General features: G+C 67.8%; 105 protein-coding genes (1 of these 105 cut by a window edge). 52 read left to right on the forward strand and 53 right to left on the reverse strand.

All coding sequences use genetic code 11. The features are described from left to right. Window positions 1-469: 469 nt before the first annotated feature. On the reverse strand, window positions 470-922 hold the full coding sequence (locus tag AAIL68_RS01785; RefSeq protein WP_347137783.1) for an Rrf2 family transcriptional regulator: 453 nt from the start codon (window positions 920-922) through the stop codon (window positions 470-472). A 186-nt stretch (window positions 923-1,108) separates the two neighbouring features. On the opposite strand from AAIL68_RS01785, the gene AAIL68_RS01790 reads away from it, so the two are divergent. The 4 genes from AAIL68_RS01790 (at window position 1,109) to AAIL68_RS01805 (ending at window position 3,924) form a co-directional block, all read left to right on the forward strand. Then, window positions 1,109-1,582: an Lrp/AsnC family transcriptional regulator gene (locus tag AAIL68_RS01790; protein WP_347137784.1), complete on the forward strand. Its 474-nt coding sequence runs from the start codon at window positions 1,109-1,111 to the stop codon at window positions 1,580-1,582. A 92-nt stretch (window positions 1,583-1,674) separates the two neighbouring features. Beyond that, window positions 1,675-2,286: an alpha/beta hydrolase gene (locus AAIL68_RS01795; RefSeq protein ID WP_347137785.1), complete on the forward strand. Its 612-nt coding sequence runs from the start codon at window positions 1,675-1,677 to the stop codon at window positions 2,284-2,286. After that, window positions 2,286-2,507, forward strand: a complete 222-nt coding sequence (locus tag AAIL68_RS01800; RefSeq protein WP_347137786.1) for a hypothetical protein — start codon at window positions 2,286-2,288, stop codon at window positions 2,505-2,507. Before AAIL68_RS01795 ends, AAIL68_RS01800 begins: the two co-directional genes overlap by 1 nt. Window positions 2,508-2,523: 16 nt before the next feature. Then, on the forward strand, window positions 2,524-3,924 hold the full coding sequence (locus AAIL68_RS01805) for an FAD/NAD(P)-binding protein (RefSeq protein ID WP_347137787.1): 1,401 nt from the start codon (window positions 2,524-2,526) through the stop codon (window positions 3,922-3,924). A 213-nt stretch (window positions 3,925-4,137) separates the two neighbouring features. Here the strand turns inward: AAIL68_RS01805 and AAIL68_RS01810 are convergent, their stop codons facing one another. Beyond that, complete coding sequence (locus AAIL68_RS01810) at window positions 4,138-4,686, reverse strand: helix-turn-helix domain-containing protein (protein WP_347137788.1); 549 nt, start codon at window positions 4,684-4,686, stop codon at window positions 4,138-4,140. Window positions 4,687-4,845: 159 nt separating this feature from the next. Here AAIL68_RS01810 and AAIL68_RS01815 point away from each other — a divergent pair, with 159 nt between their 5' ends. The 3 genes from AAIL68_RS01815 to AAIL68_RS01825 are packed head-to-tail and all read left to right on the forward strand — an operon-like array spanning window position 4,846 to window position 10,530. Continuing rightward, complete coding sequence (locus tag AAIL68_RS01815; protein WP_347137789.1) at window positions 4,846-6,066, forward strand: efflux RND transporter periplasmic adaptor subunit; 1,221 nt, start codon at window positions 4,846-4,848, stop codon at window positions 6,064-6,066. A gap of 4 nt (window positions 6,067-6,070) precedes the next feature. Further along, window positions 6,071-9,181 (forward strand): efflux RND transporter permease subunit, encoded by a 3,111-nt coding sequence (locus AAIL68_RS01820; protein ID WP_347137790.1) that lies wholly within the window; start codon window positions 6,071-6,073, stop codon window positions 9,179-9,181. Next, on the forward strand, window positions 9,178-10,530 hold the full coding sequence (locus AAIL68_RS01825) for an efflux transporter outer membrane subunit (RefSeq protein WP_347137791.1): 1,353 nt from the start codon (window positions 9,178-9,180) through the stop codon (window positions 10,528-10,530). Before AAIL68_RS01820 ends, AAIL68_RS01825 begins: the two co-directional genes overlap by 4 nt. Before the next feature lie 252 nt (window positions 10,531-10,782). On the opposite strand, the gene AAIL68_RS01830 is transcribed toward AAIL68_RS01825, so the two are convergent. Further along, window positions 10,783-11,472, reverse strand: coding sequence for a fumarylacetoacetate hydrolase family protein (locus AAIL68_RS01830; RefSeq protein ID WP_347137792.1), 690 nt, complete (start codon window positions 11,470-11,472; stop codon window positions 10,783-10,785). A gap of 184 nt (window positions 11,473-11,656) precedes the next feature. On the opposite strand from AAIL68_RS01830, the gene AAIL68_RS01835 reads away from it, so the two are divergent. Then, window positions 11,657-11,977: an antibiotic biosynthesis monooxygenase gene (locus tag AAIL68_RS01835; protein ID WP_347137793.1), complete on the forward strand. Its 321-nt coding sequence runs from the start codon at window positions 11,657-11,659 to the stop codon at window positions 11,975-11,977. 357 nt (window positions 11,978-12,334) lie between these two features. On the opposite strand, the gene AAIL68_RS01840 is transcribed toward AAIL68_RS01835, so the two are convergent. Beyond that, a complete protein-coding gene (locus AAIL68_RS01840; RefSeq protein WP_347137794.1) occupies window positions 12,335-12,880 on the reverse strand; it encodes a DUF924 family protein in 546 nt (181 codons plus the stop codon). A gap of 317 nt (window positions 12,881-13,197) precedes the next feature. Here AAIL68_RS01840 and AAIL68_RS01845 point away from each other — a divergent pair, with 317 nt between their 5' ends. Further along, window positions 13,198-14,721, forward strand: coding sequence for a VOC family protein (locus tag AAIL68_RS01845; RefSeq protein ID WP_347137795.1), 1,524 nt, complete (start codon window positions 13,198-13,200; stop codon window positions 14,719-14,721). Further along, window positions 14,714-15,037 (forward strand): GNAT family N-acetyltransferase, encoded by a 324-nt coding sequence (locus AAIL68_RS01850; protein ID WP_347137796.1) that lies wholly within the window; start codon window positions 14,714-14,716, stop codon window positions 15,035-15,037. The genes AAIL68_RS01845 and AAIL68_RS01850 overlap by 8 nt, the downstream gene beginning before the upstream one ends. 125 nt (window positions 15,038-15,162) lie before the next feature. On the opposite strand, the gene AAIL68_RS01855 is transcribed toward AAIL68_RS01850, so the two are convergent. From AAIL68_RS01855 to AAIL68_RS01865, 3 genes are read right to left on the reverse strand one after another with little or no spacing between them, the layout of a single operon-like run. Further along, a complete protein-coding gene (locus AAIL68_RS01855) occupies window positions 15,163-15,921 on the reverse strand; it encodes a VOC family protein (protein ID WP_347137797.1) in 759 nt (252 codons plus the stop codon). After that, entirely contained in the window at window positions 15,918-16,472 is a 555-nt protein-coding gene (locus AAIL68_RS01860; protein ID WP_347137798.1) for an NADPH-dependent FMN reductase, read from the reverse strand. Before AAIL68_RS01860 ends, AAIL68_RS01855 begins: the two co-directional genes overlap by 4 nt. Before the next feature lie 51 nt (window positions 16,473-16,523). Beyond that, entirely contained in the window at window positions 16,524-17,465 is a 942-nt protein-coding gene (locus AAIL68_RS01865; RefSeq protein WP_347137799.1) for a ring-cleaving dioxygenase, read from the reverse strand. Between the two features lie 123 nt (window positions 17,466-17,588). Here AAIL68_RS01865 and AAIL68_RS01870 point away from each other — a divergent pair, with 123 nt between their 5' ends. Beyond that, window positions 17,589-18,485, forward strand: a complete 897-nt coding sequence (locus AAIL68_RS01870) for a LysR family transcriptional regulator (RefSeq protein ID WP_347137800.1) — start codon at window positions 17,589-17,591, stop codon at window positions 18,483-18,485. Window positions 18,486-18,559: 74 nt separating this feature from the next. Continuing rightward, the gene (locus AAIL68_RS01875; protein ID WP_347137801.1) at window positions 18,560-18,742 is read left to right on the forward strand and encodes a hypothetical protein; all 183 of its coding nucleotides are present in this window, start codon (window positions 18,560-18,562) and stop codon (window positions 18,740-18,742) included. 2 nt (window positions 18,743-18,744) lie between these two features. Here the strand turns inward: AAIL68_RS01875 and AAIL68_RS01880 are convergent, their stop codons facing one another. After that, window positions 18,745-20,343 (reverse strand): alpha-glucosidase family protein, encoded by a 1,599-nt coding sequence (locus tag AAIL68_RS01880; protein WP_347137802.1) that lies wholly within the window; start codon window positions 20,341-20,343, stop codon window positions 18,745-18,747. Window positions 20,344-20,462: 119 nt separating this feature from the next. On the opposite strand from AAIL68_RS01880, the gene glgB reads away from it, so the two are divergent. The 5 genes from glgB (at window position 20,463) to AAIL68_RS01905 (ending at window position 29,988) form a co-directional block, all read left to right on the forward strand. Continuing rightward, window positions 20,463-22,655 carry a 1,4-alpha-glucan branching protein GlgB gene (gene glgB, locus AAIL68_RS01885; RefSeq protein WP_347137803.1) on the forward strand — a complete coding sequence of 731 codons (2,193 nt, stop codon included), beginning with the start codon at window positions 20,463-20,465 and terminating at the stop codon, window positions 22,653-22,655. Then, complete coding sequence (gene glgC, locus AAIL68_RS01890) at window positions 22,656-23,912, forward strand: glucose-1-phosphate adenylyltransferase (RefSeq protein WP_347137804.1); 1,257 nt, start codon at window positions 22,656-22,658, stop codon at window positions 23,910-23,912. After that, window positions 23,912-25,336 carry a glycogen synthase GlgA gene (glgA, locus tag AAIL68_RS01895; protein ID WP_347137805.1) on the forward strand — a complete coding sequence of 475 codons (1,425 nt, stop codon included), beginning with the start codon at window positions 23,912-23,914 and terminating at the stop codon, window positions 25,334-25,336. Before glgC ends, glgA begins: the two co-directional genes overlap by 1 nt. Continuing rightward, window positions 25,333-27,417 (forward strand): glycogen debranching protein GlgX, encoded by a 2,085-nt coding sequence (glgX, locus tag AAIL68_RS01900; protein WP_347137806.1) that lies wholly within the window; start codon window positions 25,333-25,335, stop codon window positions 27,415-27,417. The genes glgA and glgX overlap by 4 nt, the downstream gene beginning before the upstream one ends. Before the next feature lie 213 nt (window positions 27,418-27,630). Beyond that, window positions 27,631-29,988, forward strand: coding sequence for a glycogen/starch/alpha-glucan phosphorylase (locus tag AAIL68_RS01905; protein WP_347138032.1), 2,358 nt, complete (start codon window positions 27,631-27,633; stop codon window positions 29,986-29,988). 201 nt (window positions 29,989-30,189) lie between these two features. Here the strand turns inward: AAIL68_RS01905 and AAIL68_RS01910 are convergent, their stop codons facing one another. From AAIL68_RS01910 to AAIL68_RS01945, 8 genes are all read right to left on the reverse strand, one after another. After that, entirely contained in the window at window positions 30,190-30,924 is a 735-nt protein-coding gene (locus AAIL68_RS01910; RefSeq protein WP_347137807.1) for an ABC transporter permease, read from the reverse strand. Continuing rightward, window positions 30,921-31,841 carry an ABC transporter ATP-binding protein gene (locus AAIL68_RS01915; protein WP_347137808.1) on the reverse strand — a complete coding sequence of 307 codons (921 nt, stop codon included), beginning with the start codon at window positions 31,839-31,841 and terminating at the stop codon, window positions 30,921-30,923. Before AAIL68_RS01915 ends, AAIL68_RS01910 begins: the two co-directional genes overlap by 4 nt. Further along, complete coding sequence (locus tag AAIL68_RS01920) at window positions 31,838-32,977, reverse strand: ABC transporter permease (RefSeq protein ID WP_347137809.1); 1,140 nt, start codon at window positions 32,975-32,977, stop codon at window positions 31,838-31,840. Before AAIL68_RS01920 ends, AAIL68_RS01915 begins: the two co-directional genes overlap by 4 nt. A 6-nt stretch (window positions 32,978-32,983) precedes the next feature. Then, on the reverse strand, window positions 32,984-33,889 hold the full coding sequence (locus tag AAIL68_RS01925) for an ABC transporter substrate-binding protein (protein ID WP_347137810.1): 906 nt from the start codon (window positions 33,887-33,889) through the stop codon (window positions 32,984-32,986). A 73-nt stretch (window positions 33,890-33,962) separates the two neighbouring features. Further along, a complete protein-coding gene (locus AAIL68_RS01930) occupies window positions 33,963-34,538 on the reverse strand; it encodes a DUF1190 domain-containing protein (RefSeq protein WP_347137811.1) in 576 nt (191 codons plus the stop codon). 11 nt (window positions 34,539-34,549) lie between these two features. After that, a complete protein-coding gene (locus AAIL68_RS01935) occupies window positions 34,550-35,776 on the reverse strand; it encodes a glutathionylspermidine synthase family protein (protein ID WP_347137812.1) in 1,227 nt (408 codons plus the stop codon). Between the two features lie 49 nt (window positions 35,777-35,825). Beyond that, window positions 35,826-36,287, reverse strand: a complete 462-nt coding sequence (locus AAIL68_RS01940; RefSeq protein ID WP_347137813.1) for an Lrp/AsnC family transcriptional regulator — start codon at window positions 36,285-36,287, stop codon at window positions 35,826-35,828. Then, a complete protein-coding gene (locus tag AAIL68_RS01945; protein WP_347137814.1) occupies window positions 36,284-36,739 on the reverse strand; it encodes an Lrp/AsnC family transcriptional regulator in 456 nt (151 codons plus the stop codon). The genes AAIL68_RS01940 and AAIL68_RS01945 overlap by 4 nt, the downstream gene beginning before the upstream one ends. Window positions 36,740-36,869: 130 nt before the next feature. Between AAIL68_RS01945 and ilvC the strand changes: the two genes are divergently transcribed. Continuing rightward, window positions 36,870-37,892 carry a ketol-acid reductoisomerase gene (gene ilvC / locus AAIL68_RS01950; RefSeq protein ID WP_347137815.1) on the forward strand — a complete coding sequence of 341 codons (1,023 nt, stop codon included), beginning with the start codon at window positions 36,870-36,872 and terminating at the stop codon, window positions 37,890-37,892. 127 nt (window positions 37,893-38,019) lie between these two features. Here the strand turns inward: ilvC and yghU are convergent, their stop codons facing one another. Next, entirely contained in the window at window positions 38,020-38,886 is an 867-nt protein-coding gene (yghU, locus tag AAIL68_RS01955) for a glutathione-dependent disulfide-bond oxidoreductase (RefSeq protein WP_347137816.1), read from the reverse strand. A gap of 103 nt (window positions 38,887-38,989) precedes the next feature. Here yghU and AAIL68_RS01960 point away from each other — a divergent pair, with 103 nt between their 5' ends. Further along, window positions 38,990-40,069 (forward strand): PA0069 family radical SAM protein, encoded by a 1,080-nt coding sequence (locus AAIL68_RS01960; protein ID WP_347137817.1) that lies wholly within the window; start codon window positions 38,990-38,992, stop codon window positions 40,067-40,069. Window positions 40,070-40,291: 222 nt separating this feature from the next. On the opposite strand, the gene AAIL68_RS01965 is transcribed toward AAIL68_RS01960, so the two are convergent. The 6 genes from AAIL68_RS01965 to AAIL68_RS01990 form a co-directional block, all read right to left on the reverse strand. Next, the gene (locus AAIL68_RS01965) at window positions 40,292-40,657 is read right to left on the reverse strand and encodes a DUF983 domain-containing protein (protein WP_347137818.1); all 366 of its coding nucleotides are present in this window, start codon (window positions 40,655-40,657) and stop codon (window positions 40,292-40,294) included. Between the two features lie 90 nt (window positions 40,658-40,747). Further along, the gene (gene bmt, locus AAIL68_RS01970) at window positions 40,748-41,713 is read right to left on the reverse strand and encodes a betaine--homocysteine S-methyltransferase (RefSeq protein WP_347137819.1); all 966 of its coding nucleotides are present in this window, start codon (window positions 41,711-41,713) and stop codon (window positions 40,748-40,750) included. Window positions 41,714-41,875: 162 nt separating this feature from the next. Then, window positions 41,876-42,457 carry a 50S ribosomal protein L9 gene (gene rplI, locus AAIL68_RS01975; RefSeq protein ID WP_347137820.1) on the reverse strand — a complete coding sequence of 194 codons (582 nt, stop codon included), beginning with the start codon at window positions 42,455-42,457 and terminating at the stop codon, window positions 41,876-41,878. A gap of 12 nt (window positions 42,458-42,469) precedes the next feature. Further along, window positions 42,470-42,697 (reverse strand): 30S ribosomal protein S18, encoded by a 228-nt coding sequence (rpsR, locus tag AAIL68_RS01980; RefSeq protein ID WP_103173059.1) that lies wholly within the window; start codon window positions 42,695-42,697, stop codon window positions 42,470-42,472. A 2-nt stretch (window positions 42,698-42,699) separates the two neighbouring features. Beyond that, the gene (gene rpsF, locus AAIL68_RS01985; protein ID WP_347137821.1) at window positions 42,700-43,143 is read right to left on the reverse strand and encodes a 30S ribosomal protein S6; all 444 of its coding nucleotides are present in this window, start codon (window positions 43,141-43,143) and stop codon (window positions 42,700-42,702) included. Between the two features lie 177 nt (window positions 43,144-43,320). Beyond that, window positions 43,321-44,382, reverse strand: a complete 1,062-nt coding sequence (locus AAIL68_RS01990; protein WP_347137822.1) for a cytochrome-c peroxidase — start codon at window positions 44,380-44,382, stop codon at window positions 43,321-43,323. A 148-nt stretch (window positions 44,383-44,530) separates the two neighbouring features. Here AAIL68_RS01990 and speB point away from each other — a divergent pair, with 148 nt between their 5' ends. The 4 genes from speB (at window position 44,531) to AAIL68_RS02010 (ending at window position 48,629) form a co-directional block, all read left to right on the forward strand. Beyond that, window positions 44,531-45,490 carry an agmatinase gene (gene speB, locus AAIL68_RS01995; protein WP_347137823.1) on the forward strand — a complete coding sequence of 320 codons (960 nt, stop codon included), beginning with the start codon at window positions 44,531-44,533 and terminating at the stop codon, window positions 45,488-45,490. A gap of 110 nt (window positions 45,491-45,600) precedes the next feature. Further along, window positions 45,601-46,653 carry a peptide chain release factor 1 gene (prfA, locus tag AAIL68_RS02000; protein WP_347137824.1) on the forward strand — a complete coding sequence of 351 codons (1,053 nt, stop codon included), beginning with the start codon at window positions 45,601-45,603 and terminating at the stop codon, window positions 46,651-46,653. Beyond that, window positions 46,650-47,471 carry a peptide chain release factor N(5)-glutamine methyltransferase gene (prmC, locus tag AAIL68_RS02005; protein WP_347137825.1) on the forward strand — a complete coding sequence of 274 codons (822 nt, stop codon included), beginning with the start codon at window positions 46,650-46,652 and terminating at the stop codon, window positions 47,469-47,471. The genes prfA and prmC overlap by 4 nt, the downstream gene beginning before the upstream one ends. A gap of 264 nt (window positions 47,472-47,735) precedes the next feature. Then, complete coding sequence (locus AAIL68_RS02010) at window positions 47,736-48,629, forward strand: DUF4167 domain-containing protein (RefSeq protein WP_347137826.1); 894 nt, start codon at window positions 47,736-47,738, stop codon at window positions 48,627-48,629. A 39-nt stretch (window positions 48,630-48,668) separates the two neighbouring features. Here the strand turns inward: AAIL68_RS02010 and rsmA are convergent, their stop codons facing one another. The 6 genes from rsmA to lptF form a co-directional block, all read right to left on the reverse strand. Beyond that, window positions 48,669-49,520: a 16S rRNA (adenine(1518)-N(6)/adenine(1519)-N(6))-dimethyltransferase RsmA gene (rsmA, locus tag AAIL68_RS02015; protein ID WP_347137827.1), complete on the reverse strand. Its 852-nt coding sequence runs from the start codon at window positions 49,518-49,520 to the stop codon at window positions 48,669-48,671. 64 nt (window positions 49,521-49,584) lie between these two features. Next, on the reverse strand, window positions 49,585-50,553 hold the full coding sequence (gene pdxA, locus AAIL68_RS02020) for a 4-hydroxythreonine-4-phosphate dehydrogenase PdxA (protein ID WP_347137828.1): 969 nt from the start codon (window positions 50,551-50,553) through the stop codon (window positions 49,585-49,587). After that, window positions 50,550-51,818 (reverse strand): peptidylprolyl isomerase, encoded by a 1,269-nt coding sequence (locus tag AAIL68_RS02025; RefSeq protein ID WP_347137829.1) that lies wholly within the window; start codon window positions 51,816-51,818, stop codon window positions 50,550-50,552. The genes pdxA and AAIL68_RS02025 overlap by 4 nt, the downstream gene beginning before the upstream one ends. A gap of 35 nt (window positions 51,819-51,853) precedes the next feature. Continuing rightward, on the reverse strand, window positions 51,854-54,232 hold the full coding sequence (gene lptD / locus AAIL68_RS02030) for an LPS assembly protein LptD (protein WP_347137830.1): 2,379 nt from the start codon (window positions 54,230-54,232) through the stop codon (window positions 51,854-51,856). Next, window positions 54,229-55,338: an LPS export ABC transporter permease LptG gene (gene lptG / locus AAIL68_RS02035; protein ID WP_347137831.1), complete on the reverse strand. Its 1,110-nt coding sequence runs from the start codon at window positions 55,336-55,338 to the stop codon at window positions 54,229-54,231. Before lptG ends, lptD begins: the two co-directional genes overlap by 4 nt. Continuing rightward, window positions 55,335-56,474 carry an LPS export ABC transporter permease LptF gene (gene lptF, locus AAIL68_RS02040; RefSeq protein WP_347137832.1) on the reverse strand — a complete coding sequence of 380 codons (1,140 nt, stop codon included), beginning with the start codon at window positions 56,472-56,474 and terminating at the stop codon, window positions 55,335-55,337. Before lptF ends, lptG begins: the two co-directional genes overlap by 4 nt. A gap of 114 nt (window positions 56,475-56,588) precedes the next feature. Between lptF and AAIL68_RS02045 the strand changes: the two genes are divergently transcribed. The 5 genes from AAIL68_RS02045 to AAIL68_RS02065 all read left to right on the forward strand — a co-directional run bounded on the left by AAIL68_RS02045 (window position 56,589) and on the right by AAIL68_RS02065 (window position 62,144). Continuing rightward, window positions 56,589-58,169: a leucyl aminopeptidase gene (locus AAIL68_RS02045; RefSeq protein ID WP_347137833.1), complete on the forward strand. Its 1,581-nt coding sequence runs from the start codon at window positions 56,589-56,591 to the stop codon at window positions 58,167-58,169. 22 nt (window positions 58,170-58,191) lie between these two features. After that, complete coding sequence (locus AAIL68_RS02050) at window positions 58,192-59,568, forward strand: hypothetical protein (protein ID WP_347137834.1); 1,377 nt, start codon at window positions 58,192-58,194, stop codon at window positions 59,566-59,568. A gap of 208 nt (window positions 59,569-59,776) precedes the next feature. Next, on the forward strand, window positions 59,777-60,226 hold the full coding sequence (locus AAIL68_RS02055; RefSeq protein WP_347137835.1) for a DNA polymerase III subunit chi: 450 nt from the start codon (window positions 59,777-59,779) through the stop codon (window positions 60,224-60,226). Between the two features lie 150 nt (window positions 60,227-60,376). Then, window positions 60,377-60,736, forward strand: coding sequence for a hypothetical protein (locus AAIL68_RS02060; protein ID WP_347137836.1), 360 nt, complete (start codon window positions 60,377-60,379; stop codon window positions 60,734-60,736). A 58-nt stretch (window positions 60,737-60,794) separates the two neighbouring features. After that, the gene (locus tag AAIL68_RS02065) at window positions 60,795-62,144 is read left to right on the forward strand and encodes a PepSY-associated TM helix domain-containing protein (RefSeq protein WP_347137837.1); all 1,350 of its coding nucleotides are present in this window, start codon (window positions 60,795-60,797) and stop codon (window positions 62,142-62,144) included. Between the two features lie 62 nt (window positions 62,145-62,206). Here the strand turns inward: AAIL68_RS02065 and AAIL68_RS02070 are convergent, their stop codons facing one another. Next, on the reverse strand, window positions 62,207-62,962 hold the full coding sequence (locus AAIL68_RS02070) for a GNAT family N-acyltransferase (RefSeq protein WP_347137838.1): 756 nt from the start codon (window positions 62,960-62,962) through the stop codon (window positions 62,207-62,209). Window positions 62,963-63,024: 62 nt separating this feature from the next. Beyond that, window positions 63,025-64,086, reverse strand: coding sequence for an AI-2E family transporter (locus tag AAIL68_RS02075; RefSeq protein ID WP_347137839.1), 1,062 nt, complete (start codon window positions 64,084-64,086; stop codon window positions 63,025-63,027). A 128-nt stretch (window positions 64,087-64,214) separates the two neighbouring features. On the opposite strand from AAIL68_RS02075, the gene ndk reads away from it, so the two are divergent. Beyond that, window positions 64,215-64,637: a nucleoside-diphosphate kinase gene (gene ndk / locus AAIL68_RS02080; protein WP_347137840.1), complete on the forward strand. Its 423-nt coding sequence runs from the start codon at window positions 64,215-64,217 to the stop codon at window positions 64,635-64,637. A gap of 115 nt (window positions 64,638-64,752) precedes the next feature. On the opposite strand, the gene AAIL68_RS02085 is transcribed toward ndk, so the two are convergent. Further along, window positions 64,753-65,394, reverse strand: a complete 642-nt coding sequence (locus AAIL68_RS02085) for a VPLPA-CTERM sorting domain-containing protein (protein WP_347137841.1) — start codon at window positions 65,392-65,394, stop codon at window positions 64,753-64,755. 387 nt (window positions 65,395-65,781) lie between these two features. Here AAIL68_RS02085 and fabD point away from each other — a divergent pair, with 387 nt between their 5' ends. The 3 genes from fabD to AAIL68_RS02100 all read left to right on the forward strand — a co-directional run bounded on the left by fabD (window position 65,782) and on the right by AAIL68_RS02100 (window position 67,866). Then, window positions 65,782-66,708 carry an ACP S-malonyltransferase gene (gene fabD / locus AAIL68_RS02090; RefSeq protein WP_347137842.1) on the forward strand — a complete coding sequence of 309 codons (927 nt, stop codon included), beginning with the start codon at window positions 65,782-65,784 and terminating at the stop codon, window positions 66,706-66,708. 40 nt (window positions 66,709-66,748) lie between these two features. Next, window positions 66,749-67,486: a 3-oxoacyl-ACP reductase FabG gene (fabG, locus tag AAIL68_RS02095; protein WP_347137843.1), complete on the forward strand. Its 738-nt coding sequence runs from the start codon at window positions 66,749-66,751 to the stop codon at window positions 67,484-67,486. A gap of 146 nt (window positions 67,487-67,632) precedes the next feature. Continuing rightward, on the forward strand, window positions 67,633-67,866 hold the full coding sequence (locus AAIL68_RS02100) for an acyl carrier protein (protein WP_347137844.1): 234 nt from the start codon (window positions 67,633-67,635) through the stop codon (window positions 67,864-67,866). A 70-nt stretch (window positions 67,867-67,936) separates the two neighbouring features. Here the strand turns inward: AAIL68_RS02100 and AAIL68_RS02105 are convergent, their stop codons facing one another. Then, complete coding sequence (locus tag AAIL68_RS02105) at window positions 67,937-68,755, reverse strand: sulfotransferase family protein (RefSeq protein WP_347137845.1); 819 nt, start codon at window positions 68,753-68,755, stop codon at window positions 67,937-67,939. A 130-nt stretch (window positions 68,756-68,885) separates the two neighbouring features. Here AAIL68_RS02105 and AAIL68_RS02110 point away from each other — a divergent pair, with 130 nt between their 5' ends. Both AAIL68_RS02110 and AAIL68_RS02115 read left to right on the forward strand, forming a co-directional pair. Beyond that, window positions 68,886-70,460: a DUF5928 domain-containing protein gene (locus AAIL68_RS02110; RefSeq protein WP_347137846.1), complete on the forward strand. Its 1,575-nt coding sequence runs from the start codon at window positions 68,886-68,888 to the stop codon at window positions 70,458-70,460. A 10-nt stretch (window positions 70,461-70,470) separates the two neighbouring features. Further along, on the forward strand, window positions 70,471-70,854 hold the full coding sequence (locus tag AAIL68_RS02115; RefSeq protein WP_347137847.1) for a histidine triad nucleotide-binding protein: 384 nt from the start codon (window positions 70,471-70,473) through the stop codon (window positions 70,852-70,854). On the opposite strand, the gene AAIL68_RS02120 is transcribed toward AAIL68_RS02115, so the two are convergent. Both AAIL68_RS02120 and AAIL68_RS02125 read right to left on the reverse strand, forming a co-directional pair. Beyond that, entirely contained in the window at window positions 70,851-71,306 is a 456-nt protein-coding gene (locus AAIL68_RS02120; RefSeq protein ID WP_347137848.1) for a GFA family protein, read from the reverse strand. The two genes, AAIL68_RS02115 and AAIL68_RS02120, sit on opposite strands and share 4 nt — an antisense overlap. 20 nt (window positions 71,307-71,326) lie before the next feature. Beyond that, a complete protein-coding gene (locus AAIL68_RS02125; protein WP_347137849.1) occupies window positions 71,327-72,250 on the reverse strand; it encodes an ABC transporter ATP-binding protein in 924 nt (307 codons plus the stop codon). A gap of 164 nt (window positions 72,251-72,414) precedes the next feature. Here AAIL68_RS02125 and AAIL68_RS02130 point away from each other — a divergent pair, with 164 nt between their 5' ends. The 4 genes from AAIL68_RS02130 to AAIL68_RS02145 all read left to right on the forward strand — a co-directional run bounded on the left by AAIL68_RS02130 (window position 72,415) and on the right by AAIL68_RS02145 (window position 76,702). Then, on the forward strand, window positions 72,415-72,603 hold the full coding sequence (locus AAIL68_RS02130; protein WP_347138033.1) for a zinc-finger domain-containing protein: 189 nt from the start codon (window positions 72,415-72,417) through the stop codon (window positions 72,601-72,603). Window positions 72,604-72,739: 136 nt separating this feature from the next. Further along, a complete protein-coding gene (gene polA / locus AAIL68_RS02135) occupies window positions 72,740-75,535 on the forward strand; it encodes a DNA polymerase I (protein WP_347137850.1) in 2,796 nt (931 codons plus the stop codon). Beyond that, window positions 75,535-76,455, forward strand: coding sequence for a cation diffusion facilitator family transporter (locus AAIL68_RS02140; protein ID WP_347137851.1), 921 nt, complete (start codon window positions 75,535-75,537; stop codon window positions 76,453-76,455). The genes polA and AAIL68_RS02140 overlap by 1 nt, the downstream gene beginning before the upstream one ends. Window positions 76,456-76,465: 10 nt before the next feature. Beyond that, window positions 76,466-76,702: a hypothetical protein gene (locus AAIL68_RS02145; protein WP_347137852.1), complete on the forward strand. Its 237-nt coding sequence runs from the start codon at window positions 76,466-76,468 to the stop codon at window positions 76,700-76,702. Here AAIL68_RS02145 and hemN read toward each other — a convergent pair. After that, the gene (gene hemN, locus AAIL68_RS02150; RefSeq protein WP_347137853.1) at window positions 76,663-78,018 is read right to left on the reverse strand and encodes an oxygen-independent coproporphyrinogen III oxidase; all 1,356 of its coding nucleotides are present in this window, start codon (window positions 78,016-78,018) and stop codon (window positions 76,663-76,665) included. The two genes, AAIL68_RS02145 and hemN, sit on opposite strands and share 40 nt — an antisense overlap. A gap of 14 nt (window positions 78,019-78,032) precedes the next feature. Here hemN and AAIL68_RS02155 point away from each other — a divergent pair, with 14 nt between their 5' ends. Then, window positions 78,033-78,812 (forward strand): helix-turn-helix domain-containing protein, encoded by a 780-nt coding sequence (locus AAIL68_RS02155; protein WP_347137854.1) that lies wholly within the window; start codon window positions 78,033-78,035, stop codon window positions 78,810-78,812. Between the two features lie 157 nt (window positions 78,813-78,969). On the opposite strand, the gene AAIL68_RS02160 is transcribed toward AAIL68_RS02155, so the two are convergent. From AAIL68_RS02160 to AAIL68_RS02175, 4 genes are read right to left on the reverse strand one after another with little or no spacing between them, the layout of a single operon-like run. Further along, window positions 78,970-80,523 carry a dipeptide ABC transporter ATP-binding protein gene (locus AAIL68_RS02160; RefSeq protein ID WP_347137855.1) on the reverse strand — a complete coding sequence of 518 codons (1,554 nt, stop codon included), beginning with the start codon at window positions 80,521-80,523 and terminating at the stop codon, window positions 78,970-78,972. Beyond that, window positions 80,520-81,332: an ABC transporter permease gene (locus tag AAIL68_RS02165; RefSeq protein WP_347137856.1), complete on the reverse strand. Its 813-nt coding sequence runs from the start codon at window positions 81,330-81,332 to the stop codon at window positions 80,520-80,522. Before AAIL68_RS02165 ends, AAIL68_RS02160 begins: the two co-directional genes overlap by 4 nt. Beyond that, a complete protein-coding gene (locus tag AAIL68_RS02170; protein WP_347137857.1) occupies window positions 81,329-82,270 on the reverse strand; it encodes an ABC transporter permease in 942 nt (313 codons plus the stop codon). Before AAIL68_RS02170 ends, AAIL68_RS02165 begins: the two co-directional genes overlap by 4 nt. Before the next feature lie 42 nt (window positions 82,271-82,312). Continuing rightward, on the reverse strand, window positions 82,313-83,089 hold the full coding sequence (locus tag AAIL68_RS02175) for an MBL fold metallo-hydrolase (RefSeq protein WP_347137858.1): 777 nt from the start codon (window positions 83,087-83,089) through the stop codon (window positions 82,313-82,315). Between the two features lie 120 nt (window positions 83,090-83,209). On the opposite strand from AAIL68_RS02175, the gene AAIL68_RS02180 reads away from it, so the two are divergent. Together AAIL68_RS02180 and AAIL68_RS02185 are read left to right on the forward strand one after the other, a co-directional pair. Next, window positions 83,210-84,268: a saccharopine dehydrogenase gene (locus tag AAIL68_RS02180; RefSeq protein WP_347137859.1), complete on the forward strand. Its 1,059-nt coding sequence runs from the start codon at window positions 83,210-83,212 to the stop codon at window positions 84,266-84,268. 81 nt (window positions 84,269-84,349) lie between these two features. Then, entirely contained in the window at window positions 84,350-85,546 is a 1,197-nt protein-coding gene (locus tag AAIL68_RS02185; RefSeq protein ID WP_347137860.1) for a PQQ-dependent sugar dehydrogenase, read from the forward strand. On the opposite strand, the gene AAIL68_RS02190 is transcribed toward AAIL68_RS02185, so the two are convergent. The 9 genes from AAIL68_RS02190 to AAIL68_RS02230 all read right to left on the reverse strand — a co-directional run bounded on the left by AAIL68_RS02190 (window position 85,547) and on the right by AAIL68_RS02230 (window position 96,167). Further along, window positions 85,547-85,918, reverse strand: a complete 372-nt coding sequence (locus AAIL68_RS02190) for a DUF3775 domain-containing protein (RefSeq protein ID WP_347138034.1) — start codon at window positions 85,916-85,918, stop codon at window positions 85,547-85,549. 47 nt (window positions 85,919-85,965) lie between these two features. Continuing rightward, window positions 85,966-87,768: a DNA mismatch repair endonuclease MutL gene (mutL, locus tag AAIL68_RS02195; protein WP_347137861.1), complete on the reverse strand. Its 1,803-nt coding sequence runs from the start codon at window positions 87,766-87,768 to the stop codon at window positions 85,966-85,968. Between the two features lie 144 nt (window positions 87,769-87,912). Beyond that, window positions 87,913-89,247, reverse strand: a complete 1,335-nt coding sequence (locus tag AAIL68_RS02200) for a pitrilysin family protein (protein WP_347137862.1) — start codon at window positions 89,245-89,247, stop codon at window positions 87,913-87,915. After that, a complete protein-coding gene (locus tag AAIL68_RS02205; RefSeq protein WP_347137863.1) occupies window positions 89,244-90,659 on the reverse strand; it encodes a pitrilysin family protein in 1,416 nt (471 codons plus the stop codon). Before AAIL68_RS02205 ends, AAIL68_RS02200 begins: the two co-directional genes overlap by 4 nt. 68 nt (window positions 90,660-90,727) lie before the next feature. Next, complete coding sequence (locus AAIL68_RS02210; protein WP_347137864.1) at window positions 90,728-91,942, reverse strand: cytochrome P450; 1,215 nt, start codon at window positions 91,940-91,942, stop codon at window positions 90,728-90,730. After that, entirely contained in the window at window positions 91,939-92,457 is a 519-nt protein-coding gene (locus tag AAIL68_RS02215) for a DUF3035 domain-containing protein (protein ID WP_347137865.1), read from the reverse strand. Before AAIL68_RS02215 ends, AAIL68_RS02210 begins: the two co-directional genes overlap by 4 nt. A 29-nt stretch (window positions 92,458-92,486) precedes the next feature. Next, the gene (gene lspA, locus AAIL68_RS02220) at window positions 92,487-93,161 is read right to left on the reverse strand and encodes a signal peptidase II (RefSeq protein WP_347137866.1); all 675 of its coding nucleotides are present in this window, start codon (window positions 93,159-93,161) and stop codon (window positions 92,487-92,489) included. After that, the gene (purH, locus tag AAIL68_RS02225; protein ID WP_347137867.1) at window positions 93,161-94,750 is read right to left on the reverse strand and encodes a bifunctional phosphoribosylaminoimidazolecarboxamide formyltransferase/IMP cyclohydrolase; all 1,590 of its coding nucleotides are present in this window, start codon (window positions 94,748-94,750) and stop codon (window positions 93,161-93,163) included. Before purH ends, lspA begins: the two co-directional genes overlap by 1 nt. 184 nt (window positions 94,751-94,934) lie before the next feature. Further along, window positions 94,935-96,167 carry a transcription antitermination factor NusB gene (locus tag AAIL68_RS02230; RefSeq protein WP_347137868.1) on the reverse strand — a complete coding sequence of 411 codons (1,233 nt, stop codon included), beginning with the start codon at window positions 96,165-96,167 and terminating at the stop codon, window positions 94,935-94,937. 90 nt (window positions 96,168-96,257) lie between these two features. Between AAIL68_RS02230 and AAIL68_RS02235 the strand changes: the two genes are divergently transcribed. The 8 genes from AAIL68_RS02235 (at window position 96,258) to AAIL68_RS02270 (ending at window position 104,465) form a co-directional block, all read left to right on the forward strand. Next, the gene (locus tag AAIL68_RS02235; protein WP_347137869.1) at window positions 96,258-96,434 is read left to right on the forward strand and encodes a DUF1674 domain-containing protein; all 177 of its coding nucleotides are present in this window, start codon (window positions 96,258-96,260) and stop codon (window positions 96,432-96,434) included. Beyond that, window positions 96,435-97,769 carry an amidase family protein gene (locus tag AAIL68_RS02240; RefSeq protein WP_347137870.1) on the forward strand — a complete coding sequence of 445 codons (1,335 nt, stop codon included), beginning with the start codon at window positions 96,435-96,437 and terminating at the stop codon, window positions 97,767-97,769. A gap of 177 nt (window positions 97,770-97,946) precedes the next feature. Further along, window positions 97,947-99,155, forward strand: a complete 1,209-nt coding sequence (locus AAIL68_RS02245) for an aminotransferase class I/II-fold pyridoxal phosphate-dependent enzyme (protein ID WP_347137871.1) — start codon at window positions 97,947-97,949, stop codon at window positions 99,153-99,155. A 6-nt stretch (window positions 99,156-99,161) separates the two neighbouring features. Next, window positions 99,162-101,741, forward strand: coding sequence for a DNA translocase FtsK 4TM domain-containing protein (locus tag AAIL68_RS02250; protein WP_347137872.1), 2,580 nt, complete (start codon window positions 99,162-99,164; stop codon window positions 101,739-101,741). A gap of 259 nt (window positions 101,742-102,000) precedes the next feature. Further along, window positions 102,001-102,909 carry a thioredoxin gene (gene trxA / locus AAIL68_RS02255; protein ID WP_347138035.1) on the forward strand — a complete coding sequence of 303 codons (909 nt, stop codon included), beginning with the start codon at window positions 102,001-102,003 and terminating at the stop codon, window positions 102,907-102,909. A 4-nt stretch (window positions 102,910-102,913) separates the two neighbouring features. Beyond that, on the forward strand, window positions 102,914-103,540 hold the full coding sequence (locus AAIL68_RS02260; RefSeq protein WP_347137873.1) for an LON peptidase substrate-binding domain-containing protein: 627 nt from the start codon (window positions 102,914-102,916) through the stop codon (window positions 103,538-103,540). Next, entirely contained in the window at window positions 103,537-103,731 is a 195-nt protein-coding gene (locus AAIL68_RS02265) for a Trm112 family protein (protein WP_347137874.1), read from the forward strand. The genes AAIL68_RS02260 and AAIL68_RS02265 overlap by 4 nt, the downstream gene beginning before the upstream one ends. 2 nt (window positions 103,732-103,733) lie before the next feature. After that, window positions 103,734-104,465 (forward strand): rhomboid family intramembrane serine protease, encoded by a 732-nt coding sequence (locus tag AAIL68_RS02270; RefSeq protein ID WP_347137875.1) that lies wholly within the window; start codon window positions 103,734-103,736, stop codon window positions 104,463-104,465. On the opposite strand, the gene AAIL68_RS02275 is transcribed toward AAIL68_RS02270, so the two are convergent. Both AAIL68_RS02275 and AAIL68_RS02280 read right to left on the reverse strand, forming a co-directional pair. Then, window positions 104,454-105,125: a DUF2268 domain-containing putative Zn-dependent protease gene (locus AAIL68_RS02275; protein WP_347137876.1), complete on the reverse strand. Its 672-nt coding sequence runs from the start codon at window positions 105,123-105,125 to the stop codon at window positions 104,454-104,456. The two genes, AAIL68_RS02270 and AAIL68_RS02275, sit on opposite strands and share 12 nt — an antisense overlap. 125 nt (window positions 105,126-105,250) lie before the next feature. Then, a complete protein-coding gene (locus AAIL68_RS02280; RefSeq protein ID WP_347137877.1) occupies window positions 105,251-106,036 on the reverse strand; it encodes an exodeoxyribonuclease III in 786 nt (261 codons plus the stop codon). Between the two features lie 151 nt (window positions 106,037-106,187). On the opposite strand from AAIL68_RS02280, the gene AAIL68_RS02285 reads away from it, so the two are divergent. Next, complete coding sequence (locus tag AAIL68_RS02285; RefSeq protein WP_347137878.1) at window positions 106,188-107,504, forward strand: MFS transporter; 1,317 nt, start codon at window positions 106,188-106,190, stop codon at window positions 107,502-107,504. Window positions 107,505-107,556: 52 nt separating this feature from the next. Continuing rightward, window positions 107,557-108,531, forward strand: coding sequence for a glutathione S-transferase family protein (locus AAIL68_RS02290; protein ID WP_347137879.1), 975 nt, complete (start codon window positions 107,557-107,559; stop codon window positions 108,529-108,531). 344 nt (window positions 108,532-108,875) lie between these two features. Here AAIL68_RS02290 and AAIL68_RS02295 read toward each other — a convergent pair whose 3' ends face one another. Together AAIL68_RS02295 and AAIL68_RS02300 are read right to left on the reverse strand one after the other, a co-directional pair. Further along, window positions 108,876-109,787: a GNAT family N-acetyltransferase gene (locus AAIL68_RS02295; protein WP_347138036.1), complete on the reverse strand. Its 912-nt coding sequence runs from the start codon at window positions 109,785-109,787 to the stop codon at window positions 108,876-108,878. A 294-nt stretch (window positions 109,788-110,081) separates the two neighbouring features. After that, complete coding sequence (locus tag AAIL68_RS02300) at window positions 110,082-110,768, reverse strand: response regulator transcription factor (RefSeq protein ID WP_347137880.1); 687 nt, start codon at window positions 110,766-110,768, stop codon at window positions 110,082-110,084. Window positions 110,769-110,910: 142 nt separating this feature from the next. Between AAIL68_RS02300 and ribA the strand changes: the two genes are divergently transcribed. Beyond that, window positions 110,911-110,920, forward strand: partial view of a GTP cyclohydrolase II gene (gene ribA, locus AAIL68_RS02305; protein WP_347137881.1) — the start only. It continues 1,049 nt past the right edge of the window; the window shows 10 of its 1,059 coding nt (coding positions 1-10); the start codon lies at window positions 110,911-110,913; its stop codon lies off the right edge, out of view.

The following is a 110,920-nucleotide window of genomic DNA, read 5'->3' on the forward strand; positions in this document are numbered from 1 at the left end:
GCTGTTTGCCAAGATACGGAGTTCGCCGAGATCATTTCTCGGCAAGAGCGCAATACGGCACCGACAGGTCATCTCAACTGCCAAACTGAGTCAGAAACAACCACCACGACACTGCAACAATCAACAGGATGATAGGCCGCAACCAAGGGCGCCGTTCGGCTTTTCGTTCCAAGTAATCGAGAAAGATGCTCAGCATCGTCTGCATTCGCCTGACGTTCTTTTGCGGTCTTTGAAAATGCAACGGCACAGAAAGTAACACAAGCAGCGGCGAGGATAGGACGCGATTCACCAAGGACTGTTGTCTGGTGCAGACAAATCTAGAGAACTTGGTTTTTGTCAGTTGTGCTTTCACTTTGGCAGGCAAGCTCCACAACCGTCGACCGACGGCTTTGGGCTCTTCGCTTTGATTGCAAGACCTCGCAGAACAGCCATTCAACCCGCCAGACCATGACGGGTTCGCTTCCCAGCCCTACGCCCCGATCACCTGATCCGCCACCTGTTCGGACCGCAGCATGTCCTCCAGCGTCAGCGATTCGATCAGGATCAGGTAGGACCAGAAGATCTCGGCGAAGACCTTTCGGATGCGGCAACTGGCCTCGTCCCGGCAGTCCTCGCAGCGCTGATAGGCACGGCGCGACAGGCAGGGCAGGGGGGCGATGGGGCCGTCGATCAGGCGCAGAAGTTCGGAAATGGAAATGTCGCTGGGCCGCTTGATCAGCAGATAGCCGCCCGACCGGCCGCGGATCGAACTGACCATGCCCGCGTTGCGCAATTCCAGCAGGATCTGTTCCAGGAACCGCTTTGGGGTGTCGGACCGGCGGGCGATCCTTTCGATGGTCAGCGCCTCGGGGGCGGGTTGGGCGGCCTCGTCCCCCAGAACCAGCATCGCCTTCAGCGCGTATTTCATCTTTTGCGTGATCATGGCCCACCCTAAGGCGATGAAATACCCGACTCAAGGTCGAGATTTAGGCAAAGCCCCCATCCGGCGGTATTTTTCCCCACCTGGGCACCCCCGGCAGGCATTCCTTCCAAAATATACGACAAAATCGCTGGACATTTGTCTTCTTTGTGGCACCTTGATGGCCAGAACGCCGCCAAGGAAGCACGGATGAACAGCCTGGACCTGATCGACCGCAAGATCGTCGCCGCCCTGATGGAGGATGCGACCCAGCCCATCGCGCAGATCGCCGACCGCGTGGGCCTGTCGCAGACCCCCTGCTGGAAGCGCATCCAGAAGCTGGAATCGACGGGCGTGCTGACCGGCCGCGTGGCCCTGGCCGATCCGGCGCAGCTTGGCCTGGGCCTGACCGTCTTTGTGGGGATCGAGGCGGCCGATCACGGCGCAGCCTGGCGCGACGCCTTCCTGGCGGCGGTGGGGCGGTTCCCCGAGATCATGGAAGCCTATCGCATGGCGGGGGAGATGGACTATCTGCTGCGCGTGGCCGTGCCCGACATGGCGGCCTATGACGGCTTCTACCGCCGCCTGACCGATGCGGTGCCGATCAAGAACCTGACCTCGCATTTTGCGATGGAACGGCTGCGCTATACCACCGCCTATCCGGTCAATACCCGCGACCGCTGAGGATCCTTCTTCTCTTTGGGGCGGGATCTTTGGGAACCAAATCACGACCAACTATGTAGTCTTATAGGGAGTGAGCGGAAAGGAATCGCACGATGTCCAAGACCCTGATCGTTCCCGGCCTTGACGGATCGCCCGCGCCCCATTGGCAGGACTGGTGGGCCCGCACCGACCCCGATGCGCTGGTCGTCGATCTGCCCGATCCCCGCCGCCCCGTGCGCGAGGCTTGGGAGGCCGCCCTGGCCGCGATGATCCTGCGCCACCCGGACAGCATCCTGGTCGGCCATTCGCTGGGATCGGTGCTGATCGCGCAGATGCTGGCCCGCTGGTCGGGATTGCGGGTGCGCGGCGCCATGCTGGTCGCCCCGGTCGATCCGCTGGCGGATTCCGCAGGATGCGAACGCATCCGCCGGTTCGGTCCCCTGCCCGAAGTGGCCGTGGATGTCCCGACGGTGGTGGTGGCCAGCCGCAGCGATCCCTGGATCGGCTTTGGCCGCAGCCAGGCCCTGGCCGATGCGCTTGGTGCCGACCTGATCGACCTGGGCCATGCGGGCCATGTCAATGTCGCGTCCGGCTTCGGCCCCTGGCCGGGCGGCAGGGTGATCCGCGACCGGCTGCTGGATCGCACGCAGCCCCGTCCCGGCCTGCGCCGCCGCCCTGGCCGGACGGTGCGAGGTTTTTCGCCTTTGCCGGCGGGCGGTGCGTGATGCCCTGCCGCAGCTTCGGCCGCCATGCCGACCCGCTTCCCGCCAGTCCCACGCCTATCGTCGATTTCGGAGTGCCCTACATGTTCGACATCCAGACCGAACTGCACCTGCGCCGCGCCGGACGCGAGGCCGCAGGCCATGACACCAGCCGCGCCGCCCGTGCGATCCTGATCGCGGCGAACCTGTCGGCCTTGTCCCTGCTGGCCGCCGCGCTGTTCTGACCCGTCGGGAGGTGCCATGAACCTGCATCCCATGCCGACGGCTCCGCTTGCCCCGATGCCGGAAGGCGCCGGTCCCCACATCGTGGTGATCGGCGGCGGCGCCAGCGGCGTGCTGATGGCGGCGCATCTGCTGCGCGACGACCAGGGCCAGGCGCGCGTCACGATCATCGAGGGGCGGCACATGCTGGGCTGCGGCATCGCCTATTCCACCGACGATCCCGACCACCTGCTGAACACCCGCGCCAGCGGCATGAGCGCCTTTCCCGACCAGCCGGACCATTTCCGTGACTGGCTGGCCGGACAGGGCATCCCCGCCGACCCGCGCCTCGGCGACGGCTTTGTCAGCCGCTCCACCTATGGCGCCTACATGGCCAGCCTGGTCGAGCCCTGGTCGCGGGGCGAGGGCGCGCGCCGGTTGCGCTGCCTGCGCGAGACCTGCGTGGGTCTGACCCAGGACATGGGTGGCGTCACGGCGCATCTGTCGGGCGGGGGCAGCATCCGGGCGGACAGGGCGGTCCTGGCCACGGGCCATGCGCTGCCCGAACCCGACCCCGAGGGCTTGGTGCAGGGATCCTGGGAAGGGGGCGAGCCGCCCGGCCGCGACGACCGGGTGGTGATCGTGGGGTCCGGCCTGTCGATGGTGGACCAGGTTCTCAGCCTGCTGCGCCGGGGCCACCGGGGAGAGATCCTGGTCGTCTCGCGCCGGGCGCAACTGCCGCGCGTCCATGCCGCGACGCAGCCGCTGTCCGTGGCGGTCGGGGACATTCCGCTGGGCGCGCCGGTCAGCCGGCTGATGGCCTGGCTGCGCGCCCTGGCCCGGCAGGCCGAGGCCAGGGGCGGAAGCTGGCGCGACGCGATGGACGGGATCCGCCCGCATATCCGCGCGATCTGGCAGGCGCTGCCCCCGTCCGAGCGCGCCCGCTTCCTGCGCCACGCGGCCTCATGGTGGGAGGTTCACCGCCACCGCCTGCCGCCCGAAAGCGCAGCCCCGATCCATGCCGCGATCAGGACCGGGCGGATGCGCCTTCTGGCCGCCGCCTTCCAGGGGGCAGAACGGAATGCGGAAGGTCAGTTGCAGGCCGTGATCCGATGTCGCGGCAGCCGGGTGGAACAGCGCGTCGGATGCGCGCGCATCATCGACTGCCGGGGCATCCGCCGCGATCCCGCACGCAACGCGACGCCGGTGGTCGCAAGCCTTCTGAAGCAGGGCGCGGCCCGCATCGACCCCTTGCGCCTTGGTCTGGATGTCGGCGCCGATGCCGCCGTCATCGACGCGCAGGGCCAGCCCTCGGACCGGATCTTCGCCATCGGTCCCGCGTCCCGTGCGGCCTTCTGGGAAATCACCGCCATTCCCGATATCCGCGACCAGACGGCAGGGCTGGCCCGGCGCCTGATCGCGGCATCCGCCCGCGCCTAGCGCGCATCGGCATTCGGCAGATGCAAGGGTGAGGAGCGCCCGGAAAAAGGTCCAGTGGACCTTTTTCAGCGACGAATGGGCGAAGCCCCGGCAAGGCGGGCACTGGCCAGGCTTTTGAAGCCCGGCGGTTTTCGTGGCACCCCCATATCGCGTGGCGAAGGCGATGGCCTTCGCCAAACCCAAGGCGACGCGGGGATGAATGTCGGCCCGCGCCTAGACCTGCGCCAGCAGCCCGTGCAGCACCTGCAGCTTGGCGCGGGCCACGTCCACGATGCGGTCCGCGGGCATCGTGTCGTCATTGGCCCAGATGCGGAACGTGTCCCCCAAGGCATGGGCGATCGCCTCGGCCAGCAGTTCGGCGTCGCGGCGCGCGTCCTCTCCCAGCCGGGTGACGGCCAAGGCCGCGATCTGGTCGCGCAGACGCCTCAAGGAGCCGTAGAAGATCGGCAGCAGGTCCGGCGCCGTGTCCAGCAGCCGGTCGATCAGCTGCGACGTGCCGCGATCAAGCTCGCTTCCCGCCAGCAGTTGCCGCAGGGCCTGCAGCAGGTCGGCCAGCAGCGGCCCGGACGAGGCGCGGAACCACGCCACCGTTTCCTCGTCGAAGCAGGGCGCCTCGCCCACGATGGCGGCGTCCTTGTTCAGGTAATAGTTGAAGAAGGTCCGCTGGCTGATGCCCGCCTGCGCCGCGATCATCTCGGTCGTGACGGCGTCATAGCCGTGCCGCAGCGCCAGCGACAGGGCGGCGCGCTGGATCTCGCGCAAGGTTTGCAACCGCCTGCGATCACGAAGCGTTGATTTCAAGGCCATGAGGCAGTCTCCCCCGCATATTCACCGCAGGCAAATATTGCACACTATGCATTGATGTGCAACAAGGCACCCAACCGCCGCCGTGCTGGTGCCCTCCGTCAAAGGAATCATCCGATGCCCGCTATTCGACCCCTTGCCTGCGCCATGCTGGTGGCGACATGGTTCCTGTACCTACCTGTCCATTCTGGGCCTGCCCATGCGCAGGACGGCCAGATGCCGCCTCCCGCCGTGGGCGTGGTGACGGTCCAGCCCCGGCAGGTGCCGCGGATCGTGACCCTGCCGGGCCGGGCCGTGGCGCAGGCCGAGGCGGCGATCCGCCCCCGCGTCGGCGGGCTGGTGACGGAAATCCTGTACCAGCCCGGCACCGCGCTGGAACAGGGCGCGCCCATGTTCCGCATCGACCCGACCACCTACCAGGCGAACCTGTCCAGCGCCGAGGCCAATGTCGCCTCGGCCCGCGCGGCGCTGACGCAGGCCGAGACCTCGTTCAGCCGGACCAAGCGGCTGCTGGGATCGGGCACCACGCAGGCGCAGGTGGACGAATCGCGGGCGACCCTGGAACAGGCGCGGGCGGCCCTGCAGGGGGCCGAGGCGGCGCTGACCCTGGCGCAGGCGGAACTGGACTGGACCACCGTGACCAGCCCCATCGACGGCATGGCCAGCGTGGCGGCGGTGTCCGTGGGCGATCTGGTCACCGCGAACCAGGCCGACGCCCTGGCGACCGTCACCCGGCTGGATCCGATCGAGGTGGACATGTACGAACCCTCGGCCCGGATGCTGTCGCTGCGCGAGGACATCAGCAAGGGCCGGCTGCAACTGACCAAAAAGATCCAGGCGACCCTGACGCTGGAAACCGGCGAAACCTATGCCGCGACGGGGGAGCTGGTGGCGCCGGGCTTCACCGTCTCGACCTCGACCGGGGCGGTGGACACGCGGTTCCGCTTCGACAATCCGCGCCGGTTGCTGTTGCCCGGCATGTTCCTGCGCGGCCAGATCAACCTGGGCACGACCGAGGCCTTCCTGGTCACGCAGAACGCCGCTACCCGCGACAAGACGGGCCAGTTGTCCGCCTGGGTCGTGCGCGGCGGCAAGGCCGTGCGGGTGGCCCTGACCGACAACGGCACCTGGCAGCACCACTGGATCGTGACCGAGGGGCTGGAGCCGGGCGACCTGCTGGCGGTGGACAACCTGTCCGCCCTGACCGAAGGCGCGGCCGTGACGGCCGTGCCCGTCACGATGGACGAGAACGGCGTGGTCCAGGAACAACCCGCAGCCGAGACCCCCGAAGCCCCGGCCCCGACTGTACCGGCCCAGGCCGCACCGGCGGCGGAGTGATCCCATGGCGCGCTTCTTCATCCACCGCCCCGTCTTCGCCTGGGTTCTGGCCTTCGTGACCATGCTGGTCGGCGCCCTTGGCCTGCAAAGCCTGGCGATCGAGCAATATCCCCAGATCGCCCCCACCACCGTGCGCATCAGCGCGACCTATACCGGCGCATCCGCCGAGATCGTGGAAAACTCGGTCACAACCGTGATCGAGGACGCGATGACCGGGATCGACGGGCTGATCTACATGACCTCGAACTCGACGCCGGGGTCTGCATCCGTGTCGCTGACCTTCGACGACACGGTCGATGCCGACATCGCGCAGGTGCAGGTGCAGAACAAGCTGCAGCTTGTCACCAGCCAGCTGCCCGACATCGTGCAGCAGCAGGGGGTGAACGTCTCGCGCTCGACCTCCTCGATCCTGCTGGTGGGGGCGCTGACCAGCACCGATGGCAGCCATTCCACGGTGGAACTGGGCGATCTGGTGTCCCAGATGATCGAGGATCCGGTCAAGCGGACGCCGGGCGTGGGGTCCATCAACACCTTCGGGTCGGGCTATGCCATGCGCATCTGGCTGGATCCCATGAAGATGGCGCAATACCAGGTCACGCCCGCCGACGTGACCGGCGCCGTGTCCGAGCAGAATACCAACGTCACCGTGGGCGACCTGGGCGCCGAACCCTATGCCGAGGGCCAGCGCCTGACCCTGACCCTGTCGGCGCAATCGCAGTTTTCCTCGGTCGAGGAGTTCGAGCGGATCCTGCTTCGCGTGGACCCGGACGGATCGACCGTGTTCCTGGGCGACGTGGCGCGGATCGAGATCGGCCAGGAAAGCTATGGCGGGGCCGCGCGCTACAACGGCAACCCGGCGGCGGGCTTCGGCGTAAACCTGGCGACCGGCGCCAATGCCGTGGACACAGCCCATGCCGTGCGCGAAGTCATCGACGGCATCGCCCCCTCGCTGCCCGCGGGCGTCAGCGTCGTCTATCCCTATGACACCGCGCCCTTCGTGGAAAAGTCGATCCACCAGGTCTACAAGACCCTGGCCGAGGCCGTGGTGCTGGTCTTCCTGGTGATCCTGGCCTTCCTGCAAAGCTGGCGCGCGACGATCATTCCGGTGATCGCGATTCCCGTCGTGCTGCTGGGCACCTTCGGCGTGCTGGCGGCGGCGGGCTTTTCCATCAACACGCTCACCATGTTCGCCCTGGTCCTGGCCATCGGCCTGCTGGTCGATGACGCCATCGTCGTGGTCGAAAACGTCGAACGGGTGATGGAGGAGGAAGGCCTCGGCCCCGTCGAGGCGACCGAGAAAAGCATGGGCGAGATCACCTCGGCCCTGGTCGGCATCGTCATGGTGCTGTCGGCGGTGTTCCTGCCCATGGCCTTCATGTCGGGCGCGACGGGGGTGATCTATCGCCAGTTTTCCCTGACGATCATCACCGCCATGGTTCTGTCGCTGGGCGTCGCCGTGATCCTGACGCCCGCCATGTGCGCAAGCCTTCTGCGCCCGCGCAAGCATGGCGGCGGCATCGCGCCCGCCCGTTGGTTCAACCGCAACCTGGACCGCGCGACCAACGGCTATGGCGCGGTCGTGGCCCGGCTGGTGCGCCGTCCGTTCCGCATGCTGGTCGTCCTGGCCGCCATCGGCGTCAGTGCCGCCGCGCTGTACGGCAAGCTGCCGGGATCCTTCCTGCCGGATGAAGACCAGAGCGTGATGATGGTGATGATCAAGACGCCCGACGGATCGACCTCTGCCCAGACCCGCGCCCTGGTCGAAAAGGTCGAGGATTACCTGCGCGTTCAGGAAGCCGAGACGGTGGAATCGACCTTCTCGGTCCTGGGCTTCAGCTTCGGCGGATCGGGCCAGAACAACGCCATGCTGTTCGCAAAACTTCGTGACTACGAGGAACGGCCCGGCCTGGACGTGGCGTCGCTGGTGACGCGGGCCAACGGCTATTTCTTCATGAACAATCGCGCGGGGCAGGCCTATTTCCTGCAGCCGCCCTCGATCCCCGGCATGGGCGCGTCCTCGGGCTTCTCGATGTATCTGGTCGATCAGTCCGGTCGGGGGCAAGAGGCGCTGACGGCCGCGGCCGACCAGTTGGTCGCCACGGCGCAGGCGGATGGCCGCGTCACCAACCTGCGCGGGAACGAGGCGCCCTTCGAGACATCGCTGCGGCTGGACATCGACCAGCAGAAGGCCGCGGCCTTCGGGTTGTCGATTTCCGAGGTGAACGCGATGCTGTCGGTGATCTTCTCGGGCCGCGAGGTGAACGACTTTGCCCTGGGCACGGAACTGCGCCCGGTGATCGTCCAGGGCGAGGCCTATGCCCGGTCCCAGCCGGAAGACATCGACCGCTGGTTCGCCCGCAACCGCGACGGCGACATGGTGAATTTCGGCGCCTTCTCTACCCAGGTCTGGGACCAGGAACCGCAGGCGCTGGCCCGTTATGGCGGCACCCGCGCGCTGGAACTGTCGGGGGCTGCGGCGCAGGGCCTGTCGTCCGGCGCGGCGATGACCGCGATGGAGGAGATGGTGGCCGACCTGCCGGGCGGCTATGGCACCGCCTGGACGGGCCTGTCCTATCAGGAACGGCTGTCGGGGAACCAGGCGCCGCTGCTGTTCGCGTTGTCGGCTCTGGTCGTTTTCCTGGCGCTTGCCGCGCTGTATGAAAGCTGGACGGTGCCGCTGGCGGTGATGATGACCGTGCCCGTGGGCATCCTGGGGGCGCTGGCTGCGGCGCTGTTCTTCGACCAGTCGAACGATGTCTATTTCAAGGTGGGCCTGCTGACGACCATCGGCCTTGCCGCGCGAAACGCCATCCTGATCGTGGAATTCGCCCAGGCTTTGGTGGCCCAGGGGCGCCCGCTGCTGGAGGCCGCCATCGAGGCGTCGAAGATGCGCCTGCGCCCGATCCTGATGACGACCTTCGCCTTCATGCTGGGCGTGCTGCCGCTTGCCATTGCATCGGGCGCCGGGGCAGGCGCGCAGAACTCGATCGGGATCGGAGTTCTGGGCGGCATGGCCTCGTCCGCCGTGATCGGGATCTTCCTGGTGCCGGTCTTCTATGTGGCCGTGCTGAAGGCGGTCGAGCTTGTGACAAGAAGAAAGGGGAAACCCGCATGACGATTGGAATGCACCGCCGCGCGCTGCTGGGATCGGTCCTGGCGCTGGGGGCCTGCGCGGCGGTCGGCCCGGACCCGAATGCCCTGCCGACGCCCGCTGTCCCGGCGGGATTCGCCGAGGGCGATGGCGCCGCGACACCGGCGCAGGCGGCTTTCTGGTCGGGCTATAACGACGCGACGCTGAATCGGCTGATCGGGCAGGGCATGGGCCAAAGCTTCGACATCATGGCCGCCAACGAACGCATCCGCGCGGCGCAGGCGGATCTGGCGGGCAGGGGCGTTCTGGCAAGCCAAGTCGGCGGGACCGGCACGGCGGGGCGCGAACGGACGGGCAGCGACGGGATCGGCGTCAGCGTCGCGAACACCGCCACCCTGTCGGCCAGCCTGGTCTTCGACCTGTTCGGCGGCGCCCGGCGCGCCCGCGAAGGCGCCCGCGCCAGCCTGAAGGCCGCCGAGGCCAATGCCCAGACCGTGCGCCTGGCCTGGCTGGCCGAGGTGATCGCGGCCTATGCCGACGCGCGCTTTTACCAGCAGGCCCTGGCCCTGACCCGCAACACGATCCGCACCCGCGAGGGCACGCTTGATGTGACGCGCAACAGCCGCTCCGTCGGCATCGCCACCGAATACGACGTGGCCCAGACCGAGGCGCTGCTGCAGACCGCCCGCGCCGACCTGCCGAATTACGAGGCGCAGTTCAACGCCCAGGTTTACCGCCTGTCCACGCTGCTGAACCTTCAGACCGCACCCCTGATGGCGCAGATGCGGGGCCGGTCGGCGCAGTTGCGCACGCCCCCCGGACCCGGCACCGGCGTTCCCGCCGACCTGCTGCGATCCCGCCCCGACATCCGGGTGGCGCAACAGGATTACGCGGCGGCGCTTGCGGCGGTGGGCGTGGCCACGGCGGACCTGCTGCCCGCCATTTCCTTGACCGGGATGGTCACGGACCAGGGCGGCGCGAAGGCCTGGGGCTTCGGCCCCGGCCTGTCGCTGCCGGTGCTGAACCAGGGCGCGCTGCAGGCCACCCGGTCCCGCCGCCTGTCCGAGGCGCGACAAGCCGAGATCGCCTGGAAATCCGCCATCGCGGCGGCGGTCGAGGATGTGCAGACCGCGCAATCCAATCTGCGCCGATACCGTCAGAGGGCCGCGACGCTGGAGGGGGCGGCGGCGTCCTACGACCGCGCCTATGCCCTGGCCCGGCAGAACTTCGAGGAAGGCGCGCTCGCCCTGGTCGATCTGCTGGAGGCGGATCGGTCCCGCGCCAGCGCCCGGCTGGCGGCGGCGCAGGCGCGCAATGCGGCGGCGAAGGAATGGGCGACCTTGCAGATCGCCACGGGGGCAGGGTCGCGGTAGGATCAGGTCGGACTGGCGCAGGCCATCGCCTTCGCCACGCGATGCCAGTGCCACCCGCATCGCCGGGCTTCACAAGCCCGGCCAGCGCCCGCCCCGCCCCGCCCTCCGGCGGGCGCTGGCCTCTCGTGGTCGCGGGATGGCGGCGTTTCTGGGGGAACCGTTACACGCGGGTGAGGGAAACGCAGTGCGTTTCCTGATCCCGCCCGGCAATGGCTGCCATAGGGTGCGTGCAAGCACGCACCGCAGCCCGCGTCACAGGATCCGCGTCACCAGCGGCGTCAGCCCTTCGATCTCGACCGCGACCACCTGACCGCGCGTGACCGCGCCCACCCCCGCCGGGGTGCCGGTGAAGATCAGGTCGCCCGCAGCCAGCCGCACCGATTGCGACAGATGGGCGATCACGTCACCCACCGGCCAGATCATCTGCGACAGGTCGGAGTCCTGCCGCAGTTCGCCATCCACGCTCAGCGCGATCCGTCCGCTGTTCAGGGGGCCGGTTTCCCCGACCGGATGCAGCAATCCGCAAGCCGCCGACAGATCGAAGCCCTTGGCCAGATCCCAAGGGCGCCCGGCCTTTTTCGCCACCGCCTGCAGGTCGCGCCGGGTGAAGTCGTTGCCCGTGGCATAGCCCCAGATCAGCCCCTGCGCATCGCCGGGCGCGATGTCGGTGCCGCCGCCGCCAAGCGCCACGACCAGTTCCGCCTCGAAATGCAGATCAGTGGTCTGCGGCGGATAAGGCAGGTCGGCGCCGCCCGTCAGCAGCGTGTCGGCAGGCTTGGAAAAGAAGAACGGCGGCTCGCGGTCGGGGTCGTGGCCCATTTCGCGCGCGTGTTCGGCATAGTTGCGCCCCACGCAATAGATCCGGCGCACCGGAAAGCAGCGGCTGTCGCCTGCCACGGGCAGGGACGGGATGGCTGTGGGCGGGATGACGAAGTCGGACATGCTGGCGCTTTCGGCTGGGATCAGGCGGGCACAGTGTTCGGCCCGCCCGTTCCCGTCAAGGCCAGCCTCGCCCCGAGGACAGGAGTTCCACCACCATGGGCCGGTCCCTCACATACGCGTGACAGGACTGTCGCCTGCGCGCGACCGGCGGGATGATGCCGCAGCATCGCCAGAAAGGACGCCCATGTTCATCGCCATGAACCGCTTTACCGTGCCGGTCGAGAATGCCGCCGAATTCGAAGCCTTGTGGCTGTCCCGCGACAGCAGGCTTTACGAGCTGCCGGGCTTTGTCGAGTTCCACATGCTGAAAGGCCCCGAGGAGGACGGGCGGCGCCTCTACGCCTCGCACACGGTCTGGGAGAGCGAGGAGCATTTCCGCGACTGGACCCGCAGCCAGCAGTTCCGCGACGCCCATGCCCGCGCGGGCGAGACGAAGAAGCTGTACGAAGGCGGCCCGCGCTTCGAGGGCTTTACCGCGATCCAGACCCTTGGCCGGGCGGGGTAGAACTGCACCGCCCTTGATCTGGCGAAGGCCCTCGCCTTCGCCACGCGTTGGGGGTGCCATCTGAACCGCCGGGCTTCAAAAGCCCGGCCAGCGCCCGCCCTGCCGGGGCTTCGCCCGTTCGTCGCTGAAAAAGGTCCACCGGACCTTTTTCCGGGCGCTCCTCACCCCCCCGGCGGGCGCTTCACGCCCACCGGCTCGGGCGCCGGCCTCTCGTGGGCCGGGGCTGCGCCGTTTCTGATGAAACCCGATCACGCAGGCGGGGGAAACGCATGCGTTTCCTGGTCCCGCCCGTTCAATCAAATGGCCCGGACTGTACTCCCTATCTGCTGGATGCCGATCCGTCGCAGATAGCCATCCTCAGAACCCCTTGTGGGTCTTCAGGAACTCCTCCTCGTCCGGGGTGTTCGGGCGGTCCAGGATAGCATTGCGGTGCGGAAAGCGGCCGAATTTCTGGATGATGTCGCGGTGCTGGATGGCATAGTCCAGATAGCCCGGATCGCCCAGGGCCTCGAACAGCTCGACCGCGCGGGTCTGATCGGGCAGATCCTCGCTGTGTTCGAAGGGCAGGTAAAGGAAGGCCCGGCGCCCGGCGTCGATCTGTTGGTCGAAGCCCGCATCGACGGCGGCGCGGGCGTGTTCCAGCGCCAGGTCGTCCGATGCGAAGGCGCGGGGCGTGCCGCGGAAGATGTTGCGCGGGAACTGGTCCAACACGATCACCAGGGCCAGCGCGCTATCCGGCGTTTCCGCCCAACCATCCAACTCGCGCCGATGGGCGGCCTGGTGGGTTTCAGCAAAGCCGTCGCGGATGCGCGCGTCGATGTCGTCCGACTTGACGAACCAGTGCGGCTCCATCTCGGGGGAGAACCAGAAGTCCAGCACGTCGAGGGCAGTCTTGATCGTCATGCGTCAGTTCCTTTCCGGCAGCGGGACATGTTCGGCGCGGTCTGTGGGCGGCAGGTCGAACGGGCCCTGGCCCAACGTTCCGCGCGCCTTTGGCGTTTCGCCTCTTTGTCCGCTCGCGCGGGGATACCTGTCTGCGCGAGGGGGTTGCAGGTCATGGCGTTTCCTCCTTTTGGCCCAGCATAAGTCCGGCGGCTGCGAACCGCCAAGCGCAGAAGCGTTCGCCCCTGCCGAACGCCGGGTTGGCGGCGGGGCGGATGGTGCGATGGGCGCAGGAACCGCATCTTGCCCAAAAAGTTTTTAGGAACCAGAGGTGCGCGATGACCAGCGGAATCCATCATGTCACGGCGATCACCCGCGACGTGCAGGCGAATGTCGATTTCTGGATGGGCTTCTTGGGCCTGTCGCTGGTCAAGCAGGTGGCGGGCTTCGAGGATGCGGACCAATTGCACCTGTTCTATGGCGACCCGGCGGGCGCCCCCGGCACGTTGGTCAGCTTCCTTGTCTGGCAGGACGGCGCGCCCGGCCGGGTGGGCCATGGCCGCGTGGCCGAGATCGCGCTGGCGGTCCCCCGCGCGCGGATCGGCGACTGGCTGACCCGCGCCATGCAGCGGGGATTGCGCATCGAAGGCCCCGTGCGGGAGTTCGGAGAGCCGGTGCTGCGGCTGAAGGAACCCGACGGCATCATCGTCAAGCTGGTAGGCAGCGACGCGCCCGACACCGGCTGGCCCGCCGCGCCCACGCGCATCCGTGCCGTGACGATCTGGTCCGCCGTTTCCGAACAGACCGCCGCCTTCCTGTGCCCCTTCGGCTATCGCGCTGGCGGGGCCGAGGGCGGGCTGACCCGGCTGCTGTCGGACACGGACGCCATCGACATCCGCGATGCCTCGGGCTTCGTGCCCGGCATTCCGGGCACCGGCACCATCGACCATGTGGCCCTGCGGGTGCCCGATCTTGCGGCATTGCAGGGCCATCACGACGCCCTGAAGCTGCGCAACGCGGGCGATGTGACGGTGCATGACCGCCGCTATTTCGCTTCGCTTTACGTCCGCGAGCCGGGCGATACGCTGGTCGAGCTTGCAACGGACGGTCCGGGCATGGCGGTGGACGAATCCGCCGCCGACTTGGGCCGGACCTTGATGTTTCCGCCCCATGCGGAAAACACTGACGACCTGCGCCTGCGGTTGCCGCAGTTCGCCCGACCGGGCGAGGAAAGGATACGGATGAGAGAGCTTCCCTTCGTTCACCGGCTGCGCCAGCCCGACGAGCCGGACGGATCGGCCATGGTGCTGCTGCACGGATCGGGCGGGAACGAGACCGACCTGATGCCGCTGGCCCACCGGATCGCACCCCATGCGACCCTGCTGGGCGTGCGCGGCAGATCGACCGAGGAAGGCATCCCGCGCTTTTTCCGCCGCACCTCGATGACCAGCTTCGACCAGCAGGATATTCGGGACGAGGCCGAGGCCTTTGCCGCCTTCTGGAGGGGGGCGCTGGCGGGTTATGACCTCGATCCCGCGCGGATCACGGTGATGGGATACAGCAACGGCGCGAACTTCGCCGCCGCCGTGATGGGCCTTCATCCCGGCCTGATCCGCCGCGCGATCCTGATGCGGTCCATGGCCGCGCTGGAGGATCTGCCACAAACGGACCTGACGGGCGTGTCGGTCCTGACCTTGACCGGCGTGCGCGACCCTTACGGCCCCCATGCGCCGCGCCTGAACGAATGGCTGGCGGCCCAGGGCGCGGCCCTGGATGCCCGTGTCGTGCAGGCCGGGCATGATCTGGTGGCCGACGACCTGACCGCCGCCGCAGACTGGATGAAAGGAGGAACGAATGCCTGACCTGACCATCACCAAGGAAGACACCGACGCCCGCCACGGCCGCTATGTCGCGCGGATGGCGGGCGTTGAGGCGCAAGCCGAACTGACCTTCACCCGCCGCGGCCCTGAGCGCATCAGCGCCGATCACACCGGCGCGCCCGAGGCGCTGCGTGGCACGGGCGCGGCGGGCGCGCTTGTCGATGCCATGGTTGCCGATGCGCGGAAGGAGGGCTTTCGGATCGTGCCGCTGTGTTCCTATGTCGCGGCGCGCTATGCCAAGCATCCCGAATGGGCCGATGCCTTCGCCACGGCGCCGGGAGAGCGGGCGGAGTTGTAGGGTGGGGTTCCACCCCATCCTGGTGCCACGAAAGGTGGGGGTAGAGCCCCCACCCTACGGCAAACGGGTGTAGGGTGGGGTTTCACCCCACCATGACCCTTTGACAGGTGGGGTAGAACCCCACCCTACACGAAGCGGAACCGCGTCCCCCAAGGATCGGTGATCGCTTCCCCCGCCCGTTGGGGCTCCTTAATGACGACCTCGGCCAGGCCCGCCATCTGCGGATTGCGCGGACCCGCGCCCCGGCTGTTCCAGGTATTGCCCGCCAGATGGTGGTGATAGCCGTTCCAGCCATACCAGGCCCCGCCCTGCCCGTCGAAGGTCCGCGTCAGGCCCAGGTCATCCGCGAAGAACCCCTCCGCCTGGTCCAGGTCGCCGACCTGCAGGTGGACATGGCCCACGGTGCTGCCTTGGGGCGCGCCTTGCCAGGGACCATCCGCGACAGACAACAGATCGTTCAGATCCAGCCTGTGCGTGAACATCTTGATCCGGTCGCCATCGCGGGTCCATTGGTCGGGCGAACGGTCCCAGTAGATCTCGATCCCGTTGCCCTCGGGGTCGTCCAGATACAGCGCCTCGCTGACGCCATGGTCGCTGGCCCCGCTCAGACGGGTGCCGCTGTCGGCGGCGTGGCGCAGCCAGCGGGCCAGATCGGCGCGGCCGGGCAGCAGGAAGGCGGTGTGGAACAGCCCCGCCTGGCGCGGATCGCGGGGCCGGGCGGCGGGATCGCCCCGCAGTTCCAGCAGGGTGCGGCCGCCGGCGCCAAACCGGGCGGTGTCAGCGTCGCCGCCAAGCGGGGTGAGGCCGATGCTGTCACGGTAAAAGGCCGTCATGCCGGGCAGGTCGCGCACGCTCAGGACGACATGGTCGATGGTGGGGGTCATGGCCGGTCCTTTCGCAAACTGGCCGCGAAGCCCGCCACGAAATCGGCAAGCTGCTGGCGGGTCTTGTCGTCGGTCAGGGTGCCATCGGCGTCGAACAGCCCGCCCGCGCGCGACACCATCAGCCGGCCGTCCCACCAGGGACGTGTGCGCAGGGTGCGCAGCACGGGCCACCAATGCGTCTGCGCCTGCGTGGTCCCGAAGCCTCCGGGCGATGCGCCGATGACCGCCACGGGTTTGCCTGCAAACAGCGCCAGCCCCTCGCCCCGCGACATCCAGTCGATGGCGTTCTTGAAGACACCGGGAATGCCGTTGTTGTATTCGGGCGTCACCAGCAGCAGCCCGTCGGCCTCGGCCAGTTGCCGGTTCAGCGCGGCGACCGCAGGCGGCGTGCCATGGGCGTCTTCATCGTCACCATTATACAGCGGCACGCCGGAAATGTCGCCGATGGTGATCTGCACGCCTTCCGGCGCCACGTCGCGGGCGGCGCGCAACAGCCCTGCGTTGAACGAGGCGCGGCGCAGGCTGCCCGACAGGCCGAGGATGGTGGTCATGCGTGGGTCTCCGGTGACAATGCCGGGGGCAGGGTGCCCCCGGCGCGGGGTTCAGTCCAGCGGTTTCAGCCCGGCCTCGATGGCGGCGCGGCGGCTTTCCAGGAAGGGCGGCAGGGACAGGCCCTGGCCCATCGTCTCGCGTGGCTCGTCCACGTCGAAGCCGGGGCCGTCGGTCGCCAGCTCGAACAGGTTGCCGCCCGGTTCGCGGAAATAGAGTGAGCGGAAATAATACCGCTCGACCTCGCCCGAGTTCGGGACGCGGAAGCCCCGGACGCGGGCGGCCCATTCGGCCAGCGCGTCCGTGTCGGGCACGCGGAAGGCGACGTGGTGGACGCCGCCCGCGTCCTGGCTTGCCACGGGCAGGCCGGGCTGGACCGCGACATGCAGTTCGGCGGCGGCCCCGCCCGGACCCATCTGGAAGACATGGACCTGCCCCTGCCCATCCGGGCTGGCATAGTCGCGCACCTTGGTCATGTTCATCACCTGCGTCAGCACGGCCTCGGTCGGGGCCAGGTCGGGGACCGAGATGGTGATCGGCCCGAGACCATGGATCTGATGCTGCGCCGGGACGGGGCTCTGGTCCCAGGGCTGGCCCACCGGGTCGGGGGCGGCCACAAGGCGCAGGCGCTGGCCCTCGGGGTCTTCCACGTCCAGGCTGGCGCGGCCGTCCAGGGTCGTGACCTTGCCGGTCGGGACGCCCTTGTCCGACAGGCGCGCGGCCCACCAGTCGAGGCTGTCTTCCGCCACCCGCAGCCCGGTGCGGCTGATCGAGTGCGTCCCGCGCCGTTCCCGCGCTGCGGGCCAGTCGAAGAAGGTGATGTCGGTGCCGGGCGTGCCCGCCCCGTCGGCGAAGAACAGGTGATAGGCCGAGGTATCGTCCTGGTTCACCGTCTTCTTGACCCGGCGCAGGCCCAGGGTGTCGGTATAGAAACGGTTGTTGCCCGCCGCGTCCGCCGTGATCGCGGTCAGGTGGTGGATGCCGGTCAGTTGCATGAGTGCTGTTCCTTCCCTTGCTTGGATCCAATATGGCGCATGGGGGCCGTTCGCGGCACCCGTCTTGCAGGCAATGCGGCGTTCGGTTCTTGCGAACGGCAAGCCTTCGGCTATGGTCCGCGCATGGACCCGTCGATCAGCGACATACGGACATTTCTGGCGGTGCTGGATGCGGGCAGCATCTCGGGCGCGGCGGCACGGGCCGACCTGTCGAAATCCGTGGTCAGCAAGCGGATCAGCGATTTCGAGGCGGCGCTTGGCGTGGCGCTGTTCACCCGTCACGCGGGCCGCATCGCGCCTACCGATAATGCCTTGGCCCTGGCCGACCGCCTGCGCCCGGCCCTGGCGGAACTGATCGCCGCGACCGAAAGCGTGGGCGGGCAGGCCGAGTTGCGCGGCCGCCTGGCCATCGCCGCGCCCATGAGCTTCGGCATCCGCCACCTTGGTCCCGTGATCGCCGGTTTCGCCCGCGCCCATCCGGGGCTGGAGATCGTGCTGGATTACGACGACCAACTGGCCGACCTGGGCCGGGCGGGCTTCGATGTGGGCCTGCGCATCGGCGAGTTGAAGGACAGCAGCCTGATGGCCCGCAGGCTTTGCGAGGATCCGCGCGTCCTGGTCGCAAGCCCCGACTATCTGGCGGTGCATGGCGACATCAGGGCGCCCGCAGACCTGTCCCGGCACCGCGCCATCGGCTATCTGAACGCCCGGATGGGCGACCTGTGGCCCTTTGCCGAGGTGGTCCCGCCACCCTTGGGGCGGATCACGGCCAACAACGGCGATGCGATCCGGGACATGGCGATCGGGGGCCTCGGGCTGGCGCTGTTGCCGATGTTCATCGTTCATGACGCGCTGCGCGACGGGCGGCTGGTCCGGCTGCTGCCCCATCTGCCGCAGCGGCCCCTGCCCGTCAGCGTGGTCTGGCCGCCGGTCCGCCCGATGCCGCGCAAGACGCGCGCCTTTGTCGATCATGTGGCGGGGGCGTTTTCCGGGACGCCGCCATGGCTGGCGGGGTTATGAGCGCGGCAAGGCCGGGGGTTTCACACCCCCGGTCCCCCGTGGGATATTTGCAGTCCAAAGCAGGAGCCTGAGAGATGCTGGTTGATCCGAATGCGCCCTTCTTCCGGCACCTGTGGGTGCGGGTGCTGTGCGTCGTGGTGCCCCTGGCCTGGGCGGGGGTCGAGCTTTACACCGGCAGCCCCTTCTGGGCGCTTCTGTCGGGGGCTGCCGGTCTTTATCTGGCCTGCGAGCTTTTCATCAATCGCAAGCCCGACTGACCTCAGGCCGACAGCCCCACCGCGCGGTCCAGCCAGGCGAAGCCGTTGGGCGGCAGGTCCAGCACCCGATCCGACAGCGTGGCCCGCGACGGGCCGGCCAGTTCCGCATCCTCCGACAGGGTCAGCACCGCCGGCTCGGCGGAGAGGTTGAAGACGCAGGTCAGCGCCTGTCCCCCAGCGTCGCGATGAAAGGCCAGGATCGGTTCCGGCAGGTCCAGGAACGCGGTTTCGCCCCTCCGCAGCGGCAGCTGCGACTTGCGGAAGGCGATGGCCGCGCGATAGGCCGAAAGCACGCTGTCATTGTCGGACTGCTGGCCCGCCACCGCCCGCGCCGCCTGGGCTTCCTTGACCGGCAGCCAGGGCCTTGCCGTGCTGAAACCCGCGTTTTCGCTGTCCTCCCAAACCATTGGCGTGCGGCAGCCGTCGCGGCCCTTGACCTCGGGCCAGAAGCGCAGGGCAGGGGGGTCGGTCAGCTCGTCATAGGTCAGTTCGGTCTCGGTCTGGCCCAGTTCCTCGCCCTGATACAGGCAGATGGTGCCGGGAAAGGACAGCAGCATCGCCGCCGCCTGCCGGGCCAGGGCCTCGGCGCTTTCGGCATGGGGCAGCCAGCGGGTGACATGGCGGAACACGTCGTGGTTGGAAAAGGACCAGCAGGCATGGGCGTCGGGCGCGCCTTGGTGGACGCCCTCGATGGTGTGGCGGAAATGCCGGGCGGTGAACTGGTGGCTCAGCATCTCGAAGCTGTAGCACATGTGCAGGCGGTCATCGCCCTGGGTGTATTCGGCCATGATGCGGATGGCGCCTTCGCCCCGGTCGCCGACCTCGCCCACCATCATGCGGGCGTCGTATTCGTCGGTCAGCCTGCGCATCCGCTTCAGGAAGCCGATGTTTTCCGGCCGGTTCTTGGAATAGATATGCTCCTGATAGGTATAGGTGTCCGGGCCGGGATGGGGATTGGGCGGGTTGTCGCGCAGCCGGGCGTCGTGGAAGTAGTAGTTGACCGTGTCCAGCCGGAAGCCGTCCACGCCCCGGTCCAGCCAGAAGCGCATCGTGTCCAGCAGCGCGTCCTGCACGTCGCGGTTCCAGATGTTCAGGTCGGGCTGTTCGATCAGGAAGTTGTGCAGGTAATACTGCCGCCGCTGCGGCTCCCATTCCCAGGCCGGGCCACCGAAGACGGATGGCCAGTTGCTGGGGGGCGTGCCGTCGGGGTTCGGATCGGCCCAGACATACCAGTCGGCCTTGTCGTTGTCGCGCGAGCGGCGGCTTTCCGCGAACCACGGGTGGCGGTCGCTGGAATGGCTGAGAACCTGGTCGATGATGACCTTCAGGCCCAGCTCATGGGCGCGGGCCACGAGGGCGTCGAAATCGGCCAGCGTGCCGAACAGCGGGTCGATGTCGCAGTAGTCGCTGACATCATAGCCCATGTCCTTCATGGGCGAGGTGAAGATGGGCGACAGCCAGATCGCATCCACCCCGAGCGACGCCACATGGTCCAGCCGCCGGGTGATGCCGGGCAGGTCGCCGATGCCGTCGCCGTCGCTGTCCTGAAAGCTGCGGGGATAGATCTGATAGATCACCGCGTCGCGCCACCATTCCGTCATTCGCTGCTCCTGTAGGGTCGCCTGTGTGCCGATAGAACACGACAGGCGTGGCACCCGAAAGGCGGTTTCGGCGTTACGAGACAGATTGCCTCGATCCGCGAGCCGGTTAGAGTGGGGATATGGGACGGGTGCCTGACGTGTCACGGCTGACGAATGACGACATCGCCGACCTGTCTGGGGGACGCTGCGACCGCCCCTTCGACATTCTGGGGCCGCATGACGGCTGGCTGACGGTCTATCACCCCGATGTGGCCGCGATGACTGCCGTGACGGATGCGGGCGATGTGGTCCTGGACCGGATCTTCGGCGATCTGTTCCGGGGGCGGGTCGGCGGCCCTTACCGCCTGAAGGCCCGGTCGGCGGGCGGCGTGGAATGGGTCTTCGACGACCCCTATCGCTTTGGCCCCGTTCTGGGAGAGATCGACCTCCACCTGCTGGGCGAGGGCACGCATCGCCGGTTGTGGCAGGCGCTTGGCGCGCATGTGATGATCCACGAAGGCGTGGCGGGCACGCATTTCGCGGTCTGGGCGCCCAATGCCCGGCGGGTGTCGGTGGTCGGTCCTTTCAACGCCTGGGACGGGCGGCGGCATCCGATGCGGCGGATCGGCGGCAGCGGCGTCTGGGAAATCTTCCTGCCTGGCGTGGCCGAAGGGGCGCTTTACAAGTACGAAATTCTCGACGCCCATGGCGGGCTCTTGATGAAGGCCGATCCGGTGGGTTTCGGCAGCCAGCATCCGCCCGAAAAGGCCAGCGTGGTCCGCGACATCAGGGGCTATGGCTGGAAGGACGCGGACTGGATGGCGGGCCGGGCCGCCGCCCAGGACCGCCGCGCGCCCATCAGCATCTACGAGGTGCATCTGGGATCCTGGCGCCGCAGGCTGGACCAGAACGGGCGGCCCCTGTCCTACAAGGAACTGGCCCGCGATCTGGTGGCCTATGCCACGGACATGGGCTTCACCCATCTGGAACTGCTGCCGGTCAGCGAGTTTCCCTTTGACGGATCCTGGGGATACCAGCCGGTGGGCCTTTACGCGCCGACCATCCGCTTCGGCCCGCCGCACGAATTCCGCGACCTGGTCGAGGCCGCGCATGAGGCGGGCCTGGGCGTGCTGCTGGACTGGGTGCCCGGCCATTTCCCGACCGACGCGCATGGTCTGGCGCGTTTTGACGGGACCGCGCTTTACGAACATGCCGATCCGCGCGAAGGCTTCCACCAGGACTGGAACACCCTGATCTACAACTATGGCCGGACCGAGGTTCAGAACTATCTGATCGCCAACGCGCTGTACTGGCTGGACGAATACCATATCGACGGGCTGCGGGTGGATGCGGTGGCATCCATGCTCTACCGCGACTATTCCCGGCGCGAGGGAGAGTGGATCCCCAACAAGCATGGCGGGCGGGAAAACCTGGAAGCCATCGACTTCCTGAAGGCGATGAACGTCGCCGCCTATGCGGAATCGCCCGGCATCATGACCGTAGCCGAGGAAAGCACGTCGTTCCCCAAGGTATCCGCCCCCGTGGATGCGGGGGGCCTGGGCTTCGGCTTCAAGTGGAACATGGGCTGGATGAACGACACGCTGCGCTACATGAGCCGCGATCCGGTGCATCGCAGATACCATCACGACCTGATGACCTTCGGGTTGATCTATGCGTTTTCCGAAAACTTCATCCTGCCGATCAGCCATGACGAGGTCGTCCACGGCAAGGGGTCGATGCTGCGCAAGATGCCGGGCGACGAATGGCAGCAGTTCGCGAACCTTCGCGCCTTTTACGGCTTCATGTGGGGCCATCCGGGCAAGAAGCTGTTGTTCATGGGCTGCGAATGGGGCCAGCCCGAGGAATGGAACCACAATGGCGAGTTGAACTGGCCTGCCGCAGCCCTGCCCCGCCACCAGGGCGTGCAGGCCCTGGTGCGCGATCTGAACCGGCTTTATCGCGAAACGCCCGCCCTTTACCGCAAGGATGCCGAGCCCGAGGGCTTCCAGTGGATCGCGACCGATCCCGCGCAATCGACATTTGCCTGGATCCGGCGCGGCGACGCGGGCGATCCGCCGGTGGTGGTCGCCTGCAACTTCACGCCCGTGCCGCGCCCCGGCTTCCGCATCGGCGTGCCGCAGCCGGGCCATTGGCGCGAGGCGATCAATACCGATGCCGCGCTTTATGGCGGCAGCGGCATGGGCAACCTGGGCGGGGTCGAGGCCACGGGCAAGCCGCAGGACGGTCAGCCCGCCTCCATGGCGGTCACGCTGCCGCCCTTGTCGGTGGTGATTTTCGTAGCTGGGGAACGTGTTGAAGGGGAGGATGCTTGAATGTCCGAGGCAAGATTGACCCGTCGCGCGATGGCTTTCGTGCTCGCCGGGGGGCGGGGCAGCCGATTGAGGGAATTGACCGACCGCCGCGTGAAACCGGCGGTCTATTTCGGCGGCAAGACCCGCATCATCGACTTCGCGCTGTCGAACGCGATGAATTCCGGCATCCGCAAGATCGCGGTCGCCACGCAATACAAGGCCCACAGCCTGATCCGCCACGTGCAGCGGGGCTGGAACTTCTTCCGGGCCGAGCGCAACGAATTCATGGACATCCTGCCCGCCAGCCAGCGCATGTCCGAGGAACACTGGTATCGCGGCACGGCGGACGCCGTGACCCAGAACATCGACATCGTGGACAGCTATGACGTGGATTACATCGTCATCCTGGCGGGCGACCACATCTACAAGATGGATTACGAGATCATGCTGCGCGAACATTGCGAAAGCCGCGCGGATGTGACGATCGGCTGCCTGACCGTACCGCGGATGGACGCCACGGCCTTCGGCGTCATGGCGGTCGATGAGACCGGGCGCATCACCTCGTTCCTGGAAAAGCCCGCCGATCCGCCGGGGATGCCCGACGATCCCGACAGCGCGCTGGCCTCGATGGGGATCTATGTCTTCAACTGGCCCTTCCTGCGCGACCTGCTGCTGAGGGACGCCGAGGATCCGAATTCCAGCCACGATTTCGGCCACGACCTGATCCCCGACATCGTCAGGAACGGCAAGGCCATGGCGCATCGCTTCGATGTGTCCTGCGTGCGCGATCCGGGCGCGCCCGCATACTGGAAGGACGTGGGGACGGTCGATGCCTTCTGGAAGGCCAATATCGACCTGACCGACTTCACGCCCGAACTGAACCTGTGGGACCGCGACTGGCCCATCTGGACCTATTCCGAGGCGACCCCGCCCGCCAAGTTCATCCATGACGAAAAGGACCGGCGCGGGATTGCCATATCGTCGATGGTGTCGGGGGGCTGCATCATCTCGGGCACGGAAATCCGCAATTCGCTGCTGTTCACGCAGGTCCATACCAACAGCTATGCGCAACTGGACCATGTCGTGGCGCTGCCCTATGTCACGGTGAACCGGCGCGCGCGGCTGACCCGCGCGGTGATCGACCGGGGCGTGGTCATTCCCGAAGGCCTTGTCGTGGGCGAGGATCATGCCGAGGACGCCAGATGGTTCCGCGTCAGCGAAGGAGGCATCACGCTGATTACCCAGGACATGCTGGACCGGCGGGCGGAAAGCCTGTGATGCGGGTTCTGTCCATCGCGTCCGAATGCGCGCCGCTGGTCAAGACCGGGGGGCTTGCCGATGTGGCGGGGGCCCTGCCCGCCGCGCTGGCGGGGCAGGGGGTGCAGATGCGCACGCTGCTGCCCGGCTATCCCGCCGTGACCGCTGCCCTGCGGGACGGGGCCGAGGTGGCGCGTTTCGATGACCTGTTCGGTGCCTCCGCCCGGCTTCTTGCCGGTCAGGCGGCGGGCCTTGACCTGCTGGTGATCGACGCGCCCCACCTGTTCGCGCGGCCGGGCAATCCCTATCTGGGCCCGGACGGGCGTGACTGGCCCGACAATCCTGAACGCTTTGCCGCCCTGTCCTGGGTGGGTGCCTGGATCGGCACCCATGGCGCGGGGGGCTGGCATCCGCAGGTGCTGCACGGCCATGACTGGCAGGCGGGCTTCGTCACCGAATACCTACGCCAGATGGGCGGCAGGCCCGCCACGGTGCTGACCATCCACAACGTCGCCTTTCCCGGCACCACCGATGCGTCGCGGATGCATTCGCTGCGCCTGGATCCCGGCCGGTTCCATGTGGACGGGTATGAGTTCTATGGCGGCATCTCGGCGCTGAAGGCGGGGCTGATGGGCGCGGATGCGCTGACCACCGTGTCCCCGACCTATGCCGAGGAGTTGATGACTCCCGAATTCGGCATGGGTCTGGACGGGGTGATGCGCCATCGCCGCAGCGCGCTGACGGGCATCCTGAACGGCATCGACACCGACGCCTGGAACCCGGCGACGGATCCGGCGATCCAGCCCTATGCCGGCCTGGACGGCAAGGCCGCGAACAAGGCCGCCCTGCGGGCCGAGATGGGGCTGCCCGACGCGGATGGCCCGCTTTGCGTGATCGTGTCGCGCATGACCCACCAGAAGGGCCTGGACCTGGTGCTGGAGGCGCTGCCCGCGCTGCTGGACCGGGGCGGGCAACTGGCGCTGCTGGGATCGGGGGATCCGGGGCTGGAATACGGCTTCCGCCTGGCGGGCGATCAGAACCCCCATGTCGCCACCCGCATCGGTTACGACGAGGCGCTGTCGCATCGCCTGATCGCCGGGGGCGACGCGATCCTGGTGCCCTCGCGGTTCGAGCCCTGCGGGCTGACGCAGATGTACGGGCTGCGCTATGGCACGGTGCCGGTGGTCGGGCTGACCGGCGGACTGGCCGATACCGTCATCAACGCCTCCCCCGCCGCATTGGCGCGCGACGTGGCGACGGGCATCCAGTTCTCGCCCGTCACGGTGGATGCGCTGCGGGGCGCGCTGACCCGGCTGTGCCAGCTTTACGCGGACCGGGACACATGGTCCCGGCTGGTCGCGAACGCCATGGCGCAGCCGGTCGGCTGGGACCAGTCGGCCCAGGCCTATGCCGCGCTTTATGCCCGGCTGACGGCGGGTCGATGACCCACGCGATCACGGCGGGGCATCCCTTCCCGCTTGGCGCATCCTTCGACGGGGGCGGGGTCAACTTCGCCATTTTCTCGCAGCACGCCGACCGGGTGGTGCTGTGCCTGTTCGACGATCGCGACCGCGAAACCCGCATCCCCCTGCCGGAACGGGACGGCCATATCTGGCACGGCCATGTCGCCGGGCTGGCGCCGGGACAACGATACGGATACCGCGTCCACGGTCCCTATCGCCCGAAGGACGGGCACCGCTTCAATCCCAACAAGCTGCTGATCGACCCCTATGCCAAGCGCCTGACCGGCAGCCCGCGCATCCATGACGCGCTGTTCGGATACCGCGCGGGCCACGCGGATGCGGATCTCTCCTTCGACCGCCGCGACAGCGCTGCCCGGATGCCGCGCTGCGTCGTCGTGGATCCCGCCTTCAGCTGGGGCGAGGACCGTCCCCCGCGCACCCCCCTGACGGACACCGTCATCTACGAGGCGCATGTGAAGGGCCTGACCATGCTGCACCCGCAGGTACGGCAGCCCGGCACCTATCTGGCGATGGCCTCAGACCCGATCCTGGATCACCTGACGGCCCTGGGTATCACCGCCGTCGAACTGCTGCCGGTCCATGCCTTTGCCGACGACCGTTTCCTGACCGACCGGGGGCTGACGAATTACTGGGGCTACATGTCCCATGGCTTCTTCGCGCCCGAGCCGCGCTACATGCGGGACGGCGACATTGCCGAGTTCCAGCGGATGGTCGCCCGCTTCCACCAGGCCGGGATCGAGGTGATCCTGGACGTGGTCTACAATCACACGGCCGAGGGCGACCAGCTTGGACCAACCCTGTCCTTCAGGGGCATCGACAACGCCGCCTATTACCGGCTGGCCGAGGACCGGCGCTTTTACGTCAATGACGCGGGCACGGGGAATGTCCTGAACCTCGACAGCCCCTTCGCGCTGCGGCTGGTGATGGACAGCCTGCGATACTGGGTCGAGGCGATGCATGTGGACGGCTTCCGGTTTGATCTGTGTTCGGTCCTGGGCCGCACGCGGGGCGTCTTTGACCGCGACGCGCCGCTGTTTCGCGCGATCAGGCAGGATCCGGTCCTGAACCGCGTCAAGCTGATCGCGGAACCTTGGGATCTGGGGCAGGACGGCTATCAGCTTGGCGCATACCCCGCGCCGTTCTGCGAATGGAACGACCGTTTCCGCGATCAGGTGCGCGGCTTCTGGCGCGGCGACGCGGGGATGGTGGGCCGGCTGGCGAAACGCGTCGCCGGATCGGCGGCGCGGTTCGATCATGACGGGCGGGCGGCCACGTCGTCGGTGAACTTCATCGCCGCCCATGACGGTTTCACGCTGATGGACACCGTCAGCTTCAACGACAAGCACAACGAGGCGAATGGCGAGGGGAACCGCGACGGCCACGACCACAACCTGTCCGACAACATGGGCGTCGAGGGGCCGACCGGCGACCCTGCGATCCTGGCCCGCCGCAACCGCCGCCGCCGCAACCTGATGGCGACCCTGCTGCTGAGCCAGGGGACGCCGATGGTCCTGGCAGGCGACGAACTGGGCAATTCGCAAGGCGGCAACAACAACGCCTATTGCCAGGACAATCCGACCGGCTGGGTGGACTGGAGCGGCGCGGATCCGGGCTTCCTGGACTTCTGCCGCCAAGTGATCGCCTTCCGCAAGGCCCATCCGATCCTGCGCCAGCGCCGCTTCCTGCACAGCCAGCCGCGCCAGCAGGACGGGCTGCCCGACCTGTTCTGGCGCCGCGCCGACGGGGCGCCGATGACGCTTGCCGACTGGTCGGATCCCGGCCTGCGGCTGCTGGCGGCGGAAATGCGCATGGCCTCGGGCACGCCCGCCTATGCCGCGCTGCCGGGGGCGATCTTTCTGGTCCTGAACAATGGCCCGGATGCGACCGTGCGGCTGCCGGACCCCACGCAGGGCGGGCATTGGCGCCGTCAGCTGGACAGCGCCCGCGACGAGGCTCCCGATCAGCGGGCGGAACAGGTCGAGGGGATTGCGGCGGAAAGCGTTGTGGTCTTCGTCCTGTGCGATCTGGCACCCGAGGGCTGAGGCAGGCGCCTTCGGGGCAGGCATCCGGCCGCAGGTGCGGGCAGTCGCGGGACGTGGCGTCGGTTGAGCATCCGGCCCCTTTTCAACCGCATGGAAAGTTGGCAACAAAAATTAACCCGTGGCCGGTATCCTGGCGATCCGACGCCGGTTGACCGATTCCCGACCCTCTGCGCGCGAGGCCCGATCTTGAAGAACATCCCCACGGCACTGGCCCTGCGCGACCAGATCCTGCACCACCTGACCCATGCCCAGGGCCGCGGTCCCGAATTCGCGACGACCTTCGACTGGCGGATGGCGGTCAGCTATACCGTGCGCGACCTGATGACGGAAACCTGGATCAATGCCTTTCGCGCGTCCCGCGACCAGGGGGCCAAGCGCGTCTATTACCTGTCGATGGAGTTCCTGATCGGCCGCATCCTGGACGATGCGATCATCAACCTGCGGCTGGACAGGCCCATGGACGAGGCGCTGCGGATGCTGGGCCTCGACCGGCAGGAGATCCTGGACAACGAACCCGACGCGGCGCTTGGCAACGGCGGCCTGGGGCGGCTGGCGGCCTGCTTCATGGAATCGCTGTCCTCGCTCAACTGCCCGGCCTTCGGATTCGGGATCCGCTATGAACACGGGCTGTTCCGCCAGCGCTTCGAAGGCGGCCAGCAGGTCGAAACGCCCGAGGACTGGCTGAACCAGCCCCACCCCTGGGAATTCGTGAAGATCGACTACAGCTATACCGTGGGCTTCAAGGGGCATGTGGACACGGTGGATGGCCGCGCCGTCTGGCGTCCGGGCGAAAGCGTGATCGCGCGGGCCTATGACACGCCGGTGATCGGCTGGGGCGGCAACTGGGCCAATACCCTGCGCCTGTGGGGGGCGCATCCGACGACGCTGCTGGATCTGCACCGCTTCAACGCGGGCGACCACACGGCGGCGGCGGAACCCGAGGCGCTGGCACGCACCCTGTCGCGCGTCCTTTACCCCGACGACACCACCGACGCGGGCAAGGAGTTGCGGCTGAAGCAGGAATATTTCCTGACCTCGGCCTCGCTCCAGGACATCCTGCGCCGGTTCCTGCAGGAACATGGCGATCTGACGCTGCTGCCCGAAAAGGTGGCGATCCAGTTGAACGACACGCACCCGGCCATCGCCGGGCCGGAAATGATCCGGCTGCTGATGGACGACCATGGCCTGCCCTTCGACCGGGCGCGCGATCTGGCGCGCGGCACGCTGAACTATACCAACCACACCCTGATGCCCGAGGCGCTGGAGCGGTGGTCCACCTGGCTGATGGGCGGCGTGCTGCCGCGCCACATGCAGATCATCCAGATGATCGACGACGACCACCGCGCCGCGACCGGGCGCCCCGCCCATGTCGGCATCGTCCAGCATGACCAGGTGCGGATGGGCGAATTGGCCTTCATCATGTCGGGCAAGGTGAACGGGGTCTCGGCGCTCCACAGCGAACTGGTCAAGGACACGGTCTTTGCGGATCTCAACCGGCTGCATCCGGGCCGGATCGTGAACCAGACGAACGGCGTCACCCCGCGCCGCTGGCTGCGCATGGCCAATCCGGGCCTTGCCCAGCTTCTGGACGACACCATCGGCGAGGGCTGGACCACCGACCTGGAACAGTTGCGCGGGCTTGAATCCCATGCCGAAGACGGCGCCTTCCGCGAGGCGCTGGCGGGCGTCAAGCGCGCCAACAAGGTCTGGCTGTCGAACGGATTGCTGGCCGATCTGGGGCTGAAGACCGACCCGGACGCGATCTTCGACGTGCAGGTCAAGCGCATCCACGAATACAAGCGCCAGCTCATGAACATCCTGGAGGCCATCGCCCTGTGGCAGCGCATCCATGACGATCCGAACGGCGACTGGACGCCGCGCGTCAAGATCTTCGGCGGCAAGGCGGCGCCGGGATACTGGCTGGCGAAATCGGTGATCCACCTGATCAACGACGTGGCGGCGACGATCAACACCGATCCGGTCACGTCCCGATACCTGCAGATCGCCTATCCGCCGAACTACAACGTCTCGATGGCCGAGGATCTGATCCCGGCGGCGGACCTGTCCGAACAGATCAGCACGGCGGGCAAGGAAGCGTCCGGCACCGGCAACATGAAGTTCACCCTGAACGGCGCGCTGACCATCGGCACGCTGGACGGGGCGAATGTGGAAATCCGCGACCTGGTCGGGCCTGAGAACTTCTTCCTGTTCGGCCTGACGGCGGATGAGGCCGCGACCGAGGCCGCCACCCCCGGCCATGCCCGCACGGCCATCGAGAAAAGCGAGGATCTGAAGGCGGCCCTGCACCTGATCGCCGAGGGCCGCTTTGGCCGGGCCGAGAGCTATTATTCCCTGCTGGACCGGACCTGGAACGACGACCCCTTCCTGGTCGCCAGCGATTTCGACGACTATTTCGCCACGCAGCGCCGGGTGGACGCCGCCTATCGCGACAGCGCGACCTGGGACCGGATGGCGGCGCTGAACATCGCGCGGTCGGGGTTCTTTTCCTCGGACCGCACGATCCGGGGATATATGAGCGACATCTGGAACGTGCTGCCGGTGGCGATCTGAGGGGTGTCCCTGACCGGGCGGGATCAGGAAACGCATGCGTTCCCCCCGGCCGCTTGACCGGGTTCCATCAGAGACGTTTCGGTTCCGCGACCCCGGTAGGCCGGCGCGGGCGGGCGCTGGCCGGGCTTTTGAAGCCCGGCGGTTTGGGGGGCAATCGCAACGCACGGCGAAGGCGATGGCCTTCGCCGATCAGCCATGCCGTTACTCCAACCCCATCCGCCGCCTCACACGGTTCTCCAACCCCTGGAACCCATAGTGGATCAGCACCGCCAGGATGCCGACGACCAGACCGCCCTGCAGCACAAAGGCGGTGTTCGACGACAGAAGCCCGGCAATGATGACTTCGCCCAACGTCCGGGCCGCGACGGTCGAGCCGATGGTCGCCGTTCCCAGCGAGATCACGGCGGTCAGGCGCATCCCCGCCAGCAGCAGGGGCAGGGCCAGCGGCAGGTCGATCTGCCACAGCCTCTGGTGGGGCGTCAGGCCCATGCCGCGCGCGGCCTCGGCGATGGAGGGCGGCTGGCCGGTCAGCCCGGCCAAGGCGTTCTCGAAGACCGGCAGCAACCCGTAGAGGAACAGCGCCACCAGCGTCGGTCCGGTGCCGAAGCCCAGGACCGGCACCGCCAGGGCCAGCACCGCGACCGGGGGAAAGGTCTGGCCCACGGCGGTGACGGTGCGGGCCAAGGGCAGGAACTCGCGCCCCGCCCGCCGCGTGACCAGGATCGCCAGGGCCAGCCCGATGATTGTCGATGCCGCGACTGCCGCCGCCACGATGGCCAGATGCGATAGGGTCAGCGACAGAAGGCTGGTCTGCGTATAGATCGCCGGTGCGTTGTTTCGGGTGAAGGGCTGGAGCAGCGGGGCAAAGCTGGCGGGCGAGATCAGGAAACCCAGCAGGAACAGCCCCGTCAGGCCCAGCAGGATGCGGCCGGTCATGGGTGCCGGGCCTGCGCGCGCAGGGCATCCAGCGTCACCACGCCGCCGCCTTCGACGGGCAGGGCGGTGCGGCCGCTCCACAGGCATTCGGCCAGGGCGTCGCGCAGGCTGGCGCCTGGGGCGATGGCGGGGCCGGCGGCATCGCCCGGCATCGTGATCTCGGCCACGGGGATCAGCGACAGCAGCCGCAGCGCCCGGTCCGCCGTGCCGATCAGGTCGGCCACGAAGGGCGTCGCCGGTTCGGTCAGGATGCGCGCGGGCGTGTCGTCCTGCAGAAGCCGCCCTTTGTCCATCACGGCGATGCGGTCGCCCAGGGCCACGGCCTCGGCCATGTCGTGCGTCACCAGGATCAGCGTGGTGCCAAGCCGGCGCTGGATGTCGCGCAAATCGGCCTGCGCCTTGGCGCGGATCAGCGGGTCGAGCGCGCCGAAGGGTTCGTCCATCAGCAGCAGGTCGGGCCTGGCGGCCAGGGCGCGGGCGACGCCCACGCGCTGCGCCTGGCCCCCGGACAGTTGATGCGGCATCCGGTCGCGGAAGGCGGCCGGGTCCATCTGGAACAGGTCCAGCAGTTCATCGACGCGCGCGTCGATCCGGGCGCGCGGCCAGCCCAGCAGGCGCGGCACGGTGGCGATGTTCTGCGCGACCGTGCGATGCGGGAACAGCCCGTGGCCCTGGATGGCATAGCCGATCCGGCGGCGCAGCAGATGCGCGGGCAGGGTGGCGGTGTCCACGCCCTCGATCAGCACGCGGCCCGAGGAAGGCTCGACCAGGCGGTTTATCATGCGCAGCAGCGTGGTCTTGCCCGACCCCGAGGTGCCGACCAGCACCAGCAACTGCCCCGCCCGGACCGTCAGGCTGACATCGTCCACCACGCGCAGCCCGCCGTAGAGGCGGGTCAGGTTCTGGATCTCGATCATGCCAGAGCCCTCCGGGCGCCCTGGACCAGCAGGTCCAGCGCGATCCCCGCGACCAGCGCCAGAGCGATGGTCGGCAGCGCGCCCAGCAGGACCAGATCCATGGCCGTCTGGTTCAGGCCCTGGAAGACGAAGGTGCCGAAGCCGCCGCCGCCGATCAGCCCCGCGATCACCGCCAGCCCGATGTTCTGGACCAACGCGATCCTGACCGCCGCCAGCAGCACCGGCAGCGCCAATGGCATCAGCACTTGGGTCAGCAGCTGCGCGCGGGTCATGCCAAGGCCCAGGGCGGCGTCCCGCGTCGCGGCGGGCACGCCCGACAGCCCCGCCAGCGTGTTCGACACCACCGGCAGCAGGGAATAGAGAAACAGCGCCACCAGCGCCGGAAAGACGCCGATGCCCGACACGCCCATCTGCGCCGCCCCCGGAAGCGTGGCGGCGATCCAGCCGAAGATCGGGATCATGATGCCGAACAGCGCCAGCGAGGGGATGGTCTGCAGGATGTTCAGCGCGCCCAGCACCGGACCGCGCAGACGCGGCGCCTGGAAGATCGCGATGCCCATGGGGATGCCCACCAGCAGCGCCGCGCCCAGCGAGCCGAAGGCCAGCGTCAGATGGGCCTGCGCCTCTCGCCCGAACAGCTCGCGCCGGGTGGCGTATTCGCGCATGACCGACACGCCGTCCAGCGCGCCCGACGCAAGGATTGCCGCCACAAGCGCCACCGCGCCCGCCAGTATCAGCCAGCGAACGGCCAGGGAGAGCCGCAGCCGGTTCACGGCATCGGCCAGCATCAGCCCGAAAGCCAGAAGCAGCAGCCAGAAGCCCGCGGCAGGCGAAACCCGCGCCAGCATGTTGCCCGGCGGCACAAGATGCGCGGCCGCCGCGCCAAGCACCAGCGTCACCGCGACCAGCCCCACCACGGACGCCGCCAGCCGCAGGGGGGAGGGCCAGCGGGACCAGCAGGCGGCGACCAGGACGGCGCCCAAGGCCAGCACCACCGCGATGCCCCAGGGCAGGGCGGCAAGGCTCAGGCGCTCGCCCGCCACGATCCGGTTCGGCTTGAACTGCACCAGGGGCAGCGCCAGCCCGGCCAGCCCGATCAGGGCGAACAGCACCGCCGGGGGCAGGACGCGCGCCACCCCGCGTCAGTCCAGGAAGCCTGCCTGTTTCAGGTAATCCTCGGCCACCGTGGCAGCCGGTTCGCCGCCCACCTGGATGCGGCCGTTCAGCGTTTGCAGCGTCTGGAGCGTCAGCGAGGTGAAGATCGGCTCCAGTACCTCGGCAATCTGGGGATGGGCCTCCAGCACCGATGCGCGGACGATGGGGGCGGGCTGATAGACCGGCTGGACCCCCTTGTCATCCTCCATCACCAGCAAGCCCGCCTCGGCGATGGCGCCGTCGGTGCCGTAGACCATGGCCGCATTCACGCCGGATGTCTGCTGCGCCGCCGCCGCGATGGTCGCCGCCGTGTCGCCGCCCGCAAGCTGAACCAGCTGGTCGGGCGTCAGGGTGAAGCCATAGGTTTCCTGGAACGCCGGCAGGGCGGCGGGCGAGGTCACGAATTCGCTGGACGCGGCCAGCTTCACCTCGCCCCCGTCCGCGATCCATTTCCCCATCTGCGACATGGTGGTCAGGCCGTTCTCCTCGGCCAGTTCCTGGCGGAGCGCAATGGCCCAGGTGTTGTTGGCGGGCGAGGGGGTCAGCCAGACGATGTCGTTCTGCTGCTTGTCCAGTTCCGCCACGCGGGCATAGCCCTTGGCGGCGTCCTTCCAGACGGGGCTGTCGGCCTCGTTGAAGAAGAAGGCGCCGTTCGCGGTGTATTCGGGATAGATGTCGATCTGGCCCGCCACGATGGCGTCGCGCATGATCGGCGTGCCGCCCAGTTGCAGCCGGTCCTGCACCGGCAGGCCCGCATCCTTCAGGGCCAGCAGGATCATGTTGCCCAGAAGCCCGCCCTCGGTGTCGATCTTGGAGGACACGACGATATCCTGCGCGGCAAGCGGCGTCGCGGCGATCAGAAGGGTGGCGGCAAGCGGGACAAGACGGGGCATGGGCAGGACTCCTGACAAGGGGCATGGGCAAGACGCCCCGGCCCGGTCAGGGTTCCCATAAATCAGCGACGGGTCAACCGCCGAAACCACGGCTGCCGCCGGTCGATCCGAAGCCGCCGCGCGATGCGGCGGTGGCGCGCGACATGGGGGGCTGTCCGGCAGTCGCAGCGGGACGGGCGAACTGGCTGCTGTTCAGCGCCGCCCGGCCCGAGTTGCTGGAAAACGTGCTGGTCCGCGCCGCATTGGTATAGCCGCCCTGGGGCGTGCGATACATGGGCTGGGACCGGGCAAAGCCGCCCCCGCCCAGCATCGACCCGATCAGGTATCCCGCCAGCAGCGGCATGAAGATGCTGCCCGCGCCGCCACCGGTCTGCTGCGCCTCGGATCCGCAATTGCCGACGCCGTGCTGTTCCTCGCAGACCTGCAGGCTGTCATAGCGGGGGGCGGATTCGACATGCAGCTTTTCCGCCTCGGCAAAGGACTGGCGGCATTCGTCGGCGGTGAACAGCCCGCCCTGGTCGGCGGCGGCAAGGCAGGCGTTCAGGTCGGGGAAGGCCTGGGCATCGACCTGTTCCTCGCGGCAGCCGGCGATGGCGAAGCTGGCGGCGCCAAGAATGGTCAGCGCGACGGTTCTGGAGCGTTTCCTCATGGCTTTCCCCCTTAGTCCGCGATGAAATGCGGCTTGAAGCGCGACAAGTCCTGCGTGATCCGCGCCCGGTCCTCCCGCAGCCCCATGCCGATGCAGGCATCGCCCACGATCCAGGCGCCGACGATGGGCCGGAAGCCGTCGAAGTCGGGCAGCGGCGCATAGGCCTGCACGATGCGCGGATGGTCATTGTAATCCGTATTGGCCGAGGCCTCGGTCACATCGCCGTTCTCGACGATGCTGACGCCCGCGCCTTCGCGCGAAAAGATCGGCTTGACCACATGGCCGCGCTTGAACTGTTGGGCCACCTTGTCGAAGGCACCCGCCACCGCAGGCACCGGACGCCCGCCCGCGACAAGCGCGTCGGCCACGTCATCGGCGAAGAAGGCGGGCAGCAGGTTCGGATGGCCTTCGAACATCTGCCACAGCACCGGCAGGATGCCCTTGTTCGACACCAGCGCCTTCCAGGCGGGTTCCAGGAACAGACAGCCCGACCCCGCGATGTGGCGCGCGTAATCGTCGCGCAGAAGATCTTCCCACGGATAGAGCTTGAACAGCGTGCCGATCACCCGGTCCTCGGCATCGACGAACTGGCCGTCCTTGGTCACGCCCAGCTTGTCCAGGTCGCAGTAATGCGCCCCCATCCCGGCCTCGCGCGCGGCCCAGGCCATGGCCTCGACGGTGGCGTAATCCTCGGGGTTGTTGGCGGCGGCGGTGAAATGGATGTCGGTGTTGCGAGGAAACAGCGCGCGGAAGCGTTCGACCAGAGCCTCGTGGATGCCGTTGAACTGGTCGGCACCGCGCGGCAGCACGCCCGCCGCCAGTTGGTCTTCCAGCCATTGCCACTGGAAGGCCGCGCTTTCGTAAAGCGCCGTCGGCGTGTCGGCGTTGTATTCCAGCAGCTTTGCCGGGCCCTTGCCGTCATAGGCCAGATCCAGGCGGCCATAGATCTCGGGCTCATTACGGCGCCAACTGTCCGCCACCAGGTCGCGATGGGCATCGGGGATGCCCAGACGCTCCATCATCTCCTGGCTGGTCACGATCTCGGCCACGGCGTCGCGGCACATGGCGTGCAGGTCGGTCGAGGGCTCCTCGATGTCATCCTCGACCTGGCGCAGCGTGAAGCGATAGGCGGATGTTTCGTCCCAATAGGGCTCGCCATGCATGTCGGCGAAGGTGAAGCCGACTTCTTTCGCGGTGTCGCGCCACTGGGGCCGTTCGGGAAGGGTGATCTTTTGCATGAGCGAATCTGTAGCGCGGGACAAGGGGCGGGGCCAGATGAAACGCGCTTCAGGCGCCAAGGGGTCCGGGGCGGCGTTCCTCGGACAGCATGACGTTCGCCTCGACCTGTCCCACGCCGGGCAGGGTCATGATGCGGCGGCGCAGGATGCGTTCGAAATCGCTGATGTCCCGCGCGGTGATGCGCAGGCGGTAATCGAACTGGCCCAGGACGTGCTGGACGGTCTGGACCTCGGGGATGGCGGTGACGGCGCGCTCGAAATCTTCCAGGCTGGTGCGGCCCTTGGCGGCCAGGCGGATGCCCAGGAACACCGTCACGCCAAAGCCAAGCGCGGCATTGTCCACGATCACCCGCCGTCCGGCCAGAATACCGCTGTCGGTCAGCCGCTTGATCCGCCGCCAGGCGGCAGGCTGACCGATGCCCACGGCGCGCCCGACCTGGGCCGCGCTTTGGGTGGCGTCTTGTGCAAGGATGCGCAGGATCGCCAGGTCGGTCGCGTCGAGATCGCTCACAGCGCCAGTTCCCCACTGTCCTTGATGGTGGAGACCAGCATCAGCGCGTCGCTGTCCGACACATGCGGCAGCGTCAGGATCCGGTCGCGATAGATCTGCTGCCAATGCGCCATGTCCCGCGCGATCACCGACAGGCGCAGGTCCACGCTGCCCAGGAAGGTCTGGATCTCCGTCACCTCGGGCACCTTTCGCGCGGCGGCGATGAATTCGTCGAAGGCGCGGGGGCTGGTCTTGTCCAGGGTGAAGCGCAGGCTGACCTGCACCTCGTATCCCAAGGCGCGCCAGTCGATGCGGCCCTGGATGGCGGCGATCACGCCGGTCTCGCGCAGCTTTTCCAAACGGCGCCACAGGCTGGCGGGGGCGACACCGGCGCGTTCGGCAAGGATGGCGCCCGGCGCCTCGGGGTCGGCCAGCAGGTGGCGGATGATGCGGTGATCGGTGGCGTCAGGCATGATTTTTTCATTATAGCTATCAAATCGGCATGTCTATCGCACAAAAAGCCGCAGAATTGATATGAATAGATGCCATTTCCGTTCGGCTGACCGCTAGAACCGTCGCAATCGGAACGGAAAGGACTATCCCATGCGCGTTTACTATGACCGCGACTGCGACGTGAACCTGATCAAGGACAAGAAGGTCGCGATCCTGGGCTATGGCTCGCAAGGCCACGCCCATGCGCTGAACCTGCGCGATTCGGGCGCCAAGAACCTGGTCGTGGCGCTGCGCGAGGGTTCCCCCTCGGCCAAGAAGGCCGAAGGCGAGGGGCTGAAGGTCATGGGCATTGCCGAGGCCGCCGCCTGGGCGGATCTCATCATGTTCACCATGCCGGACGAACTTCAGGCCGAGACCTACAAGAAATACGTCCACGACAACCTGCGCGAAGGCGCGGCGATCGCCTTCGCCCACGGGCTGAACGTGCATTTCGGCCTGATCGAGCCGAAGCCCGGCGTCGATGTCATCATGATGGCCCCCAAGGGCCCCGGCCACACCGTGCGCGGCGAATATGTCAAGGGCGGCGGCGTGCCCTGCCTGGTGGCCGTCCATCAGGACGCCTCGGGCAAGGCGCTGGATCTGGCGCTGTCCTATTGCTCGGCCATCGGCGGCGGGCGTTCGGGCATCATCGAGACCGACTTCCGGGAGGAATGCGAAACCGACCTGTTCGGCGAACAGGCCGTGCTGTGCGGCGGTTTGGTCGAATTGATCCGCTGCGGCTTCGAGACGCTGGTCGAGGCGGGCTACGAGCCCGAGATGGCCTATTTCGAATGCCTGCACGAGGTGAAGCTGATCGTGGATCTGATCTATGAAGGCGGCATCGCCAACATGGACTACTCGATCTCGAACACGGCGGAATACGGCCAGTATGTCACCGGCCCGCGCATCCTGCCCTACGAGGAAACCAAGGCCCGCATGAAGGCGGTTCTGCAGGACATCCAGCAGGGCAAGTTCGTGCGCGACTTCATGCTGGAAAACGCCGTGGGCCAGCCGACGCTGAAGGCCTCGCGCCGCGCCAATGACGAACACCAGATCGAACAGGTGGGCGCCAAGCTGCGCGAGATGATGCCCTGGATCTCCAAGGGCAAGATGGTGGACCGCGCGCGGAACTGATCCGTCAAAGGCCGGGGGTTTCACACCCCCGGACCCCCGTGGGATATCTAACGTCCAAAGCAGGCCTGCGACGGACCGCAAATATCCTGGGGGGAGTCCGAAGGACGGGGGGCAACGCCCCCCTTTTTCATTCCGTGCCGATCTTGTCCTGCGTCCGCGTCTGGAAATCGCTGGCGTCGTGGCGTTCCCACAACTGCTGCGACGGCTCGCCCGAGATCTTGTTGACCATGATCCCGCGCTGCACGGCGGGACGGGCCGCGATCTCATCGTACCAGCGGCGGACATTCTTATAGATGCCCGCGTCCAGGAAGGTCGCCGCGTCACCATAGATCCTGCCCGCCACGACCTGCCCATACCAGGGCCAGATCGCCATGTCGGCGATGGAGTATTCATCCCCCGCCATGAAGCGGTGATCGGCCAGATGGCGGTTCAGCACGTCAAGCTGGCGCTTGGCCTCCATCGTGTAGCGGTCGATGGCGTATTCGATCTTGACCGGCGCATAGACAAAGAAATGCCCGAAGCCGCCGCCCAGGAAGGGGGCCGATCCCATCTGCCAGAACAGCCAGTTCATCGCCTCGGTCCGCGCCGCGGGATCCTGGGGCAGGAAGGCCCCGAACTTTTCCGCCAGATAGACCAGGATGGATCCCGATTCGAAGACCCGGCGCGGCGGCGATACGGAATGATCCATCAGCGCCGGGATCTTGGAGTTCGGGTTCACGGCCACGAAGCCGCTGCCGAACTGGTCGCCGTCGCCGATGCGGATCAGCCAGGCGTCGTATTCGGCGTCATGCCCGGCCTCCAGCAACTCCTCCAGCAAGATGGTGACCTTCTGGCCGTTGGGCGTGGCCAGCGAATAAAGCTGCAAGGGGTGCTTGCCCACCGGCAGGTCCTTGTCATGGGTCGGGCCCGCCACGGGCCGGTTGATGCTGGCGAACTGGCCGCCGTTCTCGCCCTTCTGGGTCCAGACCTTGGGCGGGGTATAGTCTTCGGTCATGACATCTCCTGAGGCTGGTTCGGGGGCAGGATGCGTGGGACCGGCTGGAACATCAACAGTCAAAACGCTGGCTTTTGTTCCCTTTATGTTCTAGCTTGGACCCATGCTGCCGCCCCGCAACCCCGACGAACGCCTGAAGGCCCGAGGCACCGACACCCGCCCCGATGGCCGGTTCGAGCCGCACCAAAGGATCCGCGAAGCCGACGGTTGGGACATCCCCGAGGAAAGCCATCTGCTGCGGACCGAGGTTGTGTCGGAACGCCCGCGCAGCATCATCACGCGCAACAGCTCGCCCGACATTGCCTTCGACCGTTCGGTCAATCCCTATCGCGGCTGCGAGCATGGTTGCATCTATTGCTATGCCCGGCCCACGCACGCGTATCTGGGCCTGTCGCCGGGCCTGGATTTCGAGACGAAGATCACCGCCAAGCCCGACGCCGCCGAACTGCTGGCGCGCGAACTGGCGCGGCCTTCGTATCGTCCGGCGCCGATTGCCTTGGGCACCAACACCGATCCCTACCAGCCGGTCGAATCGCGGCTGGCGATCATGCCCGGCATCCTGCGGGTGCTGTCGGACTGGAACCATCCAGCGACCCTGGTCACGCGCGGCCAGACCGTCTTGCGCGATCTTCCCCTGTGGGCGGAACTGGCGGCAAAGCGGATGGCGGCGGTGGGCGTCAGCATCACCACGCTGGACGCCAGCCTTGCCCGCGCGATGGAGCCGCGCGCCCCCGCCCCCGCCACGCGGCTGCGGATGATCCGCGACCTGTCCGCCGCAGGCGTGCCGGTCCGCGTGATGGTGGCCCCCGTCATCCCCGTCCTGACCGAGCCCGAGATTGAGGCGATCCTGACCGCCGCGCGCGAGGCGGGCGCCACCACCGCCAGCATGATCCCCCTGCGCCTGCCCCTGGAGGTCGCGCCCCTGTTCCGCGACTGGCTGGACCGCCACCGCCCCGGCATGTCCGCGCATGTGATGAACCGCGTGGGGGCGATGCGCGGCGAGCGCGACAACGACGCCCGTTTCGGACACCGCTTCCGGGGGCAGGGGGTCGAGGCTGACCTAGCCCTGCAGCGCTTCCGGCTGGCGCGCAGGCGGCTGGGCTATCACAAGGACCCGGCCCCCCTGGATTGCAGCCGCTTCGGCCCGCCGCCCAAGGCGGGGGAGCAGCTGTCGCTGTTCTGAGGCGGGACCGTCGGCAGGCATGTCGCGGTGCCGTTCCCCCGCCCGCGTGATCGGGTGCCATCAGAGACGGTGCCATTCCGCGACCACGATAGGCCAGCGCCCGCCGGTGGCGGGGCGGGCGCTGGCCGGGCCCTTGAGGCCCGGCGGTTCAGATGGCACACGCAACGTGTGGCGAAGGCGATGGCCTTCGCCATGTCAGTGGCGTGAGGACTGTTGATCGCCTCAGGCCCCCCGGTCCCGTTCGTTCTTGGCCCAGAGATAGCCGATGAAGGCGCCCTTCACGAAGCGCAGCAGGATCAGTGTCAGGACCGTGGTGATGACCCCGGTGATGACCAGCAGCATGACCGGGCTGGGCCGGAACAGCACCCAGGTGAAGCCGATCAGCGGGATCAGCAGCAGCAGCATGATCGTCATGGTGAAGAAGGCCGGGCCGTCGGCGGCGGGATAGCGGCCCAGGGGCGCGTGGCAGATCTCGCATTCCGAAGGCACGCGCAGATAGCCGCGCAGCAACTGGCCCTTGCCGCAATTGGGGCATTTGTTCAGCAGGCCCCGGCCGATGGCCGTCCTGCTGTCGCGTTCCTCGGTCATGGTTTCTGTCCGCCTTTTCTGGTCCTGTCCGGTCCTCAACCGGGCAGAACCCCATTTGGATGCGTCAGGTCCATGCGCCGGGGACGATTTTCAGGATCCGTCGCCCACAGAACTGAACCCGCCCAGCCGCGACGCGATCTCCTCCAGCGAGGGGCGGGGACCGGGGGCCCGGGTTTCCAGCGCCTCGCGCATGGCGCGCAGATGGGCGGGCGTGGTGCCGCAGCAGCCGCCGATGATGCGCACCCCCATGTCGCGGGCCAGGCAGGCGTAATCGGCCATGATGGCGGGCGTGCCGTCGTAATGCAGGTGCCCGTCCTCAAGGTGCGGGATGCCTGCGTTGCCCTTGGCGATGATCGGGCGTTCGTTGCCCGAGGCCACGAAGTCGCGCACCGTGCGCAGCAGATCCGCAGCACCCATCCCGCAATTCGCGCCATAGGCCAGGGGTGGGTTGGGCAGCCGTTCCACCAGGGCCGACAGTTGCGTCGAGGTCACGCCCATGATCGTCCGGCCCGCGGTGTCGAAGCTCATCATCCCGCACCAGGGCATGTCGGCCAGATGCGCGGCCTCGGCGGCGGCGCGGAATTCCTCGGCGCTGCTGATGGTTTCCACCCACAGCACGTCCGCGCCGCCTTCCTTCAGCGCCTCGGCCTGTTCGTGGAACATCTCGACCGCGCGGGCATGCGACAGGCTGCCGATGGGGGCCATGATCTCGCCGGTGGGGCCGATATTGCCCGCCACGATCACGCGGCGCCCCGAGGCATCGGCGATGTCGCGGGCCATGGCCGTGCCCGTCCGGTTCAGTTCGCGCACGCGATGGGCGGCGCCCTGCAGCCGCAACCGGCTGGCGTTGCCGCCAAAGGTGTTGGTCAGGAACAGGTCCGCCCCGGCATCCACGGCGTCCCGGTACAGGCGGCGCACCAGGTCGGGCCGCTCGGCGTTCCACAATTCGGGCGCGACATTCGAGGGCAGGCCCATGTTGAACAGGTTGGTCCCGGTCGCCCCGTCCGCCATCAGCCAGTCGCGGCCGGCAAGAAGCCGGCTGAGGGGGTCGGGCATCGGCTGTCCTTCAGCGTAATGCGAAATGTCCGTCCAGGGACGGCTGCCAATCATCAAGTCCATGATACGTCTGGTTCCGGCGGGAAACAATTTGGAACGAAACGAAAAAAGGCCGCGGCGGTTTCCCGTCGCGGCCCTGAACTTTGCGTGTGCGGTGGCCCCTTAGCGGTCGTAGTCGTCGCCCTCGTTCGCCGCGCCGATGTCGTCGAACAGTTCGGCGATCTCGAATTCGGCGGCGGCATCGGCCTCGGCGGCCAGATCCTGGATCGACTTGCCCTGCGCCTGCAGTTCAGCCTCTTCGGCGGAACGGGCGACGTTCAGGACGATGGTCGCGTCCACCTCGGGGTGCAGCACGACGCTGACCTCGTGCATGCCCAGGTCCTTGATCGGCTGGTTCAGCACGACCTGCTTGCGGTCCAGCGTGAAGCCGGCCTCGGTCGCGGCCTCGGCCGCGTCGCGGGTGGTCACGGAACCATACAGCGCGCCGGCGTCGGACGCCGAACGGATGACCACGAAGGTCTGGCCGTTCAGCTTGTCGGCGATCTTCTGCGCCTCGGCCTTGGATTCGGCGTTCTGCGCCTCCAGTTGGACCTTGCGGTTCTCGAAGGACTTGATGTTGGCCTCGGATGCGCGCAGCGCCTTGCCCTGGGGCAGAAGGAAGTTGCGGGCATAGCCTTCTTTGACGCGGACCACTTCGCCCATCTGGCCAAGTTTCGCCACGCGTTCCAGCAGGATGACTTGCATGTCCCCGTCTCCTTACTTCACGACATAGGGCAGCAGGGCCAGGAAGCGGGCGCGCTTGATGGCGCGGGCCAGTTCACGCTGCTTCTTGGCCGAGACGGCGGTGATGCGCGAGGGCACGATCTTGCCGCGTTCGGAAATGTAACGCTGCAGCAGGCGCGTGTCCTTGTAGTCGATCGCAGGCGCATTCTCGCCCGAGAAGGGGCAGACCTTGCGGCGGCGGAAGAACGGTTTGTTGGCCATCATCAGATCCTTTCAGTCCGCTCGCGGCGTTCGCCACGGTCGGCGCGGTCGCCACGGTCACGATCACCACGCGGGCGGTCGCCACGGTCGCCGCGATCCCCGCGGTCGCCGCGCTCGCGGTCGTCGCGTTTCTGCATCTGGACCGAGGGGCCTTCCTCGTGCTTGTCCACGCGCACGGTCATGACGCGCATCACGTCGTCATGCAGGCGGGCCAGGCGTTCCATTTCCTGGACGGCGGACGAAGGCGCGTCCGAACGCAGGAAGGCGTAATGGCCCTTGCGGTTCTTGTTGATCTTGTAGGCCAGGGTGCGCACACCCCAGTATTCGTTCTCGATGACGCGGCCGCCGTTGTCGGCAAGCACGGTCCCGAAATGTTCGATCAGCCCTTCGGCCTGCGTGTTCGACAGGTCCTGGCGGGCGATCAGCACATGCTCGTACAGAGGCATGGCATCCCTTTCAGTGTCAGGCGCATTTCATCGACGGGCCAGCCCTTCCGCACCCGTCACGAGAGGCTGCGCCGGTTGAAGGATCCGGGCGGAAGGATGCGGCTTTATAGCGGCGAATGCTGCGGATGCAAGGTGATTCGGGGTTGCCCGGCCCAGACACGGACCGGGCCAGGGGAGTTACCGCACCATCGGCTGGGGTTGCGGCGTCTCGGCGTTGCGCACCGGCAGGACCGGGTGGACGATCTGCGGCTGTTTGCCGGTCAGCGTGCCCAGGAAGGCCACGATCTCGTCGATCTGGGTTTCGGCCAGTTCCGTGCCAAGCTGGGACGAGGACATGATGTCAACCGCCTCGTGCAGATCCCAGACGGCGCCCGAATGGAAATAGGGCGCGGTCAGCGCGACGTTGCGCAGGGGCGCGGCGCGGAAGACATATTCGTCGTCCGCCGTCTGCGTCACGGCAAAGCGGCCCCGGTCGCCTTCCGGCAGGACCGATCCGCCCGGCCGCTCGATCACGCCGAAGGGATAGTAATCCTGCCCGCCCACGTTCACGCCCGCATGGCAGGCCGTGCAGCCCGTGTCCATGAAGGCCGCCAGCCCGCGCTTTTCCTGATCGGACATGGCGGCGTCGTCGCCCTTCAGGAACAGGTCGAAATCGCTGTCGGGGGTGATCAGGGTCGCCTCGAAGGCCTCGATGGCGCGGGCGAAGTTGTCGAAGCTGACGGGGTTTTCATCCTCCGGGAAGGCCGCCTTGAAGGCATCCACATAGCCCGGCATCGAGGTCAGCGTGCCCAGCAGGTTCTCGGGGGTGTTGTTCATCTCGACCCCGGCCTGGACCGGGCCCTTGGCCTGGGCCGCCAGATCCGGCGCCCGGCCGTCCCAGAACTGCGCGACGTTGAAGATCGCGTTCAGCATGGTCGGCGAGTTGCGCGGCCCCTGCTGCCAGCCATGCCCGATCGAGGTGGTCAGCCCGTCCACGCCGCCCAGGCCCACGTTGTGGCAGGACTGGCAGGAAAACACGCCCGACCGCGACATGCGCGGATCGAAGAACAGCATCGCGCCAAGCTCGACCCGTTCAGAGGTCAGGTCGTTGCCCGCCGGGGTCTGGGGCGCGTCGGGGATCGGCTGGAACCATTCCAGCGCGGCGGCGCGCAGGTCGGCGTCCGAAGGAAGCTCGCCTTGGGCAAGGGCGAGGGGCGGAACGGCGAAAAGCGCGGCGATGGCAAGAAGGGAGGTCTTCATGGCTGTCTCTCGTTGGGGGTTCGCGCGTCCAGGGCAAGGTCTGGCCGATATCGGCCGCCCCCGCCCTGATGCAGATCAAACCGGGGTGCTTGCGCCTTGTTCCCGGCCGCGCCACCATGGGGCCGCAGGCAATGGCGGGACGGCGGCGATGGCGCTTGAGGATGCGAAGAACCAGGTGGATCAGGCCTTTACGCGACGCGACCCGCGCGGGTTGTCCTTCGAGAACGCCTTTGGCGGGGCCACCAGCTTCCTGCGGCGGCGTTACACGAAGGATCTGGCGGGCGTTGACGTGGCGGTCACGGGCATCCCCTTCGACCAGGCGGTGACGCACCGCCCCGGCACCCGCTTCGGCCCCCGCGCCATCCGCGAGGCCTCGACGCTGCAACCTTACGATCCGCCCTATGGCTGGGGCTATGACCCGCTGTCGGCCCTGACGGTGGTGGATTACGGCGACATGGCCTTCGATTACGCCAACACGCGAGAGGTGCCTGCCCGGATCGAGGCGCATGTCGGCGCCATCCTGGACGCGGGCGCGGCGCCCGTGACGCTGGGCGGCGATCATTCCATCACCCTGCCGATCCTGCGCACGGTGGCCGCCCGGCACGGCCCGGTGGCGCTGATCCAGTTCGACGCCCATTCCGACACCTGGGCCGACGACGACCCCGAGCGGATCGACCACGGGACGTTCCTCTACAAGGCGATCCGGGAGGGGATGGTGGATCCGGCGGCCAGCGTGTCGGTCGGCATCCGCACGGAAAACCCCGACACCCTGGGCGTGACCATCCTGGACGCGGCGGGGGTCCACCGCGACGGCGTGGACGCCACGCTGGCCCGCATCCGCGCGGTGACCCAGGACCGCCCGGTTTATGTCACCTTCGACATCGACGCGCTGGATCCGGCCTTCGCGCCCGGCACCGGCACGCCGGTCTGGGGCGGGCTGGCAAGCTGGCAGGCGGCGGCGCTGCTGCGCGGGCTGGCGGGGGTGGACCTGATCGGCGGGGACGTGGTCGAGGTCTCGCCCCCCTATGACACGACCGGGGCCACGGCGATTGCCGGGGCGCATGTGGCGATGGAACTGATCGCGCTTTACGGCTGGACGCGGCGCTGATTGCGTCCCGCGGCGGCGGGGGGACTTCGCGTCCCCCCGCACCCCCCTGCGGGATATTTGCAGTCCAAAGCAGGCTTGCCGGTTTCGTGGCGCACGGGTAAGCCGCACCCATGTTGCCCGAAGATCGCCTGTCCCAGATCGTCCAGCGGTTCGAGTTTCTCGAAGCGCAGCTGAATGCCGGCGCGGCCCCCGACCAGATCGCCCGGATCAGCCGCGAATATGCCGAGCTGAAGCCCGTGGTCGAACAGATCGCCCGTTGGCGCGCGGCCCGGAACGACCTGACCGAGGCCGAGGCCATGCTGGCCGACCCCGAGATGCGCGACCTTGCCGCCGACGAGCTGTCCCGCCTGCGGGACGAGATGCCTGTGCTGGAACAGGCGCTGCGCATCGCCCTGCTGCCCAGGGACGCCGCCGACGCCCGCCCCGCCATCATCGAGATCCGCCCCGGCACCGGCGGGGACGAGGCCGCGCTGTTCGCGGGCGACCTGCTGTCCATGTATCGCCGCCATGCCGAACAGCAGGGCTGGACCTTCCAGATGCTGGACCTGACCGAATCCGACCTGGGCGGCGTCAAGGAGGCCGTGGCGCGGGTCGAGGGCGAGGGCGTCTTCGCGCGCCTGAAATACGAATCCGGCGTCCACCGCGTCCAGCGGGTGCCCGAAACCGAATCGGGCGGGCGCATCCACACATCCGCCGCGACCGTGGCCGTCCTGCCCGAGGCCGAGGAGGTCGATATCGACATCCCTGCGGGCGACATCCGCATCGACACCATGCGCGCGTCCGGGGCGGGCGGGCAGCACGTCAACACCACCGATTCGGCGGTGCGCATCACCCACCTGCCCACCGGCATCGTCGTCACCAGCAGCGAGAAGTCCCAGCATCAGAACCGCGCCAATGCCATGGCCGTGCTGCGCGCGAGGCTCTACGACATGGAACGCTTGCGCGCCGATGCCGAGCGGGCCGCCGACCGCAAGTCGCAGGTGGGTTCCGGCGACCGCAGCGAACGGATCCGCACCTACAACTTCCCGCAGGGGCGGATGACGGATCACCGCATCAACCTGACGCTTTACGCGCTGGACCGGATCATGGCGGGCGACCTGGGCGAGATCATCGACGCCCTGACCGCCCATGACCAGGCCGCCCGCCTGGCTGCGCAGGAATGAACCTGCGGGACGCGCGCGCGGGTGCCGCCCGGCGCCTGGCCGCCGCCGGGATCGAGGGCGCGGCGCGCGACGCCGACCGGATCCTGGCCGCCGTCCTGGGGGTGGAACCGGGACGGCTGCGGATCATCGACCGCGACCTGACGGCTGACGAACTGGCCCGGCTGGACCATGGCATCGCCGCCCGCGCCGCGCGCCAGCCTGTCGCGCAGATCGTGGGCTTCCGCGACTTCTACGCCCATCGCTTCCGCGTCACCCGCGACACGCTGGACCCGCGTCCTGAAACGGAAACGCTGGTGCAGGCGGCGCTGGAACTGCCCTGGACCAGCGTGCTGGATCTGGGGACAGGGACGGGGGCGATCCTCATCTCGCTTCTGGCGGCGCGGCGCGGGTCCGTGGGGCTGGGCACCGACATCTCGGGCGCGGCCCTTGATGTGGCGCGGGGCAATGCCCAGATGATCGGGGTGACGGCCGGCTTCGCGCAGGCCGACTGGTATGACGGGGTGACGGGGCGCTTTGACCTGATCGTCTCGAACCCGCCCTATATCGCGTTGTTCGAAATGGCGGACCTTGCCCCCGACGTGCGGGACTGGGAACCGCATGGCGCGCTGACCGACGGGGCCGACGGGCTGACCGCCTATCGCGCCATCGCTGCGGGGGCGGCCCGCCACCTGACCCCCGGCGGGCATGTGCTGGTGGAAATCGGGCCGACCCAGGGGGCCGCGGTTTCGGCCATCTTCACCGAGGGGGGGGCGGAAACGCGCGTGATCGCCGATCTGGACGGGCGCGATCGTGTCGTTTCGGCCCGGTTTCCGGCCTGAATGCCGGGAATTGCGGGCTTTCCACACGATTTCGCTTGTCAGCCCCCGCCCGGCATGTTTAGTCGCCCTTGTGCAGGGGGCAGCGATGCCGCCGCACGGGTCAGCCTGAAAAAGCCGATTCCCTGATGGACGCCTTGCCGCGTTCGTTCGGGGCCCCGGCGCGGGCTGAACGGCGAATCGCCCCTTCTTGCGCCGCCGGTCGCCCGCGAAGACGTCCAGATCCCTGGAAAACCGGATCAACTGGAACCACATACAGACAGACTGATGAGATCATCGAAATCCCGTTCGCGCAACAAGTCGAACCGCCAGCGCACGCTGGGCAATATCGTCAATCGCGTCTTCGACAGCTCGGGCCCCGAGGGCAAGGTGCGCGGAACGCCCCAGCAGATCATCGACAAATACCTGACCCTGGCGCGTGATGCGCAACTGTCGGGTGACCGCGTGGCCGAGCAGGCCTTCCTGCAGCACGCCGAGCATTACACCCGCATGCTGGGCGAGGCGCAGAAGGAGATGGCCGAGCGCCAGCAGCTCCACCAGAGCCGCCCCGATGGCGATGATGCGCGCGAAAGCCAGCCGAACGGCAACAACGGCCATCAGTACCGCGACAATGGCGGGCGCGACGACCGCCGGGATGAGAACCGCCGCGACGATGGCCGTCGTGAGAATGGCGGGCGCGAGAATGGCGGCCGCGAAAACGGCTTCCGCGACAATCGGAACAGCCGCGACCAGCAGTCCGACCATGCCCCCCGCGAACAGGGCAACCGCGAACAGGCCAGCCGTGACCAAGCCCCGCGCGAACAGGCCAGCCGTGAGCAGGGCCGGGACCACGGGAACCGGGAGCAGCCGCGTTCCGAACCCGTGGCCGAGGCGCGCGAAGACCTGCGGCCCGCGCCGCAGCCGGAACTTGCCCTCCAGCCGCAAGCCGAAGCGCAGCCCGAACCGCAGCCCGAAGGCCTGCCGGATGCCCTGACCATCTCTGAAGACGAGGCCGCAGGCCCGGTCGAGACGCCCGAAGCCGCGGCCAAGCCCGCCCGCAGCCGCGCCCCCCGCGCGCCGCGCGGCGACAAGCCCGCAGCGCCCCGGACCCCTCGGGCCCGCCGCAAGGCCCCCGAAGGCGAGGCGAAGGCGGAGGATGCCCCCGCCGCCAGCGAGGAATAAGAAAAACAAGGCCGCGGCATCCGCCAGCGGCCTTTTTCATCAGCCCTGACGCGCGGCCTGCAAGGCGCGGGCCAGCGCGCAGAAGCGTTCCAGGTCGATCTCCTCGGCCCGCGCGGTGGGCGGGATGCCTGCCTGTTCCAGCAACGATTCGATCTGCGGATGCAGGCCCCGCAGGGACGCGCGCAGCATCTTGCGCCGCTGGTTGAAGGCGGCGGCCGTGACCTGCGACAGCACCGCCGGATCGGCCGGATAGCGGGGCGCGGGCAGGGCCGTCAGGTGGACCACTGACGAATGGACCTTGGGCGCGGGCACGAAAGCCTCGGGCGGCAGGGTCATGACGATGCGCGCGTCCGCCCGCCATTGCGCCAGCAGGGCCAGGCGGCCATAGGCCTTGCTGCCCGGCGCGGCGACGATGCGTTCGGCGACTTCTTTCTGGAACATCAGCGTTAACGACTGCCAGAAGGGCGGCCAGTCCGGGGGCGTCAGCCAGCGGATCAGGAGTTCGGTGCCGACATTGTAGGGCAGGTTCGCGGCCACCCGGATCGGAGGGGTCAGATGCGCCAGAGGGTCAATCTCCAGCGCATCGCCGTGGATCACGGTCAGTCGGCCGGGATGGGCCTCGGCGATTTCCTGCAGCGCGGGCAGGGCGCGGGCGTCCTTTTCGATGGCCAGCACATGGCGCGCCCCTTCGGCCAGCAGCCCGCGCGTCAGCCCGCCGGGGCCGGGGCCGATCTCCAGCACGTCGCATTGCGACATGTCGCCCGCCTGCCGGGCGATCTTGGCGGTCAGGTTCAGGTCCAGCAGGAAGTTCTGGCCCAGCTGCTTCTTCGCCCGAAGGTCGTGGCGGGCGATCACTTCGCGCAGCGGGGGCAGGTTGTCGATGGTACTCATTGCGGCAAGGCCGGGGGTTTCACACCCCCGGGCCCCCGTGGGATATTTAGGGTCCAAATCAGGATCATCTGCGCGCCGCCGCCATGTCGCGGGCCATGCGCAGGGCGGCGCTGGTGGATGCGGGGCGGGCCAAGCCCTTGCCCGCGATGTCGAAGGCCGTCCCGTGGTCGGGCGAGGTGCGGATGAAGGGCAGGCCCAGCGTCACGTTCACCCCATGGTCGAAGTCCAGCGTCTTGATCGGGATCAGCGCCTGGTCGTGATAGGCGCAGATCGCCGCGTCATAGCGGGCGCGGGCGGGGGCGTGGAACATCGTATCGGCAGGCAGGGGGCCGGTCAGGTCCAGGCCCTCGGCCCGCAGGCGGTCCAGCAGGGGGGCGATGCGGTCCGCTTCCTGGCGGCCCATGGTGCCGCCTTCGCCCGCATGGGGGTTCAGGCCCGCGACCGCCAAGCGCGGCGAGGGGATGCCGAAATCGCGGATCATCGCGGCATGGGTGATGCGGATCGCCTGTTCCAGCACAGGATCGGTCAGGGCCGCGGGCACGTCCTCCAGCGGGATGTGGATCGTCGCGGGCACCACGCGGCAGGGCGGCGTCACCGTGGTCGAAGCCAGCATCATCACGACCGGCACATCCCCCGCCAGATGCGCGAGGTATTCGGTATGGCCGGGAAAGGCGAAGTCTGCCCCTTCCTTCAGCGCCTGCTTGCTGATGGGCAGGGTGCAGATGCCTGCCGCCTGTCCCGTTATCGCCAGATCCACCGCGCGGGCGATCACTTGGATTACCCCCGCCGCGTTGGCGGGATCCGGGCGGCCAGGGGTGGCGGGCGCGGCGAAGTCGTGGCGCAGCACGGGCAGGTGGCCCGCAGGCACCGGGTCACCCGGCGCGGCGATTTCGGTGAAGGCCGTGCCCGCGGGCAGGTGGCGCGGATCGCCCATCCAGGCGAAATCCACGCCGGAGGCCAGCGCCTGCGGGGCCAGTTCCGGGCCGACGCCCGCAGGCTCGCCGCAGGTCAGGATGATGCGGCGGGCACTCACGGGCGGCGGATGACGGCGTCGGCGCGCAGTTCGGCCAGATAGGCCTCGGCTGCGGCATTGGCCTTGCGGTTGAAGATCTCGTCGCGGACGGCGTCGCGCGTGGGCAGGGGGTTGGCGCCGGGCACGGCGGCCTCGACCCCGTCGTCGGGCAGGGCGGTGGTGGCCACGTCATTCGCCATCTCGGCCACCAGGGCGGGCTGGCGGGAACACAGCATCACCAGATCGGCGCCGTTCCCGTAATCGACCACGCCCGCCTCGTCCCGGTCCATCACCGCCAGGCGCTGCGCGACCAGCGTCGGGATCGCGCCCTGCGAGACGGTCTGGCGCTGCACCTGCGCCGCCGCCTGCGGCCCTGCCTGCACGTAAAGGTCGTCGCAGCTGCGCGTCCGGGCGGCCAGGGTCGCGGCCTCGGCCGCCGTTGCCAAGCGCAGCACCGCATAGTCGATCACCTGCTCGGTCGCGCCGGGGCGCAGCGTGCCCTGGCTGTCGCGCAGGTGGAACAGTACGACCGCGCCTTCCACGGTCAGGGGCTGCGTCGTCTGGCCGGGCTGCAGGGCGGTGATGATGGGGCGCAGGGCCGGGGGCAGGTTGTCGATATTCACCCAGGCCAGGCGCCCGCCCGCCCGCGCCGATTCGGCGGCGGAATACTGCCGCGCCGCGGCCTCGAACTGGTCCGAGGACAGGTTGGATCCGGCGATCTGGCGCGCCAGGTTCATGGCCTGCTGTTCCTGGCCCGGAGGCGCGGGGATGATCAGTTCCGAAATCAGCACTCGCGACAGGATCGGCGTCTCGACCTGCTTGCGCAGTTCCTGGTCCACCTCGGCGTCCGAGACCTTGATGCGCGGCACCACGCGTTCGCGGATGACCGACCGCCAGACAAGCCCCGCGGCGACGAAATCGCGATAGGCCTGGGGCTCGACCCCGGCGCGTTCCAGGGCGGCGGTGAATTCGGCCGCCGACAGGCCGGCGCGGCTTGCGAATTCCTCAAGCCCGTTCTGCAGGCCTTCCTCGGTCGGCACGATGCCAAGCTGGCGGGCGGCGAAGCTGCGCAGCCGGTCATCGACCAGGGCCTTCTGCGCCTCGGCCTCGGTGGTGTTCGGCGCACCCAGGATCTGCATGAAACGCTGGCGCTGCCCGACCTCGTAGCGGGTGATGGCGGCGTTGTTGACATAGACCACCGGCTCGAACGGGTTCTGCGCCAGGATCGGCGCGGGCGCTGCCGTCAGGGCGGCCGCCAAGGCGAGGCTGGAAAGGAAATGCCGCATCTGCTGCCCCTTTGTGTTCGTTTCTTGGCCGGAGACTAGCGCATGCAGGACCGGCGCGCCACCGTGCCCGGCAGGTCTTCCTGCACGCCGAAGCCGCCCAGCCGCACCGACAGCCCGACGCTGGTTTCCGGCCGTACGCTGTCCGAACTGGTGAAGCGGCGCGACAGGCCCATCTCCACCGTCAGGCATTCGTTGCGATAGGTCACGTCCAGCGACGCGCGCTGCGCCCGGTCGGCCACGAAGTCATAGCGCGTTTCGGCATTGCCCCACCAGCCGTCGCGGATCTGCCAGCCGACATTGGCGACCAGTTCGCTGATGTCGGGAAGCTCGACGGCGTTTCCGCTGTCGCCGTCCAGCCACAGGTGCCCCGCTGACAGTTGCAGGTCGTCGCGCAGCCAGCCCAGCCGCAATTCGTTGCGCGACATGTTCAGGTCGTCGCCGAACAGCGCCCGGTTGGCGATGGCAAGGCCCGTGCCGCTGTCGTACTGGGCCGAGACCAGCCAGTCCGAGCTTCGCCCGGACAGGGCCGATCCTTCGGGAAAGGCCTCGTCGGGGTCGGCGCGCAGCACGCGGCCCCCGGTCAGGGCCAGCGACCAGCCGGTCGGGTCGATGCGCGTCCAGGTCACGCCCAGATTGGCGCGAAGCCCGCTTTCGCGCGCGTCCCAGCCGGGAAAGCGGTTGTCGGAAAACAGGTTGCCCTCGTCGAACTCGATCAGGCGGCTGTCCTCGTTCGGGATGTCGCCGTCACGGCCGGAAGGCGAATACAGGATCTGGGCCACGGGCTCGACCATGTGGGTGGCGCCGTCGCTGCCGCCGATCAGCGGCCAGCGCAGTTCGACCCCCAGCATCGGGTCGGCGCGGGCCACCAGGTCGTCGTAACGGCTGTCCTGCGCGATGCGATAGATGTCGGCATCGAACCCCGCCAGGGCCGCGCCCACCACGCCGCCCGGCAGGATCTCGCTGCGGCGCCAATCAAGGCCCACCGAGGCGCGCGCCATGTCGCGGCCCACTTCGTCCCGGTCCGAAGGGCGGCGATGCGCGTGGACCGACCATTCCAGCAGCCCCTGGCCGCCGATGTAATCGGGGGTGAAGCGGCGCTGCCAGATCACGTCGGCCACCTGCGCGGGCGAGGTGCTGTTGTTTTCGTCGTCGCGCAGGGAATGATAGTTGCCGGCGCGGCCGAAGAACAGCTTGTCGCGGGTGATGCGTTCCAGGGTGAAGCCGCTCCACAGCCGGTCGGCCTCGGTGATGTCATAATCCAGCAGATAGCCCCGGTCGGACGCCGCCTGCACCTGCACGCCCAGGCGATAGCCGCGCGGCAGATCGACCAGGGCATTACCGAAGATGTATCCCCGCGTCTCGCCCGGATCGATGTCGTCGCGGCTGATCGCGCCGTTCCATTCGGTCACGGCATTGGCCCAGGCCTGACGATAGCGCAGTTCCAGCGTCCGCGTCCGGCTGGCCGAGACATAGGGCGTGACCGTCACGTCGGCATGATCGCCCAGCGTCACGAAATAGGGCAGCTTGATCCCGAAGCCCAGGCCCGAGGTGGTGCGGAACTCGGGCCGCAGGAAGCCCGTGCGGCGTTCCACCGTGGGATCGGGCGCGGTCAGCGCGAAGGGCGCGGCGGCCAGGGGGATGCCGAAGGCGCGGAATTGCGGGTGGTCGAAGGTGATCAGCCGGGTTTCCGCGTCATGGGTGATGGTGCGGGCGCGGATTTCCCACAGGGGCGTCGGGTCGCTGGCGCAGATCTGGCAGGAGGACGCGACCACATGGCGCAGGTTGGTCATGCGCCCGTTGCCGGTCCGCGTCAGTTCCGTCGCGGCCAGCTGCAATTCGCGGGCCAGCACCAGCCGCGCGCCGCGGATGATGCCGTCCTGCAGCTTGCGGTCCAACTGGCCCGAATCGGCGATCAGCACGGCCTCGGCGTCCGGGTCGGCGGCGCCGGGGCGCGACAGGTGGATCGGCCCCTCGATGGTCAGGTCGCCCGAGGCGCCGTCCACGACGATGCGCGACGCGACCAGCCGCGCGCCCTGGTACCAGACCACCACGCCCCCCGCCGCGATCAGCGTCCGGTCGCCCTGCAGGACCATGCTGTCGGCCAGCACGGTCGCCGCGTCGTCCGGCGGCCCGCCCGTGTCGCGGCCGGGCAGGGTCACGTCTGCATCGGGCGCGCTTGCCTGAAGCCGCGCGGCCTCGGGGGTGCGGTCGCCCAGGATGTTGTTGCCCAGGGGATCGGCGGCGGGGGCCAACGCGGCCTCGCCGCTCCAGCCGAAGGCTCCGGGGCCGCTGACGCTGCCCGCGCCCAGGCCCGGATCCTGGGTCAGGACCGTCTGGGCAAGCGCCGTTTCGGGCGCCACGCCGGGCAGCAGCGCCAGCCCCAGTGCCCAGGACTTCAGAATGCGGCCCTTCATCCGTCCTCCCGCGCAAGGATCAGCGCCATGGCCAGCAACCCGCCCACCAGCGGCGGCGTCCAGCCTGCCAGCCAGGGCGGCACCTGGCCGTTGTCGCCCAGAACCTGCGCCAGATTGCGCAGAAAGAACAGCCCGATCCCGGCTCCGAAGGCCAGCAGCACCGCGCCGCCGGTGTTCCTGCCCCGCACATGCTGCATGGTGAAGGCGGCGGCGATCAGCACCATGGCGGCCATCAGGAAGGGCCGCGCCAGTTCCATCTGCAGCCAGACCTTGTGGCGCGCGGCCGAAAAGCCCGCGCGTTCCAGCCCGGCGATGAAGCCCGGCAACTGCCAGACCGGCACGGCCTCGGGGCGGCCGAAGCCCTCGCGGATGCGCTGCGCGGTCAGGTCGGATGCAAGCTCCATCCGCGCGGCGGTGGTGGCGGCGGCCTGCGGGTTGGCTTCGGTCAGGGGATAGTTGCGCACATCGGTCAGATCCCACTTGCCGGGAACCAGCCGGGCTTCGCGCGCCTCGACCCGGCGGACGGGGCCGCGGGCTTCGTCGAAGACCATGAAGGTCGCGTCGTAAAGCGTCGTCGCGTCGGGGCTGGCGCGGCGGGCGCGGATGACGATCTGGCCCGCTTCCTCGGAGCCCTCGACCACGGCCTGGCGCAGCCAGACGGCGCTGTCGCCCACCGACACGGTCTGGCGGCTGGCGCGTTCGATCCCCGCCACGGCCTCGTCGAAGCGCGCGCCGGTCACGGCGACCAGGGGGTTCAGGAAGGCCACCGTCAGCGCGCCCACCAGCACGGCGGTGATCGCCGGCGCCGTCACCACCTTCAGCGCCGACCGCCCCGACGCGCGGATCGCCACCATTTCGGACGTGCGCGCCAGGTTCAGGAACAGCGCAATCCCCGCCAGCACGGTCAGCAGCGGCAGGATCGAATAGAAACTGGAGGCGACATTCAGCCCCGCCAGCCCGAAGGCGCCGCCCAGGCCGATGTCGCGGTCGGCGAAACGGCGGATCATCTCGATCATGTCGATCAGCAGAAGGATCAGCAGGAAGACCCCCGCGATGGTCACGAAGGACCGCAGGAAGCGCCGCGCGACATAGCGGGCCAGGATCATGCGGCGGTCCCCCCCCGATGCGAACCGTGCCTCAAGCGGCGCGGCCTGCCCGCCAGCCACAACAGCCCGCAGCACAGCGCCGCGCCGATCAGCGCGGGCAGGTACAGGACCGCCCACAGCGACGGATCCCTCCCAGCCTGGTTGGCGGCGGCATTGGTCAGGAACTGCACCAGGATCAGCCCGCCGATCGCCCACAAGACCTGCCGCCAGACGCCGAATCGCGAATAGCCGCCGATCAGCAGCGTGGCAAAGCCGATCATCGCGGCGATGGGCGACAGCAGCGGCTGGGCGATCCGCTCATGCGCCTCGCGCCGGGCCTCGGGCGCGGTGGCGCCGGTGGCGGCCAGCAGATCCGCATCGGGGTTCAGCAGCCGCAGCGTGCCGTAATCGCGCAGGTCGCGGCCCTTGCGCGCCCCGCCGGTGAACAGCGCCCCCACGTCATAGCTGAATTCCTGGAACCGCGTCACCGCCAGCGACTGCCGCCCGCCCGCCTGCCGCAGGTTCTGCGACATGCCGCGCAGCAGGATCAGCACCGGGCCGGTCTCGGCCCGGACCACCAGCGCCTCCTCCGAGGTATAGATCACCTGGTTCGACGGATCGCGCGCGTCCTCGATGAACAGATCCAGCAACCGGCCGTCGCTGGCGATGTCGCGGATGAACAGCGTGATCCCGTCGGCCGGATACTGGAAGGTGCCGGGGCGCAGGAACCGCTCGGTCACGTCCTGGGCCAGTTCCGCCTGCCGCTCGGCCAGCCGCGCGCGGGCCATGGGCACCAGCCCGTGGACCAGCACCGCCACCATCAGTCCCGCGAAGACCCCGAAGACCAGCACCGGCCGCGCCAGCCGCCAGGGCGACAGCCCCGCCGCCTGCATCGCCACCAGCTCCGATTCCCCCGACAGCCGGTTCGTGCCGTAAGCCGTCGCCGCAAAGGCCGCGACCGGCAGCACGACGGAAATCACCAGGGGCAGCGTCAGCGCCGTGAATTCCAGCACCACCAGCGCGGTCTGCCCGTCGCTCAGCAGGTCGTCGAACAGGCTGACGGCGCGGTTGATCCAGTAGACCGACACCAGCACCAGCGCGAAGAACCCGAACAGGGTCAGCAACTGGCCGAGGATATAGCGGTCGATCCGGGGCATGGGATGGGGAATGTCCTTCAGGCAGGCGCGTCATGTTCTGCTTAGCGGCAAGGGCGGCTCTGGAAAAGGGTGCGCGGGGCGTCTAGGCTTTCTTCCGCAAATGATGAGGACGCCATGACCCACCCCGTCGAGATCACCTTTTCCGAAATCGCCGCCGACCGGCTGGCCAGCCACGAAGGGCGGGTGGCGATCGTCGTCCAGCCGGGGGGCAGGCTGCCCCAAGGCCTGCCGCGGGCTGCGCGCGAGGCCGCGCAGCGGGCGATGGAATCGAAGGCGGGCAAGGGGTTGAAGCCCGGCGCGGCGCTGGAACTGGCCTTCCCGGCGGGCATGGCGGCCGAGGCGCTGACGCTGGTGGCGCTGCCTGCCGGGGCCACCGTGACCGAGGCGCGCAAGGCGGGCGCGGCCATCGGCGCCAAGCTGGGAAAGACCCATACGCTGGTGCTGGCGGGCGGGCACAAGCTGGCGGGTGAAATCGCCCTTGGCATCGCGCTGCGCGGCTATGACTTCTCGGTCTACCAGACCAAACCCGCGGAAGGGGGCGAGGAGGCGGGCGCCGACCCGATCCCGCAAAGCGTCACGCACGAACCCGAAACCGCCGTGATGGCCGATGCCCAGGCCGACAGCGCGCCCGAAACCCCGTCCGAGCCGGTCAGCGAAAAGGCCCGCGTGACCTTCATGGTCAAGGATCCCGAAACCCTGGCCCGCACCGCCCAGGACGCGGCGGCGGTGGCCGAGGGCGTGTTCTTCACCCGCGACCTGGTCAACGAACCGGCCAACGTCCTGACCACCACCGACTTCGCCGACCGCCTGAAGGCGATGGAGGAGATCGGCCTGTCTGTCGAGGTGCTGGAGGAAGACCAGCTTGCCGAACTGGGGATGCGCGCGCTGCTGGGCGTGGGGCAGGGGTCGGAAAGCCCCTCCAAGGTCGTGGTGATGCGCTGGAACGGCGGCCGGGACGAAGCGCCGCTGGCCCTGGTCGGCAAGGGCGTCGTCTTCGATACCGGCGGCATCTCGATCAAGCCTGCGGCGGGGATGGAGGAGATGACCATGGACATGGGCGGCGCGGGCGTCGTGGCGGGCGTCATGCGCACGCTGGCCCTGCGCCGGGCGAAAGCCAATGTCGTGGGTCTGGTGGGCCTTGTGGAAAACATGCCCGACGGCAAGGCGCAGCGTCCGGGCGACATCGTGCGGTCGATGAAGGGCGACACCATCGAGGTCATCAACACCGACGCCGAAGGCCGCCTCGTGCTGGCCGACGTGCTGTGGTACGCGCAGACGCGCTTCAACCCCTCGGCCGTGATCGACCTGGCGACGCTGACCGGCGCCGTCATCATCGCGCTGGGCCATGACAACGCGGGCGTGTTCTCCAACGACGACGCGCTGGCCGACACCATCCTGGCCGCCGCGCGGGCCGAGGGCGAGGGCGCCTGGCGCCTGCCCCTGGGCCAGCCCTACGACGCGCTCATCAAGTCGCGCCTGGCCGACATGAAGAACACCGGCGGCCGCGCGGCGGGGTCCATCACCGCGGCGCAGTTCCTGCAGCGCTTCATCCGCAAGGGCACCCCCTGGGCGCATATCGACATCGCGGGCGTGGCCCTGCCGCCCGCCGCCACCGACCTGGCCCCCAAGGGCGCGACCGGCTGGGGCGTGATGACGCTCGACCGCCTGATCCGGGATCGGTACGAGAGCCGCTGAGCTTCCAGGTCGCAGCGCAGCCATGACGGTTCCCGATCCAGCGGCCAGAGTGCATTTTTTCCGGGAACTGGACGGGGACCGGACCGGGCTGGCGCAGATCGGTGACGGCTTTGTCAAGTTGAGCTTTTTCGGCTTCGATACGCTGGTCGAGCATTCTGACGACCAGCCCGTGCATGTCGTGATGGACGACGGAAGCGTCCTTTCGCTGCACCAAAACCAACGCGTCCCTGTTTCGGTTGTCCTTGGGGACCAGGGCGAGCCCCGCGTTTCCCGCGCCGAAGTGGTCTCTCGTCTTGCGCTGATTGGGTCCGATCCTTGGCGCGCGGACCAGCCGGTCCGGTGCGTCTCCTTCTGCTGCCCGGATGCCGACCACCTTTTCAAGCACGTCGAAAAACAACGACGCATCATCCAGGCAGGATCGCTTTCCGACGATGATCTCCGCTTGCTCTATGTTTCAGCCGGCGAGGCAATCTATGGCGCTGACCATGTGATCAAATCGCGTCTTGGCGACCCCGTCCCCCAGATCGACGGGATACGGTTCTGGATCGGGTTTCCCGGCGGCTGCCCGTTGGATGACGTGCGGCAGCGTTTGACAAGGTATCTGTCGTTTTTGACCTTTATCGCCAACCGCCGGATCGCGCCCCAGTCTGTCTGCATGGTCAAGGCGATGGCACAAGGCGCCTTTCAGCCTGAACACAAGGTCGTCTGGTCCTGGCCCGCCCCCGGACCCCAGAGCGAACCATGCCCTGTCTGGAGGGCTCCGTTCGTGGCACAGGAAGACGACGACCTTGCCGCCATGGCCCAGGGCCTGTCCTGCTGGATCGAACGCGCCGATACCTGGCAAGCAGCCTGTGTCCGCATGACGGCCTGTCTCGGATCGACCGAGGAGATCGTCAGCGAGCGCCTTCTGGCTGCATGGCGGTGGTTCGAACGCCTGCCGGATACGAAGGAACGGAAGGTTCTGGATCGCGAAGCAATCACGCCCCTTGTCGATGCGGCGTTCGCTGCTGCACAGGAAAATGGCCTCGATATTTCCAGAGAGCGCATCGACGGCAAGCTGCAGGAGCTTCGCAACGAAAGCTTCAGGCAAGTCGTTCACAGGCTTGTCCGCAGTGCGGCAGCAAGCGCAGGGCTTGGCGACATTGCCAGCGACCTGCAGACGGACATCATCGCGGGCCGCAGATTGCGCGGAGATGCGGCGCATGGGCGTCTTGCAAAGCCGGGCCAGCAAAACGCCGTTCAACTTGTTCGTTCCGCATCCGCCACAAAGGCCTTCTGCTTTCTCTTCACCGCCAGGGATCTTCCCCTGGCACCAACGCGCCGGGAACGGCTGAGGCACCACCCCCTGGTCGCCGATTACAGCCGCCTGCTGGCGGCAAACCGGCAACCCTCGCCATGACCCCGGCGCACCCGCATCGCACCTCCCCGCAACACCCACCGCGCGCAAGCGGTGTACGCCCTGTGTACGCCCCGTGCACCGCCGGTTGCCGCATTGTGCGGCTCTTTTCCCAGCATTTGCTGGCGATGCCGCCCCTGCCGCATCGCCCCGCGCAACAGGGCACCGCGCGCCCCTGTTGCGCGCAACGCCGCGCGCACCCGGAGGCCCCATGGGCAACGCGCTCTTCTATCACCTGACCCGCTCGCCCGCCGAAAGCCTGCTGCCCGTGCTTCTGGCCAAGTCGCTGGCGGCGGGCTGGCATGTGGAACTGCGCGGCACCGATCCCGCGCGGATGGAGCGGCTGGATCTTCACCTGTGGCAGGGCGACGGCTTCCTGCCCCACGGGCTGGCGGGTGGGCCGCATGACGCGCGCCAGCCGGTGCTGCTGACGCTGGCCGGACAGGCGGCGGCGAACAGCCCGGCCTGCCTGATGGCGCTTGACGGGGCCGAGGTGGCGCCCGCCGAATGTGCGGGGCTGGAACGCGCCTGCATCATCTTCGACGGAGGCGACGCGGCCGCCACCGCACGGGCGCGCGACCAGTGGCGCGCCCTGACCGGCGCGGGCGTGGCCGCCGAATACTGGTCCGAGGAAGGCGGCCGCTGGGAACGCAAGCGGTAAGGGTCAGCAGTGATCGCGCCCGAAGGCCATCGCCTTCGTCCGCGCTGTTCCCTCCACCATGGCCATCGGCGCCCGCCTTCCGATGCGGGTGTCCCAGACCCGACGATTTACCGCTTGCGATTCGGGGCTCGGATCGGGCATCGCTTGGCGATGCGCCGCCTGCTCCATCAGCTTCCCGGCTTGGCCTTCATGGCCCTGCTGGCTGTCGCCTTGGCGACAGGCATGGCCGCGCGCCCCGTCCCGTCCGAGATGGACCTGCGGCTGGATGCCTGGGTCATGGCGGGCGGGTCGCTGGACGATCTGTGCGGCGATCACGGCGCGGATCACAAGGACGGGCATTGCCCCTTGTGCAACCTTGCCGCGCCGACCGGCCTGCCGCCTGTCACGGCGTCCCTGCTGGATGCCGAACAGCGGATCCTGGCCAGCATCGTCCTGCCGCAGATCCGCCGCGCGGCGGGACACGCGCGCGACCCCGCCACGCCGAAACGCGGCCCGCCCCACCTGATCTGAGCCAAAGCCGCGCCGCCCGCAGGGGCTGGCACATGCCGTCTTTCTTCAGGTCAAACCCATGTCACAGATCACCTATCCCGCGCGGCCCGGCGCTGCCCGCGCCTCGCTGCGCCCGTTCCTGCTGCGGATGCATTTCTACATCGGCCTTTTCGTCGGCCCGTTCATCTTCGTCGCTGCCCTGACCGGGCTGCTCTATGTCCTGACCCCGCAGATCGAAGCCTGGCTGTATCGCGAGACGCTTTTCACCGACAGCACCGGCCCGGCCCGCAGCCTGGCCGAGCAGGCTCTGGCCGCGCAGGAGGCCTTGGGCGACGATCTTGCGGTCTCTGCCGTCCGGCCCGCGACAGAGGCGGGCACCACGACGCGGATCATGTTTTCCGACTCCTCGCTTGGCGAATCAGAGAACCGGACGCTGTTCGTCGATCCCGCCACGCTGGAGATCCGGGGCGACCTGACCACCTATGGCACCAGCGGCATCCTGCCCTTCCGCATCGCGCTGGACTACCTGCACCGCAGCATGATGCTGGGAAACCTTGGCCGCTATTACAGCGAACTGGCCGCGTCCTGGCTGTGGGTCGCGGTATTGGGCGGGGTTGCCTTGTGGGCGACCGGCCCGCGCCGCCGCCGCGCCCTGCCAGACATGCCCGCCCCGCAGCGCTGCCGCTGGCTTCACGCGACCATCGGCGTGGCGCTGTCGGTCGTGCTGCTGTTCATCTCGGTCACCGGGCTGACATGGTCGCAGCAGGGGGGCGCCCGTTTCCAGGCCTTGCAGGACCGGCTTGGCTGGACCACGCCCTCGGCCAGTGCGGCGCTTGCCGGCCCGGCGGTGACGCCGTCCCCACATGGCGATCATGGCGAGCACATGCCTGACCCCGCTGTCCGGGAGGATCGGCTGGACCAACTGGACGCCGTGGCCCGGGCTGCGCGGGCGGGCGGCATCGATTCGCCGATGATGGAGATCCGCCTGCCCAAGCCCGGACAGGCCTGGATCGTGCGCGAATACGACCGAAGCTGGCCCACGCAGGTCGATACCGTGGCGATCCATCCCGACACGATGGCTATCACCAGCCGCGCCGATTTTGCCAGTTTCACCTTGGTCCCCAAGCTGATCCGCTGGGGCATCGACACGCATATGGGCGTGCTGTTCGGCCTGCCCAACCAGATTGGGATGGCCTTGGTCGCGGTGGGGCTGATGGTGATGATCGTCTATGGCTATCGCATGTGGTGGACGCGCCGTCCTGTGGCGGCCGAGCCGCTGTCCGATACCTGGCGTCGCCTGCCTGCAGGCCAGCGCGTCCTGTGGCTGGCTGTCGCCGTTGCCGTGGGATGGGTGCTGCCGGTTCTGGGCGTCAGCCTGGCAGTCTTCGCGGCTATCGACCGGTTGCGGTCGCGCCGCGCCCTGGCCTGACCGTGCCGCCGTGTGACCGGCCAGCCGGGCGTGCAGATTGGCGCGCCGCAGACTGGCCTTGGTCAGGATGCCGTCGCTTGCAGCAGCCTGCGGCGGGCAGGGGGGATCGCCCCGATCTCGACCCCGGTGAAGACATGCATGGTCCGCAGGACGGGATCGACCACGGCGTGGTCGCTGACCCAGCCGCCAAGCGCCAGATAGCTGCGCAGCAGCGGCGGCATCGCGGCCATGGCGCGGCGCGGATCGGGCTGACCCGGCAGAAGGGTGCGGGCAAAGCGGAAGACATGGGGCGCCTTGATGCGCGGCAACCAGCGGCGGGGGGCAAGGTGGCGGGCGCGCAGCATGGCAAAGGCCTCGGCATGGTCCGCAGGCTCGGTTCCCGTGAAGCTGGAGCAGCCGAACAGCATCTGGGCACCGGTATCGCCGACCAGCCGGGTCAGGGCGGCCCAGGCCGTGCGGATGATGTCTGGGTCGCGTAACCCCGGATGGACGCAGAAACGCCCGACCTCAAGCAAAGGGGCGTCAAAGGCTTCCAGCGCGGACAGGTCATAGAACTGCGCCGAATAGCTGCGGGCGATCTCGTCCCCGCCCGCCAGCGGCAGGAAGCGGAAGCAGCAGGCCAGCCGGCCGGTCGCCGTGTCCTCGACCAGCATGTGGCGGCAATGGGCATCCAGCGCGTCGGCGTCCAGTGGGGCGCCATCGCCGGTCGCGCCGTTGCGGGCGACAAAGCACTGCCAGCGCAGGCGTTGCGCCGCGCGCAGGTCGCCGGGCGTTTCCGCCAGCCGGGCCAGATAGCGGCCCTTTCGCAATGGTTGCATGTGGCGTCCCCCGATCAGCGAAGACGATCATGGCGTCATGTCGCGAAGGATTTGTGGAAAGTCTAGTCCTCCTGACGGTCACCCAGCACATCCTCGACATAGATGCGCTTGACCAGGATGATGGAGACCAGCAGCAGCGGCGTCGCCAGAACGATGCCCGCGAAGCCGAACAGGCTGCCGAAGGCCAGGATCGCCAGCACCGTCAGCGCGGGCGGCAGGTGGGCGGCATAGCGCTGGATCAGGGGCATCAGCAGGTTTCCCTCGACCTGCTGGACGACGACGAACAGCAGCGCCACATAGATCGCCATGTCGAAGCCCTGCGTCAGCGCGAACAGGACCGCCGGGATGCCCGACACGAAGGGGCCGACGACCGGCACGATGTTGGTCAGCCCCGCGATCAGCCCCAGCACCAGGGCCAGCGGCACCCCCAGCAGCCACAGGCCAAGGCCCGTGACCAGGGCCACCAGCACCATGTCCAGCGCCTGCCCGCCCATCCAGCGGGCCAGCGCGCGGGCCATTTCGTCCGCGATCCGGCCCGCGCGGGCGCGATAGGACGGTGCCACAAGACGCAGCGCGCCGCCGCGATAGAGCGGCGCATCCAGCGCCAGGAAGATCGCCACCGTCACCAGCAGGACCAGGTTCGCGATGCTGCCGAAGACGGTGGTCAGCGTCCCCGTCACATAGCTGAAGACCGAAGGCACGCCCCCTCCCTGTCCGCTACCGGCTCCCGCCTGGGCATCCTCGATCCGCCGTTCCAGGAACTGTCCCGCCGGGCTGTTGCCCAGCCAGTCGCTGACCTGGTCCCAAGCGCCGGGCAGGCTGGCGATCAGCTGCCGGAACTGGTCCGAGATCGCTGGCCCCGCCCAGACCACGATCCCGGCGATGGCCCCCATCGCCGCCAGCGCCGACAGCAGGACGCCCGGCTTGAACCCCAGCCCCAGGCGCCGGTGCAGGAAGGCCGCCCCCGCCCGCAGCGCGATGGCGATCAGGATCGCGCCGAAGCCCAGCAGCAGCACGTTCGACCATTTCCAGGCGGCGGCCAGCAGCAAGGCCAAGGCAAAAACGATGGCGATCGGGCCGGGGCGCAGGCGGGGCTGCAGGTCGGCGAGGGAACGGTCGGTCATGCGCGCGCCTTTCGTCTGCTTCGCCCGCATCATGCCCGCCTTGCCCGCAGATACCATCCCTGATAACCGGGCGCGGATCGAATAAACCGGGCGGGGCTGGCCCGCCTGCCACAGCAAAGGGACGCCTCATGGCCATCGAACGCACGCTTTCCATCATCAAGCCGGACGCCACCCGCCGCAACCTGACCGGCAAGATCAACGCCAAGTTCGAGGAGGCGGGCCTGCGCATCGTCGCGCAGAAGCGCATCCACCTGTCGCCCGCCCAGGCCGGCAAGTTCTACGAAGTCCACAAGGATCGCCCCTTCTATGGCGAACTGGTCGAGTTCATGGCCTCCGAGCCGGTCGTCGTGCAGGTGCTGGAAGGCGAGAACGCGATTGCCAAGAACCGCGAGGTGATGGGCGCGACCAACCCCGCCCAGGCCGACGCAGGCACCATCCGCAAGGAATTCGCGCTGTCCGTGGGCGAGAACTCGGTCCACGGCTCCGACGCGCCCGAGACGGCGAAGGAGGAGATCGCGTTCTTCTTCTCGGGGCTTGAACTGGTCGGGTAAGGGGCTGGACAGCTTAGGGTGACAAGGGAAGGGGCCGGATGGCCCCTTTTTCTTGTAGCCGAAGACACAAAATGAAAGCGCCTATTGGCGCTTTCATTTCAGCCAGAGGTCGGAGTCAGCGCGTCTGCCTGCGCCGACGCAGATAGCCTATCGCAAGAAGCCCGGACCCGAGCAACGGCAGGCCTGCGGGCAGCGGCACCGGCGCGGGGGTTTCGGGCTCAAGATCGGTCTTGATGCTGCCACCGGGATTGCTGGTCGCCTGAGCGCGCACCGCGAATTGCGAGAACGGATTGTTGTTCAGGCCGCCAGTGACTGCAATGTCGAACACCACGCTTTTGACGTAGTTGATGCCTCCACCATTCTCGCCGATGCGAATGATGTAGTCGAATACCGACGCACTGCCCGCGCCATTGAAATTGCAGCCGTTGCCGCAAGTGGACTGACTTTCGGTATTGTTGCCGAACAGCTTCAGGGCGGGGGTGATGGCCGTGCCGTCTGCCTTCGTTGCGCTGACCAGCGTGATCGCGCTTTGCATAAGCGACGTTCCGTCAAAATTGAAGCCGAGGCCCAGATAGTCGGCAGTGCCCAGGGTCGTGGAAAGACTGAAGCGGATCTTTCCGGGCGACGCGGCATCATCCAGCGTCAGTTGAACCTGCGGGGTCGGGTCCGAGTTTGTATAGGTAACCGTCGCCGCCTGCCCGGCCCCGGCAACAGCAAAGCTTGCTGCAGCGACAGCGGCATAAGTTAGCTTTCGCATTATCTTGCACCTTTTACCAACGGATCATGATGATCCTGTTACGCTTACCAAGATTTCCCAAGGTGATTGCCAGTTATAAATTCCGAAAAGCGGATGTCCAGAGATTGCTGGCGTTTCGAGATTGTTGCATGACTGCAATTGCTTTCGTATGCGCTTATTCACAAGTCAATGTTTTCGTTATTGTAAGGAAAGCGCTTTTTGTCCGGCAGAGAGCCGCTGATGTCCGGAAATCTATCTGGAAGGACTGCCCTGACGCTCGAAAGGCCGGACTCCTCCGCGCTCTTCGGCAGTGACTGTGGCAACCATGTCTGGCCGCCGCTCGCCCGTTGCACCCCGACCCCCATCCGCGCTATCCCCTCCTGAATCTAAACCCAAGGAGGCTCCCTCATGCGCGCGTTCGTCTTTCCAGGCCAAGGGGCGCAGACCGTCGGCATGGGGCGCGAGTTGGCCGAAACCTATCCCGCCGCGCGCGACGTGTTCACCCAAGTGGACGAGGCGCTTGGGGAAAAGCTCTCGGACCTGATCTGGAACGGGGATATCGACACGCTGACGCTGACGCAGAACGCGCAGCCGGCGTTGATGGCGACCTCGGTGGCGGCGTTCCGGGCGCTGGAATCCGAGGGGATCACCATCAGGGACGCGAATTTCGTGGCGGGGCATTCGCTGGGGGAATATTCGGCGCTCTGCGCGGCGGGGTCGCTGACGCTGGAGGATACGGCGCGGCTGTTGCGCCTGCGCGGCCAGGCCATGCAGGAGGCCGTGCCGGTGGGGCAGGGCGCGATGGCGGCGATCCTCGGGCTCGACTTCGCCACCGTGGACCGCATCGCGCGAGAGGCCGCGGGCGAGGAGGTCGTGCAGGCCGCCAATGACAACGACCCGGGGCAGGTGGTGATCTCGGGACACAAGGCGGCGGTGGAACGCGCGGCGGTTGCCATGAAGGAGGCGGGCGCCAAGCGGGCGCTGATGCTGCCGGTCTCGGCCCCGTTTCATTCGGTGCTGATGCAACCCGCGGCGGCGGCGATGGCCGAGGCTCTGGCGGGTGTGGACATCCAGCCCCCCGCCGTGCCGCTGGTCGCCAATGTCCGCGCGGAAGCCGTGACGGAACCCGGCGCGATCCGGCGGCTGCTGGTGGAACAGGTGACGGGCACCGTACGCTGGCGCGAATCCATCGCCAACATGGCGGCAGCGGGCGTGACCGAGTTCTGGGAAATCGGCGCGGGCAAGGCGCTGTCGGGGATGATCAAGCGCATCGCCAAGGATGCGATGGTTCGCAATGTCGGCGCCCCTGCGGATATCGCGGCGCTGAAGGGCTGACGGGCCCCTTGGATATTTAAGTGAAGAAGAAGGACCAGCCATGTTCGATCTGACAGGCAAGACGGCGCTTGTGACGGGCGCATCGGGCGGCATCGGCGGCGCCATCGCCCAAGCCCTGCACACAGCGGGTGCCACCGTCGCCCTGTCCGGCACGCGCGAAGGGCCGTTGCGGGAACTGGCCGCGACGCTGGGGGACCGGGCGCATGTGGTGCCTGCGAACCTGTCGGATGCGGAAGCCGCCGCCGGGCTGATCAAGGATGCGGCCGGGGCGATGGGGTCGGTCGATATCCTGGTGAACAACGCGGGCATCACGCGCGACAACCTGTTCATGCGCATGTCGGACGACGACTGGGCGCAGGTGATGGACATGAACCTGTCCAGCGTCTTCCGCCTGTCGCGCGCCGCCCTGCGCGGTATGATGAAGGCCCGCTGGGGGCGGATCGTCACCATCACGTCCGTCGTGGGGGCCACGGGCAATCCGGGGCAGGGCAACTATGCCGCGGCCAAGGCGGGGGTGGTGGGCATGTCGAAGTCGCTGGCCTATGAGGTAGCTTCCCGTGGCATCACCGTGAACTGCGTGGCGCCGGGCTTCATCCAGACCGCGATGACCGACAGCCTGACCGACGACCAGAAGGGCAGGATCCTGTCCCAGATCCCCGCAGGCCGCATGGGCGCGCCTTCGGAGATCGCGGCGGCGGTCTTGTATCTGGCGAGCCCCGAGGCCGCCTATGTCACCGGCGCCACGCTGCATGTGAACGGTGGCATGGCGATGGTCTGACACCGCCGTTTCCACGCAAAAGCGGTTGCAACAGGGCAAGCGGGTGCTATATCCCGGCCTTGAGCAGCAGGGAAACCGCCCTGTGCCGAAGCGGATTGCCATCCGCGGATAAATTGGGCGGATGCCCGCGAGAATGAGGATGTGACATGAGCGATATCGCTGATCGCGTGAAGAAGATCGTGGTCGAGCATCTGGGCGTCGAAGAGGACAAGGTGGTCGAGACCGCCTCGTTCATCGACGACCTGGGGGCCGACAGCCTCGACACCGTCGAGCTGGTCATGGCGTTCGAGGAAGAATTCGGGATCGAGATCCCGGACGACGCCGCCGAAACCATCCAGACCGTCGGCGACGCGGTGACCTTCATCAAGGGCGCGGTCTGATCCGCATCCGGCCGGTCAACGGCACTTTCCGAAACGGCGTCCTGAACGGGGCGCCGTTTTTCATTGCCCGTCAGCGGCCCAGCTTGGCGTGAACCTCGTCCAGGTCGATCTCTCCGACCGGCATCTTGTTGTCGGGATTGTCGAAGTCGTATCGGAACAGCTGGAAATCGTCCTTGTAGATTTCCCAGACCAGGTGCCGCGACAGGTCGTCGAAATAGGCGCTGACCTTGTGGGCGCGCTTGGGGCCGTGGCCTTCGGATTCGTTGAAGCGCGGGACGGCGCCCAGATCGACGGGAACAGGGGTGCTGGTTCCTTCCAGAACCTGCGCCATGCCCGCGTTGAAATCCTCGGTGAAGAAGATCCGGTCATAGCGGCCGCCATTGGCGATGAAGGTGCCGATATGGCCCGACATGGCCGACCAGTGGATGTCGGGCTCCATCGGGCGGCGGAAGCGGATCGTATCGCGCGCGAACAGCAGGAAGCGGCGGAAGCTGGCGATCTGGTCGAAGTCGAAGCCGTTTTCCGGGCTGCCCACGTCGATGCCGTATCGCTGCGCCAGTTGCGGCACCAGGTTGCCGCGATAGCGCCGCCCGTTGCGCTGGATGCCCGCGATCTTGTCGAAGAAGGACGACAGGATCCGCGCATAAGGGTTGCGCACGCAGGTGAAGGTGGCGGCGCCATGGCGGGCCACCGCGGCCTCGATCAGGGGCTTGCTGTTCTCCTGCGACCATTTGTGCAGGCCTTCGGTCGAATCGTGGATGTCGCCGTCGAAGAAGCGACCGTGGTCGGAATAGAACATGATCTGCCCGATGGTCGAGCAGGCGCATTTCGGCACCACCCGATAGATCATGCTTTCGCTTTCGGTCATCCAGACACCTGGAAAGCCCATCGTCCACCCGCTTCCTTAGATTGCAACCCGGCTTGCCGACGCGCGCCAAAGGCGTTTACACACAGAAACCGGGCGGGGCGCAAGCCTCATCGCCCTGTCTTGCCGCAGCACATTCAAGACTTTTGCATTCATGGCCAGCATTGCTTTCATCCTTTTGACGCACAAGGATCCGCAGGGGGTTGTCGATCAGGCGCGGCGCCTGACGGCAAGCGGCGATCATATGGTCATCCATTACGACCGCAGCGCCCCGCCCGAGGACTACCGCCTGATCCGGCAGTCGCTGGCGGATGCGCCGGGCGTGGCCTTCGCGCCCCGGCGGTATCGGTGCGGCTGGGGCGAATGGTCGCTGGTGGCCGCGACCCTGTCGGCCCTGCGCGAGGCCGAGCGCCGCTTTCCCCTGGCCACGCATTTCTACATGCTGTCGGGCGACTGCATGCCGATCAAGTCGGCGGAATATGCGCGCGCCTTCCTGGATCGCGACGACTGCGATTACATCGAATCCTTCGATTTCTTCGACAGCGACTGGATCAAGACCGGCATCAAGGAGGAACGGATGGTCTATCGGCACTGGTTCAACGAACGCAACAACAAGCGTCTGTTCTATGCCAGCATGAAGGCGCAGCGGTGGCTGGGGCTGGACCGCAAGTTGCCCAAGGGCCTGCAAATCATGATTGGGTCGCAATGGTGGTGCCTGCGCCGCCACACGGTCGAGGCGGTGCTGACGCTGATCGACGAACGGCCCGATCTGCTGCGCTTTTTCCGCACCACCTGGATTCCCGATGAAACCTTTTTCCAGACCCTTGTCGCCCATGTGGTGCCCAAGGACCAGATCCGCCGCCGCTCGCCCACCTGCCTGATGTTCACCGATTATGGCATGCCGGTGACCTTCTACAACGACCATTACGACCTGCTGATCCGGCAGGATTACCTGTTCGCCCGCAAGATCAGCGCCGAGGCGCAGGAGTTGCGCGCAAGGCTGGGCGCGCTGTGGCTGGCCGAGGGTGTCAGCTTCGCCGTCTCGAACGAGGCGCCGCGCCTGTTCCGCTTTCTGACCGGGCGCGGCCGCGTCGGGCGCCGCTTCGCCCCGCGCTTCTGGGAAGGCCAGGGGGTGTCGCGCGACCATGTGATCTGCCTGATCGTCGCCAAGAAATGGCATGTGGCCAAGCGGCTGACCGCGGCCATCCGGGCGCTGACCGACATTCCGGCGGTGGACTATGTCTTCAACGAACGCGACGCGGGACTGCCGGATCTGGGCGGCATCGCCTCGACCCTGTCCAAGCGGGAACGGCACCGCCGCGCGCTTGTGCGGCTGCTTCTGGACGACTTCGGGACGCGCCAGCTGGTCCTGTGCCTCGATCCCTCGGCCTTGGCGCTGATCGCGGATTTTGCGGGCAACAAGGCCTCTACGCGGATCCTGTTCATCGACAGCGACTTCGACGAGCCCTATCTGCGCGGCCACATGCGCCGCACCGGCCTTGCGGGCGAAGGCACGCCCGACGCGGTGATCGCGCAACTGCTGCCCATCGTGGAAAGCGACCTGGCCCACGAGGCCGAGCGTCTGCGCGACATGGACTTCGCGCAGTTCGGCACCATCGCCCCCGGCCGGTCCACGGCCGCCAATGCCGAGGCTATCGCGCGCTTTCTGGATGTTTCCCCCGCCGTCGCGCATGATCTGGCGCAGACGCCGCATCTGTTCACCGACTAAAGGAACGCCCATGTCCTTCGACTACGACGACAGCAACATCTTCGCCCGGATCCTGCGCGGAGAGATCCCTTGCAACAAGGTGGCCGAGAACGACCATGCCCTGGCCTTCCGCGACATCCGCCCCCAGGCGCCGGTCCATGTGCTGGTGATCCCCAAGGGTGCCTATGTCAGCTTCGACGACTTTGCCGCCAATGCCTCGGACGCGGAAATCCTGGGCTTTACGCGGCTTTGCGCGCAGGTCTGCGCATCCGAGGGCGTGGGCCTCGACGGGGGCAACGAGGGCTTTCGCGCCATCGCCAATACCGGCCCCCATGGCGTGCAGGAGGTTCCGCATTACCACCTGCATATCCTGGGCGGGCGGGTCATGGGGCCGATGCTGGCCCGGCAGGGCTAGGGCGCCTGCCGTCCGGCATAGGCCGCAATCAGCGACGGAAACTCGGCCGGGTCGGGAAAGCGCGCGAAGCGGCGGCTTGCCCCGGTCCGCGCCCAGGGCAGCGCGGCTTCGGTCCAGCATTCGATGAAGGGCGGCTCGGGCAGGGGATCGTCCAGCAGGGTGATGCGGACATTGACCAGATCGCCCAGCAGGCTGCCCGCCGTGAACATCCAGCTGAGGCAGAAGCCGCAGAAATGGTGCTGCAGATCGCCTTTCAGCCCGCCCAGGACCGTTTCGCCCTGGGTGATCCGAAAGGCGCCCGCCGGGTAAAGGCCGCTGACGGAATAGGCACTGGCCGTCATCCTGCGGCAGCCGTCGCAATGGCAGGCCATCGTGACCAGGGGCGCCCCGGTCACAGTGAACCGCACCCGGCCGCAGCGGCAGCCGCCAGGGCGGCTTGAATCGGCATCCATCCTTCCCTCCTGCCGGGGGATCAGCCCCGCGTCATTTCCACGAACACGTCCTCCAGATCCGGCTGTTCGGTCGCCACGTCCAGGATCGGGACGCCTGCGCCGCGCAGCGCGTCCAGAAGCTGGTCGGCGCGGATCCGCGACGGAGGATAGCTGATCGCCAGCCGTCCGTCACCGCGCCATTCGGGATGCGCCCCCTGCGGCAGCGGGGGCAGGACGACGCGCCCGCCCGTGTCCAGCACCAGGGTCTTGCCATCGGCGCGCGACAGCAGGCTGCGCGTGTCCTGCCGCACGATCAGTTCGCCATGGTTGATGATGGCGATCTCGTCGCACATCTGCTCGGCTTCCTCCAGGTAATGGGTGGTCAGGATGATGGTCATGCCCTGCCGGTTCAGGGCGCGGACATTCTGCCACAGCATCTCGCGCAGGGTGATGTCCACGCCCGCCGTGGGCTCGTCCAGGACCAGGATCTGCGGGCGATGCACCAGGGCCTTGGCCAGCAGCAACCGGCGGCGCATCCCGCCCGAGAGGTTGCGCGCATAGGCATTGGCCTGGTCCCTCAGCCCCACCAGATCCAGCAGCTCATCGGTCCAGCGTTCGCGTTTCGGCACACCGTAGAGCCCCGCCTGAACCTCCAGGCTGGCGCGGGGGGTGAAGAACGGATCCATGTTCAGTTCCTGCGGCATCACCCCGATGGCCGCGCGCGACTGGCGCGGGTTCACGTCCTGGTCAAAGCCCCAGATCGTGACCTTGCCCGCCGTCTTGTTGACCAGTCCCGCCAGGATGTTGATCAGCGTCGATTTGCCCGCCCCGTTCGGTCCCAGCAGACCGAAGATGCTGCCCGCCGGGATGGCGAGGTCGATGCCCTTCAGGGCCTCCTTGGCGGGCGCGTTTCCCTGGGCGGCATAGGTCTTGCGCAACCCTGTGATGTCGATGGCGTTTGGCATGGGTCTGGTCTCCCCTGGCGGGTTGCGACAGCTTGCGAAGGCAGGCAGCGCTGCGGTAAGGGGGGTTAGACCAGATGCCGCCCGCCGCCACAAGAAGGCCAGCCATGACGCAATACGTGATCCCGGAAAACTCGCTGTCCACGGAACAGACGGATTTGTCGGAACTGAAGCTGCCCGCGCCCGCGACCCAGATCGTCACCACCTGGAAGGTCGCCTGCGACGGCGACGACGCGGGCGGTCTTGGCCATCCGCGCGTCTGGCTGGCGATCTCGCCCGAAACCGGGTTCGTCGATTGCGGCTATTGCGACAAGCGCTTCGTGATCGACCGCGACCACGCGCACGGCGACCACTGAGGCGCGCGACCTCTCTTTCACCTTTGTGAAAATATCCCGGGGTCCGGGGCAGCGCCCCGGTCCTGACCGCGCCCCTTTGCGCCCCCCGCCGCTTTCTGCCAAAACGGTCCAAAGACTCGGCACAAGGACCGTTCCCATGGACAGCTTCGGCAAGGGCCACCACCTGCACCTGATCGACGGATCGGCCTTCATCTTTCGGGCCTATCACGCCCTGCCGCCGCTGACGCGCAAGTCCGACGGGCTTCCGGTGGGCGCGGTTGCCGGTTTCTGCAACATGTTGTGGAAATATGTTACCGACGAACGGGGCAGCGACGCGCCGACCCATGCGGCGGTGATCTTCGATCATTCGTCGAAGACCTTCCGGAACGAGATCTACAACGCCTACAAGGCCAACCGCCCCGAACCGCCCGAGGATCTGCGCCCGCAGTTCCCGCTGACCCGCGACGCCACCCGCGCCTTCAACATCGCCTGCATCGAGACGGAAGGCTATGAGGCCGACGACATCATCGCCGCGCTGTCCTGCAAGGCGCGCGATGCGGGGGGGTCGGTCACGATCATCAGCAGCGACAAGGATCTGATGCAGCTTGTGGGCGACGGCGTGCAGATGCTGGACCCGATCAAGGGCAAGCCCATCGACCGCGATGAGGTCTTCGCCAAATTCGGCGTCTGGCCCGACCGCGTAGTGGACGTGCAGGCGCTGGCGGGCGATGCGGTGGACAACGTGCCGGGCGCGCCGGGCATCGGCATCAAGACCGCAGCCCAGCTGATTACCGAATACGGCGACCTGGAAAGCCTGCTGGCGCGGGCCGAGGAGATCAAGCAGCCCAAGCGCCGCCAGACCCTGATCGACCATGCCGAGCAGATCCGCATTTCCAAGCGGCTGGTGGAACTGGACTGCAACACGCCGCTGGACTTCACGCTGGAAAGCCTTGAGGTGCGCCCCCCGGATGCGCCGACCCTCCTGACCTTCCTGTCCGAGATGGAGTTCCGCACCCTGACCACCCGCGTGGCCGAACGCCTGGGGGCCGAGGCGCCTGCGGTGGTCTCTGCCCCCGTGCGCGACGCGCCCGCAGCGCCCGACCTGCCGCCCATCGACCGGGCCGCCTATGAAACCGTGACGGATCGCGACGCCCTGGACCGCTGGGTGGCCCTGATCCGCGACACCGGCCAGGTCGCCGTCGATACCGAAACCACCGGCCTTGATGAAATGCAGGCCGATCTGGCGGGCATCTGCTTGGCCACAGCACCGGGCAAGGCCTGCTATATCCCCGTGGGTCATGTGGCGGGGGGCGACGACCTGTTCGGCCAGTCCGCCCCCGTTGCGGGGCAACTGCCGCTGGCCGAGGTGCTGGCGGCGCTGAAGCCGCTGCTGGAGGATCCGGCGATCCTGAAGATCGGCCAGAACCTGAAATACGACTGGAAGATCCTCGCCCGCCACGGCATCCGCATGGCGCCCTTGGCCGACACGATGCTGATGTCCTATGCGCTGAATGCGGGCACGCATAACCACGGCATGGACGAACTGGCCGAGCGTTACCTGGGCCACAAGTGCATCCCGATCAAGGATCTGATCGGCACGGGCAAGGCGCAGATCAACTTTGCCCAGGTGCCCATCGACAAGGCCGCCCCTTATGCGGCGGAAGACGCCGATGTCACGCTGCGCCTGTATCAGCATTTCGCGCCCCTGCTGCCGGTCGAACGCGTGACGACCGTCTATGAGACCACCGAGCGCCCCATTGTCCCCGTTCTGGCCGAGATGGAGATGGCCGGCATCCGCATCGACGCCGAGGTGCTGCGCCGCATGTCGGGCGCCTTCGCGCAGAAGATGGCGGCGCTGGAGGACGAGATCTACGCCTTGGCGGGCCAGCGGTTCACCATCGGCAGCCCCAAGCAGCTGGGCGAGATCCTGTTCGACAAGATGGGCATGACCGGCGGCAAGACCGGCAAGACCGGCGCTTTTTCCACAAGCGCCGACGTGCTGGAGGATCTGGCCGCCGAAGGCCATGACCTGCCGTCCCGGATCCTCGACTGGCGGCAGATCTCCAAGCTGAAATCGACCTATACCGACGCCCTTCCGACCTTCGTGAACCCGGATACGGGTCGGGTCCATACCAGCTATTCCATCGCGGGGGCGCAGACCGGGCGGCTGGCCTCGACCGACCCGAACCTGCAGAACATCCCCGTCAGGACCGAGGAAGGCCGCCGGATCCGCGAAGCCTTCATCGCGTCCGAAGGCCATCGGCTGGTCAGCCTCGACTACAGCCAGATCGAATTGCGGATCCTCGCCCATGTCGCCGACATCCCGGCGCTGAAGCAGGCCTTCCGCGAAGGCATCGACATCCATGCCATGACCGCCAGCCAGATGTTCGGCGTCCCGGTGGAAGGCATGGATCCGATGATCCGCCGCCGCGCCAAGGCGATCAACTTCGGGGTGATCTACGGCATCTCCTCCTTCGGCCTGTCGCGCAACCTGCGCATCCCGCGGGCCGAGGCGCAGGACTTCATCGACACCTATTTCCAGCGTTTCCCGGAAATCCGCGCCTATATGGACCGCACGTTGGCCGATGCGAAGGCGGACGGTTCGGTGCGCACCCTATTCGGGCGACGCATCAACACGCCCGGCATCAACCAGAGCGGTCCTGCCGCCGGTGGCGCGCGCCGTGCGGCCATCAACGCGCCGATCCAGGGGGCGGCTGCCGACATCATCCGCCGCGCCATGATCCGGATGCCCGCCGCCATCGCGAATCTGCCCGCGCGGATGCTGCTGCAGGTCCATGACGAACTGGTCTTCGAGGTGCGCGAGGATGCCGTGGACGATCTGATCGCGACCGCCCGCGCCGTCATGGAAGGCGCCGCCGATCCCGCCGTGAAGCTGTCCGTGCCGCTGGTCGTCGATGCGGGCGTGGGCATGAACTGGGCCGAGGCGCATTGATGGGTCATTCGCATTCTCATTCCCACGGGCACGGCCATTCCCACGGTCACCACCACGGCGGCGACAGCGCCATCGGCTGGGCGGTCGTCGTCAACCTGGCCCTGACCGCCGCGCAGATCGTGGGCGGTTATGCCGCCGATTCGACCGCGCTGATCGCGGACGGCATCCACAACCTGTCCGACGCGCTTGCGCTTGTGCTGGCCTTCGGCGCGCGGCGCCTGGCGCGCAGGGCCGCCACGCCCGACTGGTCCTATGGCTGGGGCCGGGCGGAAATCGTCGCAGCCTTCGTCAACTATCTGGCGCTGATCGCCGTGTCGGTCTGGCTGGCGGTCGAGGCGCTTGGCCGCCTGGCCGATCCGCCACAGGTCGCGGGCGGGCTGGTCATGGGGCTGGCTGCCTTTGCGCTGATCGTGGATCTGGCGACGGCGGCGCTTGTCTATCGCGCGTCGAAGGACAGCGCCAATATCCGCGCGGCCTTCCTGCACAACCTGGCCGATGCGGGCGTGTCGGTGGCCGTGATCGTCGGCGGGTTGCTGATCTGGGCCTTCGGCTGGAACCTTGCCGACCCGATCCTGACGCTGGCGATTTCCATCGTGATCCTGTGGCATATCGGCATGGAGATCGGCCCGGTCTTTCGGATGCTGATGCTGGCGGCCCCTCCGGGCAGCGAACCGGGCGCGGTCCTGTCGGCCCTGCGGGCGCTGCCCGGCGTCAGCGACGCCCATCACTTGCACCTGTGGCAGATCGACGAGAAACGCGCGGCGGCATCCGTCCACCTTGTGGTGGCGGCGGACGACCCCTTTGCCGTCACCCGCGCCGCCAAGGAGATGCTGGCCCACCGCTTCGACATCCCCCACGCCACCATCGAGATCGAACCGCCCGAGGGCTGCGCCGACCACAAGGGGCACGATCACGTCTGAAGGAAGGGCCTTGCCGGATTTGTCCACCGACAAATCCGGCCGCGCCTGCCTGCCCCTTGGCAGGCGCGTTACCGCGCCCGCCCAGTCAGGCGCGGCCGGATTGCAGATGTCAGGCCTGGTGGCGCGCCCCTTGCCCTGCGCCTTGCGGCTTTGGGCAATCGGTCCGGGCGAATGTCCACTGGACATTCACCTGCCGGACCTCTGGCTCTACACCGCCGAGGAATGGCTGGTCGGCGCGGCCATATAGGCGTCCAGCATGTTGGCGACCATGCGCGCCAGCGGACGCCCTTCCGGCGCGATGCGCAAGCCCCAAGGGCCGACCTGGACCATGCTGCCGAACTGCGCGACCACCGGGTCGAAGACCTGTTGCAGCTGCGCATTGGTCATGCCGTAGTCCAGCACCATCTCGCCCGCATCCACGGCGAAATCGCACATCAATGCCTCGATCATCCGGCCCCGCCAGTGATCCTCGGGGGTGAAGGCGTGTCCGCGCGTATAGGGCAGGCGGCCTTCGCGCACATGGCCGGTATAGGCTCCGGTCGCAGGCGCGTTCTGCGCATAGCCCTGGGGGAAGCGGGAAATGGACGAGGCGCCGAGACCCAGCAGAACCTGCGCCCCATCGTCGGTATAGCCCTGGAAGTTGCGCCGCAACTGGCCCGCCCTTGCGGCCAGGGCCAGACCGTCGCCGGGCCGGGCGAAATGGTCGATGCCGATCTCGTCATAGCCGTCGGCCACGAACAGGTCGCGCGCGGTGTTGAACAAGCTCAGCCGGTCCTCGTTGCCGGGCAGGGCGTCTTCGGGGATCATCACCTGGCGCTTGGACATCCAGGGCACATGGGCATAGCCGTAAAGCGCCACCCGGTCGGGCGACAAGGCCAAGAGCTTCTGCACCGTTTCCGATATGCGCGTCCGGTTCTGGTGCGGCAGGCCATACAGGATGTCGGCGTTCAGGCTGGCGATACCGTGGCTGCGGATCAGGTCCACCGCCTGGCCGGTCAGTTCGAACCCCTGCAGGCGCCCGATGGCTTCCTGGATCTTCGGGTCGAAATCCTGCACCCCGATCGAGGCGCGGTTCATCCCCGCAGCCGCCAGGGCCGCCATGCGCGGGGCGTCGATTTCCGACGGGTCGATCTCGACCGAAAACTCGGCGCCCTCTGCCATCGGCACCACGTCGAAGATCGCATCCGCCACGCGCCGCATCTGGTCGGGCGGCAGCAGCGTCGGCGTGCCCCCGCCCCAATGCAGCCGCGACAGCCTGACCCCGCGCGGCAGGTGCCGCTTCAGCAGCGCCAGTTCGGCCAGAACCGTGTCAACATAGGCGATGACCGGATCCAGCGTCTTCGTTCCCTGCGTGCGGCAGGCGCAGAACCAGCACAGCCTGCGGCAAAACGGCACATGCAGATAGAGCGAGATCGCCGCGCCCTCGGGGATGGAATCGAGCCAACCCGCGACCATATTGGCGTTCACGCCGTTCTTGAATTGCGTGGCAGGGGGATAGCTCGTGTAGCGCGGGACGCGCGCATCGAACAAGCCCAGCCGCTTTAGTTGCGAAACATTGCTCATGACGGTAGGATTAGATGGAAACGCGCGAGATTGCCTTGACTCAGATCAACCAGAAATCCGTCAACCTTGACGGACCGGAACGCTGCGGCGACTGCCCGATCCGCTATCGCGCCGTGTGCGCGCATTGCGAAACGGACGAGCTTGCCCTGCTGGAGGGGATGAAGCTGTACCGGACCTTCGAGCCGGGCCAGCCGATCGTCTGGGAAGGCGAGCGAATGGATTTCGTGGGTTCGGTCGTCACCGGCGTCGCCACCCTGACCCAGACGCTGGAGGACGGGCGCACGCAGATGGTGGGCCTTCTGCTGCCCAGCGATTTCCTGGGCCGTCCCAACCGCGACATCGCCCCCTATAACGCCGTCGCGGCCACCAAGGTCGTCCTGTGCTGCTTCCGCCGCAAGCCCTTCGAGGGAATGATGCGCAGCACCCCCCATGTCGCGCACCGGCTTCTGGAGATGACGCTGGACGAATTGGACGCGGCGCGCGAATGGATGCTGCTGCTGGGCCGCAAGACCGCGCGGGAAAAGATCGCCTCCTTCATCGCGATCATCGCGCGCCGCGAGGCCGCCCTGCAAAAGCGCGATCCCGGCGGCCGGATGCGCATCGAACTGCCCCTGACGCGAGAGGCGATGGCCGATTACCTGGGCCTGACGCTGGAAACCGTCAGCCGCCAGATCAGTTCGCTGAAGCGCGACGGCGTGATCGAGCTTCAGGGCAAGCGCACCATCATCCTGCCCGACTTCGCCCGCCTGGTCGAGGAATCGGGCGATGATTCGGATGGGGGGTATCTGAGCTGACGCCGATTGGCGAAGGCCATCGCCTTCGCCATCTCGCGACATATCCACCTATGCCGCCGGCCTACTAGGGTCGTGGATGGAACCCTTTTTGATGGAACTCGGTGGCGCGGGCGGGGAAACGCAGTGCGTTTCCTGATCCCGCCCGATCAGGCGGTCTTTAGATCCATTCCCCCGGAATCACCGGCATGGCCGCCACCAGCGACCGCGTGTGGTCATGCCGGGGCGCGCCGATGACCTGTTCGGGCGGGCCTTCCTCGACGATGCGGCCTGCCTGCATGACCAGGACGCGGTCGGTGATGCCGCGCACCACCGACAGGTCGTGGCTGATGAACAGATAGGACAGCCCGTGATCCGCCTGCAGCCGCGCCAGCAGGTCCAGCACCTGCGCGCGGACGCGGACATCCAGGGCGCTGACAGCCTCGTCCAGGACGATCAGGGCGGGGCGGATGATCAGGGCGCGGGCGATGGCCAGGCGCTGACGCTGGCCGCCGGAAAATTCGTGGATGAACTTGCGGGCGTCGCCGGGCTGCAACCCGACCTCGGCCAAGGCGGCGGCGACGCGGTCGCGCCAGCCGGGGGGACGGCCGGTCAGGTGGAAGGGCTCGGCCAGCAGGCGGTCCACGCGCCAGCGGGGATCGAAGCTGCCGAAGGGATCTTGGAAGACCACCTGCATCCGCGCCCGCAACCCGCGCGGCATCCGGCGGCCGGCGGCGACATCCTGCCCGTCCAGCCGGATATGCCCCGCTTGCAGGGAATCCAGCCCCAGGATCGCGCGGGCCAGCGTCGATTTCCCGCAGCCTGATTCGCCCACCAGTCCGACGCTTTCGCCGCGCCCGATGGTCAGGCTGACCCGGTCGAGCGCGCGCAGAGTGCCACCCTTCAGGCGATAGTCGCGGGTAGCCTCCGTCACCTGGACCAGCGGCTCGGGGGCAGGGCGCGGCACGCGCGTAGGCGCATGGCTGGACGCCGCGAACAACTGCCGGGTATAGGGATGGCCGCGCTGGCGGAACACCGCCTCGGTCGGGCCGCTTTCAACGATTCGGCCCGCCTGCATCACCGCCACACTGTCGGCCATGCCCGCGACCACGGCCAGGTCATGGGTGATCAGCAGCAGCGCCATGCCTTCGTCGCGCACAAGGCCCCGCAGCAGATCCAGGATCCGCGCCTGCGTGGTCACGTCCAGGGCGGTCGTCGGTTCGTCCGCGATCAGCAGGTCCGGGCGCAGGACGATGGCAAGGGCGATAGCCACGCGCTGCCGCTGCCCGCCCGAGAGTTCGTGCGGATAAAGCGTCAGCGGAAAGCGGGGCGCGGGCAGGCCCACGCGGTCCAGCCTTTCGCGGGCGCGAACCAGGGCGCTGCGGCGGTCCATGCCGTAGTGAAGGCGCAAGACCTCGGCCACTTGGTCGCCGATGGTCATCAGCGGGTTCAGCGCCGTCATGGGTTCCTGGAAAATCATTCCAATGCGGCGGCCCCGGATGCGGCACATCTCGCGTTCGGGCAAGGCCAGCAGGTTCCGCCCGTCCAGCAGAACCTGCCCTGCCGCCCGCGCCCGGTTCGGCAGCAGGCCCATTATGGCAAGGGCCGTCATCGACTTGCCGCTGCCGGATTCTCCAACCAGTCCGGTGATGGTGCCGGGGGCCAGATCCAGCGACACATCCTCCAGAACCGGCTTCCCGCCGATGGCGACCGACAGCCCCTCCAGTCGGATCATCGCCGCACCCGCAGCCGCGGATCCAGGGCGTCGCGCAACCCGTCGCCCAGCAGGTTCAGGCCCAGGACCGTCAGGACGATGCAAAGGCCCGGAATGACCGCCACATGCGGGGCCAGGGTCACCATGGTCTGTGCCTCGGCCAGCATCCGGCCCCAGCTTGGGGTGGGGGGCTGCGCGCCAAGGCCGACATAGGATAGCCCGGCCTCGGCCAGGATCCCCAGGCTGAACTGGATCGTGGCCTGCACGATCAGCAGGCTGGCGATATTGGGCAGGACATGCTGGACGCTGATGAGCGCGCCGCCCTTGCCCGCCACCTGCGCCGCGCGGATATAGTCCAGCACCCAGACCGGCAGCGCCGCTCCGCGCGTGACGCGGGCAAAGACCGGAATGTTGAAGATGCCGATGGCGATCATCGCGTTCAGCGCCGACGGTCCCCGGACCGCCGTGATGAGGATCGCGATGACCAGCGACGGAAAGGCGAAGACCAGGTCATTGCCGCGCATCACGATCTCATCGACCCAGGTGACACGCCGCGCCGCCGCCAGCAGCCCCAGCGGCACGCCCAGACCCATGCCGACCGCCACCGCGGCAAGCGCCACCACCATCGAGGTCTGCGCGCCCCGCATCACCATCGACAGGATGTCGCGCCCCAGGTGATCGGTCCCCAGCCAATGCGCGGCGGACGGCGGCTGCAGCTTCTGCGCAATGGCCAGTTGCGTCACATCATAAGGCGTCCAGGCCGCCGACAGGATGGCCGCAATCAGCGCCAGCCCCGTCAGCGCGGCACCAAGGATCAGGCCGGTCCTCACGGGCGCCACAGCCTCGGGTCCACGGCGGCATAGGCCAGATCGACCAGGAAGGTGACGGCGATCACGGCGCCGACCAGAACCAGCACCGCCGATTGCACCACGATCAGGTCGCGTTGCGTGATGGCCTGGAAGATCATCCGGCCCAGGCCGGGCAGATAAAAGACATTCTCGATGATGATCGCGCCCGCCAGCAGGAAGGAGAACTGCATCCCCAGGATCGTCAGCACCGGGATCAGCGCATTGCGAAAGGCATGGCGGCGCAGCGCCTGACCGCTGGTCAGCCCCTTGGCGCGGGCGGTGCGGATATAGTCCTGGCCCATCGTCTCGATCAGGGCGGACCGCAGCACGCGGGCCAGGATCGCGGCTTGGGGCAAAGCCAGCGCCACCGCAGGCAGGATCAGCGATTTCAGCGCCGCCAGGGGATCGGACCAGCCGGGAAAGCCCCCCGCCGGCAGCCAGCGCAGCCTGACCGCGAAGACCAGCACCAGCAGCATCGCGAACCAGAAATTCGGCAGGGCGATGCCCACATGCGTGGTCCCCATCGCCAGCCCGCCGTCCGCCCGGCCCCGCCGCGCCGCAGCGTAAAGCCCGACGGGCAGCGCCACGGCCACGGCCAGGGCCAGCGCCATCAGCGCCAGCGGCAGGGACACCTGCAGCCGTTCAAGGATCATCCCGGCGACCGGCGTCTTGTAGGTGAAGCTGGTGCCGAAATCCCCCTGCAGGATCGAACCCGCCCATGCCGCATAGCGAAGGGGCAGGGGCCGGTCCAGGCCCATCTGCTGGCGCAGCGCGGCCAAGGTTTCCGGCTGCGCGCCGGTCCCCAGCATGAAGCTGGCCGGATCGCCGGGCACAAGCTCGGTCACGGAAAAGATCAGGGCCGAGGCTGCAAGCAGGCTCAGCCCCAAGACGATCATCCGGCGAGACAGGTATCGCAGCATGGCCGCATTGCTAGCCTGCCTCGCGCCTGCGGTAAAGCAGCCTCAGCCCTGGCCGCGCGGATACCAGTTGGCGATGACGACAAGGCTGCCCGCGTCCGACGCCTCGACCAGGCGGGCGAATTCCTGAACGTCGCTGCCCTTGTGGTGATAGGGGAAGACGGTGACGGGCTTGAAGGCGGCGACTGCCTCGGCCGCCTGCCGGACCGTCATGGTATAGGGCAGGTTCATCGGCAGGAAGGCGACCTCGATGCCCTCCAGCGCGCGCATCTCGGGCGTGTCCTCGGTATCGCCGGCGATGTAGAAGCGCTTGCCGCCGATGGTCAGGACATAGCCGTTGTCGCGGCCCTGCGGATGATATTGCAGCCGGTCGGCGGTGGTGTTGTAGGCGGGCACGGCCTCGACCAGCAGGCCCATGGCCTGGGCCTGGTCGCCATTTGCCATGGCGGTGGCGCGGGCCTGCATGTCGGCGGGCAGCATCCCGTGGACCGCCGGATTGGCGATGATCGCCACGGCAGGCAGGGCCTGCAGCGTCGGCAGGTCGAAGTGGTCGCCGTGTTCGTGGGTGATCAGGATCAGGGAGGGCTGCGGCAGCCCGCGATACAGATCCGCGCCGCCCACCGGATCGACATAGATCACGCCGCCCGGCGTCTCGATCACCATCGAGGCGTGGTCGACAGGATGGAAGACCACCTGTCCCCCTTCGACCGGATAGGAGAAAGAGGTCGGCGCGGCGCTCTGGGCAAGGGTGATGCGGGGCATGGCGGTGGCGCTGATCGTTGCAAGGCCCAGCATCAGGCTGGCGCGGCGGCTGAGAATCATCGGAACACTCCGGGCACAAGGATGGGCACGGGATGGAACACGCCTTGCGCCTTTGGGGTTCCCTTGCTGCCGTCCCGCCGCGCGGGCAGGATGGCGGGAAAACAGCAAGCCGGGGGAAGGATGACTCATCTGTGGGTGCGGGCCGAGAGCCGCCCGAACGAGGACCGGGTGGGCATCACCCCTGATGGCGTGGCGCAGCTGATCGCCCAGCGCTTCACTGTCACGGTCGAGGACAGCCCCCGCCGCGTGCTGCCGACGGATGCCTATGTCCGCGCGGGCGCCACGATCGTCCCCGAGGGCAGCTGGCCCACCGCGCCGGACGATGCCATCATCTTCGGGCTGAAGGAACTGCCGGATGACGGCACCCCCCTGCGCCACCGTCACGTCATGTTCGGCCATGCCTTCAAGGGCCAGCCTGCGGGCCAGGCGCTGCTGCGCCGCTTTCGGGACGGGGGCGGGCGGCTGTACGATTTGGAATACCTGACGGACGATACGGGCCGCCGACTAGCCGCCTTCGGATACTGGGCGGGCTATGCGGGGGCGGCTGTCAGCCTGAAGGCCTGGGTCGCCCAGCAGCGCGGCGGCGTTTGCGGGCCGGTCCATGCCTATGCCGATAAAGCACTGCTTCTGGATGAACTCCGCGCGCAACTGGACGCCACCGGCCGCCCCCGTCCGCGCGCCCTGGTGATTGGGGCCAGGGGCCGCGTGGGCAGCGGGGCAGTGGATCTGCTGGTGGAATTGAGTGTCCCCGTCACCCGCTGGGACATGGCCGAGACTGCGCATGGCGGTCCCTTCCCCGAAGTGCTGTCCCATGACCTGTTCATCAACGCGATCCTGGCCCAGCCGGGCGCGCCGGTCTTTGTCCCCAAGGATGCCGTGGCGCCGGCGCGCGCGCTGACGGTCATCGGCGACGTAGCCTGCGACCCGGCCAGCGATTTTTCCCCGATCAAGGTCTATGACCGAACCACCACCTGGGACCAGCCGGTCCTGCGCGTGGCCGAAAACCCGGCCCTGGACGTGATGGCCATCGACAACCTGCCCTCGATCCTGCCGCGCGAAAGCTCGGAAGATTATGCGCGGCAGGTGCTGCCGGTGCTGGTGCAGCTTGACCGGATCGACGAAGGGCCCTGGGGCCGGGCGGGGGCGCTGTTTGGGGAGCATATGGAGAGGCTCGCCTGACACAGACGTGATGGGGCAGGGCGGAACACCGCCCCCTGCGGAGTATTCGGCCAGCAATCATCCGACATCCAGGAGGCTCGCATGTCCCGCCTTTTCCTCAGCATGCCGACCCTGACCGCTGTTGCGGCATTGCTTGGCGGGGCCGCGCTGGCGCAGGACTTCAACGCCCGGCCCCCGAACGGCCGGGGCCAGCAGCCTGCCTTTGAAAACCAGACCCGCGCCCCCATGCTGGCGGATGACGTGGCGCTGAAACAGACAGTCTTGGCCGAGGGGCTGGACCACCCCTGGGGCCTTGCCGAACTGCCGGACGGCGGCTGGCTGCTGACCGAACGCAGCGGCAAGCTGCGCATGGTCGGGGCCGACGGCGCGCTGTCCGGCCCGATCGGCGGCTTGCCGGAAATCCACACGCGCGATCAGGGCGGGCTTCTGGACGTGGCGGTCCGCGACGACTTCGCCCGGACCCGCCGCGTCTGGATCAGCTTTGCCCAACCGCGCGAGGGCGGCAAGACCGCGACCGCCGTGGCCACCGGCACGCTGTCCCCTGATGGCAGCACGCTGGAAGGCATGAAGGTCATCTGGCAGCAGCAGCCTGCCTGGAAATCGACCAAGCATTACGGATCGGTCCTGGTCTTCGACAGGCAGGGCGGGCTGTTCGTGACGACCGGCGAACGCTCGAACCCCGACTCGCGGGTCTATGCGCAGAACGTGACCACCACCCTGGGCAAGGTCGTCCGCATCGACCCCGATACCGGCGCACCCATGGGCAAGCCCGGCGTGGCCGAGGCCCTGCCAGAAATCTGGTCCTGGGGCCACCGCAACATGCAGGGCGCGGCCCTGGACGGGCAGGGCCGGTTGTGGACCATCGAACACGGCCCCAAGGGCGGGGACGAGTTGAACCGCCCGCAGGCGGGCCGCAACTATGGCTGGCCGCGCGTGACCTATGGCATCGACTACAGCGGCAAGCCCATCGGCGAAGGGATCACGCAACTGGAGGGGACCGAGCAGCCGGTCTATTACTGGGATCCGGTGATCGCGCCGGGCCAGATGACCTTTTACGACGGCGCGATGTTCCCCGGCTGGCAGGGCAACCTGCTGATTGGCGGGATGCAGGCCCAGGCCCTGGTGCGGCTGGATCTGGACGGCGACCGCGTGACCGGAGAGGCGCGCCACCTGCAGGGCATCGGCCGCGTGCGCGAGGTCGAGGTCGCCCGCGACGGCGCCATCATGCTGCTGACGGATGCGGACAACGGCAAGCTGATCCGCGTGACCCCGCAATGATCAGACGGGCCGGTTGAGGTCATCCTCGGCATCCTCCGGGGATATGCCCAGGGCCTCCAGGCCGGATTCCAGCAGGTCGGCCAGGCGCGGCTCGCCCATCAGGTAATCCTCGGTGGGCGTGGTGCGTTCGATCCGCGCGGTTTCGATGGCTTCCTCAAGCTCCTCTGGCTCGAAGCTCTCGCGGCCGATCCACATGACGGCCACCAGCGAGGCCTGCTCATCCTCGTTCAGGTTGGCGATGAAGTCGCGCAATTCGCTTTGCACGCCATGTTGCCGCCTGCCGCCCGAATGTGCCCAAGGGTTGACGCCGCTGTCGTATTCGCGCGCGCGGATGATGATATGGGCGATCTTCTCGGGGCTGATCTGCAGCATCATTGGCTCCTTCGCTAGGGCGACTGTCGCGCCGTTGCGGGCGGCGGTCAATCCTTGCGCCCGAACAGCCGCTCGATGTCCGACAGCCGCAGCTTGACCCAGGTCGGGCGGCCGTGGTTGCACTGGCCGGATTTCGGCGTGCGTTCCATTTCCCGCAGCAGGGCGTTCATTTCCTCGGCCGTCATGCGGCGGCCCGAGCGGACCGATCCGTGGCAGGCCATCGAGGACAGGACCGCATCCAGCCGCCCTCGCAGCCGGTCGGAGGCGCCCTGGTCCGCAAGGTCGTCCAGGATGTCGCGGATCAGGGCACGTGCGTCCAGCTTCGCCAGCATCGCCGGGGTTTCGCGAACCGCGATGGCGCTGCCGCCGAAAGGTTCGATGATCAGGCCGAGGGCGGCCAGGTCGTCCGCCACCGACAGGATGCGGTTGGCGTCGGACTCGGACAGGTCCACGATCTCGGGGATCAGCAGGGCCTGGCGGGCGATGCCGGTTGCCGCCGCCTGCGCCTTCAGCCGCTCATAGACCAGCCGTTCATGGGCGGCATGCGCATCGACGATGACCAGCCCGTCATCTGTCTGGGCGATGATGTAGTTTTCATGGATCTGCGCCCGCGCGGCGCCCAGGGGGGCGTCCACGGGAACCACGACCGGATCCTCGGCGCGGGCCGAGGGTGCCTCGGCAAAACCGGGCGTCGGGGCCTGCAGGTCCAGGCTGGCGCGGATGGCCGCGGGCGAGGGGCGGTAATCCATCTGGTAGGCGCGGGGCGCCACGGGTTCGGGCTTGAACGCGGCCAGTGTCGCATCCCCCACGGTCGAAGACGCCCGATGCCCGGCATTCGCCAGCCCGTGCCGCAAGGCGCTGACCACCAGGCCGCGCGCGCCTTGCGGATCGCGGAAGCGGACCTCGGCCTTGGCGGGATGGACGTTCACGTCCACAAGCTGCGGGTCGCAGGTCAGATACAGCACCGCCGCCGGATGCCGACCCGATGCCAGCACGTCCATGTATCCCGCCCGCAGCGCGCCGGTCAGCAGCTTGTCGCGGACCGGGCGGCCGTTCACGTAAAGATGCTGCGCCACCGCCGCGCCGCGCGAATAGGTGGGTAGGGCGGCAAAGCCGGTCAATGCCAGCCCGTCGCGTTCGGCGTCGATGGGGATCGCATTGTCGATGAAGTCGCGGCCCATGACGCGGGACAGGCGGATCTGCAAGGCGTCGAACAATTCGCCCTGTTCGGCATCGGCGCGGAAGATCTCCTTGCTGTCGGTGGCCAGGGTGAAGCCCACGAAAGGCTCCGCCATGGCAAGGCGGCGGACGCATTCGGCGACCGCCATCGTCTCGGTCCGGTCGCCGCGCAGGAATTTCAGGCGCGCCGGGGTGGCGAAGAACAGGTCGCGCAGTTCCACGACCGTGCCGGGATTGGCGGCAGAGGGCCGCACCGGCGTCACCTTGCCGCCCGCCACCGCGATCACCGCGCCTTCCCCGCCCCGCGCGCGGGACGTGATCGTCAGCCGCCCGACCGCGCCCAGGGAAGGCAGCGCCTCCCCCCGGAAGCCGAAGGAGCGGATCGCCAGCAGGTCCGAGCCGTCGATCTTGCTGGTCGCGTGGCGCGACAGGGCCAGGGGCAGGTCGTCCGGCACCATCCCGCAGCCGTCGTCGCAGATCCGGATCAGCCGCCTGCCGCCCTCCTCGATGGCGATGTCGATGCGGGTGGCCCCGGCATCCAGCGCGTTTTCCACCAGTTCCTTGACCGCCGAGGCCGGACGCTCAACCACCTCGCCCGCCGCGATGCGGTTGGCGGTGGCCTCGTCAAGCTGGCGGATGACGGGCCGGATATGGGGGGCGTGGCTGTTCATGCACCCAAATCTAGCAGGGGCGGGTCAGTGTCGCCAGAGATTCCATCAGGGGACCAGACAGGCTGGACCCGTTCTGCTTCACCTTTGCCCAAATATCCCACAGGGGGTCCGGGGGACGTGAAGTCCCCCGGTGCAACAGCCAGGTCAGTTCACCACGTCCGCCGCTTCGCCCTCATCCGTCGCAGCGATCCCTTCCGGCCGGCCCACCAGCACAAAACGCAACTGGTCCGCGTGCAGCAGCCGCCCGGCCACGCGCTTCACGTCCTCGGCCGTCACCGCCTCGACCCTGGCGTTGCGGGTGTTCACATAGTCGATGGGAAAGCCGATCAGCTGCATCCCGGCCAGGATCCCGGCGATCTTGCCGTTGCCGTCGAAGCGCAGGGGATATTCGCCGGTCAGATAGGTCTTGGCGTCGTTCAACTCCTTGTCGGTCACGCCTTCCGCCATCCGGTCCCATTCAGCCCTGATCAGGTCCACCGCCTGGCCAATGGTGGCGTTCGACCCGGCCATGCCGCCCTGCCAGGTCTGGCCGTAAAGACCCGTCGCCAGCCCCGTGCCCACGCCATAGGTCAGTCCGCGCTTTTCGCGGATCTCGTCCATCAGGCGCGAACTGAAGCCGCCGCCGCCCAGGATATGGTTGGCGACATAGGCCGCGAAGTAATCGGGATCGTCGATGGGCAGGCCCGGTCCGGCAAAGCTGACGATGGTCTGGGGGCTGTCCCAGTCGATCACCGTGACGCCGCCGGTCAGTTGCAGCTTGGCCGTTTCGGGCAAGGGCGCGGTGCCCTGTTCCGGCAGGCCCCCCAGTACCTTGTCCAGCAGAAGGCCCAGTTCCTCGGGCGAGATGTCGCCCGCCGCCCCCACCACCACGCGGTCGCGGGCCAGCACGCGGTTCTTGGCCGCGACCAGATCCTGCCGCATCAGCCCTGCCACCGACTCCAGCGTACCGTTGATGGATGTGGCATAGGGATGATCGCCCCAGGCCTGGCGGGCCATTTCGGTGGCGGCGATGGCCTGCGGATCGGTTTCCTCGGACCGGATGATGGCCTGGACCTGCGCGCGCACGCGTTCCACCGCCGCATCGTCGAAGCGGGGCTGGGTCAGCGCCTCGGCCAGCAGGGCTGCGGCCTCGTCGCGGTTCTCGCTCAGGGCGCGCAGGCTGACGGAGAGCGCGTCGTCGCTGACATCGAACGAGAACTTGGCCCCCAGCTCCTCGACCGCCTGGGCGAAGGCCACCGAATCGCGGTCGCCCGCGCCTTCCTCCAGCGTGCCGGTCATCAGGTTGATGGCGCCGCGCTTGTCGGGCGCATCCAGGCTGGCGCCGCCCTTGAAGTCGAACTCCACCGCGACAAAGGGAATGCTGTCGTCCTGGACCAGCCAGGCCTTGATCCCGCCGGGCGAGGTGACCTCCTGGATGTCGATGGCATGGGCCGGGACGGCGAGAACGGCGAAGAACAGGGCAATGGCGGCGCGGATCATCCTTGCACCTCGGGCTGTGGGGCTTCGGTCGGGGCGGGGACGGCTTCGGGCGCGGCGGCCGGGGTCGGCGCGGCGTCAGGGGGTGCGGGCAGCAGCCAGCCGGTCACGGTGGCGCGGCTGCCCAGCACCTGCCGGGCGGCACCCATCACGTCATCTGCGGTCACAGCGGCCAGGATGTCGGGCCAGTCCTCCACGTCCTTGACCGACAGCCCGGTCGCCAGCCCCTGACCATAGTCATAGGCCCGGCCATGCGCCGAATCGAGTTTGTAAACCCGCGCGGCTTCGATCTGCGTCTTCACCCGGTCCAGATCCGCCTGGTCGGGGCCTTTTTCCAGAAAGGCCGCCAGAACGCGGTCCAGTTCCGCCTCCGCCTCCTCGGGCGCCATGCCGTCGGCGGGGACCAGAGAGATCGCGAAGCTGGTCGGATCGACGGAAAAGCCGTCATAGCCCGCGTTCACCCACAGGGCCTTGCCCTTCATCGCCAGTTCGCGCCCCAGGACCGAGGTCTGCATGGACCCGCCCAGCAATTCCGCCAGCACTGTCAGTGCAGCGGCGTCCTTCTGGTCGCCCGGATTGCGTTCCGGTGCGACATAGCTGCGGGTCATCACCGGCTGGGGCACGCGGGGATCGGTCATCTCCATCCGCCGGGGAGCGCGCTGGGTCGGTTCCTGCGGGCGGAGGCGCGGCTCGGCCTCGCCCTTGGCGGGGATCGGGCCATAGTATTTCTCGGCCAGTTCGCGGGCCTTTTCGGGGGTCACGTCGCCCGCCAGGATCAGCACCGCCTCGTTCGGGGAATAGTGGTCGCCATACCAGGCCAAGGCGTCGTCGCGGGTCAGCCCCTCCATCTCGGACCGCCAGCCGATCACGGGACGGCCGTAGGGATGGTTGTAGTAAAGCGTGGCGTTGCGTTCCTCGGCGAACAGCGATGCCGGGTCGCTGTCCACGCGCTGCGCGCGCTCCTCCAGCACGACCTGGCGCTCGGCCTGCCAGTCATCCTCGCCGATGCGCAGGTTGGCCATGCGGTCGGCCTCCATCTCCATCACCAGGGGCAGGCGGTCCGAGGCGATGCGCTGGAAATAGGCGGTGTAGTCATAGGAGGTGAAGGCATTGTCCATGCCGCCATTGGCGGTGACGGTCTTGGACAATTCGCCCGGTTCCAGCTTGTCGGTGCCCTTGAACATCAGGTGTTCCAGGTAATGGGCGATCCCCGACTTGCCGGGCTGTTCGTCGGCGGACCCGATCCTGTACCAGACCATCTGCACGACCACGGGGGCGCGGTGATCCTCGATCACCACGGTTTCCAGGCCATTGGGCAGGGTGAAATGGGTGACGCCGTTGGCATCAGAGCCGGGCATCTGGGCCAAGGCGGGCGTGGCGCAGAGGGTCAGGGCCAGCAGGGTGGGGCGGTGCATGGGGGGCAAACCTCCTTGGTCTTGGGCGAAAGTGACCAAAGGCGGGGCCGCGCGCAACCTGTCACACGCTAATGTGTCGCGACGGTGATGGGCAGGGCAGTAGGCCCATGGGCCTGAAGCCCGGTCTTCCAGGCGGTCGGGCCTGCCATGTCGATGCTGCGGGTGCGGGCCAGAAGCCGGGTGAACAGGATTTCCATGTTCAGCCGCGCCAGATTGTTGCCCAGGCAGACATGCGGCCCCGCGCCGAAGGCCAGGTGCAGGTTGGGCTTGCGCGCCACATCGAAGCGGTCGGGATCCGGGAAGGCATCCGGGTCGCGGTTGGTGCTGGCGTAAAGCAGGCCGAACTTCGTTCCCTTCGGCCAGTCCTGCCCGCAGACCGTCATGTCCTCGCTGGCGTAGCGGTGGAAAAAGATCAGCGGCGGGGCAAAGCGGAACATTTCCTGGACGGCCGTTGGCATCAGGGCGGGCTCGGTGCGCAGCCGCGCCATCTGGTCCGGGTGCGTCAGCAGCGCATGCAATCCGCTGCCCATCACGTCGATGGTCGAACCATGCCCCGCGTGCAGGATCTGCATGATGGTCGCGATTAGCTCGTCATGGCTCAGCAGGCCCGCATTCTCGGCCCCGATCATCGCGGACATCAGGTCGTCGCGAGGACGGGCCTTGCGGGCGGCATGGAGGTCTTGCAGCGCGTCGTGGAACAGGACCACCGACTGTTCGGCCTGCGCCTTGCGCTCGGCCGTGCGGCGGCTCACGTCGAAATAGCTGACGGTGTCCTCGGACCACTGCGTCATCTGCGGGGCAAGCGCGGGGTCGGTGCCGATCAGGTGGCCGATGACCTGCCCCGGCAGAGGCGCGGCCAGATCCGCGATGAAGTCGAAGCGGCCCTGCGGGATCAGCCGGTCCAGCGCGGCATCGACCCATTCGGTGACAAAGCCGCGCAGGCTTTCCAGCCGGGTCTTTGTAAAGAACGGAAACACCGCGCGGCGCAACCGGTCATGGTCCAGCCCGTCCAGTTCCAGCATCGAGGTCTGCACGAAGCGTTCGTGGAACGGCATGTCGTGGAAATTCTCGGCCACCTGCATCCTGCGCTGTTCTTGCGGGCCGAAAAGCGCCGTGTCCCGCACCATCCGCCGATCCGAGGCGATGGCGCGCACGTCGTGAAACCGGGAGGCAAGGCGAAAGCCGTTCCACAAGGGCAGACCCGGCATGGCCCGCAGCCGCGCATAGGCAGGCCAGGGGTTTTCGCCGAAACCGGGCTGCGCGGGGTCGAAATCCGCAGTCATTCCTCGACAGGCGCGGGCGAGGTCTGGGTGATCGCCCCCGCGCGCTGCCACCGCTGCTGCTCGGTCTGCGAATCAAGCGCCAGCGGGCGGTAGGCGCGCTGATAGACCGAGGTGCCGAACAGCGCCTCCAGCGGGCGGCGCTTGTTGCGAGACCGCCAGTCGGCGTCAGACTGCGCCAGCTTTTCGCGGATCGCCGGGTCGCTGCCGCGCCGGGCGGCATGGGCCACAAGCGCCCCGTCGGATGCGGCGATGCCCTGGTCCGCCAGCCGCGCCGGGTTGCCGCCAAGGGCCGCCACCGCATCGGCATTCGGGTTCGGGTCGGTGATGTTGGCCCCGCCCGGCGTGGGGGCGGGCAGCAGTGCCAGGTCGGGCGGCATGGACAGTGGCCGGGTCGGCAGGATGGCGAATTCGTCCGGGCTGTTCTGGCCGGTCTCGATATTCATCAACTGGTTGCTGCCGCAGGCCGAAAGCCCCATGACGGCCGCTGCCGCGATGCCCCTGACGAAAGCCTGCATGTCCTGCCCCTTGCCTTGTTGCGCCCGTTCTAGCCGGATTTGCCCGCGCCGTCACGGGTGTTGTCGCGGGTCTTGTCAGGGGCGGTGTCGGCGGGCCGGGAACGCGGCTTGCGGGCGGGCTTTTCCGGTTCCTTCTTCTGCGGCACCAGGACCAGCCCGATGGCACCCGCGAAGATGGCGATGTCGGCCACGTTGAAGCTGTAGGGGTTCTGCCAGCCGGGCAGCGACATGTTCAGGAAATCCGCCACCGCGCCGTAAAGCAGCCGGTCGATCACGTTGCCAAGCGCGCCGCCGATCAGCAGCCCCGCCGCGAAGCGGGCGAAACGCCCCGCATTGCTGCGCCAGATCCAGATCCAGACCCAGGCCACGATGGCGATTGCCACCGTGATCAGGATCCATTTCGTGACATCGGTGTCGGACGCCATCAGCCCGAAGTTCACCCCCTGGTTCCAGGCCATGCGCAGGTTCAGCCAGGGCGGCAGAACGTCGATTTCCCGCACGCGGTCCAGTTGCAGGACATGGACCACCCAGTATTTCAGCACTTGGTCCAGCAGGAAGACCAGCCCCGCCACCCAGGCCACCAGCCGCATGTTCGTGCGGGCCGGAGGTGCAGGCTTTTTCGGCGAGCGCGGCCGACGCGCCTTGGGCGCCGGATGCTGGGCCGGTGCCGGGGGCGGCTGGTCCAGGGGCAGTTCGTGCTGCATCAGTGCCGGAAGTGCCGCTGGCCGGTGAAGACCATCGCCAGGCCAAGGCGGTTGGCCGCCGTGATCACCTCGTCATCGCGCATCGATCCGCCGGGCTGGATGACGGCGCGGGCGCCGGCTTCCGCTAGGGCCTCGATCCCGTCGGCGAAGGGGAAGAAGGCGTCGGATGCCACTACCGCGCCGATGGTCAGGGGTTGGGCAAGGCCCAGAGCCTCGGCCATGTCCTCGGACTTGCGGCGGCCGATGCGGGTGCTGTCCACGCGGCTCATCTGGCCCGCGCCGATGCCGACGGTCGCCAGGTCGCGGGCATAGACGATGGCGTTGGACTTGACGTGCTTGGCGACGGTCCAGGCGAACAGCATGTCGCGCAGTTCCGCGTCATCGGGCTGGCGCTCGCTGACGACCTTCAGGTCCGAAAGACCCACATGGCCGTTGTCGCGCCCCTGGACCAGGAAGCCGCCCGCAACCTGGCGGAAGGACAGCCCGGCGGCTTGCGGATCGGGAAGGCCGCCGGTGGTCAGCAGGCGCAGGTTCTTCTTGGCGGCGAAGATGCGCTTGGCGTCCTCATCCGCGTCGGGCGCGATCACCACTTCGGTGAAGATCTTGGCGATCTCCTCGGCGGTCGGGCCGTCCAGCGTCTGGTTCAGCGCAATGATGCCCCCAAAGGCCGAGGTTCGGTCGCAGTCGAAGGCCCGCTTGTAGGCATCCAGCGCAGAATCGCCACGTGCCACGCCGCAGGGGTTGGCGTGCTTGATGATCGCGCAGGCCGGGCCCTGGGCGGGATCGAATTCCGCGACCAGTTCAAAGGCTGCGTCGGTGTCGTTGATGTTGTTGTAGGACAGTTCCTTGCCCTGCCACTGCTTCGCGGTAGCGACGCCCGGGCGGTTTTCCCCCGTGACATAGAAGGCCGCCTGCTGGTGCGGGTTCTCGCCATAGCGCAGGGGTTGCGCCAGCGTGCCCGCGAAGGCGCGGCGGCGGGGCGTTTCCTCGCCAATGGCGTCCGTAAGCCAGGTGCTGACGGCGGCGTCATAGGCGGCGGTGCGGGCATAAGCGATCTGCGCCTGGCGCTGGCGGAAGGCCAGCGTTGTGCGATCGTCGTTGGCGTCCAGTTCGGCCAGCAGGGCGTCGTAGTCCTGCACATCGACGATCACGGTGACGAAGCCGTGGTTCTTGGCCGCAGCCCGGATCATCGCCGGGCCGCCGATGTCGATGTTCTCGATGCAGTCGTCATAGGACGCGCCCTTGGCGACGGTTTCCTCGAAGGGATAAAGGTTCACGACCAGCAGGTCGATGGGGCCGATGCCATGGGCCTCCATCGCGGCCAGGTGTTCGGCGTTGTCGCGCAGGGCCAAAAGGCCGCCATGGACCGCCGGGTGCAGCGTCTTGACGCGGCCGTCCATCATCTCGGGGAAGCCCGTCACATCGGCCACGTCCACCACCGTCAGCCCCGCATCGCGCAGCGATTTCGCGCTGCCGCCGGTGGACAGGATCTCGATCCCCCGCGCGTCCAGCTTGCGGGCGAAGTCGATCAGCCCGGTCTTGTCGGAAACGGAGATCAGCGCGCGTCTGATCGGCACGGGATGGGACATGAGGGCCTCGCATCTGGTTTGCGGTCGCTTAGCGTCATGCGGGCCAAAGGTCCAGTGTTGCCGCCGGGGGCGCTTCGCTCCCCGCTCGGGCCTGCCGGCCCCTTCTCCTCTGAATAAGGTCCACTGGACCTTTTTCCGGGCGCTTCGAAGCCCCCACAGGATATTTATGGCCCGCAGCAGGAGATCAGTGGGCCTTGCGAAGCCGCGCCATGAAGAAGCCGTCCATGCCGCCCTTGTCCGGCCAAAAGTCGGGACGCGTGCGCAACCCGCCTTCGGGGGTGATCCAGGACGGATCGGCGCCGGGCAGGGCTGGTTCTTCGACCGTCAGACCCGGATGGCGGGCGAGGGCTGCGGCGATCTGCGCCTCGCCTTCGTCGGGCAGCAGCGAGCAGACGGCATAGACCATCCGCCCGCCCGGCGGCAGCAGCGACAGGGCATGGTCGATCAGCCGCGACTGCAGGTCGATCAGCGCGGGGATCCCCGAGCCGTCGCGCAGGAAGGGCAGGTCGGGGTGGCGGCGGATCGTGCCGGTGGCCGAACAAGGCGCGTCCAGCAGGATCGCGTCCAGCGGCGCGTCGGGGCGCCAGTCAAGCGCGTCTGCTGCGACCAGATCTGCAGAAAGGCCGCAGCGGCGCAGGTTCTCGGCCACGCGCTTGAGGCGCGCGGGGTTGATGTCCACCGCCGTGACCTGCGCCCCTGCGGCGGCCAGTTGCAGGGTCTTGCCGCCCGGCGCGGCGCAAAGGTCGGCGATTCGCTCGCCCGGCTGGGGGTCCAGCAGGCGGGCGGGCAGGGCGGCGGCGGCGTCCTGCACCCACCAGTCGCCTTCCGCGAAGCCCGGCAGGGCCGAGACCTGCACGGGCCCATGGAGGCGCAGGGATCCGGTCGGCAGCGGCTCCGCGCCCTCGACCGACACCCCCGGCTTGGGGGACAGGTCCAGGGGGGCTGCGGCCTGATGCGCGGCCTCGATGGCTTGGGCCGCCTCCTCGCCATAGGCGGCGGCGACGGGTTCGCGCAGCCAGGCGGGCATCGGCTGCGGGGGCAGGTCGGCCCAGCCTTGATGCGCCGATACCTTGCGCAGCACGGCGTTCACCATGCCGGACGCCGCCTGTCCCTTCTGTCCAAGCCCGCGCGTCAGGCTGACCGCCGCATCCACGACGCCATGGGGGGCGCTGTCCAGCTCCAGCAGCTCGACGACTGCCAGCCGCAGGATGTCGGCGACCTGCGGGCTGGGCTTGCGGCTGACATAGCCCGCGATCACCGCATCGGCGCGGGCGTTGTGACGCAGCACGGCACCGGCAAGGCGCCCGGCGCGGGCCTGGTCGGCGGACGACAACGCCTTCAGTGCGCCTGCTTGGTCCGACAGGGACAGCCCGTCGCGCACGCCCGCCAGCAGCCGAAGCGCGCCGGAACGCGCCATATCCAAGCCCCGCTTTGCCAAATCGCTTTCCTTTGCCTAAATCCACTGAAAGACTGCCGTGACCCTTACGTTCATTCGGGGACTGTTGCCATGACCGATCGTGCTGATTTGCCGCCCGCCGCCCAACGTGCCTTGGCCGAGGCCGCCGAACGCCGCAAGGCCGCTGCCGCCGCGCAGCCCCTGCCCAAGGAATATGGTGGCCGCGACGGGCCCGAACCCGTCCGCTATGGCGATTACGAAAAGAACGGCATCGCGGTGGATTTCTGAATGGATTGGCTGCGCGCGCCGGCGGCCCAGCAGGGCCGTGCGATCATGGCCGGGCTTCTGGATCCCATCGACCAGACCGAGGCCTATCTGGCTGCCATCAAGGCCCATCCCCACGCCGCCCGCATCTATGCCCGCGTGACCGATGCCCGCGCCCGTTCGGAAACCATCGCCGCCCATGACCGCGCCAAGCTGGAACAGCGGCGCGGGCTGCTGGACGGCGTGGCGATCAGCTGGAAGGACAATATCGACAGCGGCGGCACCGTGACCGAGGCGGGATCCAGGCTGCTGGAAGGCCGCGTGCCCCGCAAGGACGCCATCGTGCTGGCCCGCGCGTCCCGGCAGGGGACGATCTGCCTGGGCAAGACCCACATGACGGAGCTGGCCTTTTCCGGGCTGGGGCTGAACCCGAACACCGCGACGCCGCCAAACGCGCTGGATCCCGATCTGGCGCCCGGCGGATCGTCCTCGGGCGCGGCCGTGTCGGTGGCGCTGGGGCTGGCGGCGGCGGCGATCGGGTCGGACACGGGCGGCTCGATCCGGGTGCCCGCCGCCTGGAACGACCTCGTGGGCTTCAAGCCCAGACATGATTCGCTGCCCGAAAAGGGCGTCGTGCCCCTGTGCCGCAAGTTCGACATCACCGGCCCCATCGCCCGCACGGTCGAGGATTGCGCCGAACTGTTCGCGCTGATGGCGGGCACAAGGCCCGCCGACCTGACCGGGGCTTCCGTCGCCGGGCGCCGCCTGATGGTGCTGGATGGCGTTCCCTTCGACGGAGCCGAGGAAGGCCCGGTTGCGGCTTTCGAGGATGCGGTGGACCGGCTGGCCCGTGCGGGCGCGCAGATCGACCGCCTGTCCAGCGACTGGGTGGCGAAGGCCATGCCGCTGTCGGCTGCCCTGTTCGCGCCCGAGGCCTATGGCATCTGGCGCGCCCAGATCGAGGATGCGCCGGAATTGATGTGGAAGCCGATCCTGGATCGCTTTCGCGGCGGGGCCGATGTCAGCGCGCCCGATTACGTCGCCGCCTGGGAAAGCCTGGTGCGGATCCGGCGCAAGTGGATCAAGGAGGTGGCGTCCCGCCATGACGCGATCCTGCTGCCCACCGTGCCGATCCTGCCGCCCAACACCGCGCGCCTGATGGCGGACGAAGGCGAGTTCGTGCGCGCCAACCTGCTGACCCTGCGCAACACGCGCATCGGCAACCTGCTGGACCTGCCGGCCTGCACCCTGCCGACCGGCCACCCCGCCTGCGGGATTTCGGTCATGGGCCATGCGGGACGGGACACGCATCTGCTGTATCTTGCGGCGGGGGTCGAGGCAGCCCTGGCCGTGGGCTAGGGTGGCGGGCAGGGGGCGCTCGCGCCCCCTCTTGGCCTGCGGCCAATTCACCCCCCGAGGATACTTGGCGCACAGAAGATGAGGCGCGCGGTTGCTGGCTTTCGCTGGACGCAAGGGCGCGGTCACGCTAATGTTTCCAGTGATAAACGGGGCCGCAGACCCCGAAAGCGAGGCAGAATGGCGATCCCCGAGCGGTTCTCGAACCTGCCGGACTATGCGTTTCCGCGTTTGCGGGCGCTGCTGTCCGGCATCCAGCCGGGCCTGAAAGACGGCGAATCCCCGACGGTCCTGACCATCGGAGAGCCGCGCCATGCCATGCCGGATTTCGTGGCCGAAGTGATGGCCCGGAATATCGGGGGATTCGCCAGGTATCCATCGAACGAGGGCACGCCGGGGCTTTTGTCGGCGGTCAGCGGCTGGCTGGGGACGCGCTATGGCCTGGACGTGGCGCCGGATCGGATCATGGCGCTGAACGGCACGCGCGAGGGGCTGTTCAACGCGGCCCTGGCGCTGTGTCCCGAACGCAAGAACGGCGGGCGTCCGGCGATTCTGGTCCCGAATCCCTTCTACCAGGTCTATGCCGTGGCCGCCGCCGCCGTGCAGGCCGAGCCGGTCTTCGTGCCCGCCACGCCGGAAACCGGCAACCTGCCCGACTATGCCGCGCTGCCGCCCGCCGTTCTGGACCGCACGGCCATCGCCTATCTGTGTTCGCCCGCCAATCCGCAGGGGGCGATTGCCGACCGCGATTACCTGGAACACCTGATCGCCCTGGCGGACCGGCACGATTTCCTGGTCTTCGCCGACGAATGCTATTCCGAGATCTGGCGCGATGCGCCCCCGCCCGGCGCCCTGGCGGTGGCGACCGACATGGGGCTGGCGGACCGGGTGGTGATCTTCAACTCGCTGTCGAAACGCTCGAACCTGCCGGGGCTGCGGTCTGGCTTCGTCGCGGGCAGCGCCGCGAATATCGCCCAGATCCGCCGGTTGCGGGCCTATGCCGGGGCGCCCTTGTCGCCGCCCGCCCAGGCCGTCAGCGAAGCCGCCTGGCGGGACGAGGCGCATGTGGCGGCCAGCCGCGCGCTGTACCAGCAGAAATACGCCATCGCCGACCGGGTGCTGGGCAATGTGCCGGGATACCGGCCCATTCCCGGCGGCTTCTTCCTGTGGCTGCCGGTGACGGATGGCGAGGAGGCGGCGAAGACCCTGTGGGCGCAGGCGGGGATCCAGGTGCTGCCGGGGGCCTATCTGTCCCGCGAGGTCGATGGCCACAATCCCGGCAAGGGCTTCATCCGGGTGGCTCTGGTGGCCGATGCGGCGGAAACGGAACCGGCGCTGCAGCGCCTGCGCGCGGTGCTGTATGATGGAACGAAGGACGGGAAGGGCTAGGGGACGATGGCAAGCTGGCAGGCAAAACACCGCGATCCGCTTTTCGACCAGTCCACCCAAGCGGCGCTGGAACGGCGCGGCAAGGAATTGCTGGGCGCGCTCCTGATCGTTGTCGGCATCGTGGTCGCGATGGTCCTGGGAAGCTGGTCAGCCGAGGATCCCAGCTTCCTGTCGGCCACCGACGAGCCTGCGCAGAACGCCCTTGGCAGCTTCGGGGCCTATGTCGCCTCGCCCCTGATGATGATCACGGGTTACGGGTCGTGGATGCTGGTCATCGCGGCCTTTGTCTGGGGCCTGCGCTTCATGCTGCACCGGGGCGAGGAGCGCGTTATGCGCGGGCTGTTCACCCCCATCGCGGTGGCGCTTGCATCCGTTTACTGCAGCACGCTGGTGCCGGGGGCCGAATGGGAACAGACCTATGGCCTGGGCGGACATTTCGGCGACATGGTCATGGGGGCGATCCTGAACCTGCTGCCGATGAAGGCCCAGATCGGCATCCGCTTGGCCGGGCTGATCGTGGCCCTGGGAACGCTGGCCATGACCGCCTTTGTCCTGGGATACGAGCGGGCGGAGCTGCGCGTCTTCTGGCGGCGCTTCGTGATCGGGCTGCTGACGGCCCTTGATCTGGCGACGGTCGCCGTAGGGAAGGGCGCCGCCGCCTCGGCCGGGTTGAAGGACCGCATCGCGGCCCGGCGCGGCAAGGCCGATGCCGAACCCGCGCCGCGCGCGCCGGTCGTGGCCCGGCGCAAGCCCGCGGTCCCGGCCTTCGAGCTTGAGGAAGAACTGCCCGAACCCGAACTGATCGAACGCGACGCCGATTACGACGGCGACGCGCCCTCGGCCGAGGAGGTCAGCGGCCGCATCAGCGACGCGATCCGCACGCGGTCGGGCAAGCCCTCGGTCCTGGCGACGGTGACGGCGCGGCTGACGCGAGAAGGCCGGGCCGACCCGGCCCCCATCGATCCCGCCATTGGCGCGGAAACGCAGCGCACATCCGCTCCGGTGGTGAAAAAGCCCGTCCCGGCGCGTCCGGCGCAGGCGGAGGCCGGGCCGGACCTGGCCTTCGACGATGTCCTGAGCGCCTATGAACGCCCGCCGCTGGATCTGCTGACGGCGCCCTCGGCCAGCGACCAGGCGCAGATTTCCGAGGAAGTCCTGATGGACAACGCCCGGATGCTGGAAGCGGTGCTGGATGATTACGGCGTCAAGGGCCAGATCACCGAGGTCCGGCCGGGCCCGGTCGTCACGCTGTACGAACTGGAACCCGCGCCGGGGCTGAAGGCATCCCGTGTGATCGGCCTGTCCGACGACATCGCACGGTCCATGTCGGCCCTGTCGGCGCGCGTCAGCACCGTGCCGGGCCGCACCGTGATCGGGATCGAACTGCCGAACGCCCGGCGCGAAAAGGTGCTGCTGCGCGAAATCCTGGCAAGCCGCGCCTTTGGCGACGGCACCCAGCCGCTGCCCCTGGCGCTTGGCAAGGACATCGGCGGCGATCCGGTCGTGGCGAACCTGGCCAAGATGCCCCACCTGCTGATCGCGGGGACCACCGGGTCCGGGAAATCCGTCGCGATCAACACCATGATCCTGTCGCTGCTGTATAAACTGACGCCGGACGAATGCCGGCTGATCATGATCGACCCCAAGATGCTGGAACTGTCGGTTTATGACGGCATCCCGCATCTGCTGTCCCCCGTCGTCACCGATCCCAAGAAGGCCGTTGTCGCGCTGAAATGGGTCGTCGGAGAGATGGAGGAGCGTTACCGAAAGATGTCCAAGATGGGCGTGCGCAACATCGAGGGCTACAACACCCGCGTCCGCGAGGCGCTGTCCAAGGGCGAGATGTTCAAGCGCACCGTCCAGACCGGCTTTGACGAGGACACTGGCGAGCCGGTCTTCGAGACCGAGGAGTTCAAGCCCGAGACCTTCCCCTATATCGTCGTCATCGTGGACGAGATGGCCGACCTGATGATGGTCGCGGGGAAGGAGATCGAGGCCTGCATCCAGCGACTGGCGCAGATGGCCCGCGCATCCGGTATCCACCTGATCATGGCGACGCAGCGCCCCTCCGTCGATGTCATCACCGGCACGATCAAGGCGAACTTCCCGACCCGGATCAGCTTCCAGGTCACGTCCAAGATCGACTCGCGCACCATCCTGGGCGAGCAGGGGGCCGAGCAACTGCTGGGCCAGGGCGACATGCTCTACATGGGCAACGGCGCCCGCATCACCCGCATCCACGGCCCCTTCTGCAGCGACGAGGAGGTCGAGGAGGTCGTGACGCATCTGAAATCATTCGGCCCGCCGTCCTACAAGTCGGGCGTGGTCGAGGGCCCCGAGGACGAGGTGGCATCCGACATCGACGCCGTGCTGGGCCTGGGCGGCGATGGGGGGGACGATGCGCTTTATGACCAGGCGGTGATGATCGTCGCCAAGGACCGCAAGTGTTCGACCAGCTATATCCAGCGCAAGCTTGCCATCGGCTATAACAAGGCTGCCCGCCTGGTCGAGCAGATGGAGGAGCAGGGGGTGGTCAGCGCGGCCAACCACGTCGGCAAGCGCGAGGTGCTGGTGCCGGAGGTGTGAGGGGGCCTGGTTGCCGGATGAAGTCGGTGTTCCCCCGGAGCGCCACTGCTCTGCCCCGGCGCTTTCTGCAGGCCCTTCCGTTCCCCGATCCGGCCCCTGCGGCTGGTCATCCTCACGCGACTGACCGCATGACCTTCAGGGGCCTGCCGGTCTGAACCCTGCGGCCTTGGCCCCTGGAAACAACCCTTCCCCTTGGGCCCGCCAAACCCCATATTGCCACCAACCGTTCAGACCCGAACCATCTGGGGAACCCATGACCATGCTTTTCGACGGCGCGACCGACGCCCCCAAACCCGCCGATTTCATCAAGGACGTGACGGAAGCCACCTTCATGGCCAACGTCGTGCAGGCCTCGATGCAGGTGCCCGTAATCGTGGATTTCTGGGCGCCCTGGTGTGGGCCCTGCAAGACCTTGGGGCCCCAGCTCGAGGCCGAGGTCGCCCGCCACAAGGGCCGCGTGCGCATGGCCAAGGTCAATGTGGACGAAAACCAGATGATCGCCGCGCAGCTGCGCGTGCAGTCGATCCCGACTGTCTATGCCTTCTTCCAGGGCCAGCCGGTCGATGCCTTCCAGGGCGCCATCCCGCAAAGCCAGATCAAGCAGTTCGTGGACAAGCTGGCCGCGCTGTCGGGCGATGACGGCGGTCTGGCCGATGCGCTTGCCGCCGCCGAGCAGATGCTGGAGGAGGGCGCCTTCGCGGATGCCGCCGAAACCTTCGCCGCCATCGCCGCCGAGGATCCGGCCAGCAATGACGCCTGGGCGGGCGTGGTCCGCGCCCATCTGGCGGCGGGCGACGCGGACGCCGCGCAGGCAGCCCTTGACGAAATCCCCGCCCCCGCCGCGACAAGCGCCCCGGTGGAGGCCGCGCGCGCCCAGTTGCACCTGGCCCGCCAGGCCGCGAAGGCCGGGCCGCTGGACGCCCTGCAGACGCGTGTGGACGCCGATCCCACTGACCAGCAGGCGCGGCTGGAATACGCCCAGGCGCTGCACGCCGCGGGTCGGGTCGAGGAAGCCATCGACATCCTTCTGGACAGCTTCCGCCGCGACCGCGACTGGAACGAGGGCGCTGCCAAGGCGCAACTGCTGACGATCTTCGACAGCCTCAAGCCCAATGATCCCTTGGCGCAAAAGGGCCGCCGCCGCCTGTCGTCGCTGATCTTCGCCTGAGCCCATGCTGTTCCGCTTCGATCTGCCCGCGCGCATCGCCCTGTTCCCCCTGACGGGGGCGGTGCTGATGCCGCGCGCGCGGATCCCGCTGCATGTGTTCGAGCCGCGATACCTGCAGATGCTGGACGACACGCTGAAAACCGACCACCGCCTGATCGGCCTGATCCAGCCCGAGGGCGAGGGATTGGCGGCCATCGGCTGCGCAGGCCGCGTGGTGGCGTTTTCGGAAACCGACGACGGGCGGCAGATGATCTCTCTGCGCGCGATCTCGCGGTTCCGGCTGGTCGAGGCGCAGGAAGGCTTCACCCCCTATCTGATGGGAGAGGTAGACTGGTCCTCCTTCGCCCGCGACATGAAGGGCCCCGAGGAAGACCCGGCCATGGACCGCGCCGCGCTGTTTCCCCTGCTGCGCCGCTACATGGAGGCGCATGACCTGTCCACCGACTGGGACGCCGCGTCCGAGGCCCAGGACGAGGCGCTGATCAATTCGCTGTCCATGGTCCTGCCTTTCTCGCCCGGCGACAGGCAGGCGCTGCTGGAAAGCCCGACCCTGACGGACCGGCGCGAATTGCTGCAAGGGCTGATCGAATTCGCCCTGCATGGCGGCGACAACGAGGAACGACTGCAATGAGCCACCCTGAAAACGCCGCCTTCGACCGCCACATGCTGGAAGCCTTGGTCTGCCCCGTGACCCATGCGGTGCTGTCCTATGACGCCGCACGGCAGGAACTGGTGTCCCGCGCCGCCGGGCTGGCCTTCCCGATCCGCGCCGGGATCCCCATCATGCTGGTGGGCGAGGCCCGCCAGATCAAGGCGGACTGAGGGTGGCGGGCCCTGGTCCCTTCGCCCTGCGCCGCGGCACTCACCGCCCTGCCTTGCCCCGCTGGGTGCTGGCGGTCATCGCGCTGTGCTGCCTGATCGAGGCGGTGCTGACGCTCTGCGATCTGGCGGGCCTGCGGTTCACCGTCTATGTCGCGCAACGGGAGGGTTTCCTGCCCTATTTCACGTCTCAGCGGCTGGGCATCCCGGTCCGGCAGGTCGTGAACGGGCTGTTCGGCTTCTGGTCGGAACAGGTCCATGCCTGGCGCGGCCTTTATCCCGGCCAGCCTGCCCTGATGTTCCTGACCTATGGCTTCCTGCATGGCGGCCTGCTGCACCTGGGCATGAACATGCTGTCGCTCGCAGCCCTTGCGCGCGAGCTGGGGCAGATAATCGGGGCCATGCGCATGGCGGCGGTTTACCTGGTCAGCCAGGTGGCGGCGGCCTTGATGTTCGCGCTGATGGCGCCGACGGCCGGACCCATGGTCGGGGCCTCGGGCGCGATCTTCGGGCTGGCGGGTGCGCTGATCGGCTTTGCCGCCGTGACCGGCTGGCGCCGCCGCCGTCCCTTGGGGCAGTTGTGGCGCGGCGTTGCGATGATGGTGGTGCTGAACGTCGCCCTGACGGTCCTGATGCCGTCGATCGCTTGGGAGGCGCATCTGGGCGGCACCCTGGCCGGTCTGGTCATGGGTGCCTGGATGGCCCTGGGCCGCAGCCCCCGCCCGTCAACCCTCTGACGGCGCCGGATCCGGTTCGGCCTGACCTTCGGCGGCCGCGATCCGCCGCAGGGCCTGGCGGAACGGCTCGGCCGGGGCAGTGGCCAGCGAAGCCGCCGAACCGCCGGGGCTTTGGGCCAGATGCTCGGCGATCAGCCGATGGCCCAGGCTGTTGCCCGTTCCCCTGCGCAGGTCGCCCTTGCCCCCGAACCAGCGGGGATGGTCGTAATCGCGCCGCGCCCATTCGTTCATGGCCAGCCGCGTGGCTCCCTGCGCAGGCCTGACGGTGTCGATGGCATCCGGCGGCCCGCCCATCACCTGCAGCACGAAATGCCCGGCAAGCCCCTCGCTGACCAGGGCCTCGCCCAGCGATCTGCCATAGCCCGGCCCCTCCCAGCGGACCAGATGCGCGATCTGGCGGACCAGGGCGCGGGTGAGATGGGCGGGATCGAAGCGGTCCGGCGTCAGCGCGATCTCGATCACGCCGGGCGCGGGGGCCTGGCCCTGCACGGCCCCGTCGGCAGAGCGGTCGGATTGCGCGCGAAGGACCAGGTCGAAATCCGGCAGGTCGGCATGATCCGATGCCCGCGCCACCGCCTCGCGGCCGGCCTGCCGGATTTCGGACAGGACAGGCGTCAGGTCATGGCGCGCATTCAGAAGATGGATGTTCCAGATGGTCATGGGACGGATATAGCCGGTCGCAGGGAAGCGTGCCAGCGGGGCGCAGATCCGGCGCCTTCGGCAGGGCATCTTCCCATCCGGGCCTGCCCGCTCCTCCTCCGGGCGCTTCCCTTCAGGCCAAGGCGTTACAGGTCGAAGCTTGCCAGCACCGGCACATGGTCGCTGGGCTGCTCCCACCCCCGGCAGGGGCGCAGGACGCGGCTGGCATGGCCGGCATTGGCGATATCAGTGGTGGCCCAGATATGGTCCAGACGGCGACCCTTGTCGGCGGTGTGCCAGTCCTTGGCGCGATAGCTCCACCAGGAATAAAGCAGGCCGGACGGGATGTCCTGGCGCGTCACGTCCACCCATTTGCCCGCGTCCTGCGCGGCCAGCAGGTGATCGACCTCGACGGGCGTGTGGCTGACGATCTTCAGCATCTGCTTGTGCGACCAGACGTCGTCCTCGCGCGGGGCGATGTTCAGGTCGCCCACCAGGATCGACTTTTTCGGGTTGTCGGCGTGGAACACATCGCGCATCTCGGCCACGAAATCCAGCTTCTGGCCGAACTTCTCGTTCACCGTGCGGTCGGGAACGTCACCGCCCGCGGGCACGTACATGTTGTGGATCGTCACGCCGTTTTCCAGCCGCGCCGCGACATGGCGGGCATGGCCGAGACTGGCATAGTCGCGGTCGCCCGCATCCTCCAGCGGCAGGCGCGACAGGATCGCCACGCCGTTATAGCCCTTCTGCCCGCGCGCCACGATATGGGTGTAGCCAAGCGCCCGGAACTGGTCGAGCGGGATCTTCTCGACCGGCGACTTGCATTCCTGCAGGCACAGCACGTCCGGGGCTTCCTCGCGCAGGAAGCGGGCGACCAACCCCTCGCGCAGGCGGACCGAGTTGATGTTCCAGGTGGCGATGGTGAACATGGGCAGTCTCCTTTGGCGGGCGGACCCTAGCGGGCCGGCTTGCGAAAGTCGAGTTGACGCAAGGGAAGGAAAATTTCCTGAAACATCAATCGCTGCTTGGTGATCGGGGAAACTGCCGCTAAGCAATGCCCGGCAAGCCAAGGGAGGCACTATGCAGTTGACGGTGGACGAGGCATTGGCGCGCGGCGGGGCCGGGCGGTTCCAGTGGCGGTTACTCGGGATCTTCGGGCTGGTCTGGGCGGCGGACGCCATGCAGGTGATCGCCGTGGGCTTTGCCGCGCCCTCGGTCGCCGCCACCTTCGGGGTCGAGCGCGTGACCGCCTTCCAGATCGGCACGGTGTTCTTTGCGGGCATGTTCCTGGGCGCCTTCGCCTTTGGCCGGATCGCCGACCGGATCGGGCGCCGCAACATCCTGGTGCTGACGGTGGGGATGGATGCGATCTTCGGCCTCGCTTCGGTCTTTGCGCAGGACTTCACGCTGCTTCTGGTGCTGCGCTTCCTGACGGGCGTGGCCGTGGGCGGCACGCTGCCGGTGGATTATGCGATGATGGCCGAGTTCCTGCCGCCCCGGAACCGGGGCCGCTGGCTGGTCTGGCTGGAAGGCTTCTGGGCCATCGGCACCATCGTCGTGGCCCTGACCGTCTGGATCGCGGTCGCGCAGGGGGCGGTCGCGCCTTGGCGGTGGATCTTTGCGGTCGCGGCGGTCCCGGCGCTGATCGGCATCTTCCTGCGGCTGTGGGTGCCGGAATCGCCCATGTACCTGATCCGCAAGGGCGATAGGGCCGGGGCCAAGGCCGTGATCGACCGGGTGCTGGTCACGAACGGGATGCAGCCGCTGCCTGCCGATGCCCAACTGATCCCGGCGCCGGTGCCGACCGGGGCAGAGGCCTCGATCTTCTCGGACCTGCTCAGGGCGCGGACCATCGGTGTGCTGGCGGTGTGGTTCCTGGTCTCGCTGTCCTATTACGGCGTCTTCGTCTGGGTGCCGAACCAGCTTGCGACCGAGGGTTTCGGCTTCGTGAAAGGCTACGGCTTTCTGGTGTTCCTCGCTCTGGCGCAGGTGCCGGGTTATGCGCTTGCCGCCTGGGGGGTCGAGGCCCTGGGCCGCCGTGCCACGCTTCTGGGTTTCCTGCTGCTCAGCGCCGCAGGCTGCGCGCTGTTCACCGTGGCCAGCGGCACCGCCATGGTCGCGGGCGCGCTGATCCTAATGAGCTTTGCGCTGCTGGGCACCTGGGGGGCACTTTACGCCTTCACGCCCGAGCTTTACCCGACCCATCTGCGCGGCACCGGCATGGGCACCGCCAGCGCCATCGCGCGGCTGGGCGGGATCCTGGCGCCCAGCCTGCTGGCCTTCGTCTTTGCCAGGGGCTTCGGCTTCGCCATTGGCGTCTTTGCCGCGCTGCTGCTGCTGGGCGCCTTGGCGCTGCTGCTGGTGAAGACGGAAACGCGCGACCAGGCCATCGCCTGAAACTGGACGCCGCCGCCATCCGTTGGCCCATGATTCAGCAGGAGTGCGAGACATGGGCCAACTGGTCGAGGGCGTCTGGAAGGACGAATGGTATGACACGGATGCAAGCGGCGGCGAATTCGTCCGCGACACGGCGAAACACCGCAACTGGGTGACCGCCGACGGCAGCCCCGGCCCGACGGGCGAGGGCGGCTTCAGGGCGGAAAGCGGGCGATACCATCTGTATGTCTCCTATGCCTGTCCCTGGGCGCATCGGACGCTGATCTTCCGGGCGCTGAAGGGGCTGGCGGATCACATCGATGTCTCGGTCGTCCATCCCGACATGCTGTGGAACGGCTGGGAATTCCGCACCGATTTCGACGGCGCCACCGGCGACCAGCTGTTCGGCGAGCCTTACCTTTACAAGCTTTACCTGCGGGCCGATCCCAAGGCCTCGGGGCGGGTGACCGTGCCGGTGCTGTGGGACCGGGACACGAACCGGATCGTGTCCAACGAAAGCAGCGACATCATCCGCATGTTCAATTCCGCCTTCGACGGCATCACCGGCAACGGCGACGACTATTGGCCTGCGGATCTGCGCGAGGGTATCGGGCATCTGAACGACCGCATCTATGACACGGTGAACAACGGCGTCTACAAGGCGGGCTTCGCCACCAGCCAGGAGGCTTACGACAAGGCCGTCCATCCGCTGTTCGACAGCCTGGACTGGATCGAGGGGGTGCTGGCCCGGAACCGCTATCTGGCGGGCGAGCGGCTGACCGAGGCCGATTGGCGCCTGTTCACCACCATCGTCCGCTTTGACGCGGTTTATCACACCCATTTCAAATGCAACCGCCGCCGGATCGTCGATTATCCGAATCTGTGGGGATGGGCGCGCGAGTTGTACCAGATGCCCGGCGTGGCCGGGACGGTGCGGCCCGACCATTTCACGCGGCATTACTACTTCAGCCACGACATGGTGAACCCGCACCGGATCATCCCCATCGGCCCGGACGCGGACTGGACCGCGCCTCATGGCCGGGGATGAAAAGGGAAGCCCCGGCGCGGGAACGCCGGGGCATCAGAGGAGAGAGAGGGAGAGAGATGTGACCGCATCCGCCGGCCACTGGGCTTCGGACGGATAACTCATTCCCCGCACGGAAGGTTCCAGAAGCAGATCGACTGCGCCTATCCGGTCATTCGCAGCAAGCCTGACCGCCGGTAAGCCGACTTTTTTCCCGATCCCTGCCTGCGGTCCCATCCACCGCTTTCCCGTCTCGATCTCAGCCCCGGCCCTGGGCCTTCCATGGTCGCTTGCGGGGCAAGCCTTGCCGAGAATGGGACCGGCTATCCGGGGTGTCGTGGCGATTGACGTGTTTCCCATCAGGGCGGCTAAAGATGAAGATCGCCGAAGGACTCCGGCTGGTAGATCACCTTCTCGATCCGAATGCGGCGCGTGCGATCCCTGACCACCCAATCGATGGCGTCGCCTTCCTGATAGCCCAGGATCGCCGTGCCGACATCGGAAAGGACCGAAAGTTTCCCCGAACGTTCGTCGGCGTCTTGCGGATAGACCAGAGCCACTTCCCTTTGTTCGTCGTCCAGGTGCAGCACGACCCTGGAATTCATTGTCACGACATCGCCCGCGACCTCCCGAGGGTCAACGACGATGGCCCGCTCGATCTCGTGTTCAAGTTCGACGATTGCAGTTCCTTCTTCGAAATCTATCAGGCTTTGAAGCCGGGCTTTGTCCAGTTCTGTGACGTAAATCTCGGTGGAATCTGCCATTGCGCCGTCGCGCAGCAGTTCGAGATACCGGCCAGATGTCATGGACAGGGAATGGAGCGTCGGTGTCTCGCGTTCCAGACGAAAGCCGCAGCGCTCGAACCCCTTCATCGAGCGGGTGTTGTCGGGGTGAATCCTGGCGATGACGCTGTCGGCCCGCATGTCGAGGAAGGCAAGCTTCAAGCCTTCGCGGATGGTGCTTGCGCCAAGCCTGCGGCCCCAGTTGTCATGGTCGCCGATGACCAGGACTATTTCACAATCAGTGCCTGTCTTGACCAGGCGCACGAAGCCGACCGGCATGTCGTTCCGGTCGTAAACCATGAAGAAGCGGCCGCCCTGATTGAACAGATGTGTCAGGATCGGCATCTGGATCCGATCGACGGCCTGTGCGATGAACCGGGACACATTGCCTGAATCGCTCAGGTAGCGGGTCACGCGTTCATCTTCCAGCCAGTCCATCAGGATCTGTGCGTGCATCCGGGTGATTTCCGGGCGCAACGAAACAAAAGGCTTGTTCATCTTCGCCACCTTGGTCGCAAGAATGAAAGCCTGTCACGGCCGCCGCCGTGCTGGTTCTTTCGGGTCAGTGCTGAAAATCGGAAAGCGCCTCCTAGCAGGAGCCGTCCCCGAAGGCCAGCAAGGAAGCGATCCTGCACGCGTGCCGCACGCGCAGGAAATGGCGGCTGCCCGCGCCTGGGCAGGCAATCGACAGGGTTGGGCCCGTTGCAGTCGCAGCGGTGGCTTTGTCCCGCAAGGCGGACAGCAACAGGAAGGCCCGGCATGGCCGGGCCTTCGCCTGTGCCGCCCGGATGGTCAGACCACCAGCCGATAGCCTCCGGATTCGGTCACCAGCAGGCGCGCATTGCTAGGATCGGGTTCGATCTTCTGGCGCAGGCGATAGATGTGGGTTTCCAGCGTATGCGTCGTCACGCCCGCATTGTATCCCCAGACCTCGTGCAGCAGAACGTCGCGGGCGACCACCCCGTCCTGCGCGCGGTACAGGAACTTCAGGATGTTGGTTTCCTTCTCGGTCAGGCGGATCTTGCGGTCCTTGCCGTCGATCAGCATCTTCATCGCAGGCTTGAAGGTATAGGGCCCAAGCTGGAAGATCGCGTCCTCGGACTGTTCATGCGTGCGCAGCTGCGCGCGCAGGCGGGCCAGCAGGACCGGGAACTTGAAGGGCTTGGTGATATAGTCGTTGGCGCCCGCGTCCAGACCCAGGATCGTGTCGGCATCGGTGTCATGGCCGGTCAGCATGACGATGGGGCATTTCACGTTCAGCTTGCGCAGCTTCTTGCACAATTCGCGCCCGTCGGTATCGGGCAGGCCCACGTCCAGGATCACCAGGTCGAAGATCGCGCCCTTGGCGGCATCCACGGCGGCGGCGCCGGTGCCCGCCTCGGTCACGTCGAAGTCGTCGGTGGCGATCAGCTGTTCGGCCAAGGCCTCGCGCAGGTCTTCCTCGTCATCGACCAGCAGGATCTTTTTCAGTCCGGGCATGTTGCCTCCCATCGCTTGTTGCGCGAGTAGGTGGGCAAGGCGCGCGGTTCCGTCCAGCATCATGTCGGAAATCTCACATGGAGTTGTCGGGAAAGGCGCTTATGTTTCAGATTGTTTCATACTGCCGGACCCTTGGACGCCGATGAGCCTGA

This window comes from Paracoccus sp. SSK6, assembly GCF_039770665.1.
In the GTDB taxonomy this organism is placed as follows: domain Bacteria; phylum Pseudomonadota; class Alphaproteobacteria; order Rhodobacterales; family Rhodobacteraceae; genus Paracoccus.

Excerpts from the sequence above, each read along its gene's own strand:
- ilvC (WP_347137815.1), top strand. The coding sequence starts at position 36,870 with ATGCGCGTTTACTATGACCGCGACTGCGACGTGAACCTGATCAAGGAC.
- ndk (WP_347137840.1), top strand. The coding sequence starts at position 64,215 with ATGGCCATCGAACGCACGCTTTCCATCATCAAGCCGGACGCCACCCGC.
- lspA (WP_347137866.1), bottom strand. The coding sequence starts at position 93,161 with ATGCAGCACGAACTGCCCCTGGACCAGCCGCCCCCGGCACCGGCCCAG.
- AAIL68_RS01930 (WP_347137811.1), bottom strand. The coding sequence starts at position 34,538 with ATGAGGAAACGCTCCAGAACCGTCGCGCTGACCATTCTTGGCGCCGCC.
- glgB (WP_347137803.1), top strand. The coding sequence starts at position 20,463 with ATGGGACGGGTGCCTGACGTGTCACGGCTGACGAATGACGACATCGCC.
- AAIL68_RS01835 (WP_347137793.1), top strand. The coding sequence starts at position 11,657 with ATGTTCATCGCCATGAACCGCTTTACCGTGCCGGTCGAGAATGCCGCC.
- AAIL68_RS02010 (WP_347137826.1), top strand. The coding sequence starts at position 47,736 with ATGAGATCATCGAAATCCCGTTCGCGCAACAAGTCGAACCGCCAGCGC.
- AAIL68_RS02235 (WP_347137869.1), top strand. The coding sequence starts at position 96,258 with ATGACCGATCGTGCTGATTTGCCGCCCGCCGCCCAACGTGCCTTGGCC.
- speB (WP_347137823.1), top strand. The coding sequence starts at position 44,531 with ATGGCGCTTGAGGATGCGAAGAACCAGGTGGATCAGGCCTTTACGCGA.
- AAIL68_RS01845 (WP_347137795.1), top strand. The coding sequence starts at position 13,198 with ATGACCAGCGGAATCCATCATGTCACGGCGATCACCCGCGACGTGCAG.
- AAIL68_RS02155 (WP_347137854.1), top strand. The coding sequence starts at position 78,033 with ATGGAAACGCGCGAGATTGCCTTGACTCAGATCAACCAGAAATCCGTC.
- AAIL68_RS02140 (WP_347137851.1), top strand. The coding sequence starts at position 75,535 with ATGGGTCATTCGCATTCTCATTCCCACGGGCACGGCCATTCCCACGGT.
- AAIL68_RS01875 (WP_347137801.1), top strand. The coding sequence starts at position 18,560 with ATGCTGGTTGATCCGAATGCGCCCTTCTTCCGGCACCTGTGGGTGCGG.
- AAIL68_RS01815 (WP_347137789.1), top strand. The coding sequence starts at position 4,846 with ATGCCCGCTATTCGACCCCTTGCCTGCGCCATGCTGGTGGCGACATGG.
- AAIL68_RS02065 (WP_347137837.1), top strand. The coding sequence starts at position 60,795 with ATGTCACAGATCACCTATCCCGCGCGGCCCGGCGCTGCCCGCGCCTCG.
- bmt (WP_347137819.1), bottom strand. The coding sequence starts at position 41,713 with ATGCCCGACCCCCTCAGCCGGCTTCTTGCCGGCCGCGACTGGCTGATG.
- AAIL68_RS02060 (WP_347137836.1), top strand. The coding sequence starts at position 60,377 with ATGCGCCGCCTGCTCCATCAGCTTCCCGGCTTGGCCTTCATGGCCCTG.
- AAIL68_RS01785 (WP_347137783.1), bottom strand. The coding sequence starts at position 922 with ATGATCACGCAAAAGATGAAATACGCGCTGAAGGCGATGCTGGTTCTG.
- AAIL68_RS02250 (WP_347137872.1), top strand. The coding sequence starts at position 99,162 with ATGGCAAGCTGGCAGGCAAAACACCGCGATCCGCTTTTCGACCAGTCC.
- rplI (WP_347137820.1), bottom strand. The coding sequence starts at position 42,457 with ATGCAAGTCATCCTGCTGGAACGCGTGGCGAAACTTGGCCAGATGGGC.
- AAIL68_RS02260 (WP_347137873.1), top strand. The coding sequence starts at position 102,914 with ATGCTGTTCCGCTTCGATCTGCCCGCGCGCATCGCCCTGTTCCCCCTG.
- AAIL68_RS02120 (WP_347137848.1), bottom strand. The coding sequence starts at position 71,306 with ATGGATGCCGATTCAAGCCGCCCTGGCGGCTGCCGCTGCGGCCGGGTG.
- AAIL68_RS02205 (WP_347137863.1), bottom strand. The coding sequence starts at position 90,659 with ATGCACCGCCCCACCCTGCTGGCCCTGACCCTCTGCGCCACGCCCGCC.
- AAIL68_RS02240 (WP_347137870.1), top strand. The coding sequence starts at position 96,435 with ATGGATTGGCTGCGCGCGCCGGCGGCCCAGCAGGGCCGTGCGATCATG.
- AAIL68_RS02175 (WP_347137858.1), bottom strand. The coding sequence starts at position 83,089 with ATGATTCTCAGCCGCCGCGCCAGCCTGATGCTGGGCCTTGCAACGATC.
- rpsF (WP_347137821.1), bottom strand. The coding sequence starts at position 43,143 with ATGCCTCTGTACGAGCATGTGCTGATCGCCCGCCAGGACCTGTCGAAC.
- AAIL68_RS02295 (WP_347138036.1), bottom strand. The coding sequence starts at position 109,787 with ATGAACAAGCCTTTTGTTTCGTTGCGCCCGGAAATCACCCGGATGCAC.
- AAIL68_RS02085 (WP_347137841.1), bottom strand. The coding sequence starts at position 65,394 with ATGCGAAAGCTAACTTATGCCGCTGTCGCTGCAGCAAGCTTTGCTGTT.
- AAIL68_RS01965 (WP_347137818.1), bottom strand. The coding sequence starts at position 40,657 with ATGACCGAGGAACGCGACAGCAGGACGGCCATCGGCCGGGGCCTGCTG.
- AAIL68_RS01825 (WP_347137791.1), top strand. The coding sequence starts at position 9,178 with ATGACGATTGGAATGCACCGCCGCGCGCTGCTGGGATCGGTCCTGGCG.
- AAIL68_RS01935 (WP_347137812.1), bottom strand. The coding sequence starts at position 35,776 with ATGCAAAAGATCACCCTTCCCGAACGGCCCCAGTGGCGCGACACCGCG.
- yghU (WP_347137816.1), bottom strand. The coding sequence starts at position 38,886 with ATGACCGAAGACTATACCCCGCCCAAGGTCTGGACCCAGAAGGGCGAG.
- AAIL68_RS02245 (WP_347137871.1), top strand. The coding sequence starts at position 97,947 with ATGGCGATCCCCGAGCGGTTCTCGAACCTGCCGGACTATGCGTTTCCG.
- AAIL68_RS01870 (WP_347137800.1), top strand. The coding sequence starts at position 17,589 with ATGGACCCGTCGATCAGCGACATACGGACATTTCTGGCGGTGCTGGAT.
- AAIL68_RS02045 (WP_347137833.1), top strand. The coding sequence starts at position 56,589 with ATGACCCACCCCGTCGAGATCACCTTTTCCGAAATCGCCGCCGACCGG.
- AAIL68_RS02170 (WP_347137857.1), bottom strand. The coding sequence starts at position 82,270 with ATGCTGCGATACCTGTCTCGCCGGATGATCGTCTTGGGGCTGAGCCTG.
- fabD (WP_347137842.1), top strand. The coding sequence starts at position 65,782 with ATGCGCGCGTTCGTCTTTCCAGGCCAAGGGGCGCAGACCGTCGGCATG.
- AAIL68_RS02160 (WP_347137855.1), bottom strand. The coding sequence starts at position 80,523 with ATGATCCGACTGGAGGGGCTGTCGGTCGCCATCGGCGGGAAGCCGGTT.
- AAIL68_RS02180 (WP_347137859.1), top strand. The coding sequence starts at position 83,210 with ATGACTCATCTGTGGGTGCGGGCCGAGAGCCGCCCGAACGAGGACCGG.
- AAIL68_RS01830 (WP_347137792.1), bottom strand. The coding sequence starts at position 11,472 with ATGTCCGACTTCGTCATCCCGCCCACAGCCATCCCGTCCCTGCCCGTG.
- prfA (WP_347137824.1), top strand. The coding sequence starts at position 45,601 with ATGTTGCCCGAAGATCGCCTGTCCCAGATCGTCCAGCGGTTCGAGTTT.
- AAIL68_RS01880 (WP_347137802.1), bottom strand. The coding sequence starts at position 20,343 with ATGACGGAATGGTGGCGCGACGCGGTGATCTATCAGATCTATCCCCGC.
- AAIL68_RS01925 (WP_347137810.1), bottom strand. The coding sequence starts at position 33,889 with ATGCCCCGTCTTGTCCCGCTTGCCGCCACCCTTCTGATCGCCGCGACG.
- AAIL68_RS02050 (WP_347137834.1), top strand. The coding sequence starts at position 58,192 with ATGACGGTTCCCGATCCAGCGGCCAGAGTGCATTTTTTCCGGGAACTG.
- AAIL68_RS02230 (WP_347137868.1), bottom strand. The coding sequence starts at position 96,167 with ATGGCGCGTTCCGGCGCGCTTCGGCTGCTGGCGGGCGTGCGCGACGGG.
- AAIL68_RS02200 (WP_347137862.1), bottom strand. The coding sequence starts at position 89,247 with ATGATCCGCGCCGCCATTGCCCTGTTCTTCGCCGTTCTCGCCGTCCCG.
- AAIL68_RS02075 (WP_347137839.1), bottom strand. The coding sequence starts at position 64,086 with ATGACCGACCGTTCCCTCGCCGACCTGCAGCCCCGCCTGCGCCCCGGC.
- AAIL68_RS02190 (WP_347138034.1), bottom strand. The coding sequence starts at position 85,918 with ATGCTGCAGATCAGCCCCGAGAAGATCGCCCATATCATCATCCGCGCG.
- lptD (WP_347137830.1), bottom strand. The coding sequence starts at position 54,232 with ATGAAGGGCCGCATTCTGAAGTCCTGGGCACTGGGGCTGGCGCTGCTG.
- glgX (WP_347137806.1), top strand. The coding sequence starts at position 25,333 with ATGACCCACGCGATCACGGCGGGGCATCCCTTCCCGCTTGGCGCATCC.
- AAIL68_RS01990 (WP_347137822.1), bottom strand. The coding sequence starts at position 44,382 with ATGAAGACCTCCCTTCTTGCCATCGCCGCGCTTTTCGCCGTTCCGCCC.
- AAIL68_RS02215 (WP_347137865.1), bottom strand. The coding sequence starts at position 92,457 with ATGCAGGCTTTCGTCAGGGGCATCGCGGCAGCGGCCGTCATGGGGCTT.
- fabG (WP_347137843.1), top strand. The coding sequence starts at position 66,749 with ATGTTCGATCTGACAGGCAAGACGGCGCTTGTGACGGGCGCATCGGGC.
- lptF (WP_347137832.1), bottom strand. The coding sequence starts at position 56,474 with ATGCCCCGGATCGACCGCTATATCCTCGGCCAGTTGCTGACCCTGTTC.
- AAIL68_RS01790 (WP_347137784.1), top strand. The coding sequence starts at position 1,109 with ATGAACAGCCTGGACCTGATCGACCGCAAGATCGTCGCCGCCCTGATG.
- AAIL68_RS02100 (WP_347137844.1), top strand. The coding sequence starts at position 67,633 with ATGAGCGATATCGCTGATCGCGTGAAGAAGATCGTGGTCGAGCATCTG.
- polA (WP_347137850.1), top strand. The coding sequence starts at position 72,740 with ATGGACAGCTTCGGCAAGGGCCACCACCTGCACCTGATCGACGGATCG.
- AAIL68_RS02265 (WP_347137874.1), top strand. The coding sequence starts at position 103,537 with ATGAGCCACCCTGAAAACGCCGCCTTCGACCGCCACATGCTGGAAGCC.
- mutL (WP_347137861.1), bottom strand. The coding sequence starts at position 87,768 with ATGAACAGCCACGCCCCCCATATCCGGCCCGTCATCCGCCAGCTTGAC.
- AAIL68_RS02070 (WP_347137838.1), bottom strand. The coding sequence starts at position 62,962 with ATGCAACCATTGCGAAAGGGCCGCTATCTGGCCCGGCTGGCGGAAACG.
- glgA (WP_347137805.1), top strand. The coding sequence starts at position 23,912 with ATGCGGGTTCTGTCCATCGCGTCCGAATGCGCGCCGCTGGTCAAGACC.
- AAIL68_RS02300 (WP_347137880.1), bottom strand. The coding sequence starts at position 110,768 with ATGCCCGGACTGAAAAAGATCCTGCTGGTCGATGACGAGGAAGACCTG.
- AAIL68_RS01945 (WP_347137814.1), bottom strand. The coding sequence starts at position 36,739 with ATGCCTGACGCCACCGATCACCGCATCATCCGCCACCTGCTGGCCGAC.
- AAIL68_RS01795 (WP_347137785.1), top strand. The coding sequence starts at position 1,675 with ATGTCCAAGACCCTGATCGTTCCCGGCCTTGACGGATCGCCCGCGCCC.
- AAIL68_RS02185 (WP_347137860.1), top strand. The coding sequence starts at position 84,350 with ATGTCCCGCCTTTTCCTCAGCATGCCGACCCTGACCGCTGTTGCGGCA.
- AAIL68_RS01910 (WP_347137807.1), bottom strand. The coding sequence starts at position 30,924 with ATGACCGGCCGCATCCTGCTGGGCCTGACGGGGCTGTTCCTGCTGGGT.
- AAIL68_RS01840 (WP_347137794.1), bottom strand. The coding sequence starts at position 12,880 with ATGACGATCAAGACTGCCCTCGACGTGCTGGACTTCTGGTTCTCCCCC.
- AAIL68_RS02110 (WP_347137846.1), top strand. The coding sequence starts at position 68,886 with ATGGCCAGCATTGCTTTCATCCTTTTGACGCACAAGGATCCGCAGGGG.
- AAIL68_RS01915 (WP_347137808.1), bottom strand. The coding sequence starts at position 31,841 with ATGATCGAGATCCAGAACCTGACCCGCCTCTACGGCGGGCTGCGCGTG.
- AAIL68_RS01800 (WP_347137786.1), top strand. The coding sequence starts at position 2,286 with ATGCCCTGCCGCAGCTTCGGCCGCCATGCCGACCCGCTTCCCGCCAGT.
- prmC (WP_347137825.1), top strand. The coding sequence starts at position 46,650 with ATGAACCTGCGGGACGCGCGCGCGGGTGCCGCCCGGCGCCTGGCCGCC.
- purH (WP_347137867.1), bottom strand. The coding sequence starts at position 94,750 with ATGTCCCATCCCGTGCCGATCAGACGCGCGCTGATCTCCGTTTCCGAC.
- rpsR (WP_103173059.1), bottom strand. The coding sequence starts at position 42,697 with ATGGCCAACAAACCGTTCTTCCGCCGCCGCAAGGTCTGCCCCTTCTCG.
- AAIL68_RS01820 (WP_347137790.1), top strand. The coding sequence starts at position 6,071 with ATGGCGCGCTTCTTCATCCACCGCCCCGTCTTCGCCTGGGTTCTGGCC.
- AAIL68_RS02055 (WP_347137835.1), top strand. The coding sequence starts at position 59,777 with ATGGGCAACGCGCTCTTCTATCACCTGACCCGCTCGCCCGCCGAAAGC.
- AAIL68_RS01860 (WP_347137798.1), bottom strand. The coding sequence starts at position 16,472 with ATGACCACCATCCTCGGCCTGTCGGGCAGCCTGCGCCGCGCCTCGTTC.
- hemN (WP_347137853.1), bottom strand. The coding sequence starts at position 78,018 with ATGAGCAATGTTTCGCAACTAAAGCGGCTGGGCTTGTTCGATGCGCGC.
- AAIL68_RS01805 (WP_347137787.1), top strand. The coding sequence starts at position 2,524 with ATGAACCTGCATCCCATGCCGACGGCTCCGCTTGCCCCGATGCCGGAA.
- trxA (WP_347138035.1), top strand. The coding sequence starts at position 102,001 with ATGCTTTTCGACGGCGCGACCGACGCCCCCAAACCCGCCGATTTCATC.
- rsmA (WP_347137827.1), bottom strand. The coding sequence starts at position 49,520 with ATGAGTACCATCGACAACCTGCCCCCGCTGCGCGAAGTGATCGCCCGC.
- AAIL68_RS02290 (WP_347137879.1), top strand. The coding sequence starts at position 107,557 with ATGGGCCAACTGGTCGAGGGCGTCTGGAAGGACGAATGGTATGACACG.
- AAIL68_RS02125 (WP_347137849.1), bottom strand. The coding sequence starts at position 72,250 with ATGCCAAACGCCATCGACATCACAGGGTTGCGCAAGACCTATGCCGCC.
- AAIL68_RS01855 (WP_347137797.1), bottom strand. The coding sequence starts at position 15,921 with ATGACCCCCACCATCGACCATGTCGTCCTGAGCGTGCGCGACCTGCCC.
- AAIL68_RS02105 (WP_347137845.1), bottom strand. The coding sequence starts at position 68,755 with ATGGGCTTTCCAGGTGTCTGGATGACCGAAAGCGAAAGCATGATCTAT.
- AAIL68_RS02210 (WP_347137864.1), bottom strand. The coding sequence starts at position 91,942 with ATGACTGCGGATTTCGACCCCGCGCAGCCCGGTTTCGGCGAAAACCCC.
- AAIL68_RS02115 (WP_347137847.1), top strand. The coding sequence starts at position 70,471 with ATGTCCTTCGACTACGACGACAGCAACATCTTCGCCCGGATCCTGCGC.
- glgC (WP_347137804.1), top strand. The coding sequence starts at position 22,656 with ATGTCCGAGGCAAGATTGACCCGTCGCGCGATGGCTTTCGTGCTCGCC.
- AAIL68_RS02280 (WP_347137877.1), bottom strand. The coding sequence starts at position 106,036 with ATGTTCACCATCGCCACCTGGAACATCAACTCGGTCCGCCTGCGCGAG.
- AAIL68_RS02025 (WP_347137829.1), bottom strand. The coding sequence starts at position 51,818 with ATGCGGCATTTCCTTTCCAGCCTCGCCTTGGCGGCCGCCCTGACGGCA.
- AAIL68_RS02275 (WP_347137876.1), bottom strand. The coding sequence starts at position 105,125 with ATGACCATCTGGAACATCCATCTTCTGAATGCGCGCCATGACCTGACG.
- AAIL68_RS01865 (WP_347137799.1), bottom strand. The coding sequence starts at position 17,465 with ATGCAACTGACCGGCATCCACCACCTGACCGCGATCACGGCGGACGCG.
- AAIL68_RS01960 (WP_347137817.1), top strand. The coding sequence starts at position 38,990 with ATGCTGCCGCCCCGCAACCCCGACGAACGCCTGAAGGCCCGAGGCACC.
- AAIL68_RS01850 (WP_347137796.1), top strand. The coding sequence starts at position 14,714 with ATGCCTGACCTGACCATCACCAAGGAAGACACCGACGCCCGCCACGGC.
- lptG (WP_347137831.1), bottom strand. The coding sequence starts at position 55,338 with ATGATCCTGGCCCGCTATGTCGCGCGGCGCTTCCTGCGGTCCTTCGTG.
- AAIL68_RS02285 (WP_347137878.1), top strand. The coding sequence starts at position 106,188 with ATGCAGTTGACGGTGGACGAGGCATTGGCGCGCGGCGGGGCCGGGCGG.